We start from the raw sequence: 89,032 nt of genomic DNA on the forward strand, positions 1-89,032 counted from the left end.
ACCCACAACATCACCCCCACCGCCCCCAGCACCAGCACAATCACCAGGGTAATCAGCCAGGCGCGCTGGAAGATCCGCTTGCGCGCGGTCTCGAACGCCTGCTCCACGGTCACGGCAAACCGTTGCTCGTCCTGCACCTGATGGTTATAGGCCTGCACGGTCTTGATCTGGCCCAGGGTTTCGGACACGTAGCTGCCGATGTCGGCGATGCGGTCCTGGCTCATGCGCGACAGGCTGCGCACCCGGCGACCGAAGATCAGGATCGGCGCAATCACCAGCGGCAAGGCGACCACCACGATGCTGGTGAGCTTGGGGTTGGTGATGAACAGCAGGATCACCCCGCCGATCACCATCAACAAATTACGCAGGAACAACGACAGCGAAGAGCCGATCACCGATTGCAGCAAAGTGGTGTCGGCCGTCAGGCGCGACTGGATCTCGGAGCTGCGGTTGTCCTCATAAAAACCGGGATGCAGGTAGACGAGGTGGTTGAACACCTGCCGGCGAATGTCGGCGACCACCCGCTCGCCGATCCACGACACCAGGTAAAAACGCGCAAAGGTGCCGACCGCCAAGCCCCCAACCAACAACATGAACAGGCCGATGGATTGATTGAGCAGATGCGGTGACTGGGTCATGAACCCCTGATCCACCAGCAGTCGAATGCCCTGCCCCATGGACAGGGTGATGCCCGCCGTGGCAATCAGCGCCAACAACGCGCCGAGGGCCGGCCAACGGTACGGTGCGAGAAAACGACTGGTCAGGCGAATGGCACGGCGGTGACGGGCAGAAAGCATCAAAATCATCCAGGTGCGCCACGGCGCGGTGGTTTGAAGGGAACTTGTGTAAATAACAATGAGTCAGGTTAATTATGACCGCAAGGCCTAGGAGCTAGACGCTATTGGTCTAAAGTCCGGGTGGCAACCCTGCGTTATTTCTGGTGGACTGTCGATGCCGTTCAGGAAAGACCGCAGGGACTGTCACAGCCCGGTCACCAGGCGGTTTTATAGTAAGCACACAACCTGATGAGGAGACAGGCCATGTCCTTGCAACACAGCAGCGAAGACAAGATTGAAGTGATTCGTACACAGCCCGGCCAGTCTCTGGGTTGCTCGATTATCGACGAGCAGGGGCGCGAAGTGCCAATCACTGAAGACATGATCCAGGACGCTTGCCGCGACCTGGAGAAGCGATTGGTCGAGCCTGCCAAACAAGATTGATATAGCCCGTCTTCTTGACCCGGCCCTTATGGCCGGGTTTTTTATGGGCCGTCTCTTAACCCCGCTTTGATGGCCGGGTTTTTTATGGGCGGTTTATGGCATACCCCCGTAGGAGCTGCCGCAGGCTGCGATCTTTTGATCTTGCTTCTGGTTTTTTACAATCAAGAACCAGATCAAAAGATCGCAGCCTTCGGCAGCTCCTACGGGAAGGTAGGCGCTACGCCGGGATTGAGGTGGCCCCTAATGCCGCCACGATCATTTGCAACTCCACCGACTCCCCCTCAACCCGCACCTGCAGCCCATCAATCTCACGGCGCAACGGGTAATGCTTGCGCAGGGCATCAAACGCCGCACGCTGCTCGCTCACACTGCCTACAAGGCTGCGACGGAAATCCGCATCATCACGGCGTGGGTCGTACACCCCGCGGCACAACATCGCCAGCGCCCAGGCCGGGTCGGTCTGGGCGTTGAGGGTGACCTGCGCCAACCAGGGCGCCGGCAGCAGCTCACTCAGGCTGACCGTCGCCGGCTGCCCAAGGAAATCGCAAAACGCCTGATAGATCTGCGCCGTGCCGCGCTGCTTGCCATCGAGGCTGTAACCGGCAATGTGCGGCGTGGCCAACACGCACAGGTCCGCCAGCGCCACATCCACCTCAGGCTCACCTTCCCAGACATCCAGCACCGCCTGCAGGTCTTCGCGCTGCAGCAGCACGTTGCGCAAGGCGGCGTTGTCGACCACCGGGCCGCGGCTGGCGTTGATCAGCCAGGTGCCGGGTTTGAGCTGGCTCAGGCGATCGCGGTCGAACAGGTGCCAGGTGGACTGCGCGCCGTGTTTTTTCAGGGGGGTGTGCAGGCTGATGACATCGCAGCGCTCGATGACCTGCTCCAGGCTGACAAAATCACCCCCCTCGGCGCTCTGGCGCGGCGGGTCGCAGACCAGCACGTTCCAGCCCAGGCCCTTCAGGACTTCAACCAGGCGACCGCCCACTTCACCGGCACCCACCACGCCATAAGTGCGCTGCTTGAGGTCCGCGCCTTCGATCTCGGCCAGGGTCAACAGGCTGCCCAGCACATAGTCGACCACGCCCCGGGCGTTGCAGCCCGGAGCGCTCGACCAGCTGATGCCGGCTTGCTGGAAGTAATCCAGGTCAAGGTGATCGGTGCCGATGGTGCAGGTGCCGACAAACCGCACCTTGCTGCCTTCGAGCAAAGCACGGTTGACGTTGGTCACGGAACGCACCAGCAACACGTCGGCCTGCTCAACGGTGGCGCGATCAATCGACCGCCCCGGTACCCGGCGGATCTCACCGAAGGATTCGAAAAAGGCATCGAGTAGCGGGATATTTTCGTCGGCAACGATCAGCATGGTGGGCTCCTTTGGGGGATCGGCAGTGTAGGCGCAGATGCCACCCACCGCCTAGCACCGATCCCTCACCACCCGCAGGAGCTGCCGAAGGCTGCGATCTTTTGACCTTGATCTTCGGGGCATTCGAACCCGTCAAAGCCAAGATCAAAAGATCGCAGCCTTCGGCAGCTCCTACGGGGGACCGTGGCGGGATGAGGGAATGGTTTTTGTGCAATTACAAATCCCCAACATAGCTATTTTCCTGACCACTGCGTCAACGCGTAGAATGCCCCGCCTCGCGCATCAATACCTTTGGACGTTACGCCTTGAATTCCGCCACTGACCACGCCTCTACCACCCCCCTCACCCGCCCGGCCCGGGTGCGTCTGGAGCTGAAAAACCTGCTGGGCCTGGCCCTGCCGATCATGATCGCGCAGCTGGCCACCACCGCCATGGGTTTCGTCGACGCCGTGATGGCCGGCCGGGTCGGGCCGCGGGATCTGGCGGCGGTGGCCCTGGGTAACTCGATCTGGGTGCCGGTGTTCCTGCTGATGACAGGCACCCTGCTCGCCACCACCCCGAAAGTCGCCCAGCGCTTTGGCGCCGGCACCCACAGCGAAATCGGCCCGATCGTGCGCCAGGCGCTGTGGCTCGCACTGGTCGTAGGTTTGATGGCCACCGGCATGCTGCTCAGCGCCGAGCCGATCCTGCACATGATGAACGTCGACCCCGAACTCATCGGCCCCTGCATGCAATACCTGCACGGCATTGCCAGCGGCCTGCCTGCGGTGGCGCTCTACCACGTGCTGCGCTGCTTCAGCGACGGCCTTGGGCGCACCCGCCCGGCCATGGTCCTGGGCTTGTGCGGCCTGGCGCTGAACATCCCGCTCAACTACATCTTCATCTATGGCCACTTCGGCGTGCCCGCCATGGGTGGCGTTGGCTGCGGTTGGGCCACGGCGATCGTGATGTGGGTGATGGCCCTGGGCATGGCCGGCTGGGAACGCTGGGCGCCGGTTTATCAGTCGAGCCAGTTGTTCAGCCGCTTCGAATGGCCGAAGTGGTCGGTGATCAAGCGCCTGCTCTCCATCGGTCTGCCAATCGGCATTGCGGTGTTTGCCGAGTCGAGCATCTTCGCCGTGATCGCCCTGTTGATCGGCAGCCTCGGCGCGACCGTCGTGGCCGGGCACCAGATCGCCCTCAACTTCAGCTCCCTGGTGTTCATGATCCCCTACTCACTGGGCATGGCCGTCACCGTACGCGTCGGCCAGGCCCTCGGGCGGGAGCAACCGCGGGAAGCAAGGTTCGCCGCCGGCGTCGGCATGGGCACCGCGCTGGCGTATGCGTGCATTTCGGCGAGCATGATGCTGTTGCTGCGCGAGCAGATCGCGACCATCTACACCTCGGACCCGACGGTGATTCATGTTGCAGCGATGCTGATCGTGTATTCGGCGCTGTTCCAGTTCTCCGACGCGATCCAGGTCACGGCAGCCGGCGCCCTGCGCGGTTATCAGGACACCCGGGTAACGATGATCCTGACCCTGTTCGCCTACTGGGGCATTGGTTTGCCCGTGGGCTACGCGCTAGGCCTCACCGACTGGTTCGGCGAACCAAGCGGCCCGAGCGGGCTATGGCAAGGCCTGATCGTCGGCCTGAGCTGCGCGGCACTGATGCTCTCCATCCGCCTGACCCGCAGCGCCCGCCGGCGCATCCGCATCACCCTGTAGGAGCCTGGCTAGCCAGCGATGACGGTGTCACATTCACCATCGCCATCGCTGGCAAGCCAGCTCCCACAGGTTTGTGGTGTTGCACAATCCAACAAACACCCGCGCGCCCTGTGGGAGCCTGGCTTGCCAGCGATGGCGGTGTCACATTCACCATCGCTATCGCTGGCTAGCCAGCTCCCACAAGGTGCTCATCCATGCTCAAGCGAGCTGCTTAAGCGAGTTTCTTGCGAATCCAGTAGAGGTAGGTCCCTGCCTCTTCATGCTGCCCAACCAGTTCATGGTCGAGGAACACACAAAACTTGGGAATGTCACGGCGGGTCGACGGGTCGGTGGCAATCACCTTCAGCAGACCGCCAGGCACCAGGTCACGGATGTGCTGGTGCAACATCATCACCGGCTCCGGGCAGTTGAGGCCGGTGGCGTCGAGGGTGCCGTCGACCGGCGTATCAAGCATTTCACTCATGATTCACTCCTGAAACTGGCCGACATTGTCGCGCAATGTCGGGTGTTCGGTCATCTGTGGCATAACACGCTCCCCGTAGGAGCTGCCGAAGGCTGCGATCTTTTGATCGTGATCTTGATCTTTCAAGGCTGCTGAACATCAAGATCAAAAGATCGCAGCCTTCGGCAGCTCCTACCGGGGGGCGATCTTTTGATCGTGATCTTGATCTTTCAAGGTTGCTGAACATCAAGATCAAAAGATCGCAGCCTTCGGCAGCTCCTACGGGGGCTTGGGGTTAGCGGGACTTGGGCTTTTTTACATCAATCCTGCGCAAATGACAGGTCACCTCTTCCCGGTCGTGATACAGCTGCTTGCAGCCAATCTCCACCCGAATCCCCCGCGCCTTGAAGCCCTCGGCAATCCGCTCCAGCAAGCGCTTCACCTCGGCATAGCGCTGCTTCATCGGCAACTTCAGGTTCACCACCGCCTCACGGCAATGCCCCTCGCCGATCCACTCCTCCAGCATCGCCGCATTGCGCGCCGGCTTCTCGACGATGTCGCACACCATCCAGTCCACCGGCTGCTTGGGCTTGAAGGTGAAACCATCCGCCATCAAATGCTGCACCAACCCGGTTTCCATCAGGCTTTCCGCCATCGGCCCGTTATCGATCGCCGTCACCAGCATGCCGCGGTTCACCAACTGCCAGGTCCAGCCGCCCGGCGCCGCACCCAGGTCCACACCGGTCATGTCACTGTGCAAGCGCTCATCCCACTGGTCCCGCGGGATAAAGTGGTGCCACGCCTCCTCCAGCTTCAACGTCGAACGACTCGGCGCCTCGCGGGGAAACTTCAACCGTGGAATGCCCATCGGCCACATCGCCGAATTGTTCGACTCCGCCAGCCCCATGAACACTTCGCGCCCACTCTTGAACGTCAGCAGCAACCGCGGCTTGAGCGGGTCTTCCACCAGCTTGCCCGCCGCCATCAGCGCCTTGCGCAAATGCACTTCGAACTTCTTGCAGAAATTCGACAGCTCCTTGCCATCGTTGGTATCGACCATCTCCAGCCACAAACTGCCACACAGCGCAAAGTCAGCCATGTGCGCCAGGATCACACTGATGCGATCCGTTTCCGGCAGCTCGATAAACATCCCGCGAGCCCACTGGCGCGGGAAAATCAAATCGGCAAACCGCTGCCCGCGCATCAGGCGCTCGGCGCCGTCTTCCTCGGTGCAGATAAACTCGGCAAAGGCGCTGGCAGTCTTGGCCTTGGCATAACCGGCCACGTTCAAACGGGCCGCATGCTCGGAAATCTCGGAGCAGACTTCGCCTTCGAAGCCCGGCCGGCAATGCATAAAGAGGGTGTTCATTATTACTCCTGGGCAGATGGCGAGGAATTCAGCCACTGCGCGATGCCCAGGCTTGCGTTGAAGCAAAGCCTGTCACGAAAACCGGCGCATGATAGCCGAGTTCGGAACCTTGGACCTGTCCATAGAGTCCAGTTATTAGCGTTAAGCCGCAAACAGGACTAGGTTAAGACCTCAGTTCGTCCCCTCAGTCCGTAGCCGTGCGGATCAAAAGGAGTGATCGTAATGCCGTCCCTCGATAGCCTGAAAACCCTCAAAACCCTGCAAGTCGACGACAAGACCTACCATTATTTCAGTCTGCCCGACGCCGCCAAGAGCCTCGGTGACCTCGACAAACTGCCCATGTCTTTGAAAGTACTACTGGAAAACCTGCTGCGCTGGGAAGATGAAAAGACCGTCACCGGCGCCGACCTCAAGGCCATTGCCGCCTGGCTCAAAGAGCGCCGCTCCGATCGGGAAATCCAGTACCGCCCCGCCCGCGTACTGATGCAGGACTTTACCGGCGTCCCCGCCGTGGTCGACCTGGCCGCCATGCGCGCCGCCATGGCGAAGGCCGGCGGCGACCCGCAACGCATCAACCCGCTGTCCCCCGTGGACCTGGTCATCGACCACTCGGTGATGGTCGACAAATTCGGCACCGCCGGCGCCTTCGAGCAGAACGTCGACATCGAAATGCAGCGTAACGGCGAACGCTACGCCTTCCTGCGTTGGGGGCAGAGCGCCTTCGACAACTTCAGCGTCGTGCCACCGGGCACCGGCATCTGCCACCAGGTCAACCTCGAGTACCTGGGGCGCACCGTCTGGACCAAAGATGAAGACGGCCGCACCTACGCCTTCCCCGACACCCTGGTCGGCACCGACTCCCACACCACCATGATCAACGGCCTCGGCGTACTCGGCTGGGGCGTCGGCGGCATCGAAGCGGAAGCGGCGATGCTCGGCCAACCGGTATCCATGCTGATTCCGGAAGTCATCGGCTTCAAACTCACCGGCAAACTCAAGGAAGGCATCACCGCCACCGACCTGGTGCTCACCGTCACCCAAATGCTGCGCAAGAAAGGCGTGGTCGGCAAATTCGTCGAATTCTACGGCGACGGCCTCGCCGACCTGCCCCTGGCCGACCGCGCGACCATCGCCAACATGGCCCCGGAATACGGCGCCACCTGCGGCTTCTTCCCGGTGGACGACGTCACCCTCGACTACCTGCGCCTCTCGGGCCGCCCGCCAGAAACCGTCAAGCTGGTCGAGGCCTACTGCAAAACCCAGGGCCTGTGGCGCCTGCCGGGCAAGGAACCGGCGTTCACCGACAGCCTGGCCCTGGACATGTCCAGCGTCGAAGCCAGCCTCGCCGGGCCGAAACGCCCGCAAGACCGCGTCTCGCTGCCCAACGTCGCCCAGGCCTTCAGCGACTTCATCGACCTGCAATTCAAACCCACCAGCAAAGAAGAAGGTCGCCTGGAAAGTGAAGGCGGCGGTGGCGTAGCCGTGGGCAACGCCGACCTGGTCGGCGAAACCGACTACGAATACGACGGCCACACCTACCGCCTGAAAAACGGCGCCGTGGTCATCGCCGCCATCACCTCCTGCACCAACACCTCCAACCCCAGCGTGATGATGGCCGCGGGCCTGGTGGCGAAAAAAGCCGTGGAAAAAGGCCTGACCCGCAAACCCTGGGTCAAAACCTCCCTGGCCCCCGGCTCGAAAGTCGTCACCGACTACTACAAGGCCGCAGGCCTGACCCAATACCTCGATCAACTCGGCTTCGCCCTGGTCGGCTACGGCTGCACCACCTGCATCGGCAACTCCGGCCCCCTGCCGGAACCGATCGAAAAAGCCATCCAGAAAGCCGACCTCACCGTCGCCTCCGTGCTGTCCGGCAACCGCAACTTCGAAGGCCGCGTGCACCCGCTGGTGAAAACCAACTGGCTCGCCTCCCCGCCACTGGTGGTCGCCTACGCACTGGCCGGCACCGTGCGCACCGACATCAGCAGCGAACCCCTGGGCAACGACCACGACGGCAACCCGGTCTACCTGCGTGACATCTGGCCCAGCACCCAGGAAATCGCCGACGCCGTAAGCCAGGTCAACACCGCCATGTTCCACAAGGAATACGCCGAAGTGTTCGCCGGCGATGAACAATGGCAAGCCATCGAAGTGCCGCAAGCCGCCACCTACGTCTGGCAGGACGACTCCACCTACATCCAGCACCCACCGTTCTTCGACGACATCGGCGGCCCGCCGCCTGTGGTCAAGGATGTCGCCGGCGCCCGGGTCCTCGCCATGCTCGGCGACTCCGTCACCACCGACCACATCTCCCCCGCCGGCAACATCAAGGTCGACAGCCCCGCCGGCCAATACCTGCGCAGCAAAGGCGTAGATCCCCGGGACTTCAACTCCTACGGCTCGCGCCGCGGCAACCACGAAGTGATGATGCGCGGCACCTTCGCCAACATTCGCATCCGCAACGAAATGCTCGGCGGCGAAGAAGGCGGCAACACGATCTACATCCCCACCGGCGAAAAAGTCGCGATCTACGACGCCGCCATGCGCTACCAGGCCGCCGGCACCCCGCTAGTCGTCATCGCCGGCCAGGAATACGGCACCGGCTCCAGCCGCGACTGGGCCGCCAAAGGCACCAACCTGCTGGGCGTCAAAGCCGTCATCGCCGAAAGCTTCGAACGCATCCACCGCTCCAACCTGGTCGGCATGGGCGTACTTCCCCTGCAATTCAAACTCGACCAGAACCGCAAAAGCCTCAACCTCACCGGCAAGGAAACCCTCGACATCCTCGGCCTGACCGGCGTCGAACTCACCCCACGCATGAACCTGACCCTGGTCATCACCCGGGAAAACGGCAGTCGCGAGAAGGTCGATGTGCTGTGCCGGATCGATACGCTGAACGAAGTCGAATACTTCAAATCCGGCGGCATCCTGCACTACGTACTGCGCCAACTAATAGCCTCATAACCCAAGCGGGGGGATCAAAAATCCCCCCAACACCAACACCAACACCAACACCACTAACCCATGTGGGGCTTGCCCGCGATAGCGGTATAACAAACACCACCCTCTCCAATCCCCCCCCTAAACACCATCCTGATGCGCTGCTCGAAAAATTCGGGCTTTGATGCGCGATAAATGAACGTGGAAAAATTTTCGCATAGCGGGCGATCAGCGCGGCCTCAGTCGCCGCAGGGTTTACGTCCACAAAAATAGGTTTAGGCCGTTCGCGCATAGGGCACCTCAGTCAACTGGGGGACGCCGTCAGCAACCCGCCACTGCACCCGCAACGTGGTCCGAGGGGCGTCGATATTTACCTCGACCTTTACGACCCAGACGCGGGTTTGCCAACGGCAGATCACGTCAACCGCTTCGCGAACCAAATGGGGGGTCACCCTGTTTTCGGGCCAATCGAAATAAAGGTGGAGATCGCTGCCGAACTCCGGCCGGTGCGGGTCACTGCCCTTGGGCGCAGACGGCACGATACGGATCGCCTGATCGATATCGCACAGGCCCTCGACAACCTCTCCCGGAGTGCCGAGGGCGGGCTGCCAATGGGTGGCGGTGATGCTGGTGTAGAGAATGGGCGTCGTCATGCGCCAATCATGCGAAAACAGCGGCGCGGCGGCTTTTAATCGGGTTTAAAGAGAATGAGGAAACGTGGCCGGGGCGGAAATGCCTGTTCTCCGTGCGCAAATCATCGTAATTTACGCGCCATAACTACAAGGACGTTTGAGGGTTTAAGTGGGAGCTTATCGTCTGCTATTGGCCGTTTTGGTCGCCGTTTCTCATATGGGCAAAACGTTCATGGGGTTAAACCCCGGCGTGGTTGCCGTGATTTCTTTCCTGATCATCAGCGGTTTTGTGATGACCTCGCTGATCGAGCGCAACTACAGTTCGCCGGATAAAATCGGCCTGTTCTACGTGGACAGGGCATTACGGCTTTACCCTCAGTTCTTGTTCTACTTCGTTTCCTCCTGCCTGGTGATCTATTTCCTGCTTCCCGGCACGCCTCAAGCGGCCGAGCTGACGTTCAGGAACATCGCCGCAAGCCTTCCCATTGTGCCGCTGGGTTTCTACATGTTCGGAATGGCCGGATCGGAGATCTTGCCGCCGGCCTGGTCGCTGGGGCTTGAGATGTGTTTCTACCTGGTTATCCCTTTTCTGATCATCTACAGGGCGCGGGGCGTTGCGTTTTCCCTGTCCGTCATCGTCTTCATCGCCGCCAGCCTTGGGTTCATCAACGCCGACCTATATGGCTACCGACTTTTGCCGGGAGTCCTGTTCATGTTCCTGTGCGGCAGTTACCTGTACAAACCACAAGCGAAGGGTTTAGCGATCGCTGCCGGCACCGCCGTGGTTGCGGCGCTGATGTTCGCGGCAATCATGGCGGGCTTGATTGAGCGGCGGCCGTTCAACGCCGAGGTCACCGCCGGCATCGCACTGGGCGTGCCCGCCGTGTACCTGCTAACAAAGCTCAAGTTTCACCGGGTGGACGAGTTCTTGGGGAACATCAGTTACGGCGTGTTCCTGAATCACTTCGTGGTCATGTACTTCCTGCGCGCATTTTGGCCGGTAGCCTACGACGGGCATATCGTTGCAACGGTGTTGGTGTTGTCGTTTTTGCTGAGCGGCGTGTCGTACTGCTACGTCGAACGGCCGGCCTTGAAGCTTCGCCACGCGCTTCGGGCCGGCGCGAAATATGGGGCGAGTCAGCCGCAGGGCCGGGAAATGGCAGCCTAGTGGCTGTGGTGATTGGAGTTACCGCGCGCGTCCATACCGCCACTTGTTCGCCCAGTTCGGGCAACAGCGGCCGGCGCTTGGTGCCTTGGGCGTTCCGCTGCGGTAAGTGCAGCCAGTAGCTTTCGACGCCGTCGCGGTCATCCAGTCGAACCCGTACCCGGCATGTCACGTAATCAACGGCGCTGACTTCGCCGTATTCCAGTTCAACGCCCATCAGTTGTTCCCCATGATCAAGCGACCTTTTCGTGCTGAATGCCGTAAGTTGAGAGCGCCAAGTCGGGTTTGATCGTGTCCGCCGCCAGCCCAATCGACGGCGCCGAAACGCGGCAAGTTGACGGCTCGGCGGTGTATTGGAGCGGATTGGCCCAGGTTTATCTCACGTTCCCCTTGGTATTTATCTCAGTCCCAAACACCATCCCCCCAAAAAAATCCCAAAACCTCCGCCCCCCCTAACAACTATCCCTCCAACATGGATTGCCCCTCCCTCCCACATCTGCCTAAATGCCCAAACCAGCGAAGCCCCCACCAAGGACGACCCCATGCTCCGCCTCCCCTGGCCGTACCTCACCATGCTCACCGCCGGCTACGTCCTGGCGCTCACCTACGGTCAACTGTCCCTCCAGGCCAGCATCCCCATCACCCTGCTCCTGCTAGCCGGCTTCGCCGTCCAACCCCAAAACCACCGATACGCCCGCTACTTCGGCCACAGCCTGTTCGTTCTCCTGGCAATAGCCTTGGCCCTCCACTACCTGACCGGCTTCCACAACGCCCAGGTCATCGAGCCCCAACGCTTCAGCGACAACGCCGTACCCTTCTCGATGTACCTCAACCTCGACAAACCCCTGCTCGGCTTCTGGCTCCTGCTCGCCTGCCCCTGGATCATCGCCCAACGCGCCTTCAGCCCAACCCTGAAAACCGGCGCCATCGCCCTGACCCTCACCGCACTCGCCACCTTCACCTGCGCCTGGCTGCTGGGCATCATCCAATGGGCCCCCAAATGGCCCGACGTCGCGCGCATCTGGCTCCTCAACAACCTGCTATTAGTCACCCTGGTAGAAGAAGCCCTGTTCCGCGGCTATATACAGGGCGGCCTGAGCCAAAGACTCAAACACCTCCCGTACGGCGAACACCTCGCCGTGTTACTTGCTGCAACAGTTTTTGGGCTCGCGCACTGGGGCGCCGGGTGGCAGTGGATGCTGCTGGCAACCCTCGCCGGCATCGGCTACGGCCTGGCCTACCGCTTCGGCGGACTGGCCGCAGCCATCGCCACGCATTTCGGGTTAAACCTGCTGCACTTCGGGCTGTTCACCTACCCAATGCTGGCGGGATAGCCATCACGGCCAAGCAAACGTCCGTATGACAGAAAGTTCCTACAGAGCCTTGACCCTCCCCCCCTACGCCACTAGAGTGCACGCTTTTAAAATGGCCCCGGCAGCATTAATGCACCGGAGAAGGCCGTACTGTTGCGCTGGAAAGGAATTCCATCCCCCTCCTCCTGCTGCCCGTGCGGTCACCACACTCGTTTCCGTAACCTGCGCAGCCCTATGTTCAATAAAATCCTGGTTGTATGCATCGGCAACATCTGCCGCAGCCCCACCGTAGAAGCCCTGCTTAAAAGTAAGCTGGCCCATCGCGGCATCGACGTAAGCTCAGCCGGCCTCGGCGCCCTCGTGGACAAATCCATGGACGCCACCGCACTGGAAGTCCTGCGCGAGCACGGCGGCGACCTGCCAGACCATAAAGGTCGGCAATTGACTCGAGAAATGCTGCAACAGGCCGATGTAATACTGACCATGGAACAGCGCCACGTGGACAGCATCGCGCGAATGGCCCCGGAAGTACGCGGAAAGACGTTCCTGCTAGGCAAGTGGCAGAACAACCAGGAAATTCCCGACCCGTACCGCCAGCAGAAAGTCGCATTCGAACACGTCTACCAGTTGATGACGCAAGGCGTCGACAGCTGGTCGCAAAAATTATAATCACCTCTTGTAAAAGTACCCCGCATGCCAAGCCAAAACAGCCTACCTATTCAGGATCACAGCGACGACGATAGCGATATTGATCTGCTCGCGCTTTTCGGCAACTTGATCGATAGCAAGTGGATCATTATCGGTATTACAACCGTTTTTTTTGCATTAGGGGTCACCTACGCCCTATTGGCGACGCCAATCTACCAAGCAAACGCACTGGTTCAAGTAGAGCAGAAAAAAGGCGGGATGTCCGCTTTAGGCGGGATGGGAGATGTGGGCGAGATGTTCGGAGGTACATCTGCGGCGGTCACTGAAATCGAGCTGCTGAAATCGCGCGCAGTGCTCGGCAAAGCCGTAGAGAATCTAAAGCTAGACATCGTGATCACACCAAATTACTTTCCTCAGATTGGTCAATTTCTTAGCAGACGCTTCCAGCCAACAACTCCCACCGACCTGGCTTCGCCTTTGCTTGGCTTGAATAGCTATACGTGGGGTGGAGAAAAGCTCGATATATTCCAATTTGAAGTACCGGATGCGTATCTGGGGAAAACACTGACGCTGAGAGCAGAAGGCGAAGACAGTTTCATACTGATTAATGGTGACGAAGAACTCCTATTGAGCGGAAAAACTGGTGACAAGATTGAGCACGACGGCTTCAAGGTTCAAATCTCCACACTCAATGCTAATCCAGGTGCATTGTTCTACATCACTAAGCAGCGCCGGCTGAGCACTATTTTGCAATATCAGGCAAATCTAGATGCTAACGAACGAGGCAAAGAGTCCGGTATCATCGCCCTATCGCTGGAAAGCGCGGATCCTGCTCAGGCCAGCCGAATTTTAGATGAAGTCAGCCGACTGTACGTACTACAGAACGTTCAGCGCAACTCGGCTGAGGCAGCGCAAAGCTTGGAATTTCTCCGCACTCAATTGCCGGATGTTCGCAAACAGCTCGAGAAAGCCGAGGGACAACTGAACGCTTACCAGACCAGCGCTCGCTCAGTAGACATCACTATTGAAACAAAAGCTGTGCTCGATCAGATCGTTGCACTGGAAACGTTAATTTCCGAATTAAAGCTAAAACAAGCGGAAATGGAGCATCGTTTCACTCGGGAACACCCGGCCTATCAAGCCTTAATGACCCAGATGGGGCAACTGGACCAGCAAAAACGAGCGTTAGAAAAGAAAGTTAAAAATTTGCCAGAAACTCAGCAGGAATTGTTACGCCTTGCACGCGACATGCAAGTGACCACAGAGATATACACGCAGCTATTAAACAAAACTCAAGAGCTGGATATCATTCGAGCGGGTACTGTTGGCAATGTTCGCATCATTGATGCTGCTGAAGCGAACACAGAAAAACCAGTTCAACCAAAAAAACAAATGATTGTATTAATTGCGACGCTGCTCGGCGCACTAATTTCTATAGCATACGTACTAATTCACAGAGCATTTAATCGCGGCATCGAAGACCCTGAGGCGATCGAACAATTAGGCATCCCTGTTTACGCCTCAATCCCGCTTAGCAAGGGACAATCACTAATCGAAAACAATTTGAGAGGCAATAGTAAGGATCAGGGCGGCTCATTGCTGTTGGCTGTGATTAACCCCGCAGACCTTGCTGTTGAATCATTGCGCAGCTTAAGAACTAGCCTTCACTTTGCAACACTCGAGGCGAAGAACAATATATTGATGATCTCGGGACCGAGCCCAGCCGTCGGTAAATCCTTCGTATCCTGCAATTTAGCGGCGATTATCGCCCAAACTGGTCAAAAAGTTCTATTGGTCGATGCGGACATGCGTAAGGGCTACCTCAACAAGATGTTCCGCATGGACGTCAGCAACGGCTTATCCGACCTACTGGCTGGTAAGATCGATCTGAACAAAGCAATCCATCAAACGGAAGTCGAAAACCTGGACGTTATCACTCGCGGCCAAATACCACCGAACCCGTCGGAACTGCTGATGCATAGCAACTTCACCCATTTTTTGGAAAAAATCAGCAGCCAGTACGACTTGGTAATTATCGATACTCCACCGATCCTGGCAGTGACTGATGCAGCCTTGGTTGGTCGACAGGCCGGCACAAGTCTGATCGTTACCCGTTTCGGCGTTAACGCCGTTAAGGAAATCCAGGTGACCAAGCGCCGATTCGAACAAAACGGCATCATCGTCAAAGGTGCAATTTTCAACGCAGTGGAACGAAAAGCTTCGGCCTATGGCTACGGCAGCTACAGCTACTATCAATACGAGTACGCCTCAGACAAAAAATAGCGCTGTATATCAGGGCGGCGCCGCTGCCCTGATCTACCCATGAGAGCCCACCGCATGCCCCCTCAGCACCCGCCGCCTCGCTGGTACCTGATCCTTTGCAAGCCACGACAAGACTCGCGCGCCGAAGAGAATCTGACGCGCCAAGCCTTTAAGTGCTACCGCCCCATCCAACTCATAGAACGCATCCAGAGGGGCCGCCGTACCACTTCGGTGCGATCATTATTCCCTGGCTACCTGTTCATCCAGCTCGATCAGCTAAACGACAACTGGCACCCTATCCGCTCAACCCGCGGAGTAAATCAACTCGTCACCTTCGGTAAACAGCCCATCGCAGTAGCAGACGAACTTATCGAACAGCTCCGAAAACGACTTCAAAATCACCTAACCGCCCTCCCAAAAAATTCCACAGCACTTGAGCCAGGTGACCACGTACGCATCACCAGCGGCAGCTACAAAGAACTCGAGGCTATCTTCCTCGCCCACGACGGCGCCGAACGAATCGTGATCCTCCTGCAGCTCCTGCACCGCGAACACACCCTAAGCGTCCCGATCACCGCAATAGAAAAAACCTGACAACGCTTGTCCTATAAAACAAAAACAATCTATCACCTCCCCCGCCACCGCCCCCACCCTGTAGGAGCTGCCGAAGGCTGCGATCTTTTGATCTAGAACCTTCGCAACACCACTCACTTGAGCCGCAATACCATCCTCCACAAGCGCCACACAACCCTCTTCAATGCCCCCCGCATCCACCGCCCCCCAAAACCAATGACCCCTGCCCCAAGGTCCCAGGTCTGGCCGGTCACTCCAGACACCGCCGTCGTGACCCATTACTCAAAACACACAGTTCCGGCTATCGGATCTTTCCTATAAAACTGCTTTACCCTTCACTTTTCCAACCAAATCAGTAAAATGCGCCGTCGGCTGAGGGTATCAACTCACTCCGGCAGGATGCCATTGCACAGACCTCGCGTTGTGCAGCAGTCAAGGACAGACTCATCTCCTCTGCTTGCCATTAAACGAGCCCAGACTCGTCCTGCCTGATTGATCCTCACCCCAAAAAATTGCCAGCGCTTGCGCATACGGCTCACGTCGCACCCACGGCGCACGTTCTCAGGAAACCGACGGTGAATCCTGGGGCGGTAGCGTGCCCAAAACCTTGATATTGGCCAAGGCGAAGCGCCTCCCCAGAAACGGATTATGGGAACGCCACGACAACAACCGGTTTGTGCCTCAGGCCCAAACAGCAACTCTAGCTGACCGGTGTACATTCTCCGGACAGCGGGTGCAGCCTGGATGGCTATGCCCAATGAACGTAAGGGACAATATTTTGATTCGCAAGCGCAACACTACAATGCCAGTGGGCCGGGGCCTTACCTTCTGGGCTCAATGGGTGTCAGCAATCGCAGTAATCATATTATTGCTATGCGCACTAGCCGTGATAAAAACCGGCGAAGTCGATACACAGTACCGCATCCTAAGTGTACTTATGTTGCTTGGCTCCGTGCCGGCTTACTCCATGATGCAGGTCTACCATAAACACCACGGATATCTTGTCGGTCTTGGCAGATTGCTTGCTGGCTGGCTATTACTACTCTCCGGTTTGATGGTTATGGCTTTCATCACTAAGACGAGCGAACTTTTTTCACGGGAGGTAATTATCACTCTCGCGTTATGTGGTTTCGGCTTACAAGCCGCTCTGTATGTACCGTTACATAATCTAGCACAGCGCTATCAACAGAAGCTTCAGGCCGCTCGCACTTCGCTAATCGTTGGTACTGGGGAGCTCGCACTGGACCTAGCTGACAAACTAGCTCGACAGAAAAACGAACCATTAATCGGACTGGTAGCAGCAGACGACTTACCATTAACCGACGATAACCTGTATCCAATTTTAGGGAGCCTTGCTCACCTGCGAGACCTAATCGCGACTCATCGCATTCGTAGACTCTATATAGCTTTGCCACTTACAGAGGCGGAAAAAATCGAAGAGCTTTACATCGATTTACTAGACTCAAGCGTCGATGTGATCTGGATTCCGGATCTTCAAAGCTTAATATTGCTAAATCACTCTGTGTCGGAAATCGAGGGGTTGCCAGCCATTCACCTGAATGAAAGTCCGCTGACCACCTATCCTACTGCTGCCCTATCGAAGGCGGTTTTAGATCGCTCGATCGCCCTCGTTGCAATTATTCTTCTTAGTCCAGTATTACTTGCCACTGCCTTAGCAGTAAAATTGTCGTCTCCTGGGCCCGTGTTGTTCAAACAAAAACGGCACGGCTGGAATGGAAAAATCATTAAGGTTTGGAAGTTTCGCTCTATGAGAATGCACGAAGATCATGAAGTAAAACAGGCAAGTCGAGATGATCCCCGGATCACCCGCGTTGGACAATTCATCCGCCGGACGTCCATAGATGAATTGCCACAACTGTTCAATGCCTTGCAAGGACGCATGTCTTTAGTGGGGCCGCGGCCTCACGCTGTGGCTCATAACGACTACTACACGGGCAAAATCGACGCCTATATGGCCCGGCATCGAATCAAACCAGGTATTACCGGATTAGCACAAATTAGTGGGTTCCGTGGCGAGACTGAAACCATCGACAAGATGGAGAAGCGAGTAGAGCTCGATCTCGCCTATATTAATAATTGGTCGTTGTGGCTAGATATAAAGATACTGATCAAAACGCCATTTACGCTTTTATCCAAAAACATTTATTGACATGATGCTCACTAACTAAAGCAACATCACAGTTCGACCTTTAACCTGATCATCATTAAACAATGGCCTATCTCTAATGAAAACACTATGCGTCTTCGGCACTCGCCCCGAAGCCATCAAAATGGCACCACTGGTTCTTGCGTTAGACGCCGATAATCGCTTCGATGCGAAAGTCTGCGTAACCGGTCAACATCGAGAAATGCTGGATCAAGTTCTGGACTTGTTCACAATCAGCCCTGATTTCGATTTAAATGTTATGAAACCAGGCCAAGACCTGACTGATGTAAGCTCCGCAATTATGCAGGGATTAAGGTCGGTATTTTTGCAGTTCAAACCAGACATAGTTTTAGTGCACGGTGACACCGCCACAACTTTCGCAGCAAGTCTAGCTGCCTATTATCATCAAATACCGGTCGCTCACGTAGAAGCAGGACTTCGAACAGGCAATCTCTTTTCGCCGTGGCCTGAGGAAGGAAACCGCAAGCTGACAGGTGTACTGACTAAACTGCACTTCGCACCCACCGAAACCTCGCAAGCCAACCTTCTACGTGAAGGAGTGAATCCAGGGTCAATTACCGTAACCGGCAATACCGTTATTGATGCGTTGCTTGGTGTTATCGCGCGCCTTGATCAAGACCCTATTCTTAATGCGAAAGCCGCGGCACCAAGTGCATTCCTTGATCCAAGCCGCAAATTAATTCTTGTTACCGGTCATCGCCGAGAAAGCTTCGGAGACGGTTTCGAGCGCATTTGCCAAGCGTTAATGGAGGTCGCCCAGCAACATCCGGAAGTTGACATCGTCTATCCAGTACATCTAAACCCTAATGTACGAGAGCCGGTCAATCGCCTACTTACCGGGATTGGAAATATATATCTAATCGATCCGTTAGACTACCTGCCCTTCATCTACATGATGAGCCGAGCTTATATCATATTGACCGATTCTGGCGGTATACAAGAGGAAGCACCATCACTGGGCAAACCTGTTTTAGTGATGCGGGATACGACCGAACGGCCAGAGGCAGTAGCTGCGGGAACGGTAAAACTGGTGGGCACCGACACCGTCAATATGATCCGTGAAATAAATCGCTTACTTACCGACCCTGTTGCATATCGTACTATGAGCTTTGCTCATAATCCGTACGGGGACGGCAAAGCCTGTCAGCGCATCATTGATGCCCTGCTTGCTAACAACGGTCCAAATAACTAAGAAACTGATTTAAGTCACTTTGTATCTTTAGCATGTATTAACAAAACTTAATCAAGGACGTTCCATGCCCTTTGCAACCATCTCCGTTATCGGTCTCGGCTACATCGGTCTGCCAACAGCGGCTGTTTTCGCGTCGCGTAAAAAACAAGTGATCGGCGTAGACGTAAATCAAAACGCAGTGGATATCATAAATCGTGGTCAGATTCATATCGTTGAACCAGACTTAGATATGGTTGTGCACGCCGCAGTCACCGAAGGATACCTCCGTGCCACCACAAAACCGGAGCCTGCCGACGCTTTCTTAATTGCCGTGCCTACGCCGTTTAAGGGTAATCACGAGCCAGACTTGAGCTATATTAAGGCAGCTAGTAAAAGCATTGCGGCGGTTCTGAAGAAGGGCGACTTGGTTATCCTAGAATCGACATCCCCGGTCGGCGCCACGGAGCAAATGGCTGCTTGGCTGGCCGACGCTCGCCCCGACTTAAGTTTCCCCCAAACACATGGTGAAAACTCAGATATCCGTATTGCACACTGCCCAGAACGCGTTCTACCGGGCCATGTGCTACGTGAACTAGTACAAAATGACCGTGTAATCGGGGGTATGACACCTAAGTGCTCTGAGTTGGCTATCAGTTTGTACAAGATCTTTGTAAAAGGCGACTGCATCATTACGAATGCTCGCACCGCTGAAATGTGTAAACTTACTGAGAACAGCTTCCGCGACACGAATATTGCGTTCGCTAACGAACTCTCTATGATCTGCGATAAATTAGACATTAACGTCTGGGAATTAATTACATTAGCAAATCGACACCCACGAGTTAACATACTTCAACCCGGTCCAGGCGTGGGCGGGCATTGTATCGCTGTTGACCCTTGGTTTATCGTTAACAAAACCCCAGATCAAGCTCAATTAATTCGAGTTGCTCGCGAGGTTAATGATAGTAAGCCTAACTGGGTAATCGAACAGGTATCTTCAGCAGTCGCTGATTTTTTACAAGCAAATCCTGATAAAAACGCTCAGCAAGTAACAATTGCATGCTTTGGACTAGCCTTCAAACCTGATATTGATGATTTAAGAGAGAGCCCTGCTGTACTGATTTCGAAACAGATTGCTTCGAAACACGTTGGCAGAATGTTAGCAGTGGAACCAAATATCCTTGAGTTGCCACCTGAGCTAGCTTGCGACTTTACACTGCTAAGCTTAGAAAACGCTTTGGATGAAGCTGATGTTTTAGTTTTACTAGTAGATCATACCGAATTCAAAGCAGTCTCCGCGACCGATCTTATTGGATATAAGGTAGTTGATACTCGGGGAATCTGGACCTCGTAACAACTTTAAGTAACGAATACTATATAAAGTGCATGAAGTTCTACATTTAACCTTTTTCAGCTTTCCATAAGTAACATTCACGCACCTTGTAAATCGAATAGCGATCGGATGACCTGCAGTAACATGACGGGTTCGAACGCCAGATTAGTTAAGCCCAAAGATATTCTTTGGTCAGGGAACTCGAATGAGCAGTAAACCTATCTACGTAACCCAGCCATACTTGCCACCTTTGAAAGAATTTATTCCCTATCTAGAACAGATTTGGGACAACAAAATTCTTACGAATGGTGGACCGATGCATCAGCAGCTCGAGGACGCGCTGTGCGATTATCTTGGCGTCGAGCATATCGCTCTTTTTAACAACGGCACCATTGCATTGTTAACAGCATTACAAGCCTTGAGAGTTACAGGAGAGGTGATTACCACTCCATATTCCTTTGTTGCTACTGCACATTCACTATTATGGAACGGAATCAAGCCAGTCTTCGTTGACATCGATCCTCAAAATCTAAATTTAGACCCTGCAAAAATTGAAGCTGCTATCACCCCGCAGACAACAGCCATAATGCCAGTTCATTGTTACGGGAACCCTTGCGATGTGAAAGCTATCCAAAGAATAGCCGACAATTATAACCTGCGGGTTATCTATGACTCCGCACATGCTTTCGGAGTAAAAGATGCAGGCGGAAGCATTCTTCGACACGGGGATCTAAGCGTTTTAAGCTTCCATGCCACCAAAGTATTTAATACATTCGAAGGTGGCGCTATTGTTTGCCCCGACGCCAAAACAAAACAACGTATTAACAATTTGAAAAACTTCGGAATAGTTGACGAGGTCACCGTAGTAGCCCCAGGCATAAATGGCAAAATGAGCGAAATTAATGCCGCATTTGGCCTACTACAATTACAACATATCGATCGTGTAATGAATCGCCGCCGTGAGATCGATGCAATATACCGTGAGCAACTGTCAACTATCAAGGGCATTCGGCTAATCGAAAAAACAGAACAGGTAGTAGAAAACAATTCGTATTTCCCTATCCTTATAGAGCCCGAATACGCGTTAAGCCGCGATGATCTTTACAACAAGTTTAAAGAATCTAACATATTTGCTCGACGTTATTTCTATCCGTTAATTAGCGAATTTCCAATGTATCGAGGAATGCAATCGGCTCGTCGAAACAATCTCTCTGTAGCCAACGACGCCGCAGAAAAAGTACTTTGCTTGCCGATATATCCAGCTATGGAAAATAGCGATGTAACTCGTATCTTAGACATTATAAAGGAATATTGAGGTGGCATTTCTCACTCGCGAACAGATTTTTGAGATGGGTTTTATTCATGTTGGCGAGAACGTTAAACTATCAGACAAAGCTTCATATTATAATTGTGCCAACATAACTATCGGAAACAATGTAAGGATTGATGACTTTTGTGTTATTTCTGCCGGAACTGGCGGGATTGTGATTGGAAGCTACATTCACATCGCAGTTTATAGTTTACTAACAGGCGCAGGAAAAATTACATTAAATGATTTTAGCGGTCTATCATCTCGGGTCTCAATTTACAGCAGTAGCGATGACTACTCTGGGGCCAGCATGACCAATCCAACGGTGCCAGACGAGTTTACATGCGTCAAAAGCGCCGATATTTCCGTTGGGCGACATGTCATAGTTGGGGCTGGTAGCATAGTACTTCCCGGTGTGATTATTGAGGAAGGAGTAGCCGTTGGCGCACTAAGCTTAGTATCGAAAAATTGTCTAGCTTTTGGCATTTATTCTGGTGTTCCGGTAAAGCGAATAAAAGAAAGAAAAAATGACTTTTTAGACCTAGAACAAAAACTCCGCAACAAATTGACTGATAACTAATGCAATGAAAATACTTCACCTTGCCGATGATGAAAAATTTATAGACCTCGCGATAAAAACGTTTGAAGTTGCCGCTCCTGACCAAAATGACTTGTACGTATACAGTAGACATCCATTACGTCTTGTAAAATCCAGGGCGTCAATACCTTCGAAGCTGTCGCTTTTGACTGGTTATTTAGCAAAAAAAATCAACCAGTATGACCTAGTAATCATTCACTCGCTAAACCCAGCTTGGTATCCATCCATCTTAAAACTAAATAGAAACATCCCAATAGTTTGGATAGGATGGGGTTACGATTACTACGATATAATCTATTCTTCCCCGAAGCAAATGCTGCTGCCGTTAACAAAGCAACGTATGAAGGAAATACAAACAACAGGCAGCTTATATAGCAAAATAAAATCAAAATTAAAAAATCTTATAACATCCACAAGCAAAACCAAAGTCATAGAAAGAATAAATTATTTTTCACCTGTATTACCTGCAGAATTTGATCTGGTAAAAAATATGTTTTCAGGGACTAAATTCCCTGAATATATTTTTTGGAATTACGGGAATCTTGAGGAAGATCTCGTTAGGGGATTCACCGATTCCCAAGTCACAGGAAACGCAATCCTTGTTGGAAACAGCGCATCTTTAGAAAATAATCATTTAGATACGTTCTCCTTATTATCCAATACGGGGTTTCAAAAGAGATTTCTGGTGTGTCCACTTAGTTACGGCGACGCGCGATATCGGGATTTATTGACAAAAATTGGACGCGACAGATTCGGCGAATTGTTTAAACCTTTAGTAGATTTTGTTCCAATTGATCTATATGTACGAACACTAGAGTCATGCGGCTTTGTTATAATGAATCATGTGCGCCAACAAGCGGTCGGCAACATCGTTATTATGCTTTATCTCGGAGCAAAAGTATTCTTACGCCGGGAATGCCCTACATTCGAATTCTTCCACAGTCAGGGTGCGATAATATTTTCAGTTCAGCAGCTGGAGCAAAACCCGGATTTGCTCAATGCAAAGCTTGATCAACAAAGTATGAAGATAAATCGAAGTATTGTCATGAAGAATTGGTCAAAAGCTAGTTCCGATAAAAAAACAATGGACCTTATAAATAAGGTAACTATGCCGTCGTTAACAATATGAACGCCAAGAAAATCGCTGCTTTTGCCATTGGCCCAATTGGAAGTGCCGCTCTAGGCTTCATCACACTACCTCTCATTACATGGTTCTATTCCGCCGAAGATGTCGGGCGAATAGCGATGCTCCAGGTATTGTTGAGCTTCTGCGTCTTAGTATTTGCTTTAGGTCTCGACCAAGCGTATGTACGAAACTATCACGACTCGCAAAACAAACCATCCTTATTAAAAACCTCATTAACTCCTGGCTTTCTCTTATTAATTATTGCATCTGTGTGCGCTCTACTTTTTCCTGGCGCAATATCTGAGCTTTTATTTGGCGTTAAAAGCACCCTGATAAGTGTAGTCATCGTGTCGTGCATGCTGGCCGCATTAGTCTCTAGATTTTTATCTCTCGTATTAAGAATGCAGGAAAAGGGATTAGCATTTTCTCTCAGTCAGCTTTTACCAAAGATTGTATTTATTTTCATATTAGTGACATATATCACTTTTTCTTTTGGGAACGATTTTCGGCATTTGATAATAGCGCACGCCATTTCAATAATCACCGTAACAATAATATTTGCTTGGAACACCCGTCAAGTTTGGTTGGCCGCATACAAAGAACCAATTGATCAAAATGAATTAACAACCATGCTTAGTTTCGGAATGCCCCTGATTGTAGGTGGTGCTGCATTCTGGGGACTAACAGCAATAGATAGATTATTTCTTCGCAGCTTTTCAACATTCGAAGAACTAGGTGTCTACTCCGTGGCATCTAGTTTTGCTGCAGTTGCAATAATTTTCCAGAGTGTGTTTTCAACCGTATGGGCACCAACTGTTTATAGATGGGCATCAGAAGGCTTAAACAACGAAAAAATTGACAGCGTTACAGAGCACGTTTTGGCGACCGTAGTATTTATATTTATACTGGCGGGTCTTTTTTCAGGAGTTGTCAGCTATATACTTCCAAAAGAATATGGAAACGTACAGTACATTCTGGTTGCGTGTATGGCCTACCCCTTGTTTTATACGCTATCTGAAACGACTGTTGTGGGGCTCGGTATCACCCGGAAGAGTAGCTATGCGATGATAGCTTCCCTATTAGCGGTTTTGGTGAACCTGATTGGAAATTACCTATTAGTGCCTAAGTACGGTGCCGCGGGTGCTAGCGTCTCAACCGCAATCGCTTTCTGGATTTTTCTAGTATGCAGAACCGAATTTTCCTGCATCAGCTGGCGGCAATTACCTAGAACCAAATTATACAGCGTTACATTTGCGTGTTTAATAGCGTGCGTTGGAACATCGCTTTGCGGATCAAATTATCCGTCATTGGCAGTTTTCCCATGGATTTTAATAGGCTGCACAAGCTTATATATATTCAGATCTTCAATTGGCGCTGCAAGAGCAGAATTTATACGCCAGATACAACAATGACAGCAAACCGCTACTTACAACCCTATTTCTTCAGTGAATTGACCTTGAATATCATTATAGTTTGTTACTTTTCAATATACGACACAACACCTAGAGCTTTTCGAGCACGCTCGCTGTACGAATCGCTATCAAATCTCGGACATACTGTAACAGTTATAACACCGGCACCTGCCAATAGTACTAACGTAGCGAAAAATGAAAGCAGCTTTAGAGCATCGATTAAGCAGCTAGTTCGGCGAACTGTAGTTTTTTTGTTACCGGATGGAATTGGTACTTTTAGAATACCTTTCTTTATCCAACAGATGAAAGGTAAGACTTCAGACATCACAATTTCGGTTGGACTTCCATTCACTGTTCATCTTGCAACCGCCATTTCAATACATTTAAGATTATTAAAAACTAAATTTGCAATTGCTGATTATGGTGACCCATACAGTCAAAACCCAGGTTCGCAGAAGTGTTTTTACGCGAAAGTTATGGAAAAATGGGTTGTCTCTAAATTTGACATTATTACAATACCTACGATCAAAGCTGTTGACGCTTTTACACAAGTAATAACTTCTAAAAATAAACTCATTGTTATCCCCCAAGGTTATGCAATCAACCAGAACCACGCCATTAATTACAAAAAAAATCTGATACCCAATTTTGCTTATGCTGGAATCCTTTACAAATTAATCAGAAATCCTAAAACTTTTTTTGAATACCTTTTAGCCGCTGACTTTGATTTTCGATTTCACATCTATACCGATGTTAACAATACTGAGACAATGCAAATATTGAAGCCATATATCGGGCGCCTAGGAGAAAAACTTATTGTCCATGAGATGATCCCTCGTGAACAGTGCATCGAAGCGCTTAGTCACATGGATTTCCTAATCAATTTTTCAAATGATTCAACCTCACAAACTCCCAGTAAAATTGTGGATTACACAATAAGCTCCCGTCCTTTTTTAAATATATATCAAACCCAATTAGAGTTTAAGGAATTCGAGATGTTTATCAACTGGGATTATTCTGCCTTTAAGAGCACCGATATTTCTGACTATGATGAGAACAAAGTAGCTAAGATGTTCATAGATTGCGTAAAACACCATGCTCAATAAAAAAAACCTCCTCATACTGTTATTTTCGCTAAAAATCCTACTGGATTTTTTCTTACCTTACAGAGATGTTAATTTCGCAATTATAGTTGCTGTATTTACAATTGCTGCATTAATTAATTTAAAGAACATCACTAAAATATCGAGAACAGAATCTAAATGGATATGCGTATTCCTTCTAATCTCATTTCTTGCGTTTATGAACTCAGATGAGCCTAGAGAATTTTACAAGTATCTATCTCTAGTTTTGATTTATCTCGTTATACGCTCTATAGTTTCGAAAATGTCAAAAGAGTCAATTAGTAGTGCGGCCTCAATAATATTAAAACTATTCATTATTTCTTTCGTTTTTAACTATGGACTATCTTGGGCCGTAGCGTCGCCAATAAACCGAGAGTTCTACAATTTTGAGCATGCTAATCTTCTTGGTAGCTATGTGCTTATTTCTCTAACGCTCGTTTATTGTTTGAAACTACCTCGTCATTCCTTCATTTCCAGAGTTAAAATTCTGGCAGCTGCTGTGTTCACAACATCTACTGGTGCAGCCTTATTGGCCACTGTTTCATTTTTCGACTTCAAAAAATATAATGTAAAGAATTGTTTCGTTATCGCCTTGACACTCACTTGCTCGTTGATTGCACTTTATATGGTACTTCAATTATATTCACCTCTCTATTTTTCAAAAATTTTCGGTCCATTCACATTAATAGCGGATGGAAAACTAGGAGAACTAGGCAACCTTGCGAGAGCTGGTATTCCAATTCAAGAACTTGGTGACAAATATCAGAGTTCCCTGGCATGGAGGTTTTACGCTTACTATATATTTATCGATTTCATTGGCACACAGAATCTTTACACACTATTTTTTGGTGCAGGCTTTTGGGGTTTTTCCAAAGCATGGTCCGGAATAATGCCGCATAACGATTTTATTCTCGCTTTAATTGATTTTGGTGTTTTAGGATTTGGTGCTCTCGTAACTGCATTTTATCAAGCCTTTAAATTCGTGGCTAAAAAATGTAAAAACATAACACCTCTTTTACTCATACTCACCTTCAGGCTCCTTTTTGAAAATAATATATATTCATTTTATCTAACTAGTAGCCTTGTTATGTATACAATTGTTCTTTATTTCTATGTAACCTCCAAAAAGATTAATGGGTAATAAAATGCTAAAGGTACTTGTGGTAACAAATATGTACCCAGGAAGAAATCAAAAATCTTTATATGGCGGGATCTTCGTAAAGGAACAGATAGAGTCTTTAGAACGGGCTAAGACATGTATTGTCGATACGATATGCATTGATGGACACAAAAGCAAATTCAACTACATATCATCGGCGTTTGGCATCCTGAATAGCATCCATAAGAACAACTACGATATTATTCATATCCACTACGGCCTCAGCGGACTGTTCCTTTTATTAAGGCCATTCAAAAAATGGACGAATGTCGTTTTAACTCTGCACGGAGGGGACATATTATCTGCGCAGAAAAAACATGTTCAGGTATTTCTCACAAAGCTATTACTTAGAAAAGTTTCGAAAGCCATTGTCATCAATCAAGAGATGGAATTATTAGTCCGTCCAATATCAAAAAAAGTAAAACTACTACCTTGCGGTGTGGACACTAATTTCTTTAATGATACCTACTCGACTAAAAAACGAAATCGGATACTATTCGCCGGCAGTCCTCAACGCTGGGTGAAGAACTTCGATCTTTTTGAACGAATAATTGAAGAATACAAAGCAATTTATGGAGCTGTCGAAGTCGTTGCCTTAGATGGATTTTCCAGAGACGAGATTAGAAACTTACTCAGCGATTCGTTAGCGCTAGTCATGACGTCGCGCAGTGAGGGCTCCCCACAAGTTATTAAAGAGGCGTTAAGCTGCGACTGCGCAATTCTTAGCAGCGATGTCGGTGACGTAAAAAATATTCTAGAGCACACCCCCGGCACTTTTGTGTTTTCCGACGGCGATTCAGAGCAGCATATCGCGAAGATGTTAGGCGAATCCATTCAAAAAGCCCGATCCACCCCTGGCATCAGGAGGCAACAAGTACTAAATAAAAGACTTGACTCTGAGTCCATATCTAAATCTTTATTGACTTACTACAAGGAGTGAGTATGAAAAAATTGTCTATTATTATCTATTATATTTTTATAAAACACCTACCCAACTCGAAATACATCAGACTATTCAACTGCGTACGAATCCTTTACGTTTCTAAGATTTTGAAAGTAATGCCGTATGATAAAAATTCAATATTCGAAGACAATATTTATATCTCTAACTGCAGCCAACTTCGGATAGGTAAAGCATGTCAGATCAATGAGGGAGTTTTTATTCAAGGTGCCTCCATTGGTGACTACGTAATGATAGCGCCTAATGTATCAATATTAAATGAATCGCATACGTTTCAACGAACAGATATTCCGATGGTTTTCCAGCCTACGACACCGAAATCTAATCCAGTAATTGATGACGACGTTTGGATCGGTCGAAATGCTGTTATCCTCCCGGGAGTGCATATTGGAAGAGGCTCTATTATTGGAGCGGGAGCTGTTGTTACGAAAAACATCCCTCCATACAGTGTTGCCGTCGGTGTACCAGCAAAAGTCATAAGAAGCAGAATATAAATAGACTACGCTCAACAGTACTTTTGCACTTCAATATTGCACTACTACGCCAGGACTCTGCCATAATCTCATGACTAACAAGCAAACAATTCCTTACATAAAGGCTTTTGGAGTTAAGCTATCTAAATACAGCATGGAGGAAACTGTTAATTATATCTTTTCCCCATGCGAGCGAGCGAGCCCGTTGATTCGCGAAGATTTGAATGCGTTCAAGGTAATACTGAAAGATAATGATGTTAACGTCTCCAATGCGCTGCGAGACGCTGATATAATTAACATAGATGGAATGTCAGTTGTCTTCGCAGTTAGAATTTTATATGGGCAAACATTGCCACGGGTAACCGGCTGCGACTTGTTCACTCGCTTATTGCATGAGTGTCACGAGCGAAGTAAAACAGTTTTCTTATTAGGTGCAACCGAACAGACTATTTTCCAACTGCACAAGAGCTTATCAAATAAATATTCGAAAAATCTCGTTGCAGGATTTAGAAATGGATATTTTTCACCGACCGATTGGGACATTATTGTTCGAAGTATAAATGATAGTAATGCTGATTTTCTATTTCTTGGTACGCCTTCTCCTCAGAAAGAGATTTTTCTAAATTTTGCAAAAAACAAGCTAAACAAAAAAATGGTACTTATAGGTGTTGGAGGATCATTTGACGTTCTAGCAGGAAAAGTCAGTCGGGCGCCGGAATGGATGCAAAACGCGGGTCTAGAATGGTTATATCGCTTGATACAAGAGCCTAACCGGATGTGGAAACGATATTTGATCACGAATACCAAATTTTCTTGGCTGTTGCTGAAAGAAAAATTTTTGCAGTTCATAAGTAAATAACATCTGCCTCCACACTTAAAGGACGCAGGTAGCAAGACAGATACTGTTTAATGATGAAATGGAAATCGGCCTCTCAGGGATGTCAAGCCTTGTATGATCAAAAAAGCAACCCTCACGAGTTTTAGCTGTAGGTCTTGATGCAATGCGGTCTAAAACTTCAAGCGCAGAGGCAGTATCCGAAAAAAGGCACTGAATGAACTGATCTGACAGTTCCTGCTTGCAAATTATGTACAGCCTGCAATATCCTTTACCCCAACAACCCTCAGGGATTTCCTTTCAAGGAGCATGACCATGAAAAAGCTACTGGCTTTGGCCCTCGTTTCATCGTTCAGCCTGCCATTGATGGCTGCTGAAACAGCCCCAGCTACCAATGCTGCAACACCCGACGCAACCACAGGCTTGTCTTTGTCGACTCCCATCGCCGGTGGCGTAACCGTCGGCACTGGTCTGGCCATTGGTGCGGGCCTTATCGCTGTTGGTGTTGCTGCGTCCAACAGTGGCGGCGGCGGTAGCGACGGCACCCCAGGTACAACTGGCACCACAGGTACCACTGGCACTACTGGTACTACTCGGTAACAGACCCCGCCTCAAGATTGATACGCTAACCTCCCGGCAACGCCGGGAGGTTTTGTTTTACCTACTCCCCTCCGAGCAATTTCGACAATGAAACGCGCGCTACCATTGGCCATGTTGGTTGGCCTGACCCTGCAAGGCTGCATTTTTTCCCCTGGTCAGCACATGGACACGGGCAATTTGGTACGTGAAGGTTCTCCGGAAAGCAGCCGTATCGAATTGATTCCAATTACTCCAAAACTGTTGGCCATTGAAGGCGCTTTCGACAAAACAAACTATGTTGCTCCCGAACTTTTGGCTTATCAGCCTGTTGAGTATCGAATCGGTGCTGGGGATCTGATTTTCATTACCGTCTGGGATCATCCTGAACTAACTGCTCCTTCAGGTTCGCAGCAACAGATCGAGGCTAACGGGCGTCTAGTCCGCCCTGACGGATCGCTCTTCTATCCCTATGTAGGAACGATAGAAGCTGCCGGAAAAAGTATCGAGGAACTACGATCAACTATCGCATCGCGTTTAGCTAAAGTTGTCGCAGAACCTCAAGTAGATGTCAGCATACTTCGATTTGTTAGCCAGAAAGTTATTCTTTCAGGTGCCTTCTTAAAGACCGGACAAGTTCCCATCACCAACGCCCCACTTAGATTGTTGGATGCTGTCGGCCAAGGTTCAGTTCTTACTAACGATGCAGATATTTCCGGTCTAGTTCTAAAACGCGACAATCACGAATATCTTATCGACCTTGATGCTCTTAATCGTAAAAACTCTAACTTGCAGAGCATATATCTTAAAGACGGCGATCAGCTACATCTACCGTACAATGACCAGAAAAAAGTCTATGTGCTAGGTGAGGTCAACACTGCGAAATCTCTCGTTTTCAAAGGGAGTAATATGAATCTTACTGATGCGCTGGGTAGCGTAGGTGGTTTGAGTCAGGAAACTTCGAGTGGCAAAGAAGTTTATGTCATTCGCGGAGTTGACAAATTAGCGGATGAAACAGTTAAAGTTTTCCAGATAGATCTAAAATCTCCTTCAGCATTTGCCCTTGCTCAGCACTTCAAATTGCAGCCACAGGATGTTGTGTATGTGGGGCCGGCTGATGTAACTCGATGGAACCGCTTTATCAGTCAAGTGTTCCCTAGTGCCAGCCTGCTTCGTACCGGGATAGGCATTGACAACGACATTGGCAACAATTAAGAACTGGATTTTTTTGTGAAATATCTGCGCCTGGTCTCTTTGACGGTTGCCACTATGTTGGTAAGCGCCTGCAATCCGTTGATGACAGCTTCCATGGACACGCTCAAGGCCGCTTTCGAAGGTCCTGAGCCCTTAGCGCTTACTCGCCAACAGGTAAATGCAACTCCGTACTACCAGATAACTATTGCGGCACCTACAGGTGAGGCCGTGATGGCTTTAGTGCGTCTGCAAGATGGTGTAGGTTTCTGGATGGCATCGACGCGCCAGATACTTATGCTTGAAAACGGCCTTGCCATTCGTAGCGTTGGTTTCAACAACAACCTCGACGGCACTCGTTTTGATGGCGAGTCACCATTCCAGACCGGTCTACATCGTGTTGTAGATGGCCTGCAAACTCGCCGCCAGGTGGACTTTGTCGAAGGTTATCGGATGGGTGTAGTGCTCACTAGTCGCTTTGAGAAAAAAGGACTAGAAACTGTACACATCCTCGACCGCGACGTGGAGTTGTTGCGCGTGGATGAGGATATCGCAATGGAAGGCCTTGGCTTTACCGCGCGGAACCAGTACTGGGTCGACCCTACCGACGGCTTCATCATGGCCAGCGTTCAGCATCTCACCCCCGAATTGCCCCTACGCATTGTTCAAGTGCGCCCGAATAAGCCGGTAGTGCAATGATTCTTCGTCCCTCCTGGCTGCTTTGCTGCAGCCTATTCATGACTTTTACTGTAAAAGCCGACTCGCTGGTCACTGTGCAGGGTTATGCCTCCCAACCGGGACGATATTCTTTCCAGGAAGGCACGCGCTTGCATGATGTTTTGCTTCCTGCTCAGGTCAACCCGAAGGCTTACCTGCTCGGTGCTGCGTGGTTGCACACCCCGCTACGCAATGCGCAGGAGCGGCTCAAGCTGGGAGTACTCTTCGATCTCGCAACCGTGAAAACGAACGCGCTTCAGGACAAAAAGACCGAGTTGGCAGCACTAGCCACGCGTCTCATCGATAAGGTTCAGGCTATGCCGGTAACGGGGCGCAAGGTTGCCCAACTTGATCCTGTGCGGGTTGAACTGAACCGTGGTGACAATCCCTATCTAAGCAACGGCGATGTGCTGCTGTACCCCCCCCGACCTTCCACAGTAAAGGTCGTAGGTGCAGTGCTCGGCGATTGCGAGCTGGCGTACCAGCCTTTGGAGCCGGCCCTAAGCTATCTGAAGAGCTGTCCACGGGATCCCGGGGCCGACGCCGATTTTCTTCTATTAATCCAGCCAGATGGACAGGTATTCCGGGAAGGAATAGCACTCTGGAATCAGGCCAAATCAGTTCCGCCGGCCCCAGGTGCAAGCATATACGTCCCGATACAAAGCGCCGCGATTGGTGACCCCACGCCTGATTTAAATACTGAACTGGCCGCTTTCATCGCCACCCAGCCGCTGCTGGAGGTGAAGCCTTGAATTATCACTTTATTCCTTGGTTTTTGCTCGGTTGCAGCGCTTGGGCGACGGCTGAACAACGCTATACACAAAGCGACTTTGGGGGTGTCGGCCTGTTGCAAACCCCTACTGCGCGGATGGCACCTGCCGGTGAGTTGTCTCTGACGGCGAACCGTACAGACCCATATAGTCGCTACAGCGTATCCTTTCAACCCTTTGAATGGTTGGAGGGATCGTTCCGCTACACTGCCATCACTAACCGCATATACGGACAGGAAGATTTGAGCGGCAGCCAGAGCTTCAAGGATAAAGCTATTGACGCAAAAGTAAGACTATTAGAAGAGAATCACTGGACGCCGCAAGTTTCTTTAGGGGCAAGAGACATCGGAGGTACAGGTTTATTTTCCAGTGAGTATTTTGTCGGCAATAAACGTTTGGGGAATTTTGATCTTAGTCTGGGTTTAGCTTGGGGGTATATAGGCAATCGTGGAGATATTGATAATCCACTGGGCTGGGTAGATGATAAATTCAACAATCGTCCAGAGTCTACTGGACTGGTAGAAACGTCAGGCAGTTTCAATGCTAACGCCTACTTCCGCGGCTCTCCGTCCTTCTTCGGTGGAATAAATTATCAAACACCTTGGGATCCGCTTTCTATAAAGCTAGAATACGAAGGTAACGACTATCAGCACGAACCATTAGACAACAATCAAGTTCAAGATTCGCCAATCAATCTCGGCTTCGTATTCAAAGCTAACGATTGGGTAGACTTGCACGCAGCTTGGGAACGCGGCAATACCGCCATGTTCGGCATCACCTTGCACACCAACTTCGCCACCCGCAAGGCACCAACGAAGAGCTTCGACCCAAAACCCGAACCTGTGCCGGACGTCAAACCGACTACCGCGCCAACAGACGTGCAATGGGCCGGCGTAGCCAAGCGTCTGCAAAACAACGCAGGCTACACCGTTTCGAAAATCACCCAGCGTGATTCCGAGTTGATCGTCTACGGCGAACAAGGCCGCTACTTCCACACCCCGAAAGCCGTGGGCCGTGCTTCGCGCATCCTCGACAACAGCGTTAACGATCAGATCGACTGGTTCACCATGGTCGATACCCGTTACAGCCTGCCGGTCCAGGAAGTCAGCCTGCCCCGGGACACGTTCCGCGAAGTGGTGCAGGAAGATCGTCCGCTGGAAGACCTGCGCCGTGTGACTGAGCAGAATGTTCCGGTGCCGCATCAGGAGAAAACCCTGTATGCGAAGACGCCGGACAAGTTCACCTATGGCCTGGGCCTCGGGTACAAACAGAACGTCGGCGGTCCTGACGGATTCCTGCTGTACCAATTCAGTGCGGATTTGAGTGCCGAGTACCGGTTCCAGCCTGATCTTTGGTGGAGCGGCCTGTTGAGTGCGAACCTGATCAACAACTTCGACAAGTTCAAGTACGACGCACCCAGCGGCTTGCCACGGGTGCGTACCGACCTGCGGCAGTATATGACCACGTCGGAAGTGACGATGCCGACCTTCCAGTTGAACAAGGTCAAGCAGCTGGACGAAGACCTCTACGGCATGGTGTACGGCGGTTATCTGGAGTCGATGTTCGCAGGCGTCGGCGGTGAAGCGCTGTACCGTCCTATGGGCGAGCGCTGGGCAGTTGGCGTTGACATGAACTGGGTCAAGCAGCGTGATTTCGATCAGGGCTTGGGGCTGCGTGATTACAGCACCATCACTGGCAACGCCACGCTGTACTACCGCAGCTCCTTCCAGGACATCCTTGGCGCAGTGAGCGTCGGTCGCTATCTGGCGAAAGACCTGGGTGTTACGCTCGATCTGTCCCGCGAGTTCAGCAACGGCGTGCGCTTCGGTGGCTGGGTGACGGTCACCAATGCCACGAAAGAGGAATACGGTGAGGGTAGTTTCGGAAAGGGTATCTACTTCTCGATACCGTTCGACGAATTGATGGCCAGTTCGACCACTCGCCGCGCTAACCTTGCCTGGACGCCGCTGACTCGTGACGGTGGCGCCGCGCTTGCGCGTAGCTACTCGCTGTACTCTCTAACGGAGCGTCGCAACATCGACCTCTTCCACAACAATTTCTACAAGGTCACTGAATGAACCAGCGCATTATGCGTTTAGTGCCCAAGCTGGCGTTTTTCGTGATCCTGCTGGTGCTTTGTTTTGCCGGCATGCGCGGAGAACCCGTGCCTGAGGTATTTGAAAATCAGGACAAACTGCATCACTGGGCCGGGTTTGCGTGCTTGACGGTAAGCGCGTATCTGGCGTTCCCGGGCACTCGCATTTTCTGGTTGCTGTTTTGGCCATTAGTGGGGTCGATGCTGATCGAACTGGAGCAAAGTCTCATGCCGCTGCGTACAGCGTCTTGGGGCGACATGCTAGCGAATGCCGTGGGAGTAATGTGCGGGATGATGGCTATTTTGGCGTGGCGTAGGTATCAGAACTGGAGACTCAAGAGTTCTTCGACAATTATTGCCGAACGATAATCCGCTTGGTTACTGGTAGATCTGGCCCCATCCTCAGAGATGCGGCCAGACTCACCTATCTTCATTTCTACCACCGATTCAACTAGTCTCTTTCCCAAGCAGTTTAGCTAGCCCAACACTCATCGGTGTTGTCTCAGTCAATTCGAATCTCTCAAGCAGCCGATCATTATTCGCTCGCGAATGGCGAATATCACCGGAGCGCGCCTGCTCATGAGTAACCAGCGGTATTTCACCTAGCACCTCACCCAGCACTTCAAGCATTTGATTTAATGAGGTGGCTCGGTTCATACCAATGTTAATTGCGCCTACTCCAACTTCCGGCGCTTCTAATGCCTGTACCAACAAGCCGACCAAATCTTTCACATAGAAAAAATCACGAGTCTGTTCACCATCACCAAAAATCGTGATCGGCAAACCTTTTTGTGCCCGCTCACTGAAAATGCTGATGACACCCGAGTATGGCGATGATGGGTCTTGACGAGGGCCAAAAATATTGAAAAAACGAAACACCACAGGTTCTAGCGAGTGCTGGCGCCGATAGAAGTCGAAATAGTATTCACTCGCCAGTTTGTCTGACGCATAAGGAGTCAACGGTGCCTTGGGCGTGTCTTCATCAATTGCCAGCCCTTCACCATTATTGCCGTATACCGCAGCACTAGAGGCAAACACCACACGCTTGACGTTGGCTTGGCGCATGGCCTCACAAATGTTTAAGCTACCTACGAAGTTACTTTGATGCGTGCGCACCGGATCGTCTACAGAAGCTTGAACCGAAGCTACTGCTGCAAGGTGCGCGACTGCACGACATCCATCCATTGCTCGCTCAACTACTGCAGCGTCGGCAACGTCACCTTCGATCAGTTCAACTTTTGGATTGTCTAGCGGAACGTTGCTGCACTTACCGGTCGACAAGTCATCCAGAATACGAACTGAATAGCCTTTTGCGAGCAGGACGTCAGTCAGATGGGAACCAATGAAGCCGGCACCCCCGGTGATTAAAACTGGGCCATTAGGCATGATAAAAAACCTATCCATAATTTTCGCGACGATCGAGTAGAACGTCTCGAAGTAGTTCCTTGGTTTCATTAGAAGCGCAAACAGGCTTGCACGTGCGTCAGGCAGAAATGAAAAGCAGCGCTCCAGGGTCAAGTTTCCCACAAATGATGCTGTGTTTTCGATAGAAATTAAAAGCTAGCCGCCTATGGTATCGTAAATTCGTTAGCTCGGCAGGTTACAAACTAGCAAGCAAGCTCGCTTGTATGTTTAGACTTGATGGCGTGAGCGCGACTAAAAGCTCGATTCAGACTCTAGCCCGTGCGGACCATGGAAGACTTCTCGCACCGCCCTTTCTACCCAAAGGGCCGATAAGGTATTCATAGGTGAAAAGCGGCGATAGACGCAAACCAGCGCTATTCTCGACGAAAATTTAGACGCTGGCGCCGAAGATCCGTCATGACAATCCTGACCTCGCAGACGGTTTTGGTATCAATGTAGCCAAGGCCCAAATCGTCGTTCACCGCGAAGATCAGTGAACCACCTAGGCAATCGACAACAACCGAGAAACGCTTGTCCAGTGACTCAAAATGTTGCATTCGCAAAGCGCAATTGTTCTGGAACCTACCAGCATTTTCACTTGGACATGGTTGAACTTGACCATGAACTGGGTTACCGGGTTCACATCGTGGATGCTTACCGGGAGAGCCACTACCGGGAAAGGATTGGTCAGAGGGCCAAAATCGACCCTTGTGGCGCGTCTCCTGGCGCGGGCACCTCTCTAAGACTGCGGCTCTGGAGCCACCTATACAGGCCTACAACGCATGAAACACTGCCCCATCGACGCTAAGAGCTCATCAAAATGCGTAGCATCAGACTATTAACAGTTGCACCATTTAAGGTGTAGGCCGACTCCAAGCCAATGACGAGCCCTCGGCCCGGATGCCCGCCTTCATTGCAATATTCATCGAGTCCGACCTGGCCCACTGACCAATCCGGTTGTCGGCTTTGCCCTTGGTCTTGCGATTAGCGCTATACCATCCATGCCGCCAAAGCTTCATAAAAAATCGGCTAAGGGATCGTGGCATCATCACCCGGTCGTACCCCCGTGGAGAGAATCCACAGCTGCAACTTCGCCCTTCAAACATCGCAAGGGCTTTTAGCGACCAGCCGTGTTTTCTCGAAAGACCTCTCGAAACATCGGAATCAACAGAGATGCGCCGCGCTCATTCATATGATCATCGTCATAGAAAAGAGGAAGACCGTCTTTATCCCCCCAGCACACCCCCTCACTGCACAAATATGGCAGCGGATCAAGTAGCTTTATTCCGCACTGCCTAGCGGCCATATCCTGAGTTTCCAGCAAGAAGGCATTACGCTTATTATAGTCCTCGATGGTGACTGATAATCGTCGATGATCATCCCCTATCAACAATGATCGGGCCATGCCTTTAGGTACATTGTATTTCAACTCTGGAATTGGCCGCATCATATAGACCGCTCGAGTCTTAGCAAACTCACATGCGGTATTAATAACTCCACTCCGCATTTCCATCATCAGCTCTTCATTATAGCTCTGGTATGGAGCGCTTACATATTTTACTGGCGATGGTGTCAGGTTTGCCGGACCCGGCTCGTTAGGACCTTCAAACAAAACTGTATATCTATTAATTAGAATTATTGGTGCGCGACTGGCTAACGCTTGTTGTTTCCTAAGTGCGTAATCAACAAACTCCTTGCAGCGGAATTTTTCGTTCGTCTTATCTTTAAGACCGAACACTGTCTGACAGCTTGAAAGAGACCAGTCAAGAACATGTAGGCTTTTATCAGGGATCGACTTTTCTATTGATCGTACAAACGATCCCGCATGACTATCACCAAGTACAATCACGCCTAAATTCTTTCCGCCATAAGTGCACTCCGGAACCTTTTTTGTATCTCCAACATGGCACTCGCCAATTCTTGGGTTCTTATTCTTCGCTTCGGCGAATATAGAGTTTACCTCCGACGTAAATCTTCCTGAAATACCGTCATAAGCGTTGATAAAAAAGCTAGGAATTGCGACGAACGAGATCGCTACCAACAACACAGCGAAGCTTCGCATCTGTGGCAACCTGGTTAGCTTCGTGCGTGCAGGAGTCTCCACAAACCGATACGAAATCCAGCCGAACAGCAGCGTTAACACTAGACAAGCACTAATTGCCCCAAAGGATTCTGGCTGTTGAAGGTACGCCAATGCGACTGCGAACGGCCAGTGCCATAGGTATAGAGAATATGAGCAATTCCCAAGCCATTGGGCCGCCCGGCTACCAGTCCATATAGAATGTTGTCGGGCCGCGATCAGAACAAGTATCGTTCCGAATACAGGTAAAATTGCACGCCAACCTGGCCAAATATCAGCCGCATCAAATATTGCAATGGAAAAAATTATCAACCCAAAACCACAACCTTCTATCCATAGCTTCTTTTGATCAGAAAGATGCGAATCTTTAGCCAGCAAAAAAACCAATCCGCCAGCCAGCATTTCCCAAGCCCTCGCAGGCAGTAGGTAGAAAGCCGCATTTGGCATTACCGGCGTGACCATGATCGATAATAGCAGGGAGCTCAAAAAACCTAACACCATCACAATCATGAGCGTAGAACGGCCAGGACGTAACTTCCAAACTGTTAAAATCACAACTGGCAGGATTAGATAGAATTGCCACTCAACCGACAGAGACCAAGTATGCAGAAGTGGTTTCTCATGAGATCCAGAATCAAAATAGCCTCCACTTAACCAAAACAATATATTAGAGAAAAAGCCGAGAGCACTGAGAACCTCAATACTTAGAGAGTTGTACTCTGTCTCCGAAAGAAAAAAGTAGCCAGCCAGAATAAGAAAACAACAAAGCACGAGCAGTGCGGGAACAATACGACTTGCACGCGAAGAATAGAAATTCAAAATTGAAAATATTTTCGGGGAGCCTGCAGTGCTATTTCCTTCTATGCCCTTAACGATAATCCTGGTCATTAAAAAACCAGAGATTACAAAAAAAACATCTACGCCAACGAACCCGCCCGTAAATCCTACAACTCCAAAATGGTAAAGAATTACTGCCACTACAGCCCATGCCCGGAGGCCGTTAATGTCATCCCTGAAATTGTTGTTCCTGAGCTTCATATGTCTTTTGTTCTTCTGGCAATAGGTAATTTGTGAGTGGGCATTTAAGCGGCGTGGATATTGCCAGAAATCCGGAAAAAATTCGTGCTTTTAAAAATTTTTTGGCAATAGTGCCCGCGCACCGTTGCGCAGAGCATGCTTACTAGAAGTCTTTGATGAAGACGCGAGGCCAAGATTCAGCGTTTGCTTAGCGTCCTTCAACCAAGTAGGACGCTGTTGCATCGTCATCGGGTTGCAGTGGATGGCCCGAAGATGGGAACTCCAACACTGTTAACCAGCGCCCGCTTTTCTGCGATCGGCGCTTGGGCAAATTTACTGAATGGCGTCGGCTTCGCGCCGCTAAAGCAAACTTAATCTTAATCGTTCTCGTTCCGCAGCTGAACTGATATAGCTTCTGACATTCACCTGCGTCTCCCGCGCCAGCTATGGTGACTTTAGCTCCGTTGACGCAGTTGCGGATGGTCCACGCCACAGCGACCCGCCTCATAACACTTTTAGTGCGGGCTTCTCCTCAAAAAGTACGGACGAGAATGTTGGGGGTTTTTCTGTATTGGTTATACTTTTCTCCGGAAAAACACTAGCAATTTAGGCGACACGATGGGGATCTAAGCGACCCGAATGTTGGCTAAGGGGAGTAAATCCAACGGAAATGTAGGCCATCGCCTTGCGTTTTTGACGTTTGAGATCAACTGGGTGCCTTTGCCTGGACCCCGGTAACTTATGGATTTTAACTTAATGGAAGGGTCGAATTGCAGTCAAATCTCCATCCTCTCCGTCGCTATCCAGGTACCGCTCAATGTGCGGCTTAACGCATCAAACTATCGAATCAATGCATTGACCCAAGTGCTGGAAAAGCTAGCCATGCGCGGGCCGACTGGATGTCAATCTTTCATTCCTAGTGATTTCGCTTTGTTCTGCGCAATTCCGCCGCAGGATTGGTGTGATGGCTGGATGTGCTGAAATTGGTTGGGCGGTGATTGCTGCTCGGGGCTGAGGCCTTTCGACCGATTGAGGTTTTGATCGATGTGTAGGGCGTGAGCGCTTCCCGCGAACATTGCGTGGTTTACGGGCACACCGAACCACTGGTATTCGTTACTCACTGAAATACTCATTATTGTACCGTCGCTGTTCAGCAAATCCTCCAATTGGACACTAGTCCTTTTCTGATTTCTTTCCTGATTCGTCTCTCCCACAGTCGCCAACGCCTTCGTGCGGTGATTCGGAATTTTCGTACAAAAATTCCAGAAATTTCCTTCAAGCTGTGTCGACCGGCATGAACTGGTGCGAAGTGGGCTGATTGGATATTCTTTCGCTGCCACTGTGGATGCAGTGGCAGGGCGTAGGAACCCTTGGAGATTCACCGCGCGTCAGTCGTTTGATTGCGGCACATAACCTGTGTCCGTAAACTCGTTCGCGGCGGCTGTGCGCGGGACACGCTTCGGCGTGGCTGAGTTTGGTGAATCCTCAGTTTCCTACTCCCGCGTACGGCTGCCACCCAAGCCCGTAGGAAAGGCCGGTGGTAGTTCAAATGAATTCACCAAGGGCAAAAAAATGAGAGCACTTCACCCCGACCCACCGTACAAAAAACCACCCCCCTACCCCGAAAATCGCTTCAAGCCGCTCACCAGCAACTGCGACGACATGCCTACATTGTTCGTCGACACCCAAGCCCCACTCGATGTACTGATCGGCGCGGCAAAGTACCGAATCGCGGCCGTCACTCAGGTACTCGAAAACCTGGCTATGCGCGGCACGATCGAGTGCGAGTCCTTCATCCTCAGTGACTTCGCCCTGCTCTGCGCCATTTCGTTGCGCGATGGCTGTGATGTGCTGGAGGTGGTTGAGCGTCGATTGCGACCGCAACCTCAGGCTGTTTTGGTGGCGTGATTAACCCGGGTAGTTGAGGCGTCTCGACTGACGCCTTCGCGGACAAGCCTGATTCCAGCAGCCCCCTGTAGCCTCGGGATGCATGGACTTGTCCGCGAACTCTCGTCACGGGTCGCGCCCTGAACCTTTGCCAGGAATTCAGACAACCTTTTCAGCCAAGCCTGATACCAGAGCTGGTTCACGATGCTTAGCCAGGACGGCTTCGCAAGCGGCTTGCACTACAGCAACTGACGTTGCACCGCTTCTTCCAGCGTGCTGCGGGCAAGCGTTTGCACCACTTCGCGAGTGTCTTGCTGGAAAGGCAGGGCAACGATCAACACCAACTGCATCCAGGTACGCACCGACTCGCTTTTGCGAATGCGCCCAAGTTCTTTACCGTCCTTGTCCTTGAACACCGTTTCCAGGGTAAACGTGTTCTTCGCCGTACTGGGAATGATGAACATGGTCAAACCGGTCACAACGGCGGAGACAACGCTGTACTGTTCATTGTTGTACAGCGTGGCTTCGGCGTAGATGTCAGAGTCAACCTTGTCGGTAGTCACCCGCGAAAAGCGCCCCGACTCTCGGAACGCATCAACAATTGCCGATTCCCACAGGGCAGCTGGAGCGCCGGCAACCGTCCGCCCCTCCCCGCCGTTGGCCTGATAAAACGCGGTGGTGCGCACGAACGTCGTCGGCTTTTGCTGTGCAGCATCTGCTGTGAGTGGCCAGGCCTGTAAGGGCGGCAGTTCATGCATCGAATACGATGCGCAACCTGACATCAGAATGACTGACAGGATGAAGGCGTGTTTGATGTATCCAACCATGTGGTTCTCCTTTTAGTTACTGTTTTGCCAAGCGCGCAGTCGCGGTATCAAGCAGCTTTGAGACCAGTTCGCTCAACTGTTTGGCACCCATGGTAGGTGCCCAGTATTCGCGTCCGTAAATGCCGACATTGCGCGCGAACTTGACCTGTTCCATGGAAGTCGCCAGCGTTTTTCCGTCTCGGTCAACGATCTGCAGATCACCCGCCAAGTCGAAGCTGTCTACGTCGATGGGCCCATTCACCCAGATCCACAGCGTCAGTGTGAGCAAGGCACCGGGGAAATAGGCGGGATGCGGAGCTCGACGACCTTTGAGCGAAGTCATATTGAAGTTGAGCACCACATCGTTTTCACCTAAACGGGTGGGGTATTCGGTGATTTGCTTGAAGTAGCCGCCTTTATCCACGTACTGCTTGATCTGCGTCGTTAGCGAACGACTGATGGAGGTACGTGTAGCAGCGTCCATGTCCGGGACCGAGACCTTCACGTCGGCGAGTTGTGCGGTACGCGGGCTGGCAATGGGGGCGGGATGTGTGGGTGCGCCGATTGGGCCGGTAACATTGTAAGACACACAACCGCTCATTGTTAAAATGGTGATTATGGTTGTGAGTTTTGAGAAACTTTTAAACATGGGTATTCCTAAGCATTACGAATTTTCGTTGTGAATGATTTTATTATCAATTAAAAGACGGCCGAAGATAATTATTGGTAAATTACGGACGCAGCCGTAAGCACAGCGACTTTCCAAGATTCATGAGTTTGCGCACTGGGCAGCGCCGCCGAATTGGTGGTACTAATCAATTTTGGCAGTCAGATCGCTAACAGCTCTAAAAAGCACCACAATGCCAGAAGATTTTTTATGAGCGCACTCAATTTAATCAACTAATTATCCTCATAAAAATACTCACCACAGTGCCACGCACGCACTCCACATCGACTCATTCAGCTTATATATTTTTCATTTGTCATTTCTTTACCTGCAGCAACTCTAATTGCCGCACTCTTAATTTGAGCAACTCTTCCCCCATAAAATTTTAGGCACTAGCGCAAAAAGCGTCTTCGGCATTAAGTAGCTAAGAATATAATTTTTTGCCTTATCTGAACTGCGTTTCAAGAAAACAGAATCAGACTCATCGGCGCCTTGATCGCAATACCAACTGTCGTACGTCTGTTCTGCTTTCTCGCCAAACAATTGATATACATCTCCTCCAAGAATCGCGATTCCGAAAGCCTCGAGTTCATAAATAGCATGTAAAGCGTCATCATGACCTAGGGCCCAGTTCTGCACTCCCAAATGATCCAGGGATATACCTCTACCTAGAACAGTATCAATTCGCTCCGACCACACAATACTCATAGATCACTCCACTGAAGTCGGCTTGAATAGTCGATAGTCCCGCCGACTACTTTATGAACTCGTCATATTTGCCCGGTGCAATCTACAATATTGTTGCACTGACTAATTAACAACTATTTTTTGCAACAAGCTCGCGACTTTAGATTTTAGCATTTCATCGTCAAGTTCATACTCTTCTCTTGATTCATCTGGCTCGTACATATCCGCAGCACAACAAATACTGGACAAACACTCGCTCAACGAAGGTTCATCGAACTGAAGGACATTCCTATCTCGCTCTATTTTCCAAAGTTCAATGTACGCCTCAGAAAAAATCTTGCCTGTCAGCCTTCCCGCTACATACGATTTTGCAAACTCCAAGATAGTAAGACTCATAGCAAATCTCCATTTTCAATAAAGCTAAAAATTGCTGAGTTACCGGGGATTATTGCTCAGAATTTCATCAGCAATTTTTGACCTTGAGCGTTCATTTCGGAAGGATCGCCTTTGACGTTAGCGAACGTACTATCTTCACGGTTTTCATGTTTTTTGAGTGCTCGGTCAGCGAGTGAAAGCTGCACTGACTTATCCTAAGGATCTGACAATTCCCGCATACGACAAATCAACAAGGCATTTCCCTGCCTACCTGTTGCCTTTTGCACCATCTAAACTCTAACGAGCACAAACTCCATAAAAATGCCATCACCGCTAATACCTTCAATAACTGTCCGACTCGCTTCTATCGACTTTACAGCAAAGTTTGTTTCATTTAATGACGCGGAAAAGTCAACGATACAATCTATGTCTGGGATCCTTTTGCCCCCCTTGATTTTAAAACCATCGATACCAAGAACTGCTATATCGTTATTTTTGCAGTAATCGACCAACCTAAGCCCATCGTCAACATTAAACAAAGGAGTGCCACTTCATAGCATTGTAGGAGTAATAGGTAAACCATGTACGGATACTTCAAGTGTAATCAGTCCCATGGCGCAACCTCAAACACCATCTTCGTGCCCTTCGAACTCCCACAAACCTAACGCTGATACCTTTCTTGAAATTTCATTCCAATTTTCACCCAAACAACCTTGTAGAAAATTTTCGATGAAAAGAACAATTTTTTGATAATTATAGTCACGAACAATAAGGTAGTGATGTCCAACAAGAGCTTTGTCCAACCCGAGGTTTTCTTCAATCCATGCCGGAGTACAAACCTCTATATCATAGGACTCTTCGCCTTCTCCACATTCGGGGCCGATCATAGCCTGAAGAAGAAAACAAAAGCTGCCTGCGCATTCCGGCTGGTAATTTTCAAGATTGTAAATGTCAGGGCTATGCAGCCGTTTTAATTTCGCGTTCATAATGGAACCCAGAAAGGTGGCTGCTCAGGAGTTCGCACTAAAAAATCTACCCGATCAGAAATAAACATCAGGGCATACACCACGTAACAATCTCCGACATTCAAAGGAGAATAGCTAGTTTGATCAACCTCATTCAAATAGCGCTCCTTTGTTGGGATAGCGCTACCGAGATTAGCCTGGCATAAGGCTAGCATATTTTCACTCACTTGAATTTGAAGTCGTCAACTGCTCCAGTAATGGAGTTTCTTACATAGTGAATTTCGATTCCATTGATATTTTGCGCCGATTTCACCCAGCCATCAGTTGCCGGCCATCGGAAATCAATCATCGGAACCGTCAGTGGGCGACCAGCAACAGGATTTTAAATAGCCTGCTCCATTGCAAGCTTTTCACGAAAGTTAGCAGGCGTAGATCTACCCGTCGAACCCTAGCCCAACGGTTTGTCTACTAAAGCTGGTATTTCAACGCCTTTTGTACCGACGAATTATAGACTATGGGCAATACTCAACCATATAACTGCTCCCTAGTTCTTGCTGCATCGATTTGGCCAGCTCCTCCCCCTCTGCTTTGTGCCGAAGCTCTGCCTCAGGCGTGGCAAAACAAGAATCGGGCGGGTAGTCGCTATTGAACGTCGACTGATACTCACCGTCCCACTCACTGATTTTGACCCTCAGCTTTGGAGAAAAGGGCAAATCTTCAATATCAACGTGCCCCATTCTATCCGGATCTGGGCAGAATATCGGCACAGCTAAATACTCACTCGTTAGTCTTAACCTGATCATGGCAATGGTTTCCAAGAAGTGACCGGATTAGCTCGAACCACGAAGCCGTTCGAGCCAACCCCAACTGCGATGTTTTGCTCAACACCATTGTGCGTGATGCGATAAACATTAGCCGAACCATTGGTCCCGACAACGTTCCCACGTTCAAGAGCACTCATTACAACATTTGGAATGTCATCACGTGAGATGCCTTTTTTGACAAAGTCGGCTTCGTGTCGTTTGTAGATGTGTTGCAATCCGGCAGCATCAGTACCCTTTTCCAGCCAGACTGTTCGGCCATCTGGCAACCTACGGATATCAACCACCCTTCCTGGGGTGATTTTAGTGCCTACAGGCAATCCCGAAATCAATTCGTCCCTAGTCAGAGCGGACCCCGACACTCCTTTTGCACCAGCCCCAACTTCACCAACAACCTTAGCGCCAGCTCCCAATCCACCCGTAAGAACGATACCAGCAATCTCACCGTTCGTAGCCTGAGTGGTTTTTTGCGCGGTCAGGCGTAAGTCGTCTTGGTTGCTGTCTTGAAAACCCCGAACAATTGACTGTTCCTCAAGGCTCAACCCACCATTGCGGTCAAACTGATCAAGTACGTTTAAGCCGCCCTCCACTTCTGTTCGCAGTGCGTTGCACGTTGAGAAGTCCTCACACTGCAACAGGGTGATGCCGGTTTTTTTGTCGCCGAGGCTCTCGTATTTCGCTGTGACATCCGATCGGCAAGCCGCCGGGTCCCCCGCCGCTCGACAGCCCTTCAGGTCCTTCACTAAATCACCAGCTTCTTGATGATTCAGGTAGTTGTACTGCGTAGCGTTCTGCGCCACCCACGCACCGGTTTGCAGGCTTTCGCCATCCGCATCACGCTGCGTTGCCGCCGCCAGCACACCCACCAGTTGCGAGGTCATGCTCAGCAGGTTTTCGTTTCCACCTACCAAGCTATCGAGCTGGACGACCAAGGCTTCGTTGGCGCCTGCCGCGAGTGCGCCGGTCTTGAAGTCGCCGCCGCTGACTTGCGCCAACAGGCCACCGACCATGGCGTGAATCAAGATTTTTGGCGGACTGCCGTCAGGGAAGATGCCGTGTGTGGCATCTCCTGCTGCATTGAAGCTCGCAGCCGCCAAGGTATTGAACAAGGTGCTTTGCAAAGCGCTGCCCAAGTCACCGCCCTGCCCCATGATCTTGTTCAGCGCCAGCGAGGTGCCGTTTTGCAGGCCCTGATTGGCGGCGAATTGGCCGACGTTTCCCCATGTCCCGAGATCGGTTGTGATCTTGCCGGTGACCGGATTCGTGGTGGTACCGGTCCATTCGTTGAAGTAGCCCGCGGTCATGCCGGCCGTGAGGCCGGAAATGGCGTAGCCCTTGAGGGCATCGCTGGAGGTGACGTCTTTGAACACGGCGCCCAGGTTGCCGCCATTGTTGATGAAGCTGACGGTGGCGTTGGTTGCTGCGCTTGTGGCGATGGCTGCCCCACCTGCGGCCACTGCGCCAGTACCGCCCAGCGCCGACATGGCAGCAGGGCCGACAAAGGCAGCCATCAGGATGGCGATCGCCAGTTGTGCGCCAACGCCCAGTCCCGAGTTGCTGTACTGGTAGGCGTCGTGGATTTCCTGGACCAAACGCCAATCCACATCCCCACGCTGCTCCGCATCCTTGAGCCAAGCCAGGTTCGGATCGGCCTGCACCATGGCATCAATGGTCTCGCCTACCGACTTCTGGTCGATGGCCTTGAGGTCGATGTTCAATCCATTCGCGGCATTGATCGCCATCTGCCCCTGGGCCACCAACTGGCTCTGGCGCAGGGTTTCATCGGTGTTGCCTTTGCCCGAGGCGGAGTTCCAGGCCAGGTCGCCTTTACTCTTTTCGTGGCTCTCCTGGTGCATGTCCTTGACGGCTTCGAAGGTGATGCTGCCGCCACTTTGCAGGGTCAGGTCGTTGCCGCTGTCGAGCCTGGCGCCCTGGTACAGCTGATCGCCGCCGCTGACCAGCGTCAGGTCGCCACCGGTGTTGATTTGGCTGCCGATGTTCTTGATGTCGGTGACTTCGTCACGCTGGGTTTCCTTGCTGCCCCAACCGCCCTTCTTTTCCTTGTCGTACAGCGAGTAGTCGCTGTCTTGGGCGGCTAGCAACTGCAGGTTGCCGCCGGCGACCAGGTAGGCTTCCTGGCCGGCGGTGACGGTGCTGGCGATCAGCGTGAGGTCCTGGCCGGCGCCGAGGGTGACGTTGCCGCCGGCGTTGAGGCTGGTGCCGACCTGGCTGACGTGGTCTTCCTGGGCTTCGACTTTGTGGGTTTTGCTGTAGCTGTGGTCTTCGTTGGCGGCGGATGCCAGGGTGAGGTTATTGCCGGCGTTCAGGGCGAGGTCGCGCTGGGCGTCCAGTTGGCTGGCGACGATGGCGAGGTCGTGGCCGGCGTTGATGGACAGGTCGCGGCCTGCTTCGAGGCTGGCGCTGTGTTGGGTGATGGCGAGGTCGCGGTTTTTGCTGCCGTGTTCGTTGCTGTTGAGTTGTGTGGCCGAGCCGAGGGTGACGTCGCGGCCGGCGCTGATGCTGGTGTCGCGGCCGCTTTGCAGGACGCCGCCGAGGTTGTTGAAGTCGCGGCCTGCGGTGATGGTCAGGTCGTTGGCTGCTTCGATGCGTGCGGCGTTGTCGACGAAGTCGCGGTGCTGGGTGTTGAAGCCGTTGCTGCTGTCGTGGCTGGTGACGGTGCGTTCGTTGCTGATGTCGCCGGTGAGGCTGGTCAGGCTGACGTCGCGGCCCTTGATGATGCCGCCGGCCTGGTTGGTGAGGTCGTTGCCGGCCAGCAGGTCGAGGCGATTGCCGGCCTGCACCAGGCCGCTGTTGACCAGGTTGTTGCCAGCCATGGCGGCGAGGTTGCCGGTGGCCTTGAGGGTGCCGGCGTTGTCGAGGTTGTGGCCAGCGATCAGGCTGACGTCCTGGCCCTGGATCAGCGCGCCGTTGGCGGCCAGGCGGTTGTCGGACTGGGCCAAATACAGCACCGGGACCATGACTTGCTGGCCGTCGACGATCGCGTTTTCCAGCCAGACGATGTCGTGGGTCAGGGCCGCCACTTGCTCGGCGGTGAGGCTGACGCCCAGCGACAGCATCAGCGAGTCCTTGCTGGCGATGGCGTTGTCCATCAGGTAGCGGAACATGTCTTCGTCGGAGGTCAAGCCGTCGAGATAGCGCTGGCCGGTGTGGGCGACCACGGCTTGCTGGATCAGCTGCTGCTCGTAGAAGCCGTCGCCCAGGCGCTTGGCGCTGTCGCCGGGGTTGTAGCCGAGTTGGCTGAGCAGGTAGTCCGAGCTCATGAATTGCTTAAGGTCGGTGAGTGCCGGGTTGGTTTCGATCAGGTATTTATGCGGCTGGGATTGCCCGGTGTTGCCGGGCAGGCCCTGGACCTTGGCCACATTGACCGCGCCGGCCATGCCCTGGTTGCCGGACGGGTCGGCGCTGATGTCGCGCCCCTCGGTGCCGGGTATGGCTTGTTGCCGCTCGGCCGCGCCGACGCTGGCCTCGCCGAGGTTCCAGCTGTGCGGGCCGGTGTCGCCCTGGGTACTGCCCTGGCCACTGAGGCGGAACAGGCCGTTCTGCCCGGTGGGCAATTCGAACCCTGGCAGCGCCAGTGGGTTGATTTGCTGTTGTGCCAGGTCTGGGGGCAGTTGCTGATTGAGGGTCACGCGGTTGGAAAATGCGTTGCCCGGGGCGCTGGTGTTGGTGCTCGGGCCACTGCCGACGTACTCGAAGCCGGCACGCACCACGCTGTTGTCGAAGTCGTTCTGGGTGGTGATGTTGACGTTGCCGCCGGCCTGGATGATCGCGGCGTAACGTTGGTCACCGGTGCCCAGTTGGGTCACGCGACCAAACTGCGGCAATTCGGCTTCGGTGGTGCCGATGAACTGGCTCATGGCCGCCGCCAGGCCGCCGAGGTTGCCGGCGTCGTAGCCGTTGCCGTGCAGCCAGTAACGGTCGGTGAACGCCTGGGCCATGTTGACCCAGCCGCTGCCATTGCTGGCGCGTTGGGTACGAAACACGCGCACGGTTTCGGTATCGGAGGTCTGCACGCCGGTGTTGGTCAGGTTGTTCAGCGTGGCGGTCAGGTTGCCGCTGGTGGCGATGGTGCTGCTGTGGTTGAGCAGGTCGCCGCCGTTGAGGGTCAGGTCGCCACCGGCGGTGATGCTCGACGCGGCACTGGCGGCGGTGACTTGCAGTTTTTCGCGCTGCACGATTTCCCAGACGCGGTTTTGCTTGCCGCCGCAGTCACCGGCGTTGACGCCTTCGATGCAGGGGATTTGTTCGATTTTGGCGGTGTAGATGCCGTCGTCAGAGACCGTCAGCAGCGCACGAATGTTTTTGATCGTGCTGGCGGCCAGGCTCATGCGGCCGTCGCTCTGAATCAAGCCGGAGCTGTTGACGATGCTGGAGGCCCAACCACCAGCGCCGTCACGGTCGATGTCCAGGTCGCCCAGGCTGTAGAGACTGGCGTAGCTGTTGGTGAGCGATGCGACGCGCAGGCCCATGTCCCAGCCACTGAAGATCAGGCCATGATCATTGAGCAACGCCGCCGTGGCGAGGGTGAGGTCTTGGCCGCTGCCCAGGGTGCCGTAGTTGTTCACGGCGCCTGCGTGCAGCATCAGGTCGGCGCTGGAGGTCAGGCGACCGTAGTTGTTCAGCACGCCGGCGACGGTGATCAGGCTGTCGCCGCCGCTGGCGATACTCGCCACTTCAGGCAGGTTTAATTGCCCGGTGCTCAGGGTCAAGTCACCCCGGCTGCTCAGTCGACCCTTGCCGGTGTAGAGGCCGCTCAGCCCCAGGTCCAGGCTGCCGTCGCTGGCGATCAGGCCGTCGTTGCGCCAGTTCACGCCGGTGCCGATCAGGCTGTTGGCGGCCAGCAATTGGCCGCTGGCGCTCTGGGTGAAGTCGTTGACGTTGACGCTCAGGCGCCCGGCCTGGATGACGCTGCTGTTGGTCCACTGGTCGGCCGTGAGGGTCAGGCCGCCCCGGGTGATGAGGTCGCCGCCGGCATTGATGACGTTGGCGGTGGCGATATCGAAGGTGCCGTTGCCGACGTGCAGCACGGTGCCGCCGGTGTTGAGGAAACCGCCCAGGCCCAGGCTCAGGTCGGTGTTGGCGCTTTCCAGGGTGCCGTGGCGGTTGTCCAGCAGGCCCGCGATTTGGAAACGGCTGGCGCCTTGGGTGCCGAGGGCGCGCAGTTGACCGCCCTGGTTGTCCAGGTGGGCGGCGGCGATGTTGAGGGTGCTGTCGCTCTCGAGGATGCCTTGGGCATTACTCAGGGCACCGGCCAGGCTGAAGTCGATCTGTTGAGCGGCGATCTGCCCTGCGCGGTTGTCCAGGTCGGCGCCGTTGACGCTGAGGCGTTGTGCGGCGTAAAGGCCGCCACTGCGGTTATCGAAGTGGCCGGTGTTGAGGAGCACATCGCCCGATTGAGCGGCAAGGCGCCCGCCCTGGTTGTCGATACTGGCCGTCGTCAGGTTCAGGCGCTCGGCCTGGGTGGTGCCGCCCTGGCCGCTGATCAGGTGGATGCCGTTTTGCAGCCAACCGCTGAGGGTGGCGGTCAGTGTGGCGTGCAGGCTGGCCAGGACGCCGCCGCGGTTATCGAGGTTGCCGGCGTTGAGGTTAAGGTCACCGTGCTGGGCGAGGATACGACCTTGCTGGTTGTCGATATCACCGGCAACGTCCAGGGTCAGCACGCCCTGGCTTTGCAGGGTGCCTTGGTCGTTGCTCAGGCGTGCGGCTTGCAGTTGCACATCGCCGTGCTGGCTGTAGATCAGGCCGTCGGCGTCGTTTTGCACCACGCCAGTGGCGGTCAGCGTCAGCAAATCGTTGGCGGCGACGGTGCCACGCTGGCGATTGTCCAGGCCGCCCGTCAGGAGGGTGAACAGCCCTTGGCTGGCGAGTTGGCCGCCCTGGTTATCGACCTGGCTGGCGCTCAGGCGCAACAGCCCGGCGCTGGCGAGTTTGCCCTGGGTATTGGTCAGGGCGCCAAGCAGGTTGAGGGTGACGGCGTTGTTGCCGATCAGGCTGGCGCTGCTGTTATCCAGCGCGTCGGCGGTGATGCCCAGGGCCTGCGCGGCACTGATCGCGCCGCCGCGGTTGTTGAGGGTTGAAGCCTGAACGGTCAGGGCAGCACCGCTGTCGATCTGGCCGCCCTGGCTGTTGTTCAACTCAGCGTCGACGGTCAGTGCCTGAGCGGCGGCGCTGGAGAGGATTCCGCCGTTGCGGTTGTCGAGGCTGCCGGCTTTGACGGTCAGGTTGTGCTGACTGACCAAGGCGCCGGCATCGCTGTTGAGCAAGGCGTTTTTGACGGCTACGTCGAGGTTACCGTTGCGGCTGGAGAGTGTGCCGTGGTTGCGGTTGTCCAGGCTGCTGGCGTTGACGGCCAGCCCTTCCCAGCCGGAAATAAGGCCGTTCTGGTTGGTCACGCCAAGGCCGTCGAGCGTCAGGTACTGGCTGCTGATCAGCTTGCCGTGGTGGTTATCGAGGTGGCGGCCGGCGAGTGCAAAGCTTTGCTCGCTGGAGATTTCGCCGCCTTGGTTGTTCAGGTCGCGCAGGTGGTGGATGCCCAGCGCACCAGCGGTGGTGATCAGGCCACCGGCGTTGTTCAGGTCGCCGCCCGCCGCGCCGAAATCCAGGGCGATGGCGCTGCCCAGCAGCGATCCGCCGTTCTGGTTGTTCAGCGCGGCGGTCTGGATATTGAGGCGCCGGGTGGCGTTGATCAGGCCGTGAGCCTGGTTGTCCAGCAGGCCGTCGACGCTCAGGTCCAGGATGTCACGGCTGGTCAGGGTGCCGCCCTGGTTGTTGAGGCTGGCGGCGCGCACGTCGAGGGCCGACGCGGCGATCAGGCCTTTGAGGTTGCCCAGCGCCTGCTCCACGCGCACGGTCAGTGCCTGGTTGCTCAGCAGTTTGCCGTCTGTGTTGTCCAGGCTGTTGGCGGCGAAGGTAAAGGCTTGGGCACTGGAGATTTCCCCGCCCTGGTTGTTCACTTCGTTGAGGTGGCCGAGCATCAGCCGCGGTGCGCTGATCAGGCCGTTCTGGTTGTTCAACTGGCCGCGATTGAGGCTCAGGTTCAGCGCGCTGTTGCTGAACAACAGGCCGCCTTGTTGGTCCAGGCCGGTGACGTTGGCGGTCAAAGCCTGGTCGCTGGCGATGCGGCCGGTGTCCTGGTTGGTCACCTGGGTGGCCGTCAGTTCAAGGGTATCGCTGCTGGTCAGGCGCCCGCCGTGGCTGTTATCGAACGCGCCCGTGTCGAGGCGCACAGGGCCCTTGCCACTGATGTTGCCGCGCTGGCGGTTATCCAGGCTGGCGCTGTGCAGGCTGAGGCTGGCGTCGGCGACCAGCTGACCGCCCTGGTTGTCGACCACCCCGCGGCTGGTCAGGCTGAGTGGGCCGGCACTGGACAGGCTGCCCTGGCGATTGTTCAGGCTGGCGGCGCTCACCGTCAGTGCGCCTTCGCTGCTGACTGAACCGCCGAGGTTAGTCAGGGCACCGTCGAGGCGGATGTCCACTGCCGACAGGGCATTGACCGCCCCGCCGCCGTTGTCCAGGGTCTGGCCGGCCAATGAGACACGGCCCTTGGCCTGCAGCAAGCCCTGGCTTTGGTTGAGCACTTGCGCGACGCCAAGGCTCAGGTCCGTGCCGGCCAGCACCTTGCCGCCGTCACTGTTGTTCAGTTGCTGGCCGCTCAGGTTCAGCGCCGCCGAGCTGGATAGCTCCCCGCCTCGGTTATCCACAGTGTCGACCTGGACGGTCAGGACTTTGGCCGCGCCGAGCAAGCCATTGTGGCGGTTATCGAGGGTGGTGCCGGTGAGGTTCAGGTTGCCCTGGGCGATCAGTTCACCGCCCTGGTTGTCCAGGTGCGTAACGCTGAGGTCAAGATCGCCGGTAGCGCTGACCCGTCCATTCTGGCGGTTATCCAGGGTGCTGCCAGAGAGGCTCAACGCCTGGTTTGCACCCAATTGACCGTTACGGTTATTGATCGCGCCGCTGGCGCTGAGGCGAAGGTCCTGCCCGGCCATGATCAGGCCGGCGACGTTGTCGAGGGATGCCAAATTAAGGACGGCCGCTGCAGCGCTGGAGAACTCACCCGCGCTGTTATCCAGGTGACCCACCTGAGCCTGGAGCGGGCCGCGACTGTTGATCAGGCCCTGTTGGTTGAGCACTTGGTCAGCGTGCAGGGTGAGGCTGTTGTGGCTGAGCACACGCCCCTGCTCACGGTTGTCCAGCGTCGCGGCACTGACCTGCACGCCGTTTTGCGCACTCAGCGTGCCGCCACGGTTATCCAGGGTTTGGCTGACGCCCGCGTCGAGGTTGCGACTGGCCGTCACGCTACCGCTGTTGCGCAGGTGCTGCGCACTGAGGCTGATATCGCCGACGCTGTTGCGGCTGTTGTCGGCATTGACGCCGGCCTCGATGATGCCGCTGTTGGTCAGTTGGCCACCGGCGCTCAGGCTGATGCGATCACGGGCAGCCAGGCTTTGCCGGTTGCTTGAGGCGCCGCTGGTTTTAACCTCCAGGGCGGTGCCGGCGTAGACCGGACCTTGCGCCTCCAGGCTCGCCGCCTTGACGCTGATGCCTTGGCTGGACGCCGCCTGGGCCAGGGTCAAATGACCATTGGCATCGATCTGGATATCGCCACCGCTGGCGGCCAGGTTGCCGGCCAACCGCACCCCGACACCGGCTTCGGTGCCCACCAGTTTGATGGCGCCGGCGTACATGCCACCCAGCGCGGTGGAGTCAATGGCCAGCTGTGGCTTCACGCTGCCGTCGTCGGCACGCGCCGTGGCATTGAGGGTCTGTGCGTCAACGTCGTTGCGGCCCGCGATCAGGGTCAGGTTGCGGGCGTTGATCTGCGCATTGAGCCTGGCCGTGCGGGTGATGATCTCAAAGCTGTCGACGTTGCCGGCATTCAGCCCCGCCCCCTCGATGCTCACGCTGCCGCCATCGACCTGAAAGTGATCGAGGCGTCCGTTGTTCAGGATCGGGGTGCCGGTGGTGAGGGTGGCACGTGGGGTGTTGATGAAGCCGCAGCCGTTGCAACTGATGCCATAAGGGTTGGCGACGATGACGCGCGCCGATGGCCCCGCGACTTCGGTGTACCCGCGCAGGTGGCTCGGATTACCGCCGTTGACTTCATTGAGAATGGTGCTGGCCGCCGAGCCCTGCAGGTTCGGGTTGCCGAGAATGATCCCGCCCAGTTGCGTGGCCTGGGTGCGCGTCGTGGCGTTGTTGAGGATCACCCCGTTGGCGCCAACGTTGTAGTCGTTGAACTGATTGTGCGACAGGCCACTGGCATTGGGCGCGGCGATGTTGACGATGGGCACGCCATTGCCGGCCTGGCCCAGTGAGGTGCCGGGGCCGCTGACCACAATGCCATCGGCCTGCACCAGCAGCGGCTGCCAGAACAGCGCATTGGCCAGGATCAGCGCCAGGCCGCGCTTGGGCAGGCCGCAGAAGCGTTCAGGGCTTGCAGGGGCGGCAGAGGGCTGGTGGTCACGGTGGGCAAAGGGACGGGTCGGCATATCAATCTCGATGCAACAGGGCGTTGTCGGCAATAGGGTTACATGAAGAAATCCAGGCGAAAGTAGATCGGCGCTTCACGCTCCGTCATCGCGGCCGGGCGTTTCAGGGAGTGGGCGAAGGTCACGCCGGCAGACAGGTGCTGGCCGCGGGCAAACAGCTCCAGCGAATGGCTGGAGACCCGCCCGTGCTGATCACCGTTGTAGCGCTCGTGGGTAATTACGCCCTGGTCGTAGCCCAGGCTGGCGCCGTATTCGGCCAAGGCCGGGCGCAACCAGGCAACGGTCAGCGGGCGTGCCCAGCGCAGGTCGTTGCGCCAGTAGGCACCGCTGTCACCGCTCAACTGCTGGTCCTTGAAACCGCGCAGCGAGGACGCGCCACCGAGGCTGATGCGTTGCGCGCTGAACAACACATCGTCACTGCGCTGGCCGGTGACCAGGCTGGTGAAACTCAAGGACTCCCCCGCCAGGGTGAAAGGCTGCAGGTAACTGGCGGTGGCGGTGTACTTGCGAAAACGCGCCTCGGGTTCACCGGGGCCGGGATGCCCTGCGCTTTGCGCGTCGAAGGCGCCGATGCCGTGTTGCAGGCCCAGGTCGAAGTTGATGAAGGCGCTGGCGACCCGGCGACCGTGGTTGATGCCCCACTGCAGCTCGCTCAGCCGATTGCTGCTCAGGTCCAGGCGGCTGTCCTCGATGTAGGCGTTGGTGCGCAGGTGCGCGACACCGAGGCTCATCGAGGTTTTGCTTAAAGCGTCGCGATGGATCACCCGTTCTGCGCGCAGCAGGTGGTGCTGGCTGTCGCCGGACTGCTTGAAGTTGAAACCATTGCCCTGGACCTGCGAGCGGTAATCGCTCTGGCTGTAGCTGTAGCTGAAGTTCCACCAACCCCAGGGCAGGCTGTAATAGAGCATGGCGTTTTGCGAGGTCTTGCGTCGGTCGCTGACGGCGTCGTGACCACCGCGTAGCACCAGTTGATCGGCCAGGCCCAGGGGGCTGTCCCATTCCAGGGCGGTGCCCCATTGCTGTTCACCGGTGGATTTTTGCCCGTCGTTGTTGCGCGACACGCTGGCGCGCCAGGGTTTTTGCGCAGTGTTCTCCACCCTGACCCGGGTGCCGCCCACCTGCGCGCCCGGCGCCAGTTCCATGCGGGCCTGGTTCGATGGCAACCGGTTGAGCTGGTCGACCAGTTGCTCGATCTGACGCAGGTTCAACAGCTCGCCATCGGCGCCGGGAAACGCCATGGCCAGTTCACGCGCCGACAGCCCGCTGTCCTCTGCGCGGTCCAGGCCTTCAAGCGTGCCTTCGACCACCAGCACTCTCAGGTGGCCGCTGGACAGGTCCTGTTGTGGCAAATAGGCGCGACTGGTGACCAGCCCGCTGGACAGGTAGTTCTCGGTGATGACCTTGAGCAGCTCATTGAGCCGGGCCACGTCCAGGCATTGGCCGAGGTAGGGTTTGAGCAGGGGCGAACGCGCGCCGGCGGGCAAGTGCTGGGCGCCCTCGATGTCGATCGTGTCGATGGCAAAGCAACGGGAATCAGCGGGCATGGCCGGTGCGTCCGGCATGCTCGGGCTGCCGGGCAACGCCTTGAGCTCTTCCAGCCGCTGGCGCTGCTCTTGCAATAAGCGATTCTGGCGATCACGGATAATGTCCTGATCGCCGGGATTGGTAACGGGCGCGGCCATAGTGCTGCTGATAACGCTTATATAAATAAACGAAACGCACGTAAGGAATTGCGCCCTCGACAGTAATGAGGGCAACTTGGAGAACCGGGTAATAAACGAGGGGGACTAAAGTAACACTGTGATTGGCACTCGCCACCCCTTGAAACAATGCCGCTGGAGACAACAGGAACATCCCTACATACAGTGGTTAAGTTTTCCTACAGAACTTTCTGATACTTTGTTCTTTTGCAGTTTCCTCGCACAGGCAGTGCTTTGCGGCCAGTATTAAATGCTCAAGCTAAGCGTGAGGCTAAAATATTCAGCCAATGATTAAACTTGGTCTTCACTCTCAACTTTCTTATTGATCATGAAGTCAATGTAGGAGCTGCCGCAGGCTCGGGCCGCGATCGGACGATCTTTTGATCTTCGCCCTTGAAAATCAAGATCAAAAGATCGCAGCCTTCGGCAGCTCCTACGGGGGCTCTGTTTCATTCGGCCGGATCTGGTTGGCTGTCAGGCCGCCTTCGCTGGCAAGCCAGCTCCCACAAGGGGCTTTGTTTCATTTCGCGGGATCTGGTGGCTGTCAGGCCGTCTTTGCGGGCGATGGGCAATAAAAAAATTCAACAAATTGCTGGCGCCGCCGAAACCCTGTGAAAGCCTCACGGATTGAATATGCCATGCGTAATAACCAGCCCATCACTCAACGCGAGCGGACCTTCCCGGCTCAGCAGCGGTTGATTTCCACGACCGATGCCAAGGGCGTGATTTCCTACTGTAACGACTACTTCGTCGAGATCAGCGGGTTTTCGCGTGAGGAACTGATCCGTGCGCCGCACAATCTGGTTCGTCATCCTGACGTGCCATCGGCGGTGTTCGCGCATATGTGGGGCACGCTCAAGCAGGGTCAGCCCTGGATGGGTATCGTCAAGAATCGCTGCAAGAGCGGTGATCACTATTGGGTTAACGCCTATGTGACGCCGATCTTCGAAGGCAATCAGGTGATCGGTTACGAGTCGGTGCGGGTCAAGCCGACTGCTGAGCAGATCCGTCGTGCCGAGGCGTTGTATCAGCGGCTTAACCAGGGCAAGTCGGCGGTTCCTGCCAGTGATAAGTGGCTGCCGGTTGTGCAGGATTGGTTGCCGTTTATTCTGGTGAGCCAGTTGAGTTTCATGATTGGCGCCACGCTGACTTCGCACTGGGGCTTTGCCCTTGCCGCCGGGCTTTCGGTGCCGTTGGGCCTGATGGGCTTGAGCTGGCAGCAGCGTGGGTTGAAGCGCTTGTTGCGTTTGGCCGAGCAGACCACGTCCGACCCGTTGATTGCGCAGATGTACACCGACAGCCGTGGCGCACAGGCGCGGTTGGAGATGTCGATTCTGAGTCAGGAAGCGCGCCTGAAGACCTGCCTGACCCGTTTGCAGGACACGGCCGAGCATCTGACCGATCAGGCCAGGCAGTCCGACACCCTGGCGCACAACAGTTCGACTGGCCTTGAGCGTCAGCGGGTTGAGACCGAGCAGGTGGCGACAGCGGTGAACCAGATGGCGGCGACGACCCAGGAAGTGGCGAGCCATGTGCAGCGCACGGCAGATGCCACCCAGGAAGCTAATCGCCTGACGGGGCGTGGTCGTACCATTGCCGGGGAAACCCGTGACGCCATTCAGCGCCTGTCGGTGGTGGTTGGGGAAACCGGGATGACGGTGACTCAGCTTGCCAAGGACAGTGACGAGATCGGTGGTGTGGTGGACGTGATCAAGGGTATCGCGGACCAGACCAACCTGCTGGCGTTGAACGCGGCCATCGAAGCGGCCCGTGCCGGTGAGATGGGTCGTGGGTTTGCGGTGGTGGCGGATGAGGTGCGGCAACTGGCGCAGCGGACCAGCGAGTCCACCGGGCAGATTCATGCGCTGATCGCCAAGCTGCAGCAGACGGCCAGTACCGCCGTGCAGACCATGGAAGCCGGGCATCGTCAGGCTGAGGAAGGTGTGGCGCGGGTGCTGGAGGCGGATCAGGCGTTGGTGGGGATCAGTGAGGCGGTGGCCAATATTACTGATATGACGACGCAGATTGCGGCGGCGACTGAGGAACAGAGTGCTGTGGCTGAGGAGATCAGTCGCAATATCAGCAATATTTCGCAGCTGGCGGATCAGACGTCGGAGCAGGCGCAGCATTCGGCGTTGTTGAGTGAAGAGCTGACCAAGACGGCGAGTACACAGTATTCGTTGGTTGAGAGGTTTAATCGCTAGGGTAAGGTCAAGGTCAAAAGATCGCAGCCTTCGGCAGCTCCTACGGGGGCGTGTATGAGCAGAAACCCGGGTAGCTTCCGGGTTTTTTGTTGCTGCACAAAACCTGTGGGAGCGGGCTTGCCCGCGATGAGGCCCTTACAGCCACCGCAGATGTCACTGAAGGAAGCTGGCAACCTTCTGCGCCGCAGCGGCCAGATGCTGTTCGTGGGTATGCCCCGAAGCCTTCAGCGGTTTGAGGTCATGATCCCCCGCCACCAGCCAGAACAACTCGATGCCCGGTGACAACTTGTACCCTTCGACAGCCTCCCGATTGCCCAGCGCATCCCGCTCGCCCTGCACAATCAGCGTACGGGTCTTCAAGCCGGCCAGGTGTTCCACCCGCGGTTTCTCCGGCTTGCCCACTGCGTAGAACGGATACCCCAGGCACACCAGCGCATCCGCGCCCAGTTCATCCGCCAGCAAACTGGCCATCCGCCCGCCCATGGACTTGCCGCCAATGGCCAGTTTCCCGGCGACATGGCGTCGCACCACGGCATACACCTCCCGCCAGCATTCCAGCAGTTTCGGCGCCGGATTCGGTGGGCGTTTGCCGCCGTCGATACGCCGCTGCGCCATGTAGGGAAACTCGAAGCGCAGCACGTTGACCCCAAGTACAGCAAGGCGCGCAGCCATGTCGTTCATCCAGTCGCTGTCCATCGGCGCACCGGCGCCATGGGCGAGGATCAACGTCGCAGATGCCGGCCCTACAGCGGCATCCCATAACCATCCGTGATCCTGCACACACCGCGCCCATTGATCCCCGTCAATACTGGCCTTGTGCTCTTTGTCCATGCTTGCCTCGCTTTTAGTCTGCCTATAACTCCAGGCGAAGGACGCGCTGCCTTGTCGCACGCGTGCTCACTTCGGCTGAACCGTGGATGGGGAACCATGAACACTTCTATCAGTACCGCCTACAACTACAAGGTGGTCCGCCAATTCGCCATTATGACGGTGGTGTGGGGCATCGTCGGCATGGGGCTCGGGGTTTTTCTCGCAGCCCAATTGGTGTGGCCCGAGCTTAACTTCGATTTGCCGTGGACCAGCTTCGGGCGCCTGCGCCCTTTGCACACCAACGCGGTGATCTTCGCCTTCGGCGGTTGCGCCCTGTTCGCCAGTTCGTTTTATTCGGTGCAACGCACCTGCCAGACGCAGTTGTTTGCGCCAAAAATTGCCGCGTTCTGTTTCTGGGGCTGGCAAGTGGTGATCCTGCTGGCGGCGATCAGCCTGCCGCTGGGTTACACCAGTTCCAAGGAGTACGCCGAGCTGGAATGGCCGATCGACATTCTGATCACCATCGTCTGGGTCGCCTACGCCGTGGTGTTCTTCGGCACGATCATGCAGCGCAAGACCAAGCACATCTACGTGGGCAACTGGTTCTTCGGTGCGTTCATCATCACCGTGGCGATTCTGCACATCGTTAACAACCTTGAGCTGCCGGTGAGTTTCACCAAGTCCTATTCGGTGTATGCCGGTGCGACCGATGCGATGGTGCAGTGGTGGTACGGCCACAACGCCGTGGGCTTTTTCCTCACGGCCGGCTTCCTCGGCATGATGTATTACTTCGTGCCCAAGCAGGCCGAGCGGCCGGTGTATTCCTATCGCCTGTCGATCGTTCACTTCTGGGCGCTGATCACCCTGTACATCTGGGCAGGTCCGCACCACTTGCACTACACCGCGCTGCCGGACTGGGCGCAGTCGCTGGGCATGGTGATGTCGCTGATTCTGCTGGCTCCAAGCTGGGGCGGGATGATCAACGGCATGATGACCCTGTCGGGCGCCTGGCATAAGTTGCGCAGCGATCCGATCCTGCGCTTCCTGGTGGTCTCGCTGGCGTTCTACGGCATGTCGACCTTTGAAGGTCCGATGATGGCGATCAAGACCGTCAACGCCCTCTCCCACTACACCGACTGGACCATTGGCCACGTACACGCCGGTGCACTCGGCTGGGTGGCGATGATTTCCATCGGCGCGCTGTATCACATGATCCCGAGAATCTTCGGTCGTGCGCAGATGCACAGCATCGGCCTGATCAACGCGCACTTCTGGCTCGCGACCATCGGCACCGTGCTGTACATCGCCTCCATGTGGGTCAACGGCATTGCCCAGGGCCTGATGTGGCGCGCGATCAACGAAGACGGCACGCTGACCTACTCCTTCGTCGAAACCCTGGTGGCCAGCCACCCAGGCTTCGTCGTGCGCCTGGTAGGCGGCGCGATCTTCCTGAGCGGCATGTTCCTGATGGCTTACAACACCTGGCGCACCGTACGGGCCTCGCAGCCTGCCGACGTCGCCACTGCCGCGCAGATCGCCTGAGGAGTCCGCGATGAAACACGAAACAATCGAGAAAAACGTCGGCCTGCTCATGCTGTTGATGGTGCTGGCCGTGAGTATCGGCGGCCTGACCCAGATCGTGCCGCTGTTCTTCCAGGACGTGACCAACAAGCCGGTGGAGGGCATGAAGCCCTACACCGCGCTGCAGCTGGAAGGGCGCGACATCTACATTCGGGAAGGTTGCGTGGGTTGCCATTCGCAGATGATCCGGCCGTTCCGCGCCGAAACCGAACGCTACGGGCACTACTCGGTGGCCGGCGAGAGCGTGTGGGATCACCCGTTCCTGTGGGGCTCCAAGCGTACCGGGCCGGATTTGGCCCGGGTCGGCGCCCGCTACTCGGATGACTGGCATCGCGCGCACTTGTACAACCCGCGCAACGTGGTGCCCGAGTCGAAGATGCCGGCCTACCCATGGCTGGTCACGCAGGCGGTGGACAGCAGCCATACCGAAACCAAGATCCGCACCATGCGCACCCTCGGCGTGCCGTACACCGATGACGACGTCAGCGGCGCGGTGGCCAGCCTCAAGGGCAAGACCGAGATGGACGCCCTGGTTTCTTACCTGCAAGTGCTCGGCACTGCCATCAAGAGCAAGAGGTGAGTGATGTTTGAGATGAGCACTGGAATGATCCGCGGCCTGGGCACGGTCGTGGTGTTCGTGGCCTTCGTCGGCCTGACGCTGTGGGTGTTCAACACCAAGCGCAATCCGGAATTCGCCGAAGCGCGCCTGCTGCCGTTCGCCGACGAGCCGCAACCTGACAGCCCCCCAGAACCTGCAACAACAAGGAGTACCCGGTCATGACCACTTTCTGGAGTACGTGGATCTGCGTACTGACCATCGGCAGCCTGATCGGCCTGACCTGGCTGCTGATCGGCACCCGCAAGGGCGAGACCAAGGGCAGCGTCGACCAGACCATGGGCCACAGCTTCGACGGCATCGAGGAGTACGACAACCCGTTGCCGCAGTGGTGGTTCATGCTGTTCGCCGGCACGTTGGTGTTTGCCGTCGGTTACCTGGTGCTGTACCCGGGCCTGGGCAACTGGAAAGGCATCCTGCCCGGCTATGAAGATGGCTGGACCGGCGTGCACGAGTGGGAAAGGGAGATGAACAAGGCTGACGCGAAGTTTGGGCCGATCTACGCCAAATTCGCGTCGATGCCCGTGGAAGAAGTGGCTAATGACCCGCAAGCGCTGAAGATGGGTGGCCGCCTGTTCGCCTCCAATTGCTCGGTGTGCCACGGCTCGGATGCCAAGGGCGCGTTCGGCTTCCCCAACCTCGCCGACAGCAACTGGCGCTGGGGCGGCGATGCCGAGATGATCAAGACCACGATCATGGGCGGTCGCATGGCGGCGATGCCGGCCTGGGGCGAAATCCTCGGTGAAGCCGGCGTGAAGAACGTGGCCGCCTACGTGCGTCACGACTTGGCAGGGCTGCCGTTGCCAGCGGATACCAAGGCCGACCTGCAAGCCGGCCAGCAAGCGTTCAGCACCACCTGCACGGCCTGTCACGGCGCGAATGGCCAGGGCACCGAGGCCATGGGCGCGCCGAACCTGACGCACCCGGCCGGCTTTATCTACGGCACCAGCCTGACGCAGCTCGAGCAAACGATTCGTCATGGTCGCCAGGGTCACATGCCGGCGCAGAATGAGCTGCTGGGCAACGATAAGGTGCAACTGTTGGCGGCTTATGTGTACAGCCTGTCCCACGGTTTGAATACCGATCGTTTGCAGGCTGAAGGCAAACGCGAATAGCTCTCGACCGCTCTACTGCCGCATTCGCCTGCATGCGGCAGTTCCCTGCTCCTTTGCGACCAAGTGTCGCACCCTTCCTTAGTACGCCTTTCGGTTCCCCGAATTCGGGTCTAAGCTTGCCCAGATGCGGACTGGCATGAGCCGGTTCCAGGTCGACCCGACGCGATGCGTTCGACGAATGTGCTCGATGACAGGCCGCAAAGGCTGGTAGATACCGGCTGTCGCGCAAATCGCCTCCTGTCACCTGATCGTTGTGTTTGAACACACCCCGTTACATCTGACCTGACCCCCTCGGCTCTTTCGTCTGCTGCGACATTTTGTCCATGGGCAATTTTGTCCTTACGCGGCGCATGGAAAGGCCGCAGAATCAGCTTTTGAAAGCATTGACCCAGGTCATGGCGCGTTGCAATGACCCCCCGCTTTCTACATACTTGCGGCCGATTTTTACTCCTAATAAAACACCCAAACCGTGGAACCTTAGAATGAGCACAGCAATCAGTCCGACTGCTTATAACTATAAGGTAGTCCGCCAGTTCGCCATCATGACGGTGGTCTGGGGGATCCTTGGCATGGGGCTTGGTGTCTTCATCGCCTCGCAACTGGTATGGCCGGAATTAAACTTCGGTCTGCCATGGACGAGCTTTGGACGCCTTCGCCCGTTGCACACCAACCTGGTGATTTTCGCCTTCGGTGGTTGTGCACTGTTTGCCACTTCTTATTACGTCGTGCAGCGAACCTGCCAAACGCGACTGATTTCCGACAGCCTCGCCGCCTTCACCTTCTGGGGTTGGCAAGCGGTGATCGTCGGCGCCATCGTTACCTTGCCGCTGGGTTACACCACCACCAAGGAATACGCTGAGCTGGAATGGCCTTTGGCTATTCTGCTGGCCATCGTCTGGGTCACCTACGGTCTGGTGTTCTTCGGCACCATCACCAAGCGCAAGACCAAGCACATCTATGTGGGCAACTGGTTCTACGGTGCCTTCATCGTCGTGACGGCGATGCTGCACATCGTCAACCACGCTTCCCTGCCGGTCAGCTTCTTCAAGTCCTACTCGGCCTACGCCGGTGCAACGGATGCGATGATCCAGTGGTGGTACGGTCACAACGCGGTGGGCTTCTTCCTGACCACCGGCTTCCTGGGGATGATGTACTACTTCGTTCCGAAGCAGGCCGAGCGTCCGATCTACTCCTATCGCCTGTCCATCGTGCACTTCTGGGCGCTGATCACCCTGTACATCTGGGCCGGCCCGCACCACCTGCACTACACCGCTCTGCCGGACTGGGCTCAGTCCCTGGGCATGGCGATGTCGATCATCCTGCTGGCTCCGAGCTGGGGCGGCATGATCAACGGCATGATGACCCTGTCGGGCGCCTGGCATAAGCTGCGCACCGACCCGATCCTGCGGTTCCTGGTGGTCTCCCTGGCGTTCTACGGCATGTCGACCTTCGAAGGCCCGATGATGGCCATCAAGACCGTGAACTCGCTGTCGCACTACACCGACTGGACCATCGGCCACGTACACGCCGGTGCATTGGGCTGGGTGGCGATGATTTCGATCGGCGCGATCTACCACATGATCCCGAAACTGTTCGGTCGTGTGCAGATGCACAGCATCGGCCTGATCAACGCGCACTTCTGGCTCGCGACCATCGGTACCGTGCTCTACATCGCCTCGATGTGGGTCAACGGCATCACCCAGGGCCTGATGTGGCGTGCAATCAACGACGACGGCACCCTCACCTATTCCTTCGTCGAAGCGCTGCAAGCCAGCCACCCGGGCTTCATCGTTCGCGCCCTGGGCGGTGCGTTCTTCGCCAGCGGCATGCTGTTCATGGCCTACAACGTATGGCGTACCGTACGTGCCTCGAACCCGGCTGAAGCCGAAGCTGCCGAACAGATTGCTGTAGTTGGAGCTCACTGATGAAGCATGAAGCAGTCGAGAAGAATATTGGCCTGCTGGCCTTCTTCATGGTTATCGCCGTCAGTATCGGCGGCTTGACCCAGATCGTTCCGCTGTTTTTCCAGGACGTCACCAACAAGCCGGTAGAAGGCATGAAGCCGCGTACCGCCCTTGAACTGGAAGGCCGCGACGTGTACATCGCCAACGGTTGTGTCGGCTGCCACTCGCAGATGATCCGCCCGTTCCGTGCTGAAACCGAACGCTACGGCCACTACTCGGTCGCCGGTGAAAGCGTCTGGGACCACCCGTTCCTGTGGGGTTCCAAGCGTACCGGCCCGGACCTGGCCCGTGTTGGCGGTCGTTACTCCGATGACTGGCAGCGTGCGCATTTGTACAACCCGCGCAACGTAGTGCCCGAGTCGAAAATGCCGGCCTACCCGTTCCTCGTGGAAAACAAGCTCGACGGCAAAGACACCGCCAAGAAAATGGAAGTCTTGCGCACGCTCGGCGTCCCTTACACCGACGAAGACATCGCCGGTGCCAAGGATGCTGTGAAGGGCAAAACCGAAATGGACGCGCTGGTGGCCTATCTGCAAGGCCTGGGCACCATCATCAAAAGCAAACGGTGATTTAGATGGATATCGGGATGATTCGTGGCCTGGGCACCGTTGTCGTGATGGTGGCCTTCATCGGTCTGGCGCTGTGGGTGTTCAGCCCGAAGCGCAAGTCGGAGTTTGAAGACGCTACCTTGCTGCCTTTCGCGGATGATCCCGAAGCCATCAAGCACGTCGAGCAAGCTTCTAGGAGTAACAAAGAATGACTACGTTCTGGAGTCTGTACGTCACAGTCCTCAGTCTGGGCACCATCTTCGCCCTGACCTGGCTGCTGCTGTCCACCCGCAAGGGCCAGCGCGCCGAGCAGACGGAAGAAACGGTTGGACACTCCTTCGACGGGATCGAGGAGTACGACAACCCGCTGCCGAAATGGTGGTTCATGCTGTTCGTGGGCACCATCATCTTCGCCCTCGGCTACCTGGTGCTCTACCCGGGCCTGGGCAACTGGAAAGGCCTGCTGCCAGGTTACAACTACCTGGATAACGAAAAGCAGACCACGTTCGCCAACGGCCAGACCGGCTGGACCGGCGTGCACGAGTGGGAAAAGGAAATGGCCAAGTCGGACGCGCGTTTCGGCCCGATCTTCGCCAAGTTCGCTTCCATGCCAATCGAAGAAGTGGCCAAGGATCCGCAAGCACTGAAAATGGGTGGCCGTCTGTTCGCCTCCAACTGCTCGGTGTGCCACGGTTCCGACGCCAAGGGCGCCTACGGCTTCCCGAACCTGACCGACGCCGACTGGCGCTGGGGCGGCGAGCCCGAAACCATCAAGACCACCATCATGGGCGGTCGTCACGCGGTGATGCCGGCGTGGGCTGAAGTGATTGGCGAGCAAGGCGTGGCGGACGTGGCTGCCTACGTGCTGACCAACCTCGATGGCCGCAAGCTGCCGGAAGGCGCCAAGGCTGACCCGGCTGCCGGGCAGAAGTTGTTCGCGGCCAACTGCGTGGCGTGCCACGGTCCGGCGGGTAAAGGTACCCCGGCAATGGGTGCACCTGACCTGACCCACCCGGGCGCGTTCATCTACGGTTCGAGCTTCGCCCAACTGCAGCAGACCATCCGTTACGGCCGCCAGGGCCAGATGCCTGCCCAGGAACAGCTGCAAGGCAACGACAAGGTTCACCTGCTGGCCGCTTACGTCTACAGCTTGTCTCACGGTGAGAAAGCTCCGACGGAAGATGCCCAGTAACCTTTGATGTAACAACAACGGCCCCGCCCATGTGAATTGGCGGGGCCGTTTTGTTTATGGCCTATGCTCGCTTAACGCTTCACCTGTAGGAGCTGCCGAAGGCTGCGATCTTTGGATCCGCTTAATGCCCTACTTGTAGGAGCTGCCGAAGGCTGCGATCTTTTGATCTGCGCTTTTATTTAAGGGCAAGATCAAAAGATCGCAGCCTTCGGCAGCTCCTACGGGAGCGGCAAGATCAAAAGATCGTCCGATCGCGGCCCGAGCCTTCGGCAGCTCCTACGGGGATTGAATTTACGGTCATGGGAGGGCCCTGGCGCTGCGAAAACCGGCCATCATTCAAAAGTCAATTGATTCAAGTCATTACACTATCGGATAAATTCTCCCAACGTGACCAAAGGTCGCACCCTCGGACTAGAGCTACAGGCGTATCATTGCGCCACTGCAACACCTCTTTTTGACCGCGGTCGGCATGTACTGACCGGGGCATTTTTCCACTGCCGTGGGATGCAATGATGAGCAACCAGATACCGGTACACGACGTCACGCCACCCACCAAGAACGCGAATAACAGCGTCGACCTCTACGCCTCTCGAGAAAAGATCTACACCCGGGCTTTCACCGGCCTGTTCCGCAACCTGCGGATGATGGGCGGCGCGCTGCTGTTCCTGCTGTATTTCGGCACGGTATGGCTCAACTGGGGCGGGCACCAGGCAGTCTGGTGGAACCTGCCGGAGCGTAAGTTCTTCATCTTCGGCGCCACGTTCTGGCCTCAGGATTTCATCCTGCTGTCCGGGATCCTGATCGTCAGCGCCTTCGGCCTGTTCTTCATCACCGTGTACGCCGGGCGAGTCTGGTGCGGCTATACCTGCCCGCAAAGCGTCTGGACCTGGATTTTCATGTGGTGCGAGAAGGTCACCGAAGGCGACCGCAACCAGCGCATCAAGCTCGACAAGGCGCCGATGAGCGCCAACAAGCTGCTGCGCAAGCTCAGCAAGCACTCGCTGTGGCTGTTGATCGGTTTTGTCACCGGCATGACTTTTGTCGGGTATTTCTCGCCGATCCGCGAGCTGACCATCGACTTCTTCACCGGCCAGGCGGATGGCTGGTCGTATTTCTGGGTCGGGTTCTTCACCCTGGCCACCTACGGAAACGCCGGCTGGTTGCGCGAGCAAGTGTGCATCTACATGTGCCCGTATGCGCGTTTCCAGAGTGTGATGTTCGACAAGGACACGCTGATCGTCTCCTACGACCCGCGCCGGGGTGAAAGCCGTGGCCCGCGCAAGAAAGGCGTCGACTACAAGGCCCTGGGCCTGGGCGACTGCATCGACTGCACCATGTGCGTCCAGGTGTGCCCCACCGGCATCGACATCCGCGACGGCCTGCAGATCGAATGCATCGGCTGCGCCGCGTGCATCGATGCCTGCGACAGCATCATGGACAAGATGGATTACCCGCGCGGCCTGATCAGCTACACCACCGAGCACAACCTGTCCGGCCAGAAAACCAATAAGCTGCGCCCGCGCCTGATTGGCTATGCCGTGGTGCTGCTGGCGATGATCGGCTTGCTGATGGCGGCCTTCTTCATGCGTTCGCTGGTGGGTTTCGACGTCAGCAAGGACCGCGTCCTGTACCGCGAGAACGCCGAAGGGCGGATCGAAAACGTGTACAGCCTGAAGATCATGAACAAGGACCAGCGTGACCACACCTACCTGCTTGAAGCCACCGGCCTGCCGGACCTCAGGCTGCAAGGCAAGCGTGAGATCAAGGTCGCTGCCGGGGAAATTTTCAGCCAGCCGGTGGAACTGTCCAGCGCGCCGGAGCAATTGCCATCGAGTACCAACGAGGTGAAATTCATCCTCAAGGATGCCGATGACGACAGCGTCCACGTTGAAGCCAAGAGCCGATTCATCGGCCCACAAATTCGTTGAGAGAAGTGAACATGCCTGCAGCAAACACGACGAGCCCCTGGTACAAGCACCTCTGGCCGTGGATCATCATCGCCATCCTGGCCTGCTCGGTGACCCTGACCCTGTCGATGGTGACCATTGCGGTGAACAACCCGGACAACCTGGTCAACGACAACTACTACGAGGCCGGCAAGGGCATCAACCGTTCGCTTGATCGCGAGCTGCTGGCGCAGACCCTGAAACTGCGCGCCAGCGTGCACCTGGACGGGATGACGGGCGAAGTCGACCTGCACCTGACCGGCGACAGCCAGCCAAAAACCCTGGAACTGAACCTGATCTCGCCGACTCAGCCGGAAAAGGACCGCAAGATCACCCTGACCCACAGCGACACCGAGGCCGGCCGCTACATTGGCCAGGTGAACGACAAGGTTGAAGGGCGTCGGTTTGTCGAGCTGCTGGGCGTTGAAAACGACAAGACTTGGCGCATGTTCGAAGAAGAACAGGTCAGCCATGACAAGGACCTGCTGCTGGGCGACGAGCCGCTGCAGGGTGCGGAAGACCTGAAGAAATAAAAGCCTGCGCGCGCCCCTGTAGGAGCGAGCTCGCTCGCGATGGACGTCAACGATAACGCTGGGAGCCTGATACCCCGCGGCGCTCATTCGTTCTTCGCGAGCAAGCTCGCTCCTACAGCCTCCCCTGTAGGAGCGAGCTCGCTCGCGATGGACGTCAACGATAACGATGGGAACCTGATACTCCACGGCGCTCATTCGTTTTTCGCCAGCAAGCTCGCTCCTACAGGGTTCTCAGCAGCTCCCGGAAGATTTAGATTGCCCTCATGACCACACCAACCCCCTGCTACCACTGCGCCCTCCCCGTCCCGGGCGGCAGCCGCTTCACCGCCATTGTGCTCGGGCAAACCCGCGAGTTCTGCTGCCCGGGTTGCCAGGCCGTGGCCGAAGCCATTGTGGCCGGGGGTCTGGAAAGTTATTACCAGCATCGCAGCGAAGCATCGGCCAACCCCGAAGCCTTGCCGGTGCAACTGGTGGACGAACTGGCGCTGTACGACCGCGCTGACGTGCAGGCGCCGTTCGTGCGTCACGAGGGCGAGCTGGCCGAAACCACCTTGCTGATGGAAGGCATCAGCTGCGCGGCCTGCGGCTGGCTGATCGAAAAACACCTGCGCGCCCTGCCTGGCGTCGCCGAGGCCCGGCTCAATCTGTCGAACCATCGCCTGCATGTACGCTGGGCCGATGCGCAGTTGCCGCTGAGCCAGGTGCTCGGCGAATTACGCCACATCGGCTACGCCGCACACCCCTATCAGGCCGACCGCGCCAGTGAACAACTGGCCAGCGAAAACCGCCTGGCGCTGCGCCAACTCGGCGTGGCCGGCCTGCTGTGGTTCCAGGCGATGATGGCGACCATGGCCACCTGGCCCGAATTCAACATCGACCTCAGCCCCGAGCTGCACACCATCCTGCGCTGGGTTGCGCTGTTTCTGACCACGCCGATCGTGTTCTACAGCTGTGCGCCATTCTTCAAAGGTGCCATGCGCGACCTGCGCACCCGCCACCTGACCATGGACGTCTCGGTCTCGCTGGCCATCGGCAGCGCCTACCTGGCCGGGATCTGGACATCGATCACTGGCGTCGGCGAACTGTATTTCGATGCGGTGGGCATGTTCGCCCTGTTCCTGCTGGCCGGACGCTACCTGGAACGCCGCGCCCGGGAGCGCACGGCCGCCGCCACCGCGCAACTGGTCAACCTGTTGCCTGCCTCGTGCCTGCGCCTGGGTGCGGACGGCCAGAGCGAGCGCATCCTGCTCAGCGAATTGCGGCTGGGCGATCAGGTGCTGGTGCATCCCGGCGCTATCCTGCCGGCCGATGGCAGGATTCTCGACGGCCAGTCCAGCGTCGACGAGTCCCTGCTCACCGGCGAGTACCTGCCGCAACCGCGCACCCTGGGCGATGCGGTCACCGCAGGAACACTGAACGTCGAGGGCGCGCTGACCGTTGAAGTCCTGGCACTCGGCCAGGACACGCGCCTGTCGGCTATCGTCCGCCTGCTGGACCGCGCCCAGGCGGAAAAACCGCGCCTGGCGGAAATCGCCGACCGTGCCGCCCAGTGGTTTTTGCTGTTGTCGCTGATCGCTGCCGCCGTGATTGGGCTGGTGTGGTGGGAGCTGGACTCCTCGCGGGCCTTCTGGATCGTGCTGGCCATGCTCGTGGCGACCTGCCCGTGCGCCTTGTCCCTGGCGACGCCGACGGCGCTCACGGCGGCCACCGGCACCTTGCACAAGCTGGGCCTGCTGCTGACTCGCGGGCATGTGCTGGAAGGCCTGAATCAAATCGACACGGTGATTTTCGACAAGACCGGCACCCTCACCGAAGGGCGCCTGGCGCTGCGTTCGATCCGCCCCCTCGGTGCGCTCGACAGTGACCAGTGCCTGGGCCTGGCGGCGGCGCTGGAGAACCGTTCCGAACATCCAATTGCGCGGGCGTTTGGTCGCGCGCCGCTGGCCGCCGAGGAAGTGCACAGCACGCCGGGGCTGGGGCTTGAAGGCCTGGTCGGCGAGCAGCGTCTGCGCATTGGCCAGCCGGGTTTTGTCTGCGAACTAAGTGGCGCAGCAGTGCCGGCGATGCCTGATGAGCCTGGCCAGTGGTTACTGCTTGGCGACGCGCATGGCCCCCTGGCCTGGTTTGTCCTCGACGACCGCCTGCGCGCCGATGCGCCGGCGCTGTTGGCGGCGTGCAAAGCCCGGGGCTGGCGCACGCTACTGCTGTCCGGCGACAGTTCACCCATGGTCGCCAGCGTTGCCGCCGAGCTGGGCATCGATGAAGCCCGGGGCGGCCTGCGCCCGGATGACAAACTCCAGGTGCTGCAGCAGCTGCACCGCGAAGGGCGCAAGGTGCTGATGCTCGGCGACGGGGTCAACGACGTACCGGTGCTGGCCGCCGCCGACATCAGTGTCGCCATGGGTTCGGCCACTGACCTGGCGAAAACCAGCGCCGACGCCGTGCTGCTCTCCAACCGCCTGGACGCGCTGGTGCAGGCGTTCAGCCTGGCGCGGCGGACCCGACGGGTGATCATCGAGAATCTATTGTGGGCCGGGTTGTACAATGGCCTCATGTTGCCCTTCGCTGCCCTCGGCTGGATCACCCCGGTGTGGGCGGCGGTCGGCATGTCCATCAGTTCGTTGACCGTGGTGCTCAATGCCCTGCGCCTGACTCGCCTGCCGAGCGCGCCGGCCATCAGCGCCACGCCACAAACCCGCCCGCTGCCGGCCTGAGCCGCGCGGGCATGGAGTGAACCCATGCCAGCCTTATACGTGATGATCCCGGCCGCGCTGCTGATCGTGGGCATTGCGATCTACATTTTCTTCTGGGCCGTGGACAGCGGCCAGTACGACGACCTCGACGGCCCGGCCCACAGCATTCTGTTCGACGACCAAGACCCCAAGCACACGGCTGCAGTCGACGAGGCCAGCGGTCACGTGGACAAGCCTGAAGACAAGGCCCCGCCCCATGCTTGAACTGGCACCCCTGCTGGTGTCTGCGGTGATCCTGGGCCTGCTCGGTGGCGGTCATTGCCTGGGCATGTGCGGCGGCCTGATGGGCGCCCTGACCCTGGCGATCCCCAAGGAGCAACGCAGCCGGCGCTTTAGGCTGCTATTGGCGTACAACCTGGGGCGAATCCTCAGTTATGCGACCGCAGGACTGCTGATCGGCCTGGCGGGCTGGGCGGTGGCCAACAGCCCGGCGGCGATGTTCATGCGGGTGCTTGCCGGGTTGCTGCTGATCGCCATGGGCCTGTACCTGGCCGGCTGGTGGAGCGGCCTGACCCGCATTGAAAGCCTCGGTCGCGGCCTGTGGCGGCATATCCAGCCGGTTGCCAACAAACTCCTGCCGGTCTCCAGCCTGCCCCGGGCTTTGCTGCTGGGCGCCCTCTGGGGCTGGTTGCCGTGTGGCCTGGTCTACAGCACGTTGCTGTGGGCGGCGAGCCAGGGCAATGCGTTGGACAGTGCATGGCTGATGCTTGCTTTTGGGCTGGGGACCTGGCCGATGCTGCTGGCCACCGGCCTGGCTGCTGAACGCGTCACGGCGTTATTGCGCAAGCGCAGTGTGCGCATGGCCGGGGGGTTGCTGGTGATATTGTTCGGCCTGTGGACCCTGCCGGGGCCGCATCAGCATTGGTTGATGGGGCATTAAGATCAAAAGATCGCAGCCTTCGGCAGCTCCTACAGGTGATCACACATTTTGCGTACACCGACACCCTGTGGGAGCGGGCTTGCCCGCGATGGGGCCTGCACAGGCGACACAACTCTCTATTCTTGATGCAAATCAAGATGCCCCATTGCCCCACCCCCTAGACTCGCCAACACTGCCAGCCTATCCGGGGGAATGCCCGCATGATGCTCGACGCCATTCGTTGGGACACCGATCTGATCCGCCGTTATGACCTGGCGGGACCGCGCTACACCTCCTATCCGACCGCCGTGCAATTCGACGCCACTATCGGCAGCTTCGACCTGTTCCATGCCCTGCGCGAAAGCCGCAAGGCGCTGCGGCCGTTGTCGCTGTATGTGCACGTGCCGTTCTGCGCGAACATCTGCTATTACTGCGCCTGCAACAAGGTCATCACCAAGGACCGCGGCCGCGCACACGCCTATTTGCAGCGCCTGGAACAGGAGATCCAGCTGATCGCCTGCCACCTCGACCCGACACAAAAGGTCGAGCAACTGCACTTCGGCGGCGGTACCCCGACGTTCCTCAGCCATGACGAGCTGCGCCAACTGATGGCGCAACTGCGCAAGCATTTCAATTTGCTCGACGACGACTCCGGCGACTACGGCATCGAGATCGACCCGCGTGAAGCCGACTGGTCAACCATGGGCCTGCTGCGCGAACTGGGGTTCAACCGCGTCAGCATCGGCCTGCAAGACCTGGACCCTGCCGTGCAGCGAGCGGTCAATCGCCTGCAGAGCCTGGAGGAGACCCGCGCAGTGATCGACGCCGCGCGCACCCTGCAGTTTCGCTCGATCAACATCGACCTGATCTACGGCCTGCCAAGACAAACGCCGGACAATTTTGCCCGCACCGTCGAGGAAGTCATCGCGCTGCAACCGGACCGGCTGTCGGTGTTCAACTACGCCCACCTGCCAGAACGCTTCATGCCCCAGCGGCGGATCAACAGCAACGAGTTGCCGACCCCGGCGCAGAAGCTGGAAATGCTGCAGCGCACCATCGAACAACTGACCGCCGCCGGGTACCGCTACATCGGCATGGACCACTTCGCCCTGCCCGACGACGAGCTGGCGATCGCCCAGGAAGAATCAACCCTGCAACGCAATTTCCAGGGCTACACCACCCACGGTCACTGCGATCTGATTGGCCTGGGCGTTTCTGCCATCAGCCAGATCGGCGATCTGTACTGCCAGAACAGCAGCGACCTGAATCTCTACCAGAACGCTCTCGCCACTTCCCAGCTGGCGACCAGCCGCGGCCTGCTGTGCAATGCCGATGATCGGGTGCGCCGTGCGGTGATCCAGCAGCTGATTTGTCGCTTCAGCCTGGAGTTCGCCGAGATCGAGCAGGCATTCAACATCGATTTTCGCGGCTACTTCGGCGAACTGTGGCCGCAATTGCAGACGATGGCCAAGGACGGCCTGATCGAGCTCGACAACGATCGCATCACCGTACTGCCCGCCGGGCGATTGCTGGTGCGCTCGGTGTGCATGGTGTTCGACCGTTATCTGGAACAACAAAATCGCGAGCGGTTTTCCAAGGTGATCTAATGACCTGGGTCAAATCGCCGCGTGCTGGTCGGATAGTCCTCTGGTGGGTTACCCTTACGTCTTATGTGTGTTTTTCCCACAAGGATTGAAGAAATGTCCGAGCCAGTCAAACTGCGCGCTCATGGTCAGGCCCACTGCAAGGATTGCAGCCTGGCCCCGCTGTGCCTTCCACTTTCGCTGAATCTGGAAGACATGGATGCGCTGGACGACATCGTCAAACGTGGCCGCCCGCTGAAAAAGGGCGAGTTTCTATTCCGCCAGGGCGACACATTCGATTCCGTTTATGCAGTACGCTCCGGCGCCCTGAAGACGTTCAGCCTCAGTGATGGTGGCGAAGAGCAGCTGACCGGCTTCCACCTGCCGAGCGAACTGGTCGGCCTGTCGGGCATGGACACTGAAAAGCACCCGGTTTCCGCGCAAGCCATGGAAACCACCTCGGTGTGCGAGATTCCGTTCGAGCGCCTGGACGAACTGGCCGTGCAATTACCGCAATTGCGCCGCCAGCTGATGCGCGTGATGAGCCGCGAGATCCGCGACGACCAGCAGATGATGCTGCTGTTATCGAAGAAGACCGCCGACGAGCGCATCGCCACGTTCCTGGTTAACCTCTCGGCCCGCTTCCGCGCCCGGGGCTTCTCGGCCAACCAGTTCCGCCTGAGCATGTCGCGCAATGAAATCGGCAACTACCTGGGCCTGGCGGTGGAAACCGTCTCCCGGGTGTTCACGCGCTTCCAGCAGAACGAACTGATTGCGGCTGAAGGCAAGGAAATCCATATCCTCGATCCGATTCAGCTGTGCGCCCTGGCCGGCGGTTCCCTGGAAGGCTGATCACGGCAAAGGCGGTTGAGCGCAACGGTTCAGCCGCCGTTATACTGTGACGTTTGCAGCCTGCCAGGACACCTCGACGATGGTCTTCGACTCCTTCGACATCAAATCCCTGATCCGCCCCGTGATCGACTTTCCAAAGCCGGGCGTGATCTTTCGCGACATCACCCCGTTGTTCCAATCGCCCACGGCCCTGCGCCTGGTGATGGACAGCTTTGCCCACCGTTATGTCGAAGCCGACTTCACGCACATCGGTGCAATGGACGCTCGCGGCTTCCTGATCGGCTCGGTGCTGGCCTATCAGTTGAACAAGCCGTTGGTGCTGTTTCGCAAGCAAGGCAAGTTGCCGGCTGATGTGCTGGCCGAGGGTTATGCCACCGAATATGGTGAGGCCTTCCTGGAAGTGCATGCCGACAGCCTGTGCGAGGGTGACTCGGTGGTGATGTTCGATGACCTGATTGCCACCGGCGGGACGTTGATTGCAGCGGCCAACCTGATCCGGCGCATGGGCGCGCGGGTGCATGAAGCGGCGGCGATTATTGATTTGCCGGAGCTGGGTGGGTCGCAGAAGCTGGAAGATATGGGGATACCGACTTTTTGCCTGACGCAGTTTGCGTTGACTGATAAGTAAGTCGCCCGTTCCGACGCCATCGCGGGCAAGCCCGCTCCCACAGGGTTCTCTGTCATGCACATGATTTGTGTACGGAGAGGATCTTGGTGGGAGCTGGCTTGCCAGCGATGGCGTCAGTCGCCATACCGCCAACCTCAAAGCCCCATCTGCTTGCTGATAATCTCGTTCATCACCTCCCGAGTCCCTCCGCCGATCGAGAGGATCCGGTTATCCCGATACAGCCGCTCCACCAAACTCTCCCGCATATACCCCAGCCCGCCGAGAATCTGCACCGCGTCGGTCGTAATACGATCTGCCGTATCAGTGGCAAAATTCTTCGCCATGGAAATTTCCTTGATCACACTCTGCCCCGCCGCCATTTTCGCCGCCTGGCGATAAGTGAACTCCCGGGAGACTTCCAGTGCAGTGGCCATCTCGGCCAGGCGGTGCTTGAGCACCTGGAACTTGCCGATGGGCTTGCCGAACGCCTCGCGCTGACGTGCCCATTTCAGGCTTTCCTCCAACGCCAGCTGGGCGGTCATGTTGGCCATCAAGGCCAGGGCCAGGCGCTCGCTCTGGAAGTTACCCATGATGCAGGCGAACCCCATGTTTTCGCCGCCGATCAGATTGCCTGCAGGCACACGGCAATCATCGAAGAACAGTTCAGCGGTGTCCGACGCCCACCAGCCCATTTTCTTCAACTGGCGGCCGACGGTAAAACCGGGGGTACCTTTCTCGATCAGCAGCAGGCTGACGCCGCCGAAGCCGGGGTCACCGGTGCGCACGGCGACGGTGTAGAAGTCTGCGCGAATGCCACTGGTGATGTAGGTTTTGCTGCCGTTGACCCGATAGACATCGCCCTCGCGGACGGCGCGGGTTTGCAGGTTGGCGACGTCCGAGCCGCCGCTCGGTTCGGTCACCGCCAGGGCGCTGATCTTCTCGCCGCTGAGCACCTGGGGCACAACGCGATCACGGACTTCTGGCCTGGCCCATTTCAGAATCGGCGGCAGGCCGATGTCCAGGGAACCCAGACCGGCAACCAGCCCACCGGAGCCGCAGCGCATCAGCTCTTCACTGGCGGCGACCTTGGCGAACAGATCACCTTCGTGTGAGCCGCCGAAAGCTTCGGGGTAACCGATGCCCAGAATCCCGGCCTGGCCTGCCTTCAGATAGAGCTCACGGGGAAAGCTTTCGGCTTCTTCCCATTGGTCGATGTCCGGCAGGATTTCACGCTCGACAAATCGTCTGACGCTGTCGCGGACCAATTGGTGGCTGGGATCGAAGTATTCCTGGAAGGCAGGCATCGGCGAACTCCACTGAAGGTCCAGTGAAGTTAACCGAGCGCTTGCTTGGTTTTCAACCAAAACATGTAGGAGCGAGCTCGCTCGCGATGGTCGTTAACGAAGACGCGGGAAATCTGATACCCCGCGGCGCCCTCGGGTTCATCGCGAGCAAGCTCGCTCCTACAGATATTCGGCGCCATGGGCGATGTGGGAGATATTCGGCGCCGTTTGCGGTGTGGGAGATATTCGGTGCCGTGTGCGGTATGGGAGCAAAGCTTGCCCGCGTTGGCGTCATCACGGAGGTTACAGAGCGATCGGCTTGCGCCCCGCGAAGGAATGCGCCAGCGTCCCGCCATCCACCAACTCAAGCTCGCCACCCAGGGGCACGCCATGGGCGATGCGCGAGGCGATCAGGCCTTTGTTGTTGAGCAGCTGGGCGATGTAGTGCGCCGTGGCTTCACCTTCCACCGTCGGGTTGGTCGCCAGGATCACCTCGGTAAAGGTGCCCGCCTCTTCAATCCGTGCCAGCAGTTGCGGAATGCCAATGGCCTCAGGCCCCAGGCCGTCCAGGGGCGACAGATGGCCCTTGAGCACGAAGTAACGCCCGCGAAACCCGGTCTGCTCTACGGCGTAGACATCCATCGGGCCTTCCACCACGCACAGCAAGGTGTCATCGCGGCGAGTGTCGGCGCACTGCGGGCACAGGTCGTCCTCGGTCAGCGTGCGGCACAACCGGCAGTGACCGACGCCTTCCATGGCCTGGCTCAGCGCCGATGCCAGGCGCGAGCCACCGCTGCGATCACGCTCGAGCAACTGCAACGCCATGCGCTGTGCGGTTTTCTGGCCAACACCCGGCAAGGTTCGCAGGGCATCGATCAGTTGGCGAATCAAAGGGCTGAAGCTCATGGGCAAACGTCCGACAAATCAACGAGACGCGGTTTATACCCGCGCCTCTCTTTAGCGTCAATTGCTCAGTCCTGAGCGACCCGCACCACCAGTTTGCCGAAGTTGCGCCCTTCGAGCAGGCCGATGAAAGCTTCAGGGGCATTCTCCAGGCCGTCGACCACGTCCTCGCGGAACTTCACCTTGCCATCGCGCACCCACGGCGCCATGGCGCTGATGAACTCCGGTTGGCGATCACCGTAGTCATCGAACACGATAAAGCCCTGGATGCGCACGCGCTTGGTCAGCAGGGTGCGCTGCAGTTGCGGCAGGCGATCGGGACCAGTCGGTGCTTCGTGGGCGTTGTAGCCGGCGATCAGGCCGCACAGAGGGATGCGCGCCTTGGCGTTGAGCAGCGGCAATACCGCATCGAAGACTTTGCCGCCGACGTTTTCGTAGTAGATGTCCACACCTTGGGGGCACGCCAATGCCAGATCCTCGGCGAAACTCGGGCTCTTGTGATCGATGCAGGCGTCAAAACCCAGTTCCTCGACCACGTACCGGCACTTGTCTGCGCCGCCTGCCACACCCACCACCCGCAGGCCCTTGATCTTCGCAACCTGGCCGACCACCGAGCCCACTGCGCCCGATGCAGCAGCGACCACCAGGGTTTCGCCGGCCTGTGGCTGGCCAATGTCCATCAAGCCCATGTAGGCGGTCATGCCCGGCATGCCGAGCACGCCCAGGGCCATCGACGGGCTTGGGAGGCCGGAGGGCACCGGGATGACGTTGCGCCCGTCGCTGATGCTATGGCTCTGCCAGCCCGTTGCGCCGACCACCAGATCGCCTTCCTGGAATTTCGGATTAAGCGAACGCACCACTCGACTCACAGCGCCACCGGTCATGACCTCGTCGATTTCGACCGGAGCTGCGTAGGAAGGTGCGTCACTCATGCGCCCGCGCATGTAGGGGTCCAGCGACAGGTAGAGGGTCTGCAGCAGGATCTGACCGTCGGCCAGGTCGGGCAATGCCTCGCGCTCCAGGCGAAAATTCTCTGGGGTCGGCGCGCCCACAGGGCGAGAGGCCAGGACGATACGTTGGTTGAGGGTCAATGCATCTGGCATGTGAGCTTCTCCTTGATCGTTAAATGGGGGGTATAGGGAGCAGACCTTTTTGGTGGTGGGGCGTTCGATGTTTCGTCAGGTAGACCGAGTTGACTGCTTCGCGGGCAAGCACGCTCCCACAGGACTACCTCTATCCTGTGGGAGCAAGGCTTGCCCGCTATGAACGGGAGCACGCCTCAATCCCTGTGGGAGCGGGCTTGCCCGCGAAGGCGGCGGGCCGGTCGCGCATGAGCAACCGGCAGAAACAAAAATGCCAAGCTCAACGCCTGGCATTTTTTTGTAGCTCATCCGACGCGCTTTGGCGAATCAGAATGGCAGTTTCATACCCGGTGGCAATTGCATGCCAGCGGTCATGCCGGACATCTTGTCCTGGCTGTTGGCTTCGATCTTGCGCACGGCGTCGTTGACGGCGGCGGCGAATACGGCTTCGAGCATCTCGCGATCATCTTCGCTCAGGCCTTCAACCATGCTTGGGTCGATGCTCACGCGCTTGACGTCGTGACGACCGGTCATCACCACGGTGACCATATCGCCGCCGGCCTTACCGGTGACTTCGGCGTTGGCCAGTTCTTCCTGCATCTTGGCCATTTTTTCTTGCATCTGCTGTGCCTGCTTCATCAGGCCGGCCATGCCACCTTTCATCATGGGAATCACCTCAAAGTACTTGGATTAAAACGGCGCCCGGCACGTGTGGCCAAACGCCTTCAGTTATTAGCCCTGACTGGCCAGGGCTTCGACAGGTTCAATAGTATCGTTACGGATCACCGCTCCGAACTGCTGCATCATTTGCTGGATGAACGGATCACCATGGATCGACTCCTCCGCCTCGCGCTGACGGTTCACCCGACGCCGGGACGCGGCCTGGGCCGGGGTTTCCTGTTCGGGCTTGATCAGCTCCATGCTCAGGGTCAGCGTGCGCCCGTGGTACTGGTTCAGCGCGTCGTTGAGGCGACGCTGCTGGGTGGCGTTGAACAGGGCGCTGTGGGCCGGGTCCAGGTGCATCAACCAGTTGTCGCCTTCGACGGAAATCAGCGTGCAATTGGCAGCGATGCTCCCGGTCATGCCGGAGATCGGCAGTTTCGGGAACAGCTCCAGCCATTGCAAGGCCAGGCCGGTGGCGGGCATGGCAGCCGGCTCGGGTTCTGGCTCGGGCGCAGGCTCGGCAGCGTGTTCGCTGGCCAACTCATCCAGGTAGCTGTAGGCCGAGTCGATGTCCGGCTCGATGTAATCCTCGTCCAGCGGCGGCTCGTCGTCCAGGTCAGTGCCCGGGGTGGCGGCATCGACTTCTGCCACGGACGGCTCCGGAATAGGCGCGGCGGCCCACTCCGGCGCATCCGGCACCACGCTGTCTGGCGTGGGCAGCGGCATCGGTGGCAATTCGGGCTGCTCGCCAGCGGTCTCGAGCATCGGCTCGACGGCGGGCTGCAGCACGGCCTCGGGCTCGACCGGGTCGTTCCATGGCAGGTCGACCACCTCCTCGATGGCGACCGCCTCCACCACTGGCTCTGGCGGCGCAACCGGCGCAACTGGCTCAGGCGCTGGAACGGGTGCTGGAGCAACAACGGGTGCAGCAACAACAGGCGCAACTGCCGTAGCGACTACCGGCGCAACAACCGGCGCGGCAGCCACTGAGTTTGCGGAATCAACTGTGGCCTGGCTGATCCCCACTGGCTTTAGCGGCTGCCTCGGGGCGTCCGCCGTATCGGCCGGCCTGAACGCAAGCATGCGCAACAGAACCATTTCGAACCCGCCTCGCGGGTCCGGTGCCAGCGGCAGGTCACGGCGCCCGATCAGGCCCATCTGGTAATAGAACTGCACGTCTTCGGCCGGCAGCGCCTGGGCCAGGGCCAGCACCCGATCGCGGTCGCCATGGCCATTGTCGACACCCTCAGGCAGCGCCTGGGCGATGGCGACACGGTGCAATACGTTGAGAATTTCCGAGAGCACGCCATTCCAGTCCGGGCCTTGCTCCGCCAGGTGACGCACGCCTTCGAGCAGCGCCCGGGCATCGCCTTCGATCAGCGCATGCAGCACGTCGTAGACCTGGCCGTGATCGAGTGTGCCGAGCATCGCTCGCACGTCGGCGGCCATCACCTTGCCCTCACCGAAGGCAATGGCCTGGTCGGTGAGGCTCATGGCATCGCGCATCGAACCGTCGGCGGCGCGACCCAGCAACCACAGGGCATCGTCTTCGAACGGCACGTTCTCGACACCCAGTACATGGGTCAGGTGCTCGACCACGCGCTCGGGCGTCATGTTCTTCAGGGAGAACTGCAGGCACCGCGAAAGAATCGTTGCAGGGAGTTTCTGCGGATCAGTGGTGGCCAGGATGAACTTGACGTAGGGCGGCGGTTCTTCGAGGGTTTTGAGCAGCGCATTGAAGGAATGGCTGGAGAGCATGTGCACTTCGTCGATCAGGTAGACCTTGAAGCGCCCACGGCTCGGGGCGTATTGCACGTTGTCGAGCAGTTCGCGGGTGTCCTCGACCTTGGTCCGGCTCGCGGCGTCGATCTCGATCAGGTCGACGAAGCGCCCCTCATCGATCTCCCGGCACACCGAACACTCGCCGCAGGGCGTGGAGGTGATGCCCGTTTCACAGTTCAGGCACTTGGCAATGATCCGCGCGATGGTGGTCTTGCCGACCCCGCGCGTGCCGGTGAACAGGTAGGCGTGATGCAGCCGCTGGCTGTCCAAGGCATTGATCAGAGCCTTGAGCACATGGGTCTGGCCGACCATTTCGCGGAACGAGCGCGGACGCCATTTACGTGCAAGAACCTGATAACTCATCGAAAACCGTCGCCACGAAGGAACACAAGCGGCTAATGCTAGCGGAGCAAGGCCAAAATTGCATCCGATGCCTCGTCTAATCTGGCTAAGATGCACGGAGGGGGCTTTCAACGGCTCAGGTTTCAGACGTACCGGAGCTTTTATGCGGTTGGCCTTGGGGGCATTGTTGTTCGTGAGCTTGACCGGCGCGGCTGCAGACGCGCCGTTGCGCTTCGTGGTGCCCGACAGCTGGACCATGCCGATGGTGCAGTTTGAGCGCGGTCGCCCGACACAGGGCATCCTGTATGACGTGATGCTCAGCCTGGCGACCCAGGTGGGCGTGCCTGCGGAATTTCACGTACTGCCCCGGGCGCGGGTGCAGAGCGCCATGGAGCATGGCGAAATCGATGTGCGCTGTTATGCCGCGCAGTCCTGGCTGCCCAATCAGTCCGGCGACTACATCTGGAGCATTCCGCTGTGGGTTCAGCCCGATGTGCTGCTGAGCCGCCCTGACCCGCTGACCTCCGCCGACCCGGCCCACCTGCCGCGCCAGTCGATCGGCACGGTGCGCGGCTACACCTACCCGACCCTGCAACCGCTGTTCGACGCCGACAAGCTCGACCGCGAAGACGCGCGCAACCAGGAACAGGTACTGGAAAAACTGCTGGCAGGACGCTATCGCTACGCAGTGAGCAACCAGTGGACGATGGACTGGTTCAACCAGCGCTTGCTGCCCGAGCAACAATTGCAAAGTGTTGCTGTGCTGCAGGAGCAGCGGGTGGGGTGTTATGTACGCAATGACCCCAAGGTGCCAGTGCAACGCATCCTGCGCACCTTGCTGCGCATGAAAATGTCCGGGGAGATCGATGACATCATTCGGCTGTATATCGGCAAGCCCTAGGGCGCGATATTTTCAGATCGGCTTGAACTCATCCTTCAGCAAGTCTGCAAACGCGTCGCGCGCGCGATGCGCCGTTGAGTGCCTGTTCCATATGAAATAATTCCGGACCGGCATCAGGTCGGCAAAGGTGTGCCCTTCCAGGTCTCCGATCATCCTGAACTGCTCAAAAACACCGCGTGGCACAAGGGAAACGCCTGCTCCAGAGCTCACACAACCGAGGATAGTGCCGTAGCTCGCTATGCTGGTAATGGCAGCAGGTACTCGATGCTCACCTAGCCAGCTCGTCAGCGCTGTTCGGTAAGGACATCCTTCGGGCCACATGAATACGGCCTTGCCCCTCAAATCCTGCGGGGTGTGGATTTTTCCGAGGCGGGGTGAAGCGATTAACACCAGCTCCTCTTTATAGATTTCCATGTGATCTATATCCGGATGCTGATTTTTGACCGCAATCACCGCACCGTCCAGTTTATGAGCGAGGACGTCATTCACTAACTGCGACCATACCCCTGTGCTGAATTGCATCTGCACAGCGGGATGATGCTGATGAAACCTGGATAACAGTTTGGGCAACCTGCCGGTGGCGGCAGACTCTATTGCACCAATGTTCAATACCCCTGACGGCTCAGCCCCAGGATCCAGCGCTCCGCGAGCCTCCTGGCACAACGAAAGGATTTTATTTGTGTAGCCGAGAAACAACTTCCCGGAGGGGCTGATCACAAGCCCCCTGCCCTGCCTGATAAAAAGCGATACGCCCAGCTCTTGTTCCAACAACTTTATTCTGTTTGTTATGTTTGAAGGAACACAATGTAACAATTCGGACGCCCGAACGATACTGCCTTGCTCAGCGACCACCTTGAACATGTTCAGCTGCGACAGCTCCATTTAAATATCGCTCATTTTAAGTGAATGCTTGAATCACTATAAAGCACTTGTTGCGCACTCCTCAAGTAATTAGTGTGCGGGCCTGGCCTGCTTCTAATGCTCTTCCATTTAATAGAAGCCCATGGCCGCATTAATCACTGGATACCTGATGGACGTCGAGCAAGTTCTAATCGCGCTAGGTTTTTTTGCTTTTTGTGGCGGTTTGATTGACGCTGCGGTTGGCGGAGGTGGACTGGTCCAGGTGCCGGCACTGATACACGCGCTACCTGGCCATAGTCTGGCTACGGTGTTCGGAACCAACAAACTGGCTGTCCTGGCCGGCAACCTCTGCTCCATATCCACTTACGTGAGGAGAGTTAGAATTGTATGGAAGCTCATGCTTCCAACCATGATTTCATCATTTATATTCGCCTACCTTGGCGCGCTATCGGTTTCTCTCATTCCGAAAAGGTTTATGGAATATGCAGTTTTTATCATCTTGGTGGCAATGGCGATCTATACCTTTATCAAAAAGGACTTAGGCCGATTCAGCACTGACATACAATGCGGCAGAAGAGAACTCCTGCTTGGCGTATTTTTCGGAGGTTTAATCGGCTTTTATGATGGCGTCTTCGGGCCGGGCAGCGGCAGCCTGCTTCTTTTTGTTTTTGTGAAGTTTTTCGGGTTTGATTTTTTAAATGCTTCAGCTTCTGCAAAACTGGTTAACCTGGGGACATTCAGCGCCGCACTGCTGTTTTTTATTCCGTCGGGCAACATTTTATGGGCTGTCGGCGGAGTCGTTGGTCTGTGCAATATCGCAGGCTCGCTCACCGGGGCATTTCTAGCCCTGCGGTATGGCAGCGGATTTATTCGAGTATTTTTTCTGATTCTACTGCTGTTCCTCATCGCGAGGATGGGAATGTCGATATCAGGTTAATCGCTATTTTCGAAGCGCAGAGATTTACAAAAATCACTGCAAGCACGCTTGCCCGTCAGAGTTCACCGCTGAGATGATCTGAACGCTGGCGCCTTCGATTTCGACAGATAAAAGCAAAGCATTTCACCAACCCAGTTTGCAAACAGGCGGGGAAATGCATAACGCTGCATTGGATCTTGAACACCTATTGCTCAGCAGCTTCAGCCGTTGCCGCAGCCTACACACGCTTTGGTGCTCAGTGGTCGAAACAGCTGCGACATCGTGGCATAATGCCACCTAGGGCGACGTTGTTTCGTCCCCACCTCAACAGCACCGAATGATAAGGGACTCATCATGCACTTTCACATTAAGCTCTTCGGAGCCGCTATTGGCTTCGCTATCCTCACCGGGTGCGCGTCTGTGCCAATGGATGCCCCTAATGAAGATGCTGCGCTCAAGACCTTCTCAGCACCCCCTGCGGACCAAGCCGGGCTATACATTTACAGGGATAGTTTCGCCGGACAGGGTTTGAAGAAGTCAGTTACAGTGGACGGCAAATTTATTGGTGAGACAGCTAATCGTGTCTACTTCTACCGACTCATCAGTCCCGGAACCCATACGCTTGGTACAGAGTCAGAGTTCAGCGACAACGTAATCAAACTGGTGGCTGTAGCTGGCAAAAACTACTACGTACGTCAATCGATCAAATTTGGGGTGTTCGTCGGCGGGGCCAGTCTTGAAGTGGTACCTGAAGCGGTCGGTCAAGCGCATCTGCAAAAATGTGAGCTAGCTGTTTCTCAGTAAAATCTAAATGGCCCTGCGGACACAATGAGTGAGTTCGCAGGATGCGTGCAGAGTTCAATCTATAGCCTGTGCGCCTGATTACATCTCTATCCCTTGACTAGACAAGGACGGTCGTTCTAACAGTTGTAAAATAAAGCCGTCACCCCACTTTACGGAGTCACCAGCATGGAGGTTGTTGCCTACTACCGTGTATCCACGAAAAGCCAGGGTGAGTCCGGCCTCGGCCTCGATGCACAGCGGGAGTACGTGAAGTTCGCTGCCGAACAGCAAGGTTGGGTAGTGGTGGCCGAATACGAGGATGTGGGCGTATCTGGCTCGATTCACCCCCTGGAGCGTCCATCAGGGGCCAAGGCGTTCGCTGATGGGCGTCCTGTTGTGGTAGCCAAGTTGGATCGGATGAGTCGGGACGTTGAACATATCGCTGGTCTGATGAAGCGCCACAAGTTCCGGGTAGCCACGATGCCCACCGCTGATACGCTCCAGCTGCATATCTACGCTGTGCTGGCTGAGCAGGAGCGGACCTTCGTCAGCGAACGTACCAAGGCCGCATTGAAGTCTCTGGATGTGCGGGCAGAAGCTGGTGATATCGATGCCCTGCACAGCATAGCCAACCGGGAGGATAAGTTGCGGAAGGGTCGTAGCATGTTGAACAGAACCAAGGGGCACGACACCCAGCGCCAGCAAGCAGATGTTCGTGCAGCCTTGGTAAAGGATGCCATCGAACTGTGCGTTCTCAAAGGGGCCGCCAGCCTACAGGCAGTTGCTGATTGCCTCATCTCTCGTGGCATTCCTACTGCGCGTGGCGGCAACTGGTCCCCCACTGCTGTAATGCGCGTTATGCAGCGTCTAGGATTGGAGCTGAAGAAGCCAGTATGACCCTCTGCAAGCTCCTTCAGTCGCGTATAGGAAACGCTAGTGTTGTTGCCTTGTATGCCCGACGGATATTTCAAGGAAAGCCAGGATAGAGGTTCTGAGGCTGGCAACTTACCCTTGATGCCGACCTCGATAGTGTCGGTTCCTGCCGATTGGCCAGATAACCCTTGTGATATTTTCATCTGCTCAATCCCCCATATTCCTGCTTGCCTACCATGGCCAATTTTGAAAATTCAGGTAGTACGGCGGAATAGAAAAGTGTCACATCAACAGAACCTAAAATGGTAGCTCGCGTAACGCGGAGAACAGCCATTGACTATCAAAATGACATCATGCTAAACCTGCATTTTACGGACGCTCGGAAGCTCAACGTGACTTTATTAATCCCTCTCTATCTCATCCCACCTTTTCTGATGTTGACAGGTTGTATCTCTATCCCTGACGCGGAATCCACCAAAGCCACTGGTACATCTAATATAGCCGCCAACCATTCTCCTATCTGCATCAAAACCCCCGGCGATCCTTCATTTCAGCAACATGTCTACGTCGGAGCCGGAAAGCTAATTGCAGAGAAGGTGCGATCAGGAGTCGAAAAGTCTGGCCGTACTTCGTTTGTGATTGATGACCCAGCGAAGGCCCAGGTGGCAGGCTGTCAATTCATGCTGGATTCACAGATCATCGAATACGAGGATAGAGCTACCGGCTGGTCGGGGATTCCAGATCGCATCTCGCTTCGTGTAAGTCTCTACCCAATTACTGATCCCGAGGCACAGCGCTCATTCATGTATATCGCTAAATCTTCCGCGATGGGTAGCGCATTTTTGGAGTGGGGAAATGCCAATCCAGCATCCCTACTGCAACAACAATTTGCAGATGACGTGGTCGCGTTAATCTCAAAGTGAGAGGTGCGAGCTAAGCAGTTTCTCTAACCAGTTAGGCTCTACGGTCCGGAGGGGAAATGGATATCAAAGGATTTTGCGTCGAACACGCTATCGATTTGAGTAGGTGTGGAGTGACTCTAGTCGGGGGAAGTTTTAATTTAATCGAGCTGGACATCTCCCCGGCTGAATTACTTATCTTAGCAGAAGAGGACTTTCAGCGGGGCGGCCTTTCGGCGCTGATAAACTCCATATCAAACACCAAGCGAGCAATAGTTTGCCAGATGGATCGGCTGTTAAAATCCTTCGGCTGTGAATCCTTTAAGCTAGATGTTCCGGAAAAGGTTGCGAGGTTAAGAGGGTTAGGATTGTTGGCGCCTGAGCTTTTACGTAAAATCGTTAAGCTGCGTAACACCTTGGAACACGAGTTTAAAGCGCCGACGCTGGAACAAGTTGAAGATGCCCTTGATATCGCCCGCCTCTTTGTTATGTCTACATCAGCTATGTTTACTCCTTTTGAAGATACGCTAGAGTTTTCCTTGCGCAAGGCGTCTGTCCCGCACCCGATTAAATATTTAACGGCTGGATTGAACCGGGAGGCCGGTAGCGTTTTTTACACGGTGTATGTGTATGGGGGTGACGGTTATAACAGTCTTAGTCAGTGTACTATTCCGTCCGGACATGTGCTGTTCGATCAGTTGGTTAAACTATCTGCATCGCTGATGATGAAGTATAACGTTGATCAGGCGTGTAAAGACTTCGACGCAGTTTACGCTGCCTTATAGTAAACATCATTCAAACGACCCGGATACGTCGCGCGAAACCCATTGGCACATTTCATACGGAAGGGCACTCAAACTACTCTAATTGATAGTCGGAGAAATGAATGAGCTTACAGCAGAAGCTGCAAACAGTTTACTCGTGAGCCGGGTTCGTCGAGTCACTCTTTTGAGGAGGTTGTTCTTCTTATATGTATCTGCTTCCGCTTTAAAAGGGCGCGTGAACGGAGCTTCAAGGGCAAGGGTAACGTCTCGGTAAACGATACCGTTTATAGTCGTTGTGTGCCTGAGCGTTTGGCGGTAATGTCGCCGGGCTACCTAACTCCACAAGGCGATTCTAATGACCAACTGTACTCTGGCTATCGCATTTACTGACGGCGACACACATCAGCATCAAGCTTTCTATTCGATCCTGTCTGGTAAACACTGGAAGAGATCTGGTTCGGGGGATGTGAATTGGTCGGGGGATCCAAGCTACACACTCTCCCGCCTAGAGATTAAACAGGATATATTGAAGGGTTGAAGAAATGTCTCTCTGAATCTGAAATCAATGTGGTCCACTACGTCTTAACCATCAGAACCGATCCTTCGATTGTTGGTTTCATTCAGAAGTCAGGCGATGGAGAGCCTGTCAATTACGATAACATGCAAAGTCCTAGCTAATCGCTCCGATGTAATATGGCCTCATGATATGGGGGCAGAAAGGATCTCCAATAGTTAAGGGGTGAAAGAGGAATACTCTGCACCCTGAGAACAACATCATTTCTCTTTGTCCTTAAACACTCTTACACTGGTAGATGGAAGCTTGTCTTCACTCCTCAACCCATGCACGTATCAAGATGTCATCTCCTCAGCCTCTGCACACGGCTTCATCCCGATGAACGGCAAACGCCTGAAATGCAGTAGATGCAATGCGTAAAGCCGGAAATGTACCAATTAGATAGAAGCGATGCTGTGGGGTTACCCCTTTCGATAGATCTAGGTCTGCTTGCTTGGTGCTCACACAAGCCAACCACTGCCAGTCGATGTCTTCTTCTCCCTAACCCCCTAGCTACTTTTCTGGACCTTCACAGCCAGCACGCTCTAGTGTGCTGTCTCTGAAATAAGTTTCTAACCTGAGCTATGCTTATGTGGTCAGTCAGTGCTTGGAGTGATCACATGAACTCTCAGGACATCGTGCTCAGTGAAGACGAACAAATTGAACTGAGTC

71 protein-coding genes and 1 pseudogene are annotated in these 89,032 nt (G+C 55.5%); 51 read left to right on the forward strand and 21 right to left on the reverse strand.

Annotation, left to right across the window (positions count from 1 at the left end):
* The coding region (locus IMW75_RS16945; protein ID WP_272873858.1) for an ABC transporter transmembrane domain-containing protein at positions 1–806 on the reverse strand (806 nt) is incomplete at its 3' end.
* Positions 807–1,040: 234 nt separating this feature from the next.
* Between IMW75_RS16945 and IMW75_RS16950 the strand changes: the two genes are divergently transcribed.
* Positions 1,041–1,220 (forward strand): PA1571 family protein, encoded by a 180-nt coding sequence (locus tag IMW75_RS16950; RefSeq protein ID WP_045062396.1) that lies wholly within the window; start codon positions 1,041–1,043, stop codon positions 1,218–1,220.
* A 217-nt stretch (positions 1,221–1,437) separates the two neighbouring features.
* Here IMW75_RS16950 and pdxB read toward each other — a convergent pair whose 3' ends face one another.
* Positions 1,438–2,586 carry a 4-phosphoerythronate dehydrogenase PdxB gene (pdxB, locus tag IMW75_RS16955; protein ID WP_205893258.1) on the reverse strand — a complete coding sequence of 383 codons (1,149 nt, stop codon included), beginning with the start codon at positions 2,584–2,586 and terminating at the stop codon, positions 1,438–1,440.
* A 305-nt stretch (positions 2,587–2,891) separates the two neighbouring features.
* On the opposite strand from pdxB, the gene IMW75_RS16960 reads away from it, so the two are divergent.
* Positions 2,892–4,292 (forward strand): MATE family efflux transporter, encoded by a 1,401-nt coding sequence (locus IMW75_RS16960; RefSeq protein WP_205893259.1) that lies wholly within the window; start codon positions 2,892–2,894, stop codon positions 4,290–4,292.
* A gap of 211 nt (positions 4,293–4,503) precedes the next feature.
* Here the strand turns inward: IMW75_RS16960 and tusA are convergent, their stop codons facing one another.
* A complete protein-coding gene (tusA, locus tag IMW75_RS16965) occupies positions 4,504–4,755 on the reverse strand; it encodes a sulfurtransferase TusA (RefSeq protein ID WP_045062389.1) in 252 nt (83 codons plus the stop codon).
* Positions 4,756–5,029: 274 nt separating this feature from the next.
* The gene (gene rlmM, locus IMW75_RS16970) at positions 5,030–6,103 is read right to left on the reverse strand and encodes a 23S rRNA (cytidine(2498)-2'-O)-methyltransferase RlmM (protein WP_205893260.1); all 1,074 of its coding nucleotides are present in this window, start codon (positions 6,101–6,103) and stop codon (positions 5,030–5,032) included.
* 222 nt (positions 6,104–6,325) lie between these two features.
* On the opposite strand from rlmM, the gene acnA reads away from it, so the two are divergent.
* Positions 6,326–9,067 (forward strand): aconitate hydratase AcnA, encoded by a 2,742-nt coding sequence (acnA, locus tag IMW75_RS16975; RefSeq protein ID WP_205893261.1) that lies wholly within the window; start codon positions 6,326–6,328, stop codon positions 9,065–9,067.
* Positions 9,068–9,318: 251 nt separating this feature from the next.
* Here acnA and IMW75_RS16980 read toward each other — a convergent pair whose 3' ends face one another.
* Positions 9,319–9,696 carry a GPW/gp25 family protein gene (locus tag IMW75_RS16980; RefSeq protein WP_205893262.1) on the reverse strand — a complete coding sequence of 126 codons (378 nt, stop codon included), beginning with the start codon at positions 9,694–9,696 and terminating at the stop codon, positions 9,319–9,321.
* A gap of 148 nt (positions 9,697–9,844) precedes the next feature.
* On the opposite strand from IMW75_RS16980, the gene IMW75_RS16985 reads away from it, so the two are divergent.
* The 23 genes and pseudogenes from IMW75_RS16985 (at position 9,845) to IMW75_RS17095 (ending at position 35,043) form a co-directional block, all read left to right on the forward strand.
* Complete coding sequence (locus IMW75_RS16985) at positions 9,845–10,843, forward strand: acyltransferase family protein (RefSeq protein ID WP_205893263.1); 999 nt, start codon at positions 9,845–9,847, stop codon at positions 10,841–10,843.
* Between the two features lie 539 nt (positions 10,844–11,382).
* Positions 11,383–12,174, forward strand: a complete 792-nt coding sequence (locus IMW75_RS16990; protein ID WP_205893264.1) for a CPBP family intramembrane glutamic endopeptidase — start codon at positions 11,383–11,385, stop codon at positions 12,172–12,174.
* A gap of 213 nt (positions 12,175–12,387) precedes the next feature.
* Positions 12,388–12,822, forward strand: coding sequence for a low molecular weight protein-tyrosine-phosphatase (locus tag IMW75_RS16995; RefSeq protein WP_122838149.1), 435 nt, complete (start codon positions 12,388–12,390; stop codon positions 12,820–12,822).
* A 24-nt stretch (positions 12,823–12,846) separates the two neighbouring features.
* Positions 12,847–15,084 (forward strand): polysaccharide biosynthesis tyrosine autokinase, encoded by a 2,238-nt coding sequence (locus IMW75_RS17000; RefSeq protein WP_205893265.1) that lies wholly within the window; start codon positions 12,847–12,849, stop codon positions 15,082–15,084.
* A 54-nt stretch (positions 15,085–15,138) separates the two neighbouring features.
* A complete protein-coding gene (gene rfaH / locus IMW75_RS17005; protein ID WP_205893267.1) occupies positions 15,139–15,657 on the forward strand; it encodes a transcription/translation regulatory transformer protein RfaH in 519 nt (172 codons plus the stop codon).
* 736 nt (positions 15,658–16,393) lie between these two features.
* The gene (locus IMW75_RS17010; protein ID WP_205893268.1) at positions 16,394–17,806 is read left to right on the forward strand and encodes an undecaprenyl-phosphate glucose phosphotransferase; all 1,413 of its coding nucleotides are present in this window, start codon (positions 16,394–16,396) and stop codon (positions 17,804–17,806) included.
* A gap of 76 nt (positions 17,807–17,882) precedes the next feature.
* The gene (wecB, locus tag IMW75_RS17015) at positions 17,883–19,016 is read left to right on the forward strand and encodes a non-hydrolyzing UDP-N-acetylglucosamine 2-epimerase (RefSeq protein ID WP_205893269.1); all 1,134 of its coding nucleotides are present in this window, start codon (positions 17,883–17,885) and stop codon (positions 19,014–19,016) included.
* Positions 19,017–19,080: 64 nt separating this feature from the next.
* Positions 19,081–20,349 carry a UDP-N-acetyl-D-mannosamine dehydrogenase gene (gene wecC / locus IMW75_RS17020; RefSeq protein ID WP_205893270.1) on the forward strand — a complete coding sequence of 423 codons (1,269 nt, stop codon included), beginning with the start codon at positions 19,081–19,083 and terminating at the stop codon, positions 20,347–20,349.
* Positions 20,350–20,533: 184 nt separating this feature from the next.
* Complete coding sequence (locus tag IMW75_RS17025; protein WP_205893271.1) at positions 20,534–21,643, forward strand: DegT/DnrJ/EryC1/StrS family aminotransferase; 1,110 nt, start codon at positions 20,534–20,536, stop codon at positions 21,641–21,643.
* Between the two features lies 1 nt (position 21,644).
* On the forward strand, positions 21,645–22,217 hold the full coding sequence (locus tag IMW75_RS17030) for an acyltransferase (protein ID WP_205893272.1): 573 nt from the start codon (positions 21,645–21,647) through the stop codon (positions 22,215–22,217).
* Between the two features lie 4 nt (positions 22,218–22,221).
* Positions 22,222–23,364 (forward strand): TDP-N-acetylfucosamine:lipid II N-acetylfucosaminyltransferase family protein, encoded by a 1,143-nt coding sequence (locus IMW75_RS17035; protein ID WP_205893273.1) that lies wholly within the window; start codon positions 22,222–22,224, stop codon positions 23,362–23,364.
* Complete coding sequence (locus IMW75_RS17040; RefSeq protein WP_205893274.1) at positions 23,361–24,773, forward strand: lipopolysaccharide biosynthesis protein; 1,413 nt, start codon at positions 23,361–23,363, stop codon at positions 24,771–24,773. Before IMW75_RS17035 ends, IMW75_RS17040 begins: the two co-directional genes overlap by 4 nt.
* A complete protein-coding gene (locus IMW75_RS17045) occupies positions 24,770–25,879 on the forward strand; it encodes a glycosyltransferase family protein (RefSeq protein ID WP_205893275.1) in 1,110 nt (369 codons plus the stop codon). Before IMW75_RS17040 ends, IMW75_RS17045 begins: the two co-directional genes overlap by 4 nt.
* A 280-nt stretch (positions 25,880–26,159) precedes the next feature.
* Entirely contained in the window at positions 26,160–27,038 is an 879-nt protein-coding gene (locus IMW75_RS17050) for a hypothetical protein (protein WP_205893276.1), read from the forward strand.
* Between the two features lie 4 nt (positions 27,039–27,042).
* Positions 27,043–27,996 carry a glycosyltransferase family 4 protein gene (locus IMW75_RS17055; protein WP_205893277.1) on the forward strand — a complete coding sequence of 318 codons (954 nt, stop codon included), beginning with the start codon at positions 27,043–27,045 and terminating at the stop codon, positions 27,994–27,996.
* 353 nt (positions 27,997–28,349) lie between these two features.
* Positions 28,350–28,505 (forward strand): annotated as a pseudogene (locus tag IMW75_RS27390) (DapH/DapD/GlmU-related protein); the annotation flags it as partial.
* A gap of 76 nt (positions 28,506–28,581) precedes the next feature.
* Positions 28,582–29,349, forward strand: a complete 768-nt coding sequence (locus IMW75_RS17065) for a WecB/TagA/CpsF family glycosyltransferase (RefSeq protein ID WP_205893279.1) — start codon at positions 28,582–28,584, stop codon at positions 29,347–29,349.
* Positions 29,350–29,640: 291 nt separating this feature from the next.
* A complete protein-coding gene (locus tag IMW75_RS17070; RefSeq protein WP_205893280.1) occupies positions 29,641–29,925 on the forward strand; it encodes a hypothetical protein in 285 nt (94 codons plus the stop codon).
* Between the two features lie 87 nt (positions 29,926–30,012).
* Positions 30,013–31,116, forward strand: coding sequence for a polysaccharide biosynthesis/export family protein (locus IMW75_RS17075; protein ID WP_205893281.1), 1,104 nt, complete (start codon positions 30,013–30,015; stop codon positions 31,114–31,116).
* Positions 31,117–31,131: 15 nt separating this feature from the next.
* Positions 31,132–31,791: a YjbF family lipoprotein gene (locus IMW75_RS17080; RefSeq protein WP_205893282.1), complete on the forward strand. Its 660-nt coding sequence runs from the start codon at positions 31,132–31,134 to the stop codon at positions 31,789–31,791.
* A gap of 38 nt (positions 31,792–31,829) precedes the next feature.
* The gene (locus tag IMW75_RS17085; RefSeq protein WP_237142297.1) at positions 31,830–32,561 is read left to right on the forward strand and encodes a capsule biosynthesis GfcC family protein; all 732 of its coding nucleotides are present in this window, start codon (positions 31,830–31,832) and stop codon (positions 32,559–32,561) included.
* Positions 32,558–34,657 carry a YjbH domain-containing protein gene (locus tag IMW75_RS17090; RefSeq protein WP_414704651.1) on the forward strand — a complete coding sequence of 700 codons (2,100 nt, stop codon included), beginning with the start codon at positions 32,558–32,560 and terminating at the stop codon, positions 34,655–34,657. The genes IMW75_RS17085 and IMW75_RS17090 overlap by 4 nt, the downstream gene beginning before the upstream one ends.
* Complete coding sequence (locus tag IMW75_RS17095; protein ID WP_205893284.1) at positions 34,654–35,043, forward strand: VanZ family protein; 390 nt, start codon at positions 34,654–34,656, stop codon at positions 35,041–35,043. The genes IMW75_RS17090 and IMW75_RS17095 overlap by 4 nt, the downstream gene beginning before the upstream one ends.
* Positions 35,044–35,121: 78 nt before the next feature.
* Here IMW75_RS17095 and IMW75_RS17100 read toward each other — a convergent pair whose 3' ends face one another.
* Positions 35,122–36,060 carry an NAD-dependent epimerase/dehydratase family protein gene (locus IMW75_RS17100; RefSeq protein WP_205893308.1) on the reverse strand — a complete coding sequence of 313 codons (939 nt, stop codon included), beginning with the start codon at positions 36,058–36,060 and terminating at the stop codon, positions 35,122–35,124.
* Between the two features lie 1,135 nt (positions 36,061–37,195).
* Positions 37,196–39,196 carry an acyltransferase family protein gene (locus tag IMW75_RS17105; protein ID WP_205893285.1) on the reverse strand — a complete coding sequence of 667 codons (2,001 nt, stop codon included), beginning with the start codon at positions 39,194–39,196 and terminating at the stop codon, positions 37,196–37,198.
* Positions 39,197–40,747: 1,551 nt separating this feature from the next.
* On the opposite strand from IMW75_RS17105, the gene IMW75_RS17110 reads away from it, so the two are divergent.
* Positions 40,748–41,083 carry a hypothetical protein gene (locus tag IMW75_RS17110; protein ID WP_205893309.1) on the forward strand — a complete coding sequence of 112 codons (336 nt, stop codon included), beginning with the start codon at positions 40,748–40,750 and terminating at the stop codon, positions 41,081–41,083.
* A 218-nt stretch (positions 41,084–41,301) separates the two neighbouring features.
* Here IMW75_RS17110 and IMW75_RS17115 read toward each other — a convergent pair whose 3' ends face one another.
* The 7 genes from IMW75_RS17115 to IMW75_RS17145 form a co-directional block, all read right to left on the reverse strand.
* Positions 41,302–41,889 (reverse strand): hypothetical protein, encoded by a 588-nt coding sequence (locus IMW75_RS17115; protein ID WP_205893286.1) that lies wholly within the window; start codon positions 41,887–41,889, stop codon positions 41,302–41,304.
* 16 nt (positions 41,890–41,905) lie between these two features.
* Positions 41,906–42,517, reverse strand: coding sequence for a hypothetical protein (locus IMW75_RS17120; protein ID WP_205893287.1), 612 nt, complete (start codon positions 42,515–42,517; stop codon positions 41,906–41,908).
* A gap of 372 nt (positions 42,518–42,889) precedes the next feature.
* Positions 42,890–43,243 carry an Imm40 family immunity protein gene (gene imm40 / locus IMW75_RS17125; protein WP_205893288.1) on the reverse strand — a complete coding sequence of 118 codons (354 nt, stop codon included), beginning with the start codon at positions 43,241–43,243 and terminating at the stop codon, positions 42,890–42,892.
* Positions 43,244–43,345: 102 nt separating this feature from the next.
* Positions 43,346–43,618 (reverse strand): colicin immunity domain-containing protein, encoded by a 273-nt coding sequence (locus IMW75_RS17130; protein WP_205893289.1) that lies wholly within the window; start codon positions 43,616–43,618, stop codon positions 43,346–43,348.
* A gap of 602 nt (positions 43,619–44,220) precedes the next feature.
* The gene (locus IMW75_RS17135) at positions 44,221–44,583 is read right to left on the reverse strand and encodes an immunity 8 family protein (RefSeq protein ID WP_205893290.1); all 363 of its coding nucleotides are present in this window, start codon (positions 44,581–44,583) and stop codon (positions 44,221–44,223) included.
* A gap of 778 nt (positions 44,584–45,361) precedes the next feature.
* The gene (locus tag IMW75_RS17140) at positions 45,362–54,892 is read right to left on the reverse strand and encodes a two-partner secretion domain-containing protein (RefSeq protein WP_205893291.1); all 9,531 of its coding nucleotides are present in this window, start codon (positions 54,890–54,892) and stop codon (positions 45,362–45,364) included.
* Between the two features lie 38 nt (positions 54,893–54,930).
* A complete protein-coding gene (locus IMW75_RS17145) occupies positions 54,931–56,574 on the reverse strand; it encodes a ShlB/FhaC/HecB family hemolysin secretion/activation protein (protein WP_205893292.1) in 1,644 nt (547 codons plus the stop codon).
* A 411-nt stretch (positions 56,575–56,985) separates the two neighbouring features.
* Between IMW75_RS17145 and IMW75_RS17150 the strand changes: the two genes are divergently transcribed.
* Positions 56,986–57,207: a hypothetical protein gene (locus IMW75_RS17150; protein WP_205893293.1), complete on the forward strand. Its 222-nt coding sequence runs from the start codon at positions 56,986–56,988 to the stop codon at positions 57,205–57,207.
* Positions 57,208–57,230: 23 nt separating this feature from the next.
* Positions 57,231–58,796 carry a methyl-accepting chemotaxis protein gene (locus IMW75_RS17155; protein WP_205893294.1) on the forward strand — a complete coding sequence of 522 codons (1,566 nt, stop codon included), beginning with the start codon at positions 57,231–57,233 and terminating at the stop codon, positions 58,794–58,796.
* 153 nt (positions 58,797–58,949) lie between these two features.
* Here IMW75_RS17155 and IMW75_RS17160 read toward each other — a convergent pair whose 3' ends face one another.
* On the reverse strand, positions 58,950–59,627 hold the full coding sequence (locus IMW75_RS17160) for an alpha/beta family hydrolase (RefSeq protein ID WP_205893295.1): 678 nt from the start codon (positions 59,625–59,627) through the stop codon (positions 58,950–58,952).
* A gap of 96 nt (positions 59,628–59,723) precedes the next feature.
* On the opposite strand from IMW75_RS17160, the gene ccoN (IMW75_RS17165) reads away from it, so the two are divergent.
* The 16 genes from ccoN (IMW75_RS17165) (at position 59,724) to IMW75_RS17240 (ending at position 75,776) form a co-directional block, all read left to right on the forward strand.
* On the forward strand, positions 59,724–61,148 hold the full coding sequence (ccoN, locus tag IMW75_RS17165; RefSeq protein WP_205893296.1) for a cytochrome-c oxidase, cbb3-type subunit I: 1,425 nt from the start codon (positions 59,724–59,726) through the stop codon (positions 61,146–61,148).
* Positions 61,149–61,158: 10 nt separating this feature from the next.
* The gene (gene ccoO / locus IMW75_RS17170; protein ID WP_045057425.1) at positions 61,159–61,767 is read left to right on the forward strand and encodes a cytochrome-c oxidase, cbb3-type subunit II; all 609 of its coding nucleotides are present in this window, start codon (positions 61,159–61,161) and stop codon (positions 61,765–61,767) included.
* Positions 61,768–61,968 carry a cbb3-type cytochrome oxidase subunit 3 gene (locus IMW75_RS17175; RefSeq protein WP_045057424.1) on the forward strand — a complete coding sequence of 67 codons (201 nt, stop codon included), beginning with the start codon at positions 61,768–61,770 and terminating at the stop codon, positions 61,966–61,968.
* The gene (ccoP, locus tag IMW75_RS17180; RefSeq protein ID WP_045057423.1) at positions 61,965–62,918 is read left to right on the forward strand and encodes a cytochrome-c oxidase, cbb3-type subunit III; all 954 of its coding nucleotides are present in this window, start codon (positions 61,965–61,967) and stop codon (positions 62,916–62,918) included. The genes IMW75_RS17175 and ccoP (IMW75_RS17180) overlap by 4 nt, the downstream gene beginning before the upstream one ends.
* Positions 62,919–63,400: 482 nt before the next feature.
* Positions 63,401–64,843: a cytochrome-c oxidase, cbb3-type subunit I gene (gene ccoN / locus IMW75_RS17185; protein ID WP_045057422.1), complete on the forward strand. Its 1,443-nt coding sequence runs from the start codon at positions 63,401–63,403 to the stop codon at positions 64,841–64,843.
* The gene (gene ccoO, locus IMW75_RS17190; protein ID WP_009042961.1) at positions 64,843–65,451 is read left to right on the forward strand and encodes a cytochrome-c oxidase, cbb3-type subunit II; all 609 of its coding nucleotides are present in this window, start codon (positions 64,843–64,845) and stop codon (positions 65,449–65,451) included. The genes ccoN (IMW75_RS17185) and ccoO (IMW75_RS17190) overlap by 1 nt, the downstream gene beginning before the upstream one ends.
* A 5-nt stretch (positions 65,452–65,456) precedes the next feature.
* Positions 65,457–65,642 (forward strand): CcoQ/FixQ family Cbb3-type cytochrome c oxidase assembly chaperone, encoded by a 186-nt coding sequence (locus IMW75_RS17195; RefSeq protein ID WP_003175465.1) that lies wholly within the window; start codon positions 65,457–65,459, stop codon positions 65,640–65,642.
* Positions 65,639–66,622 carry a cytochrome-c oxidase, cbb3-type subunit III gene (ccoP, locus tag IMW75_RS17200; RefSeq protein ID WP_205893297.1) on the forward strand — a complete coding sequence of 328 codons (984 nt, stop codon included), beginning with the start codon at positions 65,639–65,641 and terminating at the stop codon, positions 66,620–66,622. The genes IMW75_RS17195 and ccoP (IMW75_RS17200) overlap by 4 nt, the downstream gene beginning before the upstream one ends.
* Before the next feature lie 512 nt (positions 66,623–67,134).
* Positions 67,135–68,550, forward strand: a complete 1,416-nt coding sequence (gene ccoG / locus IMW75_RS17205; RefSeq protein WP_205893298.1) for a cytochrome c oxidase accessory protein CcoG — start codon at positions 67,135–67,137, stop codon at positions 68,548–68,550.
* 11 nt (positions 68,551–68,561) lie between these two features.
* The gene (locus IMW75_RS17210; protein WP_045060275.1) at positions 68,562–69,101 is read left to right on the forward strand and encodes a FixH family protein; all 540 of its coding nucleotides are present in this window, start codon (positions 68,562–68,564) and stop codon (positions 69,099–69,101) included.
* A 263-nt stretch (positions 69,102–69,364) separates the two neighbouring features.
* Positions 69,365–71,815, forward strand: a complete 2,451-nt coding sequence (locus IMW75_RS17215; protein WP_205893299.1) for a heavy metal translocating P-type ATPase — start codon at positions 69,365–69,367, stop codon at positions 71,813–71,815.
* A gap of 24 nt (positions 71,816–71,839) precedes the next feature.
* On the forward strand, positions 71,840–72,058 hold the full coding sequence (gene ccoS / locus IMW75_RS17220) for a cbb3-type cytochrome oxidase assembly protein CcoS (RefSeq protein ID WP_045060277.1): 219 nt from the start codon (positions 71,840–71,842) through the stop codon (positions 72,056–72,058).
* Complete coding sequence (locus tag IMW75_RS17225) at positions 72,051–72,734, forward strand: sulfite exporter TauE/SafE family protein (RefSeq protein ID WP_205893300.1); 684 nt, start codon at positions 72,051–72,053, stop codon at positions 72,732–72,734. The genes ccoS and IMW75_RS17225 overlap by 8 nt, the downstream gene beginning before the upstream one ends.
* 203 nt (positions 72,735–72,937) lie before the next feature.
* A complete protein-coding gene (hemN, locus tag IMW75_RS17230; protein ID WP_045060299.1) occupies positions 72,938–74,320 on the forward strand; it encodes an oxygen-independent coproporphyrinogen III oxidase in 1,383 nt (460 codons plus the stop codon).
* A gap of 93 nt (positions 74,321–74,413) precedes the next feature.
* On the forward strand, positions 74,414–75,148 hold the full coding sequence (fnr, locus tag IMW75_RS17235; RefSeq protein WP_045060279.1) for a fumarate/nitrate reduction transcriptional regulator Fnr: 735 nt from the start codon (positions 74,414–74,416) through the stop codon (positions 75,146–75,148).
* Positions 75,149–75,227: 79 nt separating this feature from the next.
* On the forward strand, positions 75,228–75,776 hold the full coding sequence (locus IMW75_RS17240; protein WP_045060280.1) for an adenine phosphoribosyltransferase: 549 nt from the start codon (positions 75,228–75,230) through the stop codon (positions 75,774–75,776).
* Between the two features lie 134 nt (positions 75,777–75,910).
* Here IMW75_RS17240 and IMW75_RS17245 read toward each other — a convergent pair whose 3' ends face one another.
* The 5 genes from IMW75_RS17245 to dnaX form a co-directional block, all read right to left on the reverse strand.
* Complete coding sequence (locus IMW75_RS17245) at positions 75,911–77,059, reverse strand: acyl-CoA dehydrogenase family protein (protein ID WP_045060281.1); 1,149 nt, start codon at positions 77,057–77,059, stop codon at positions 75,911–75,913.
* Between the two features lie 282 nt (positions 77,060–77,341).
* Positions 77,342–77,944, reverse strand: coding sequence for a recombination mediator RecR (recR, locus tag IMW75_RS17250; protein ID WP_045060282.1), 603 nt, complete (start codon positions 77,942–77,944; stop codon positions 77,342–77,344).
* A gap of 65 nt (positions 77,945–78,009) precedes the next feature.
* Positions 78,010–79,044: an NADP-dependent oxidoreductase gene (locus IMW75_RS17255; protein WP_045060283.1), complete on the reverse strand. Its 1,035-nt coding sequence runs from the start codon at positions 79,042–79,044 to the stop codon at positions 78,010–78,012.
* 306 nt (positions 79,045–79,350) lie between these two features.
* Entirely contained in the window at positions 79,351–79,689 is a 339-nt protein-coding gene (locus IMW75_RS17260; protein ID WP_028621409.1) for a YbaB/EbfC family nucleoid-associated protein, read from the reverse strand.
* A 66-nt stretch (positions 79,690–79,755) separates the two neighbouring features.
* A complete protein-coding gene (gene dnaX / locus IMW75_RS17265; protein ID WP_205893301.1) occupies positions 79,756–81,831 on the reverse strand; it encodes a DNA polymerase III subunit gamma/tau in 2,076 nt (691 codons plus the stop codon).
* 142 nt (positions 81,832–81,973) lie between these two features.
* On the opposite strand from dnaX, the gene IMW75_RS17270 reads away from it, so the two are divergent.
* Positions 81,974–82,711 carry a substrate-binding periplasmic protein gene (locus IMW75_RS17270; RefSeq protein WP_045060285.1) on the forward strand — a complete coding sequence of 246 codons (738 nt, stop codon included), beginning with the start codon at positions 81,974–81,976 and terminating at the stop codon, positions 82,709–82,711.
* 12 nt (positions 82,712–82,723) lie between these two features.
* On the opposite strand, the gene IMW75_RS17275 is transcribed toward IMW75_RS17270, so the two are convergent.
* Entirely contained in the window at positions 82,724–83,593 is an 870-nt protein-coding gene (locus IMW75_RS17275) for a LysR family transcriptional regulator (protein ID WP_205893302.1), read from the reverse strand.
* A gap of 148 nt (positions 83,594–83,741) precedes the next feature.
* Between IMW75_RS17275 and IMW75_RS17280 the strand changes: the two genes are divergently transcribed.
* The 5 genes from IMW75_RS17280 to IMW75_RS17300 all read left to right on the forward strand — a co-directional run bounded on the left by IMW75_RS17280 (position 83,742) and on the right by IMW75_RS17300 (position 87,828).
* A complete protein-coding gene (locus IMW75_RS17280) occupies positions 83,742–84,509 on the forward strand; it encodes a sulfite exporter TauE/SafE family protein (RefSeq protein WP_205893310.1) in 768 nt (255 codons plus the stop codon).
* Between the two features lie 333 nt (positions 84,510–84,842).
* Entirely contained in the window at positions 84,843–85,292 is a 450-nt protein-coding gene (locus tag IMW75_RS17285; protein ID WP_205893303.1) for a DUF2846 domain-containing protein, read from the forward strand.
* A gap of 165 nt (positions 85,293–85,457) precedes the next feature.
* Entirely contained in the window at positions 85,458–86,168 is a 711-nt protein-coding gene (locus tag IMW75_RS17290; protein ID WP_205893304.1) for a recombinase family protein, read from the forward strand.
* Positions 86,169–86,446: 278 nt separating this feature from the next.
* The gene (locus tag IMW75_RS17295; RefSeq protein WP_205893305.1) at positions 86,447–87,067 is read left to right on the forward strand and encodes a DUF4823 domain-containing protein; all 621 of its coding nucleotides are present in this window, start codon (positions 86,447–86,449) and stop codon (positions 87,065–87,067) included.
* A gap of 56 nt (positions 87,068–87,123) precedes the next feature.
* On the forward strand, positions 87,124–87,828 hold the full coding sequence (locus tag IMW75_RS17300) for a hypothetical protein (protein WP_205893306.1): 705 nt from the start codon (positions 87,124–87,126) through the stop codon (positions 87,826–87,828).
* The last annotated feature ends 1,204 nt before the right edge of the window (positions 87,829–89,032 follow it).

This window comes from Pseudomonas gregormendelii, from assembly GCF_017114825.1.
In the GTDB taxonomy this organism is placed as follows: domain Bacteria; phylum Pseudomonadota; class Gammaproteobacteria; order Pseudomonadales; family Pseudomonadaceae; genus Aquipseudomonas; species Aquipseudomonas gregormendelii.

Bases quoted from the DNA above. Each gene is read 5' to 3' on its own strand.
- IMW75_RS17160 (WP_205893295.1), bottom strand. From the start codon at position 59,627: ATGGACAAAGAGCACAAGGCCAGTATTGACGGGGATCAATGGGCGCGG.
- IMW75_RS17070 (WP_205893280.1), top strand. From the start codon at position 29,641: ATGAAAAAGCTACTGGCTTTGGCCCTCGTTTCATCGTTCAGCCTGCCA.
- IMW75_RS17050 (WP_205893276.1), top strand. From the start codon at position 26,160: ATGTCAAAAGAGTCAATTAGTAGTGCGGCCTCAATAATATTAAAACTA.
- pdxB (WP_205893258.1), bottom strand. From the start codon at position 2,586: ATGCTGATCGTTGCCGACGAAAATATCCCGCTACTCGATGCCTTTTTC.
- fnr (WP_045060279.1), top strand. From the start codon at position 74,414: ATGTCCGAGCCAGTCAAACTGCGCGCTCATGGTCAGGCCCACTGCAAG.
- imm40 (WP_205893288.1), bottom strand. From the start codon at position 43,243: ATGAGTATTGTGTGGTCGGAGCGAATTGATACTGTTCTAGGTAGAGGT.
- IMW75_RS17095 (WP_205893284.1), top strand. From the start codon at position 34,654: ATGAACCAGCGCATTATGCGTTTAGTGCCCAAGCTGGCGTTTTTCGTG.
- IMW75_RS16995 (WP_122838149.1), top strand. From the start codon at position 12,388: ATGTTCAATAAAATCCTGGTTGTATGCATCGGCAACATCTGCCGCAGC.
- ccoP (WP_045057423.1), top strand. From the start codon at position 61,965: ATGACCACTTTCTGGAGTACGTGGATCTGCGTACTGACCATCGGCAGC.
- IMW75_RS17025 (WP_205893271.1), top strand. From the start codon at position 20,534: ATGAGCAGTAAACCTATCTACGTAACCCAGCCATACTTGCCACCTTTG.
- IMW75_RS17270 (WP_045060285.1), top strand. From the start codon at position 81,974: ATGCGGTTGGCCTTGGGGGCATTGTTGTTCGTGAGCTTGACCGGCGCG.
- ccoN (WP_205893296.1), top strand. From the start codon at position 59,724: ATGAACACTTCTATCAGTACCGCCTACAACTACAAGGTGGTCCGCCAA.
- IMW75_RS17245 (WP_045060281.1), bottom strand. From the start codon at position 77,059: ATGCCTGCCTTCCAGGAATACTTCGATCCCAGCCACCAATTGGTCCGC.
- ccoP (WP_205893297.1), top strand. From the start codon at position 65,639: ATGACTACGTTCTGGAGTCTGTACGTCACAGTCCTCAGTCTGGGCACC.
- ccoO (WP_009042961.1), top strand. From the start codon at position 64,843: ATGAAGCATGAAGCAGTCGAGAAGAATATTGGCCTGCTGGCCTTCTTC.
- IMW75_RS17110 (WP_205893309.1), top strand. From the start codon at position 40,748: ATGAGAGCACTTCACCCCGACCCACCGTACAAAAAACCACCCCCCTAC.
- IMW75_RS17065 (WP_205893279.1), top strand. From the start codon at position 28,582: ATGACTAACAAGCAAACAATTCCTTACATAAAGGCTTTTGGAGTTAAG.
- IMW75_RS17140 (WP_205893291.1), bottom strand. From the start codon at position 54,892: ATGCCGACCCGTCCCTTTGCCCACCGTGACCACCAGCCCTCTGCCGCC.
- hemN (WP_045060299.1), top strand. From the start codon at position 72,938: ATGCTCGACGCCATTCGTTGGGACACCGATCTGATCCGCCGTTATGAC.
- IMW75_RS17040 (WP_205893274.1), top strand. From the start codon at position 23,361: ATGAACGCCAAGAAAATCGCTGCTTTTGCCATTGGCCCAATTGGAAGT.
- IMW75_RS16980 (WP_205893262.1), bottom strand. From the start codon at position 9,696: ATGACGACGCCCATTCTCTACACCAGCATCACCGCCACCCATTGGCAG.
- IMW75_RS17225 (WP_205893300.1), top strand. From the start codon at position 72,051: ATGCTTGAACTGGCACCCCTGCTGGTGTCTGCGGTGATCCTGGGCCTG.
- IMW75_RS17275 (WP_205893302.1), bottom strand. From the start codon at position 83,593: ATGGAGCTGTCGCAGCTGAACATGTTCAAGGTGGTCGCTGAGCAAGGC.
- ccoN (WP_045057422.1), top strand. From the start codon at position 63,401: ATGAGCACAGCAATCAGTCCGACTGCTTATAACTATAAGGTAGTCCGC.
- IMW75_RS17075 (WP_205893281.1), top strand. From the start codon at position 30,013: ATGAAACGCGCGCTACCATTGGCCATGTTGGTTGGCCTGACCCTGCAA.
- IMW75_RS17155 (WP_205893294.1), top strand. From the start codon at position 57,231: ATGCGTAATAACCAGCCCATCACTCAACGCGAGCGGACCTTCCCGGCT.
- IMW75_RS17055 (WP_205893277.1), top strand. From the start codon at position 27,043: ATGCTAAAGGTACTTGTGGTAACAAATATGTACCCAGGAAGAAATCAA.
- dnaX (WP_205893301.1), bottom strand. From the start codon at position 81,831: ATGAGTTATCAGGTTCTTGCACGTAAATGGCGTCCGCGCTCGTTCCGC.
- IMW75_RS17045 (WP_205893275.1), top strand. From the start codon at position 24,770: ATGACAGCAAACCGCTACTTACAACCCTATTTCTTCAGTGAATTGACC.
- IMW75_RS17195 (WP_003175465.1), top strand. From the start codon at position 65,457: ATGGATATCGGGATGATTCGTGGCCTGGGCACCGTTGTCGTGATGGTG.
- IMW75_RS17035 (WP_205893273.1), top strand. From the start codon at position 22,222: ATGAAAATACTTCACCTTGCCGATGATGAAAAATTTATAGACCTCGCG.
- IMW75_RS17120 (WP_205893287.1), bottom strand. From the start codon at position 42,517: ATGTTTAAAAGTTTCTCAAAACTCACAACCATAATCACCATTTTAACA.
- ccoS (WP_045060277.1), top strand. From the start codon at position 71,840: ATGCCAGCCTTATACGTGATGATCCCGGCCGCGCTGCTGATCGTGGGC.
- rfaH (WP_205893267.1), top strand. From the start codon at position 15,139: ATGCCCCCTCAGCACCCGCCGCCTCGCTGGTACCTGATCCTTTGCAAG.
- IMW75_RS17210 (WP_045060275.1), top strand. From the start codon at position 68,562: ATGCCTGCAGCAAACACGACGAGCCCCTGGTACAAGCACCTCTGGCCG.
- IMW75_RS17300 (WP_205893306.1), top strand. From the start codon at position 87,124: ATGGATATCAAAGGATTTTGCGTCGAACACGCTATCGATTTGAGTAGG.
- wecB (WP_205893269.1), top strand. From the start codon at position 17,883: ATGAAAACACTATGCGTCTTCGGCACTCGCCCCGAAGCCATCAAAATG.
- IMW75_RS17100 (WP_205893308.1), bottom strand. From the start codon at position 36,060: ATGCCTAATGGCCCAGTTTTAATCACCGGGGGTGCCGGCTTCATTGGT.
- IMW75_RS17290 (WP_205893304.1), top strand. From the start codon at position 85,458: ATGGAGGTTGTTGCCTACTACCGTGTATCCACGAAAAGCCAGGGTGAG.
- tusA (WP_045062389.1), bottom strand. From the start codon at position 4,755: ATGAGTGAAATGCTTGATACGCCGGTCGACGGCACCCTCGACGCCACC.
- IMW75_RS17255 (WP_045060283.1), bottom strand. From the start codon at position 79,044: ATGCCAGATGCATTGACCCTCAACCAACGTATCGTCCTGGCCTCTCGC.
- IMW75_RS17010 (WP_205893268.1), top strand. From the start codon at position 16,394: ATGAACGTAAGGGACAATATTTTGATTCGCAAGCGCAACACTACAATG.
- IMW75_RS17280 (WP_205893310.1), top strand. From the start codon at position 83,742: ATGGACGTCGAGCAAGTTCTAATCGCGCTAGGTTTTTTTGCTTTTTGT.
- IMW75_RS16990 (WP_205893264.1), top strand. From the start codon at position 11,383: ATGCTCCGCCTCCCCTGGCCGTACCTCACCATGCTCACCGCCGGCTAC.
- rlmM (WP_205893260.1), bottom strand. From the start codon at position 6,103: ATGAACACCCTCTTTATGCATTGCCGGCCGGGCTTCGAAGGCGAAGTC.
- IMW75_RS17085 (WP_237142297.1), top strand. From the start codon at position 31,830: ATGACTTTTACTGTAAAAGCCGACTCGCTGGTCACTGTGCAGGGTTAT.
- IMW75_RS17115 (WP_205893286.1), bottom strand. From the start codon at position 41,889: ATGGTTGGATACATCAAACACGCCTTCATCCTGTCAGTCATTCTGATG.
- IMW75_RS17130 (WP_205893289.1), bottom strand. From the start codon at position 43,618: ATGAGTCTTACTATCTTGGAGTTTGCAAAATCGTATGTAGCGGGAAGG.
- IMW75_RS17215 (WP_205893299.1), top strand. From the start codon at position 69,365: ATGACCACACCAACCCCCTGCTACCACTGCGCCCTCCCCGTCCCGGGC.
- IMW75_RS17135 (WP_205893290.1), bottom strand. From the start codon at position 44,583: ATGAACGCGAAATTAAAACGGCTGCATAGCCCTGACATTTACAATCTT.
- ccoG (WP_205893298.1), top strand. From the start codon at position 67,135: ATGAGCAACCAGATACCGGTACACGACGTCACGCCACCCACCAAGAAC.
- IMW75_RS17285 (WP_205893303.1), top strand. From the start codon at position 84,843: ATGCACTTTCACATTAAGCTCTTCGGAGCCGCTATTGGCTTCGCTATC.
- acnA (WP_205893261.1), top strand. From the start codon at position 6,326: ATGCCGTCCCTCGATAGCCTGAAAACCCTCAAAACCCTGCAAGTCGAC.
- wecC (WP_205893270.1), top strand. From the start codon at position 19,081: ATGCCCTTTGCAACCATCTCCGTTATCGGTCTCGGCTACATCGGTCTG.
- IMW75_RS16950 (WP_045062396.1), top strand. From the start codon at position 1,041: ATGTCCTTGCAACACAGCAGCGAAGACAAGATTGAAGTGATTCGTACA.
- IMW75_RS17000 (WP_205893265.1), top strand. From the start codon at position 12,847: ATGCCAAGCCAAAACAGCCTACCTATTCAGGATCACAGCGACGACGAT.
- IMW75_RS17105 (WP_205893285.1), bottom strand. From the start codon at position 39,196: ATGAAGCTCAGGAACAACAATTTCAGGGATGACATTAACGGCCTCCGG.
- recR (WP_045060282.1), bottom strand. From the start codon at position 77,944: ATGAGCTTCAGCCCTTTGATTCGCCAACTGATCGATGCCCTGCGAACC.
- IMW75_RS17295 (WP_205893305.1), top strand. From the start codon at position 86,447: ATGGTAGCTCGCGTAACGCGGAGAACAGCCATTGACTATCAAAATGAC.
- ccoO (WP_045057425.1), top strand. From the start codon at position 61,159: ATGAAACACGAAACAATCGAGAAAAACGTCGGCCTGCTCATGCTGTTG.
- IMW75_RS17260 (WP_028621409.1), bottom strand. From the start codon at position 79,689: ATGATGAAAGGTGGCATGGCCGGCCTGATGAAGCAGGCACAGCAGATG.
- IMW75_RS17240 (WP_045060280.1), top strand. From the start codon at position 75,228: ATGGTCTTCGACTCCTTCGACATCAAATCCCTGATCCGCCCCGTGATC.
- IMW75_RS17145 (WP_205893292.1), bottom strand. From the start codon at position 56,574: ATGGCCGCGCCCGTTACCAATCCCGGCGATCAGGACATTATCCGTGAT.